This window comes from Paenarthrobacter sp. RAF54_2 (assembly GCF_052113945.1).
GTDB lineage: Bacteria > Actinomycetota > Actinomycetes > Actinomycetales > Micrococcaceae > Arthrobacter.
In genome coordinates this window covers 1-81,721 of sequence record NZ_JBFRDV010000030.1, presented here as the reverse complement: position 1 = coordinate 81,721, position 81,721 = coordinate 1, and the positions used below count along the sequence as shown (strand labels likewise).

The window sequence follows — 81,721 nt, the reverse complement described above, 5'->3', positions numbered from 1 at the left end:
CGGCCGTGGTGATTGACAAGAGCGCCGAAGCCGCCCAGGACCCCGACTTCCTGCTGGAGCCCGAACACTTCGAGCAGTGGCAGCAGGAGCATGGCCCCTTCCCGGAAAACTGCTGGGTCATCTTCCGCACCGGCTGGTCCRCCCGCGGCGGTAACGCWGTGGACTTCATGAACGCTGACGACGCCGGCCCCCACACTCCGGGGGTCTCAGCGGCTGGTGCCAAATGGCTCGCCGGAAACGCCTCCATCAGCGGCTTCGGCGTGGAAACGGTCGGCATCGACGCCGGCCAGGCAGCCACGCTGGACCCGATGTTCCCCGTCCATTCGTTCCTGCTCGGCGCGGACAAATACGGTGTGACGTCGCTGCGGAACGTTGACCGCCTCCCAGTCACCGGCGCGACGCTGGTGGTTGCACCCCTGCCTATCGTTGGGGGGACCGGCAGCCCCAGCCGCGTTTATGCGTTGGTTGAGAGCTCAGCAAATTCAGCATCGGAGCCAGGCGCATGAGCGAGCAGGTAAGGGTCTCTACCCTGGTGGGCCAGACTCTGGCAAAACTGGGAGTCGGCCACGTCTTCGGGGTGGTGGGCAGCGGCAACTTCGACATCACGAGCACGCTGATGAACGCCGGAATTCCCTACACCGCGGCCCGCCATGAGGGCGGCGCTGCCACCATGGCCGATGCCTACTCCAGGATGTCCGGCAAGGTGGGCGTGGTAACCACGCACCAAGGATGTGGCCTGACCAACGCGATCACCGGCGTCGGAGAAGCTGCCAAGAGCCGCACACCCATGATCGTGCTGACTGCCGATACGCAGGCGGCAGCCATCCGGTCCAACTTCAAGATCGATCAGGATGCACTGGCGCGCAGCGTCGGGGCCGTGGCGGAACGGATCCACTCCCCCGAAACGGCTGTAGCGGATACCGTCCGGGCATTCCGAACAGCGGTGAACGAGCGCAGGACCGTGGTCCTCAGCTTGCCCTTGGATGTCCAAAGCGGAACCGCGGCAGACACGGTGAGTACCGTCGTCGTGCCTGTACCGGCGCGGCTTCGTCCGGATACCAGCGCAGTGAACCAGCTGGTGGAGCTGATCTCGAACGCGAAACGTCCCGTGTTCGTCGCAGGCCGCGGCGGCAGGGGCGCCCGGGATTCCATCCTGGCCCTGGCCCGGCATGCGGGGGCGCTCGTGGCGACTTCGGCTGTAGCCAACGGGCTGTTCAACGGCGATTCCCATAACTTGGGCATCTCCGGCGGGTTCTCCTCGCCGTTGACCGCGGAACTTATTACCGCAGCGGACCTGATTATCGGGTGGGGTTGCACCCTGAATATGTGGACCATGCGTCACGGCCGGTTGATCTCGGCCGGAACAAAAGTAGTCCAGATCGACGTCGAAGATTCCTCGTTGGGCGCCAACAGGCAGATAACCCTGGGCGTGCTGGGTGATTCCGCCCTCACGGCCGAGGACGCCCTGGACGTCCTCAGGACCATCCAGCCTGCTGCGGCGGAAAAGTACCGCACCGAGCAGAACGCCCTCGCCATCAAACAGAGTGCACGGTGGCGGGACGTGGAGACTCCGGACCTTGGCACTGCGACGTCGATCGACCCACGGGTCATCAGCCGGGAACTGGATACCATCCTTCCCGCGGACAGGATCGTCGCAGTGGATTCGGGCAACTTCATGGGCTACCCCAGCCAGTATTTGGCGGTGCCGGACGAATTCGGGTTCTGTTTTACCCAGGCATTCCAGGCCATTGGCCTTGGCCTCTACACGGCAATCGGCGCTGCCATAGCGCAACCGCAGCGGCTGCCCGTCCTGGGCGCCGGAGATGGTGGATTCCTGATGGGCATCAGCGAACTGGAGACCGCCGTCCGGCTGAAGCTGCCGCTGGTCTGCATCGTCTACAACGATGCCGCGTACGGCGCTGAGGTCCACCACTTCGCGGAGCACCACACGCAAGAGGAGCTGGGCAGCGTGTCCTTCCCGGAGACGGATATTGCCGCGATCGCCCGGGGATACGGAGCCGACGGCGTGACCGTCAGGACACTGGAGGACCTTCAGCCAGTACGGGAATGGGTTGCCACGTTCAGAGACGGCGGGCAGGACCGGCCCTTGGTGATCGACGCCAAGATCGCCTCGGACGGTGGCTCCTGGTGGCTGGCGGAGGCCTTCCAAGGACACTGAAAACAACGCGGCAAGCTGTCGCCCTGACACACCGATTTGAACAGGAACTACCTACAGACAAGGCAGTATTTCCATGAATCAATACAGCACAACAGACACCCTGTTGCAAGCGAATACACATGGCCTGCAACGCAGCCTCACCGGACGGCAGCTCAGCATGATTGGTCTGGGCGGAGCAATTGGAACAGGGTTGTTCCTCGGCTCCAGCCTGGCCATCTCGCAGGCCGGTCCTTCAACAATCATTGCCTACATTGTCTGCGGACTCGTGGCGTTGGTCATTGCCTGGGCGCTTGCCGAAATGGTGGTGGTCCACCCTACGGCTGGAGCATTTGGGGTGCTGGCACACTCCTACGTAGGCCGGTGGGCGGGTTTTGTGGTGCGCTGGACGTACTGGGCCATCCAGTGCATCGCCATCGGCGGCGAAGTCATCGCTGCTGGCATTTTTGTCCGCTTTTGGTGGCCGGACATTCCGCTCTGGCTCTCGACCGTTGTCTTCTCGGTCGCGATCCTTGCTGTCAACGCCGCAGCGGTCAATCTGTTTGGCAGGATCGAGTACTGGTTTGCCATGATCAAAGTGAGTGCGATTGTTGCATTTATCCTTTTGGGACTGGCCCTTCTCTTTTTCGGTCTTCCGGGCCAAGCACCTTTGGGACTAGGTAATCTGACATCTGACGGTGGCTTCATGCCCCACGGGGTGCAGGGCTTGCTGTTAGCAATGGTCTTCGTCATCTTCAGCTTCATCGGAACCGAGGTCGTCTCCGTTACTGCTGCAGAGTCAGAAAACCCAGGTCGCGACGTTATCCGCGCTACCCGCTCCATGGCTCTTCGCCTGACTTTGTTCTATGTCGTAGCTATCAGCATCGTCTTAGCAGTGGTGCCCTGGACCCAAACGTCGCAGGCAGGCGGCAATATCACTGCAAGTCCCTTCGTTATGGTGTTCGCCGCGGCCAACATCCCCGCGGCTGCAACCATCATGAACTTCGTCGTGCTAACAGCAGCGCTGTCTTCAGCAAACGCCAACCTCTACCTCACCACCCGCATGATGCACTCACTTGCCGCACACAGATACGCACCGAAATGGGCCGGGAAGCTGACAAAAGGCGGTGCCCCTGCAATGGCCTTGATCCTAAGCTCAATCGGCCTCGTCATTGCCGCCGTACTTTCTGTTGTGGCAGCCGACACCGCCTATCTGGCCTTGTTTGGGATCTCCGTATTTGGGGCACTCGTTGTATGGATCCTTATCCTCATTACCCACATGCGGTTCCGCACGGTTAGGGTCCGATACGGTCTTCCCGCGTCACCCGCGCGCTTAAAGGGCGCCCCAGTAACTTCTATCCTTGCATTGCTGTTCCTCGCCGCAGTGCTCGTCTCCACGATCTTCATCGAAGGCCTCACCTGGACATGGGTGGCGGGTGTTCCATTCTTCGTGGCTCTACTCGTCGCCTACTATTTCGTTGATCGGCGAACGGCTGGTCGGGAACGCTACGATCCCCTGCGCGAAGAAATCGAGCTGGCAAGGGCAAAATCTCTAAGTACGGAACGGGCCGCATCAAGCGATGTAGCACCCTAAGGTAGCTTTTGGGGCAGGGCAGGGGCCCTGCCCCAAACAGGCTTCCCTACCATGACTCCACAGACCCTGCCACGCTATGGCCCGGCTTGAAGCCCCGGAAACCCAAGAAACCCCCGGAAATCCGGGGGTTTCTCTTGGTGGGCGATACTGGGTTCGAACCAGTGACCTCTTCGGTGTGAACGAAGCGCGCTACCACTGCGCCAATCGCCCGGGTAGAAGGTGCATCAACTCGCTGATGCATACAGAAGACTAGCCCACCCTGGCTGGATTGCAAAACGCGCTCAGCCCACCTTTCCACCACTGAATGACAAGCCTGGAATTACAGCCGTGAAACTCCCGAAGAGCCCCGTAAATTCAACGATCCAAGCCCGTTAAGAAGCCAAAGCAACCAACCGATTTGGAGTTTCAAGCAACCTCCTATAGAGTTTTTACTCGTCGGAAAGCGACGGAATGCCTACTGGGCAGGCCGGCGTAACGGCACTGCGGACGTAGCTCAGCTGGTAGAGCACCACCTTGCCAAGGTGGATGTCGCGAGTTCGAATCTCGTCGTCCGCTCGCAAGGCACTGTCAAGGCAAGAATTCCTCGGAATCTGCTTACACGGTGGGTTGGCCGAGAGGCGAGGCAGCGGCCTGCAAAGCCGTATACACGGGTTCGAATCCCGTACCCACCTCGGTGAAAACCATGTCTTCCAGCCACGGCTGGATGCATGGGCGATTGGCGCAGCGGTAGCGCGCTTCCCTGACACGGAAGAGGTCACTGGTTCGATCCCAGTATCGCCCACCAGAACAAGGCAACTTGTTTGTTGTTGAAGGCCAGGCATGTGCCAGGCAGACAACATGTGCGGACGTAGCTCAGCTGGTAGAGCACCACCTTGCCAAGGTGGATGTCGCGAGTTCGAATCTCGTCGTCCGCTCTCTTTCATGAGGAACGGATTCCTTCATGAGGACCCGGAAACGGGCGATTGGCGCAGCGGTAGCGCGCTTCCCTGACACGGAAGAGGTCACTGGTTCGATCCCAGTATCGCCCACCAGAACAAGGCAACTTGTTTGTTGTTGAAGGCCAGGCATCTGCCGGGCAGACAACATGTGCGGACGTAGCTCAGCTGGTAGAGCACCACCTTGCCAAGGTGGATGTCGCGAGTTCGAATCTCGTCGTCCGCTCCAACGAAAAAAGGCAGCTCCTCGGAGCTGCTTTTTTTATGCCCACACTGAGCCTTTATGCGCACACGCGGAGCCAAATGCCATTCATTATTTGAAGTAACTGATACACCTAAGAAAAAGTCGCTTTATCTAATGTGATTCGTCTCGCAGAATGTAATGCGAGCTCATCACCGTTCCACGCCAACTGGCAGGAGTACCCCATGAATCAACAGACGGCTTCCCAATCCGTCATGAGGCGCAAGCCCATTGACGACATCGAGGAAGAAAGCAAGCACAGTGGACTCTTCAAGAGTCTTGGCCTCTGGCAACTGACGGCCATCGGCGTCGGCGGCATTATCGGCGTCGGCATCTTCTCGCTGGCCGGCCTCGTAGCCCACGGCGACGCAAACAACCCGGGCGTTGGCCCTGCAGTGCTCGTCTCGTTCCTTATTGCCGGACTCGCTTCCGGCGCCGCCGCTCTGTCCTATGCCGAATTTGCCGGCATGATCCCCAGGGCCGGCTCCGCCTACACCTATGGCTATGTGGCTTTGGGCGAGATCATCGGCTGGTTTATTGGCTGGGATCTCCTGCTTGAATACATTGCCATTGTTGCCGTTGTGGCAATCGGCATCTCCGGCTACTTCGATGCCTTCTTGTCCGGCATCGGAATCCACATGCCCACGTGGATGACATCCACAGCGGATGAAGGCAAGGGCGGCATCATCAACCTTCCGGCGATCCTGGTCTGCCTCTTGGTGACCTGGATCCTGAGCAGGGGAACCAAGGCTTTCGGGCGCTTCGAGTTGGTGGCTGTCGCCATCAAAGTGGTGCTGATCCTGTTCATCATCGGGTTGGGCACTTTCTACATCAACACCGAGAACTTCAATCCGTTCATGCCTAGCGGCTTCGGCCCGGTCTTCTCCGGTGCAGCTACGGTGTTCTTCGCTGTCTTTGGTTACGACGCCATGAGTACAGCCGCGGAAGAAGCCAAGGACGGCAAGAAGCACATGCCCAAGGCGATCGTCCTGTCCCTGATCATCGCCATGCTGCTGTATGTCGCGGCTACGCTCGTCCTCACCGGCATGCAGAACTACAAGGACATCGATCCCAAGGCTGGCTTCGCATCGGCGTTCACCGGGGTGGGTCTGCCGGTCATCGCCACCATCATTTCGGTTTTCGCGGTCCTATCCATCCTGACGGTCATGCTGACGTTCCTTCTGGGCGTTACCCGCGTGTGGTTCTCCATGAGCCGCGACGGCCTGCTGCCGGGCTGGTTCGCCCGTACGGACCGTCACGGCACACCGCAGCGCGTGACGTGGATCGCGGGCATCGCCTCAGCGTTCCTGGCTGGCGTTTTCCCGATCAAGGAAGTGGCAGACCTCACCAACATCGGCATCCTGGCAGCATTCGTTGTAGTCTGCATTTCCGTCATCGTCTTCCGCTACAAGCGGCCCGAGGCCCCCCGCACGTTCCGTTTGCCATGGATGCCGGTAGTTCCTGCGTTCGGCGTGCTGGCCTCCGCGTTCCTGATGTCCCAGTTGCACTGGGAAACCTGGCTGCGTTTTGTCGTCTGGCTCATTGTTGGCTTGGTCATCTATTTCTCCTACGGCCGTAAGCACTCGCTCATGAATCCGGACAGCCCGCGCCACCTTGAGCTGAGTAAGCCCTTGGCGTAGCGCGCCTGGAATCCTTGGCACACCCTGAATGTGGTGTTAGGGTCGGACGCGGAGGAGCGAACTGGCTCCGCGAAGGAAGGGAGGTGCCCGTGGGTTTAATTGACGACCTGAAGGGTAAGGCTCAGGGTCTCATTCAGGGCAACGAAGAAGCCATCCAGAATGGCATCGAAAAGGCCGGAGACTTCGTCGACGAAAAGACAGGCGGCAAGTTCGCAGGTCAGGTTGACGCGGTTCAGAATGCCGCTTCCGACTTCGTGGCTACAACAGACGGAGACGCCGCACAGGCTCCCGTCGCGGATGAGCCTAAGCAGCTGTAGCTGCCTGAGCCCGCCGTACCAGATACGTCAAGGGGGCACCGGTCCCGCCGAGAGGCGCCACCGGTGCCCTTGGCGTTTAACGAGTAACCAGCTTCCTGTCCGGTATTTTGGTCCCTATGCCGTCAGCCTCTTCCGCAGTCCAGCGCCCCTCCCGCCAGGACACGTTGGGGCCGCCCATCACGGCGGGCATCGTCACCGCCCTCGTCGGTTTCACGTCCTCCTTCGCGGTAGTCCTTGCCGGACTCCGGGCTGTGGGAGCCAACCAGACGCAAGCCTCCAGCGGCCTCCTGGCCCTCACGCTGACGTTCGGCCTGGGCATCTTATGGCTGGCGTGGAGGTCGAAAATGCCTGTCACGTTGGCCTGGTCCACCCCAGGTGCGGCGCTCCTCGCCTCGGCAGGAATGGTCGACGGCGGCTGGCCGGCGGCGGTGGGTGCGTTCGTCGTCGTCGGGGTGCTGATCGTCCTGACGGGGTTACTGCCCAGCCTGGGAAGCCTCATGGCGAAGATACCCACAGCGCTTGCGCAGGCGATGCTGGCGGGCGTGCTGCTCCCCCTATGCCTGGCACCCTTCAAATCCCTGGGAGAGGCGCCCTTGCTGGTTGGCCCGGTGGCCCTTTGCTGGTTGGTCATGATGAAGTTCGCGGCCCGCTGGGCAGTCCCCGCCTCAGTGTTGGTCGCCCTGGCCGTTATCGGCATCCATATCGTGACGAACGGCGTTCAGATTCCCGGGGACGACCTGTTGCCGCGGCTCGAATGGACTACTCCAACATTCACGGTGGAGGGAGCAGTGGGGCTTGCCTTGCCTCTGTTCATTGTCACGATGGCATCGCAGAACATTCCCGGCGTCGCCGTGCTTAAATCCTTTGGCTTCACAACACCCTGGCGGGCATCGATGGTGGTAACCGGAGCCGGAACCATCGCGGGCGCTCCGTTCGGAGGCCACGCCATCAACCTTGCTGCCTTGAGTGCCGCCTTGGCCGCGGGCGAGGAAGCGGGGAAAGATCACGGCAGGCGGTGGATCGCCGCGTTCGTTGCGGGGCTGGCCTACCTGATATTGGCAGCGTTCTCCGCGGCCCTTGTCACAGTGGTGGCTGCTGCACCGGCGGGTTTGCTTGAAGCAGTGGCAGGGCTGGCCTTGCTGGGCACCTTGTCCTCAGCCATTTCTTCCGCATTGGCAGTCGCAGAAGAACGCGTACCGGCGTGCATCACTTTCCTGCTTGCCGCCTCAGGGATCAGCTTCGCCGGAGTAGGTGCCGCCTTCTGGGCATTGGCGGGAGGCATCCTGGTCCGCTGGTTACTGAAAGACCGGGAACCGCTTATGCCTTCACACAAGTAAAGCCGGAACCGAATCAGGCAGGTTCGTGGTTCTGCCCCTCACGGGCAAGAGCCGTAAGCCGGGACACGGCACGGAAGTACTTCTTCATGTAGCCGCCCGTCATCATCTCTTCGGTGAAGAGTTTGTCGAAGGGGACGCCGCTGGCAAGAATCGGCACATCTTTGTCATAGAGACGGTCGGCGAGGACCACGAAGCGCAGCGCTACTGCCTGCTCGGTAATCGTCTCGACGTCGCGCCACACCACGGCTTCGATGCCTGAGATCAGCTGGCGGTAGCGGCTGGGGTGAACGCCGGCGAGGTGGTGCACGAGAGTGCCGAAGTCATCCACAGCAACTGTTTGTCCGTCGAACTCAGCGTGCATGCGGTGCTTGAGCTCTTCAGTCTTCAACGGTGACGGAGCTGCGGGCAGGCCACGGTGGCGGAAGTCTTCGCCGTCAATCCTGACAACATCAAACTGATCGGCAAGGACCTGGATTTCCCGTTGGAAGTCCACGGCTGCGAAGCGTCCTTCGCCCAAGGAACCCGGCAAGGTGTTGGAGGTTGCGGCCAGCTTTACGCCGGCGTCGGCCAGTTCACGCATCAGGCGGGACATCAGCACAGTATCGCCGGGATCGTCGAGTTCGAACTCGTCAATGCAAACCAGCTTGTAGTTGCTGAGGGCTTCCACGGTCTTGCGGAACGAGAGCGCGCCTACGAGGTTGGTGTATTCAACGAAAGTACCGAAGGCCTTGGGACCCGGAGACCGGTGCCAAAGGGAGGCCAGAAGGTGGGTCTTTCCGACGCCGAAGCCACCGTCAAGGTAAATGCCAGCACGGGCGGAGGGGGCCTTCTTGGCGAACAACTTCTTGAACAGGCCACCGCCGTCATCGGCTCCAACACCGTCAGCGAATGCGGACAGCAGCTTCACCGCATTGGCCTGGCTGGGCTGGGCAGGGTCGGGGCGGTAGCTATCGAACGATACCTCTCCGAATCGCGGAGACGGGAAGAAACCCTTAAGGAGTTCCTCCACGGAGACTGCCGGTGTGCGGGCAGCCAGTTGTTCGATCTGTACCACGGTGGTCCGTTCTTAGAGTATTTGGGTCCCCAGCAAGAATACCGGCATCGGGCGGCCCGAAAACGGTGACGTGACCAAGGCCATGTTTCACCATGTGACCAGCGGGGAAGCATTCCTCGCGGCCCATGGTTAGTGTTGGAGCACGCCGGGCCGGCAACTGATGCAGCTTCCAGGGCCTGGCTCCGCCCGTTGTCAGTGAAAGGCCATCATCATGTCCTACCCCGTTGAAGAAAACGAAAAGTTCGCGTCCTATGCGAACCCTGAACGACTCGTATCCACTCAGTGGCTTGCCGCAGCACTTGCCGAAGGCGCCATCGCAGACGGCAAGCTGGTGGTTGTGGAGTCCGATGAGGACGTCCTCCTGTACGAAACCGGCCACATTCCGGGTGCCGTAAAGATCGACTGGCATACGGACCTGAACGATGAAGTAACGCGCGACTACGTCGACGGTGCCGCATTCGCCGCTTTGGCTGCATCCAAGGGCATCTCCCGCGACACCACTGTGGTGATCTACGGTGACAAGTCCAACTGGTGGGCAGCCTACGCCCTCTGGGTCTTCACGCTGTTCGGACACGAAGATGTCCGCCTGCTGGACGGTGGCCGCGACAAGTGGATCGCTGAAGGCCGCGAATTGACCACGGACGTACCGACGCCGGCCCCGGGCACCTACCCGGAAGTTGAGCGCAACGACGCTCCCATCCGGGCCTTCAAGGAGGACGTCCTGGCTCACCTGGGCAACCCCCTGATCGATGTCCGCTCCCCCGAGGAGTACACGGGCCAGCGCACCCACATGCCCGCGTACCCCGAAGAAGGCGCACTGCGTGGCGGCCACATCCCCACGGCCGCTTCGATTCCGTGGGCCCGCGCTGCTGCTGAGGACGGCACCTACCGTTCCCGTGAGGAACTGGAAGCCCTCTACCTCGGCGAAGCCGGCCTGACGGCGGGCGACGACGTCGTGGCCTACTGCCGCATCGGCGAGCGGTCCAGCCACACTTGGTTCGCGCTTAAGTACCTGCTGGGCTTTGAGACCGTCCGCAACTACGACGGTTCCTGGACCGAATGGGGCAACGCGGTCCGCGTACCCATCGTCAAGGGCGCCGAGCGCGGTTCCGTACCGGCAGCCTTGGTCCGTAACTAGCGATACAACGTAACCAGCGATGCAATCAGCACCGTTGTGCGTAAGCTGGAAGTGATGAGTACCAACACTTTGCCCGCCGCACTGGCGGAAATCGTCGATGACTTCCAGGCACTGACAGAGCCTGACCGCCTGCAACTGCTGCTCGAGTTCTCCCGTGGGCTGCCCGAACTTCCGGAGCGCCTCAAGGACCACCCGGAGCTGCTGGAGCAGGTTGTGGAGTGCCAGTCGCCTCTGTTCCTTACGATCGAATCCGAGAAAAACAAAGACGACGCCGAAGGCCCCCGCGCCTACCGGTTGTTTTTCAAAGCTCCTCCGGAGGCTCCCACCACGCGTGGATTCGCCGGGGTACTGCACGAAGGACTCGATGGGTTGACGGCCCAGGAAATTCTGGACGTTCCGGATGACATGCCGGAGTTGCTGGGATTGACCAGGGCCATCACTCCCCTGCGTATGCGCGGCATGACCGCCATGCTGGGCCGTATCAAGCGGAAAGTGGCGGCCGCAAGCCGCTTGGAACGCTAAGCAACTTTCCGCAAGGCAAGGCTGAGAGGCGTCCTGGCACACATGGCCAAGAAGATGGCATCACAGGGAACGCCGGCCACTGCAGCACTCGCTGCGGCCGGCGTTCCCTTCGTGCTGCACCCGTACTCCCATGATCCGTCGGCCTCGAGCTACGGGTTGGAAGCTGCCGAAGTCCTGGGCATCGATCCCAAGCGGGTTTTCAAGACATTGATGGTGGAAGTCGAAGGCAAACTCGCCGTGGGCATCGTCCCCGTTTCCGGAAACCTGGACCTCAAGTCCGTGGCGGCAGCCCTGGGTTCGAAGAAGGCAGCCATGGCCGACCCCAAGGCGGCCGAGCGCAGGACAGGCTATGTCTTGGGCGGAATCTCTCCCTTGGGCCAGCGCCAACCCTCCCCCACTGTCCTGGACGAGTCGGCTTTGTCCTTTGACACCATCCTGGTGTCCGGTGGGCGACGCGGTCTCGACATCGAGCTTGCCCCAGGGGACCTGGTCCGGCTGACCAAAGCAGTGACGGCGCCAATCGGCGCCAAGGGCTAACTTCACCCAGGGCTAACGTCACCCAGCCTGCGCGTTACCCTCCGACTGCCCGGGATTGTTCCGGGGAGCCAACTGACGCTGCAGCCATGAGCGAACCAGCCGTTCCCATTTCTCCGGGTCAACGTTCCACTCCTTCGTGTGCCGCGCTCCATGGAATGGTTCGAACGTCACCATGTCCGGGTTCTTCTCCGCAAGGCTCGCAGAAGGCTCAAACGGGACGTAGTCGTCGTCAACACTGTGGATCAGCAGGGTTGGGGTTCGTAGCTCAACGGCTCGTGCTTCCCAGTCCATCGCTTTGAAATCCACGGGAGCGGATAATCCGGTGAGCCTGCGGCCCAGCGGATGTCCGAGCATCAACTGTCCATAACGGCCCACGTTGTAGGGGATCCTGTTCATCTCTGCGTGGTGGGCCATCACGTTGACCCAATTGATGACTGGCGCATCCAGCACCAAGGCCCGGATCAGGTGCCTGTGCTTGGAGAGATCTGCTGTCTGGAGGCTGATCGCTCCACCCATGGACCAGCCGAACAGGACAACTTCCCGGGCACCGTTTGCCATCGCATATTCGATCGCAGCTTCCACGTCCCGCCACTCCGTGGAGCCCAGGCCGTACCGCCCATCGATCGCCGAGGGCGCAAGTCCATCATTGCGGTACGAAATCAGCAGGCTATCCAGTCCCAACTCCCGGGCGGTCCGAACAGCCCTGAGGCCTTCAAGCCTGGTGGCACCGCGGCCATGAACCATGATCGCCCAGATGGGTGCGTGGGTAGCGGCATCGGCCCGGACAAGCCATGCTGGTGCCTTTCCGACGTCGAGGTCGATCTCCACATCCTCGGCGGCCAGGCCGATGGCTGCGGGATCCGGGTACGTTGCGCCGCTCCACCATCCCCGGCGGGCTTCAGCCAGATTGCCGCTGTAAACCTCGTCGACCTCGCGCAGCACCGTTTGTTCAGCTGGTGAGTAGGACACGATCCTGCCAATCCTGGCATGGCCTTTGCCGCCCTCGAAGAAGAGGCTGAACACGCCGTCGATGGTGGTGTCAGGGGTTGCCGCAAGGATGACCTGCAGTCCCTTGTCGCTGCGGATGACGGCGAGAACCTCCTGGTCCTCATGACGGGCAGCGGGCGTAATGACGCGGCGGGCAAAATACACTGCAAGCGCGGAGGATCCTGCACCGACGAGTCCTGCGAGTGTCCCTCCGGTGAGGATTCCCGCGATGGCCCATTTGGTGCTCAGGGACATTTTCTTCTCTGCAGCGCTGCTTGCTGACCGGGTATTCAATGCCATGGCTCCATTGTCGCCGTTCAGTGGCCGTGGTCCATGCACGTGGAGGGCGCGCGGCGGATTGGTTGCCCGGGAATGGCCTGGCGGGAATTGAGTGCCGAAAATCTGCCTCGTCCGGTTCGGCGGGACTACGCTGTAGCCATGAGCGATCCCATCGTCATCCTGACAGAAGAGCCCCTTGGTCCCGACGACCGCGTCAACATCGCCAAATTGATCGACGGCGGCGACGCACCCCTGGTTGTCCTGGTCCCTGCCAATACCGAGCGACATCTCCTGGTTGATTTCCTGGAGAATCTTTCGATGCTTGATATTGCCAAAGCGTTCCGTGAACTTGGCGGGCAGTCTCCCAACCCCGTTGTTGAGAGGGCGGAGGCTTCGGAAACCCTGGCCACTTCGTTGGCTGCGCTGGAAGGTTTGGGCGGCGGTGTCACGGGAGAGATTGTCGACGGCGGTGCCGTGGCCGGCTTGGTATCGAAGGTCCGGGCCTTGGATGCCGCGCAAGCTGTGGTGGTAACGCGTCCGCACGCAATCGCGGATACTTTCCACACGGATTGGGCCAATAAGGCGCAGGACCAGTTGGGGCTTCCCGTTCTTCACTTGTATGCGGGTTCGGGATTTATCGGCGACTCGTGAGCGTTGCATAAGACATGAACACTCCTGAGAACACCAGCAAGACCACGGGCGTGCCCATGGAGAAGTCCGACGCCCAGTGGCGTGATGAGCTAACCCCTGATGAGTACCGAGTGCTGCGCCAGGCCGGTACTGAGCGGCCTTACACCGGCGAGTACTGGGACACTCATACAGAGGGCGTTTATCAGTGCCGCGCTTGTGGCAGTCAGTTGTTCACCAGCCACGAAAAGTTTGATTCCCATTGCGGTTGGCCGTCTTTCTGGGCGCCGTTGGCGGAGGGCACGGTGCGTTACCTGCATGACCGCACCATGGGGATGGACCGCGTGGAAGTCCGGTGCGCGAACTGCGATTCGCATTTGGGTCACGTGTTTGAAGGCGAGGGGTACGGCACTCCCACGGATCAGCGGTTCTGCATTAATTCGATCTCGCTGCGGCTTGTGGAATCGAAAGAGCCAGTTGAGTCCATGGAGCCAGCCGAGTCCGACAAGAAGTAGGCCCTTCCGGGGCGGGCTCGCAAGCGGTGCCCGTCCCGGAACGCACAGCTGCTGCATCTCGAGCACTTTGAAACAACCCTTTGCAACAGTTTTGCTTATGCTCAGCCCATTTTTGGATTAGCTAAGCTTTTCGGTTGCTACGCTCACATCAGAAACATGAACGACTTCTGAAAGGACGAGCATCAATGACCATCACTGCCACCGCCGCCCTCCCGCGTGTCACTGCCGACAACATGGAGTGGACTGCCCTCAAGGCCGCTGCCACCGCACTTCAGGGATACCAGGAGCAGGACGGTTCCATTGCGGATCCGGCCGTCCACGCAGAAGCCGCACAACTGGTAGCAACGATTTCGGATGCCATCATCGCGTTGGCCCTTCACTTCCCGCACGACGCCCGATACCTTGAACTGTTGGTGGAAGACTTCAGCCGCTGGGTCCAGGGCGGGTTTGGAGTTCCGGATTTCCTGGACTCCCTCCAGGCCTTCCAGCCGCAGGAGCAGCGTGTCGATGGCCTCCAGCATCTGGTGGTCTTCCCGATGTACACCCAGAACGGCAGCACCAATCGGCTGGTCGAAGCTGTCTTGATCGAGGTCATTTGGCCGGAGTTCATTGGCGGACTGGAAGCCGGCGAGTACTCCAACAAGCTCTTCGTTCCCATTCGTTTTGTTGATTTCACCCCGGGCTACGACACCAATTCCGCAGTCCTCTTCCCGGAGACAGTGGCTGTCCGCGAGACACCGACGTTCACGTGGGGCGCCATCTTTGCAGACCGTGAAGCGGCCCGCTTCCGCCGCGTACTCAAAGCTGCGGCTGCCACCACATCACTTGTGCTCCCTGGGGACGCCGCGGAGCTCCTTGAAGACCAGGAACTCACCCAGCGCACTTTCGTCATGTGGGACTTGATCCACGACCGCACGCACATGCGAGGCGACCTTCCCTTTGATCCGTTCATGATCAAGCAGCGCATGCCGTTCTTCCTCTACTCCTTGGAAGAGCTCCGCTGCGATCTGACCGCCTTCCGGGAGTCCGTACGCATCGAAAAGGACGAGAACGCCGATCCTGATGCCCGCAAGCACGCCAAGCTGGTGCAGTACGCGGTGATTTTTGACCGGATCTTCCGGTTCGCCATCACCGGCAGCCGCGTCCGCAATTACGACGGCCTTGGTGGCCAGCTCCTGTTCGCGTGGATGCACCAACACCACGTGCTGCACTGGACGGACAGCAAGCTCAGCATCGACTGGGATGAAGCAGCAGACGTAGTTGTGGAGCTCGGTGCCAGGATCGAAGAGCTGTACTGGCGTTCCATCGACCGCCCGAAGGCCTCCCACTGGCTTGCGGCCTATGAACTCATTTCCGGTACAGTGACTCCACACCCGGCGTCGATCTGGGCCAAGGGCCCTGAAGCCCTGCCTTTGAACGGTGCCCCCCGCGGCCTTACCGACCAGGTCCTGGACGATGAGTTCCCGCTGTCCATGTTCTACGAAGCATTGGAGAAGAAAATGCGCCCTGTTATCGAATCCACCACCGGCATCACTGGCGCGACGGCGGCCTGATGAGCCCACTGACAGTCCTGGTGACCGGCGGCAGCAGCGCGTCCGGTGTAGCTGCGGCGCGCGCTTTGGCGGCCGCCGGTCACAGGGTTTTCACCATCGGTTCAGACGATGTCCGCATCAAGGCCGCATCCTTGGAGGCCGGTGATGGCGTGACCCCGCTGGTTTGCGACCTCGCCAGCCTTGATTCTGTTCGCGAACTTGCAGAGACGATTCATCAGCTCGGCGTCGAGCGAATAGACGGCGTCATCCATCTCGTGGGCGGGTGGCGCAACGCGACCGGCATCGAGGACCAATCCGACGACGACTGGGAATCCCTTGAAGAGGGCGCGATTACCACCCTGCGCAACGTCTCGCGCGTTTTCTATCGCCAGTTGGAAGAGTCACCCCATGGCCGCTTTGCCATGGTTTCATCCACCGTCGTGTCTGCACCGACCGCCGCGACAGCAAGCTACGCAGCTGCCAAGGCCGCCGCAGAAGCCTGGACCCTCGCGGTAGCCGACGGTTTCCGGCAGGATCAGTCAGGAAACAAGCAAGCCCCGGCGCCTCAACACAGCGCCGCCGTGATTTTCGTGGTCAAATCCCTCGTCGATGCCGCTATGCGGCGCGCTCACCCGGAGCGGCGCTTCCCCGGCTACACGGACGTCGAAGAACTGGCTGCCTCCGTCGTCGAACTCTTTAGAGAACCGGCGGACACCCTCAACGGCCAGCGCATCCTGCTGGCCAAATAGACTTGAAAGCGTGAATGAACCAGTGACGAGCACAACAGAGGCGCTCCACAGCRCCACCGCCACAACCGGCCACGGCCAACTCCACGACCCCTCGGTTCGAGGCTTTGCTTCGGACAATTATTCCGGAGTCCACCCCGAGGTCCTCACTGCTCTGGCTACCGCCAACGGAGGCCACCAGGTCTCCTATGGTGAGGACGTTTACACCGCCCGGCTCCAGGAGGTCCTGGAACAGCAGTTCGGCAGCGGCATCGAAACCTTCCCGGTCTTCAACGGCACAGGCGCCAACGTCCTGTCCCTGCAATCGCTCCTCCCCCGCTGGGGTGCCGTCATTTGCGCTTCCACGGCGCACATCAACATGGACGAGAATGGTGCGCCCGAGCGGGTTGGCGGTATCAAGCTGCTGCAGATACCCACCGAAGACGGAAAGCTCACGCCTGCGTTGATCGACCGCGAAGCCTGGGGCTGGGGCGATGAGCACCGCGCTCAGCCCCTGGTTGTCTCCATTACCCAGACCACCGAGTTGGGCACGTGCTACACCCCTGAAGAAGTGCGCGCCATCGCCGACCACGCCCACGCCAAGGGCATGAAGTTGCATATGGACGGAGCGCGGCTGGCAAACGCGGCAGCACACCTTGGCGTTCCCCTGCGTACGTTCACGCGCGACGCCGGTGTGGACATCCTGTCGTTCGGCGGCACCAAGAATGGACTGCTTTTTGGTGAAGTCGTGGTTGCCCTCAACCCTGAAGCCGCCGACGGCCTGAAATTCCTTCGCAAAATGAACATGCAGCTGGCTTCGAAGATGCGCTTCATCTCGGCGCAATTCATCGCCTTGCTGGAGGACGGACTGTGGCTACGGTCAGCTGCCCACGCCAACGCGATGGCAGCACGCCTGCGCTCGGCCATCGAGGGTATCGACGGCGTGGAGCCCACCCAGGCCACACAGTCGAACGGCGTCTTCGCGATTCTGCCCGGCGGAGTCGCCGACCGCCTGCGCTCATCCTTCGCCTTTTACGATTGGGACGCTGCCCGTGGTGAAGTCAGATGGATGTGCTCCTTCGATACCACGGAGGAAGATATCGACGCCTTCGTCGCCGCCATTAAGCGGGAGCTGGCCACCGATTTGGCGGCCGGCTAACAAGTGAACAAGGAATTGTCCGGGGCGGCGAGCCTACAGGGATTCGCTGCCCCGGACGCATAATCTGCGATGGTGAACGCCCTCGCCCAGGTTCCCTCGGAATTTCTTTCCGCCTTGGGATCGCTACGAAAAGCACAATGCCGCAGCGAACTGCGGTTGGACGAAATCCCTGCGCCCGCCCGTCTGGCACCATACGCTGTGGCCCTTGGAGCGGAAGTGTTCAGCCCGACGGCAGCCACCCGCCAAATTCCGGTCCACGGCCCTGCAGCCAAAGCCTTCGCCGAAAAGCAGAACGCCAGCCCTCCGGATGAAGAGGACGACGAGCTGGCTACCGGCCGTTTCATCCTGCTGTACGACCCCGACGGTTCGGCAGTATGGGAAGGCGAATTCCGGATTGTCACCTATATCCGCGCCCAGATGGACGCCGAGATGGGAAATGACACCATGCTGGGTTCCGTCGCGTGGACCTGGCTGGTGGAAGCCCTTGAAAACCATGCTGCCCAGTACCGCGCTGCCGGAGGTACTGCAACAAGGATTCTTTCGGAGAGCTTCGGCACCCTGTCCGACCGCCCCGACACGATAGATATCGAATTGCGTGCCTCCTGGACTCCTGCCACGGCAAATGTGCAAGCGCACCTGGAGGCCTGGTCTGACATGGTTTGTACGTTCGCCGGACTGCCACCCTTGCCGCCGGGCGTTACCGGACTACCCAACAGGAGGCTCAATTGATTGCCCTGAATTTTTCCACAAGGGCCTGCCGCAGCAGGAATCGGTAAGCTTAAGCCACCATGACCCCTGAAAACCTGGATAAAACCACAACCGGCGATCCGGTTGCTGATCCCACCACCCACATCAAAGTTGAAGGCTTCGACAGCCACATCCCTGAAGTCATCGATCTTGATACCCCGCGCGAAGGCGTGCCCCTGGTCATCGATACCTTGGCGGGCCTGGAGCGATGTGCCGCGGCTATTGCGGCCGGAACCGGGCCGGCCGGCGTCGACGCCGAACGCGCTTCCGGATTCCGCTACGGCCAGCGCGCCTTCCTCGTACAAATCCGGCGCGAAGGAGCCGGCACCTGGTTGATTGACCCCGAACCGTTTGACAACCTGAACATCGTCAACGATGCGCTGCGCGGTGTCGAATGGATCCTGCACGCTGCCACCCAGGATCTTCCCTGCCTTTCCGAGCTGGGCATGTGGCCGGACAAACTCTTCGATACCGAACTTGCGGCCCGGCTGGCCGGACTCCCTCGCGTCGGGCTCGCTGCCGTCATCGAACAGCTGCTTGGGTTCGGTCTCGCCAAAGAACATTCCGCCGCAGACTGGTCAACACGGCCGCTGCCGGAGCCTTGGCTGCGCTACGCTGCCCTCGACGTCGAAGTCCTGGCTGAACTCCGCGAAGAACTCATCGAACTTCTTCAGGCCGACGGCAAGCTCGGATTCGCAGAGCAGGAATTCGAGGGAATCCTGGCTGCCGGTATCGCACCCCCAAGGGTGGATCCATGGCGGAAGACATCCGGACTCCACCAGATCCGTGACCGCCGCCAGCTGGCCGCCGTTCGGGAACTGTGGGAGGAGCGGGATCAACTGGCCCGCAAGCGTGACGTCGCTCCCGGACGGCTCATCCCCGATTCCGCCCTCGTCGCAGCAGCCAAGGCGCTTCCCACCACCGTTCCCCAGCTCCTGGCCACCAAAGGCTTCCATGGCAGGTCAGCCCAGCGCGAAGCCCCCAGATGGCTGCGGTGCATAACCACAGCCCGCACGCTCACGGAACTGCCTCCCCTGCACTTGGTCACCAACGCCCCGCCGCCGCCACGCGTATGGGTGGACAGGGATTCGGCAGCTGCCGCACGCCTTGCCACAGCCCGCCCCGCGCTCCAGGAAAAGGCCGACGAGCTCAAGCTACCTATCGAGAACCTGCTCACCCCGGACTACCTCCGCCGCGTGGCGTGGCGGCCGCCGTCGGACGTTTCACTGGAATCGATAGCCGATGAGCTACGCACCCTGGGTGCGCGGGAATGGCAAATCTCCTTCGCAGCGCCCATCCTGACTGAGGCATGCTTGAACCCAAAGCCACTCCCCGGCAAGGAGTCCAAGTCGAGGGAAGCGCAGCAATCCAAGGACTCCGACTGATTCATTACCTTGCCCCCTGGGCCCGTCACCCGAACTTCGGTTCGAGGTGGCGGGCCTTTTGCGTCCCGGGACACGTCAGGCATCCGCAGCATCTTGCATCCTAACCACCTTGCACCCCCATCTACCTTGCACCCTAAGTTACTCACAAGTAACATTGCATTAATGCCAATCGGAGACCGCTCTGCGGAATCCAGCACCATGTCTCAACGAGGAGTTAACACATGAGTCCATCACGCAGTGCTCAGAGGAGCGTCCGCGACGTCGTGTTCGTGGATGGTGTGCGGACACCCTTCGGCAAAGCCGGCGAGAAAGGCATCTACGCTGGTACGCGCGCTGATGACCTGGTCGTAAAGTGCATCCGCGAACTGATGCGCCGCAATCCGTCGTTGCCTGCTGACCGCATTGACGAGGTAGCCATCGCCGCGACAACCCAGACCGGCGATCAAGGCCTCACCCTTGGCAGAACGGCGGCCCTTCTGGCAGGCCTTCCCCGCACGGTGCCCGGCTTCGCAATCGACCGCATGTGCGCTGGAGCCATGACAGCAGTGACGACGACGGCGAGTGGCATCGGCTTCGGCGCGTACGACGTCGTCATTGCCGGCGGCGTGGAACACATGGGCAACCACCCCATGGGGTCCGGCGCTGATCCCAATCCGCGCTTCATGTCCGAGCGGCTCGTGGATCCAGCGGCGCTGAACATGGGCAACACGGCCGAGAATTTGCACGACCGCTTCCCGGCCATCACCAAGGACCGAACGGACGCCTACGCGGCAGCGTCGCAGGCGAAACTGGCCGAAGCGTATTCCCGCCAGCAGATCCAGGAGGACCTCGTCCCGGTGGCCACCATCAAGCCAGGGCAGGGTTGGGCACTTCACACCACGGATGAGCCGCCCCGGCCAGGAACCACGGTGGAGGATCTCGCCGAACTGCGTACCCCTTTCCGGGCCCACGGGCGGGTAACGGCGGGCAACGCAGCAGGCTTGAACGATGGCGCCACCGCTGCGGTACTCGCTTCGGCAGAAGCCGCGGCGGAATTGGGCCTGCCGGTGAAGATGCGATTGGTGTCTTATGCCTTCGCGGGAGTGGAACCGGAAGTCATGGGAATCGGTCCCGTGCCAGCCACGGAAAAGGCCCTCAAGAACGCCGGCCTCGCCATTGAAGACATCGGATTGTTCGAGATCAACGAGGCCTTCGCCGTGCAGGTCCTGAGCTTCCTTGATCACTTCGGCATCGCGGATGACGACACCCGGGTCAACCGCTATGGCGGGGCGATCGCCGTCGGACATCCGCTTGCTTCCTCAGGCGTTCGGTTGATGAACCAACTGGCCCGGCAGTTCCAGGAAGACTCCTCGGTCCGTTATGGCATCACCACCATGTGCATCGGCCTGGGCATGGGTGCCACAGTGATCTGGGAGAACCCGAACCACGCTGACTTCGAATCGTCCGTCCAGACTTCAGGCCAGACCATCACAGAAGGAGCCGCCGCATGAGCGCCACAGAATTCCAGAAGCTCGCCTCCCTCTTCCCCGACGAGATCGTGACGCATTCCTACGTCCAGGACATCCAGCTTCCAGGCGGTGCAGGCACCTTTGCCTTAATCACCCTGGACAACGGACTGGACCACTCCAAACCCACCACGCTGGGGCCAAACACCCTGGTGGAATTGGGCGAAGTCCTGGATGGACTCAAGGAGCGTGCCGCCAAGGGTGAAATCGTAGGGGTCGGAGTGACCGGCAAACCATACTTCCTGGTGGCCGGCGCAGACTTGTCTGCCGTGAAGACCCTCAAGGAACGCGAGCATGGCCTGTGGATGGCCCAGCTTGGACACGCTGTGTACTCCACCCTGGCCAACCTCGGGGTGCCCAGCTTCGCCTTCATTAATGGTCTGGCGCTCGGCGGCGGACTCGAGATCGCCCTGCAATCCACCTACCGGACCGTCTCCACCGGCGCAGGTTCCCTCGCACTCCCTGAGGCGTTTATTGGCCTTGTTCCGGGCTGGGGCGGCGTCTACATTCTCCCCCGCTTGATCGGACCCGAAAACGCCGTCAAGGTAATGATCGAGAACCCGCTCAGCAACAACCGCACACTCACCGGCCCGGAAGCGTTTGAGCTCGGTATCGCCGATGCCATCTTCGAGCCGGCCGACTTCGTGGAGCAGTCCCTGGCGTGGGCTGCCCGTGTCATTACCGGCAAAGAAACCCCAGTGCGGAAGAACGCCGTCGACCCCTCGGACGAAGGCGTCGCCAGCCGCTGGGCTGCGGCGGTTTCCGCAGGCCGTGCGTTTGTTGAGGCGAAGACCTCCAATGCTTCGCCCGCGCCTGCCAAGGTGCTGGACATCATGGAAGCAAACCGCACCATGAGCCAAGGCGAATCGGCGGAGCTGGAATGTGAGACCCTTGCCGGCCTGATGCAGACGGATGAGTTCCGCTCCACCGTGTACGCTTTCCTGGACCTCGTGCAGAAGCGCTCCAAGCGGCCTGCAGGCGCACCGGACCGGAAGCTGGCCCGCCCGGTCACCAAGGTAGGCGTGGTAGGCGCGGGGCTCATGGCAAGCCAGCTGGCGCTACTTTTCGCCCGCCAGCTCAAGGTGCCGGTCGTCATGACCGACATCGATCAGGTCAGGGTGGACAAGGGCGTCGCGTACGTCCACGCAGAAGTCGACAAATTGCTGGCAAAGAAGCGAATCAAGGCCGACGCCGCCAACCGGACCAAGGCGCTCGTCACCGGCTCGGTGTCCAAGGAAGTCTTCGCCGACGCCGATTTCGTCATCGAGGCCGTGTTTGAAGAGCTGCACATCAAGAAGCAAGTCTTCGCCCAAGTGGAAGAGATCGTCTCCCCCGAGTGCATCCTCGCCACCAACACTTCCTCGCTGTCCGTAACCGCCATGGCCGAGGACCTACGGCACCCGGAGCGGCTGGTGGGCTTCCATTTCTTCAACCCTGTTGCCGTCATGCCGCTCCTGGAAATCGTCAGGGCGCCAAAGACTGACGACGCAGTACTTGCTACGGCTTTTGAACTCGCAAAGGGCCTGAAGAAGACCCCCGTCCTGGTTAAGGACGCGCCGGCGTTCGTCGTGAACCGCATCCTGCTCCGCCTCATGGGCGAAGTCATCGCCGCTTTCGACGAAGGCACCCCCGCCGAGGTGGCAGACACCGCTTTGCGTCCCATGGGCCTGCCGATGACTCCCTTCACCTTGAGCGCCATGGTGGGACTGCCGGTCGCACAGCATGTGCAGGAGTCCCTCCATAATGCCTTCGGAGGCCGTTTCCCCGTTTCACAGAACCTGCAGAAGCTCATCGACAACGGCGTAAAGTCCCTCTGGGTCCCCGGTCCGGATGGAAAGCCAGTCATCCCGGCTGAGACCTTGGCCATCATGTCCTTCGGTAACACTCCCTCCACACGCGAGGAAGTGCTGCGGCGGAGCGAAAGCTCCGGCCACTGCCCCTACCGCGTTTCCGAGCCTTTGTATCTAGAAGAGTGCCACCTTGGGAGCACGCGGGAAGATCTCGTCCAGTTCCTCGCGCTCCTCCTGGCTAGGGACCCAGCACACTGCTTCCGCATTCTCACGAATCTGCTCCGGACGCGTCGCTCCAGCGATGACACTGCCGACGCCGGGTTGGGCTGCCAACCACGAGAACGCCAGCTGGAGTTCGGTGATGCCCCGCTCCTTGGCGAACTGACCAAAGCGGCCCAGCTGCTGCCAGTCGGCATCATGCACAAGGTTGGTCCGTGTGTGGCTCAGGCGGGAACCCTCGGGGGCATGGCCGGCGGAGTACTTGCCTGTGAGCAGGCCGTTGGCCAGGGGGAAATACGGAAGCACACCAAGGGAGAAGGCGCCGGCTGCCGGAATGACCTCGAGCTCGGCGCGGCGGTCCAGCAGGTTGTAGTGGTTCTGGGTTGAAATGAAGCGGACCCCTCCAGACTGCCGCCCAACGTACTCGGCTTCGGCGATCTGCCACCCGGCGAAGTTCGAGTGTCCGATGTAGCGGACCTTGCCGCTGGTGACCAGGACATCCAACGCTGCAAGGGTTTCCTCAATGGGCGTCTGCGGGTCCGGGGTGTGGAACTGGTAGAGGTCGATCCACTCCGTACCCAGCCTGCGCAGCGAGGCTTCAACCGCCTTGAGGATGTAGCGCCGGGAACCGCGCGCACCAAAGTCGTTGCCATTGGCTCCGTGCATATCCATGCCGAACTTGGTACCGATGACGACGTCGTCGCGATGTCCCTTCAGCGCTTTGCCCAGCATGGCCTCGCTGAGGCCAGGCTCCCGGCCGTAAACATCTGCGACGTCGAAGAACGTCACCCCGGCATCGATCGCGGCGCGGACAACGGCATCCGCGCCTTCCTGCGACTCCGTGGGAGTGTTGGCGCGCCCCAGGTTGTTACAACCCAGCCCTACAGCTGAGACGGTCAGTCCGGAGTGGCCAAGGCGTCGATATTCAGTCATGGAACCCAGCCTATAACGCTCTTCCGGGGACTATGGCCGATGTTAGCGCGAGCCGAAAGTGATGCCGGATTCCTCCATCGCTTCCTCGAGCTGGGCAATGGCTACCGGCCCCATGCCGTGGAGCTTGGAGGCCTTCTGTTCGCCAAACTCAGCCAGCTGTTCCAAAGTTTCGATGCCTTCGTGGGCCAGGGCGCGTTTTGCCGGCGCCGCAAGGCCCTTGGGTAGCGGCGTATGTCCGGGCCAATTGCTCTTGGACGACATGGAACATCCCTCCTGAGTGCGTTAGGTCCTACTTAGAGGGTAAAGCCCACACCTTGCTTGGGCGAGTGCTTCACGCGGAATGCGGTGGGGTCGCTGTGCGGAGCCGCTGCGATGGAGAGCTTGGTGAAATCCAGGTCCTCATTGCGAACGCAGATCTTGATGGCATTGACGGCCTTGTTGACATCCGGGCACAGGCAAAAAACGTTCAGACGCGAGTTTCCGATCTCCGTGCGGTCCACGATTCCCAGTCCTCGCCAAGCCAGTTCGCCCGTGAGCGCGGCCTTTGCCTTGCGCTCAAAGTGACGGTCACGTTCAGTACCGTCCTCGGTCTTCAGCGCAAACTGTGCAACCACCCAGAACTGCTCAGACTCCGGGATCTCGGCGTATCCGTCCTCTTCACACTGGGCAGCGAAAGCCGCCATCAAACCGTCTACCGAAGTGTCGTCGTCAACGTCTGTTTCATCGGTCTTGCTTTGGTGGCCCACAACGCCGTGATTGATCACGAACTGGTGGTCGTCGTCGTCGTACCAGGCTTCACGGAAGTGAAGTACTCCCTCGTCGTCGCGTTTGTATGCGCGGATAATGCCGCTCATGTTCGTCCTTTCCTGAACCACTCTGCACTGGTGTTGCTGGTGCCCTCGACGTCGAATGGAGCCTTCATGGCCTCCACTCCCTCACGAAGGGCTGCGCACTCCGCACGCATGGTTTCCACGATTTCTGCGGGATATCCCATGCCTGCCCGGTGGTCCTCAAACTCGTCCTCGTCATCGACGAACACACCATGAAGTGTGGATCGGATGACGTCCAGGTCCATATCGATCATGTGGAACTCGGTAACGCCTGGCCTGATGGTGTTCCATCCATGACCGGTTGCCAGGTCTACGTAGATCCGGAAGTCACCCGGGTACGTGTCGTCATAGAAAGTGGCTACGAATTCGCCGGTCCGCGGTACCAGCAGGACGGCATCCGAGGCTGTGTAGAAGGCAGCACCGGGACGCGAACAGAACTCCCCCGCGCCTTGGAAAATCCACCAACCGTGGATGTCCTCACCCAAGTAGCGGCCGGGCACAACCCAGTGCGCCTTGCCGTTCCACTTCCTGTTTCTCGCCACCACGAGGTCGCCGGGCTGCAGGGAGCCCGGCTCGCGATCGGGGCTCACAGCTTGGGCAGACTGCCGGTGGTGGGGTGTTCCTGACCTGGCAGGGGCCGCGCAAAGGGGACCTTTGTCCCCAGGACCTGCGCTACGACGTCGTGGGCTATCTTCTGTGCCGTCAGCCCGACGCGCTCCAGGACCTGGCTCCTGGATCCGTGCACCAGGAACTCAACAGGCAAGCCGACCTCGTTCAAAGCTGTATCAACGCCTGCTGCGCGCATTTCCTGGCGGATGCGTGAACCCACGCCGCCGGCGCGGACGCCGTCTTCGATACAGATGACCAGGCGGTGCCGGGCGGCAAGGGCGATGATTGATCTGCGGACAGGCAGAAGCCAGCGGGGATCGACCACCGTTGAGCTGATTCCCTGGGCGCCAAGACGGCCGGCGACATCCAGGGCGAGCTCGGACATCGCGCCAACGCTGATGATGAGGACGTCGTTTTCGGTGGAACCCTCGGGACGGCGTGCCAGGATATCCACGCCGTCGTGGAGCCGCTCAATGGCCTCCACTTCAGAGCCGACGCTGCCCTTGGAGAACCGCACCACGGTGGGGGCGTCATTGATGGCGACCGCCTCGCGCAGTTCTTCCCTGAGCCGGGTGGCGTCGCGCGGAGCGGCTAAATGGAGTCCTGGGACAATCTGGACCATCGCCATGTCCCACATGCCGTGGTGGCTGGGACCGTCCGGTCCTGTAACGCCTGCACGGTCCAGGACAATGGTGACCCCCGCCTTGTGGAGTGCGACATCCATCAAGAGCTGATCGAAAGCACGGTTCAGGAAGGTTGCATAAACCGCCACCACCGGGTGCAGGCCACCGAAGGCCATCCCGGCAGCAGACGTGAGCGCATGCTGTTCGGCGATACCGACGTCGATAACGCGTTCAGGATGGCGCTCCGCAAACTTGTGCAGACCAACGGGTATCAGCATTGCCCCGGTGATGCCGACAACGTCAGGACGCTCATCAGCGATGTCGGCGATTTCCTCGGCGAAGACCGAGGTCCAGGATCTGGCGCCTGGCCTTTCGGTCGGCTCACCTGTCTCTGGATCAATGATTCCCACAGCGTGGAACTGATCGGCCTCGTTGGCAAGGGCGGGAGCATATCCGTGGCCTTTTTCGGTCATGGCATGCACAATCACCGGGCCACCGTAGGCCTTGGCCGTGCTGAGAGCGTGCTCCATGGCCTGGAGGTTGTGTCCGTCCACCGGACCGATGTACTTCATGCCCAGGTCTTCAAACATTCCCTGGGGCGCCCACCAGTCCTTGATGCCCTTTTTCATGGCGTGCAGGCTCTTGTAGGTGAACTGGCCTACCGGACCGCCGTCCTGGAGCTTCTTCTTCCACCAGTCAAGCATCCGCTCATAGGCCGGTGTGGTCCGCAAAGTGTCGATGGTGGGGCGCAACGATGCCAGGTAGTCGGCAAAACCGCCCACAGTCGGTGCATAGGAGCGGCCGTTGTCGTTGACCACAATCACCACGCGGCGCCGCTTATCAGCGGCAATATTATTGATGGCTTCCCAGGTCATGCCACCAGTGAGGGCACCGTCACCTACAACCGCGACGACGAACCGGTCGCCTTCGCCGGTCAACTGCCGGGCGCGGGAAATGCCGTCCGCCCAGGACAAGGACGAGGAAGCATGGGAGCTTTCGACAATGTCGTGCTCGGACTCGGCGCGGTCCGGGTAACCCGAGAGGCCACCCTGCTGGCGCAGCGTACTGAAGTCCTGCCTGCCCGTGAGGAGCTTGTGGACATAGGACTGGTGCCCGGTATCAAAGACAACGCTGTCCCGGGGAGACTCGAAGATGCGGTGTACGGCAAGCGTGAGCTCGACGACGCCGAGGTTGGGACCCAGGTGTCCACCGGTAGCGGCTACGTTGGTAATCAGGAAGTCCCTGATCTCGCCGGCCAGCTGTTCCAGCTCTTGGCCGGACAGCTTGGCCAGGTCCTGTGGATCCTTGATGGTTTCCAAGAGTCCCAACGGCCCTCCTTAGGGTGAATGACGTGCTTGTTAACTTTAGCGCGTGCCCGGGGCAGGCGTTTTCGCACCTGCCTATGGATGCATAGTCATCCGAAGACGCAGCAGCCCCGGCTGGTCGGGCGACCAGCCGGGGCTGCCTGGTGTGGAGAATCAGCTGGAAACCAGCCGGTTCGCTACGCTGCGGAGATCTGGCGCAGGACGTACTGCAGGATGCCACCGTTGCGGTAGTAGTCCGCTTCACCCGGGGTATCGATGCGCAGGACAGCGTCGAAGGACTTGGACGTGCCGTCCTCGGCCGTTGCCGTCACCTTGAGCGTCTTGGGCGTGGTGCCGTTGTTCAGCGCCGTAACGCCTTCAACCGAGAACGTCTCCGTGCCGGTCAGGCCGAGCGTTGCCGCGGACTCGCCAGCGGGGAACTGCAGGGGAAGAACGCCCATGCCGATGAGGTTGGAGCGGTGGATGCGCTCGTAGCTCTCGGCAACGACGGCCTTGACACCCAAAAGCGCAGTGCCCTTGGCTGCCCAGTCACGCGACGATCCTGAACCGTATTCCTTGCCTGCGAGGACAACCAGCGGCGTTCCCGCAGCCTGGTAGTTCTGTGCGGCATCGTAAACGTAGGCCTGCGGTGCACCTTCCTGGCTGAAGTCGCGGGTGAAGCCACCCTCGACGCCGTCCAGGAGCTGGTTCTTGATGCGGATGTTGGCGAAGGTACCGCGGATCATGACTTCGTGGTTGCCACGGCGCGAGCCGTAGGAGTTGAAGTCCTTGCGCTCCACGCCATTGGCCAGGAGGTACTGGCCTGCAGGCGTGTCCGACTTGAACGAGCCGGCCGGGGAGATGTGGTCCGTGGTGACGGAATCGCCAAGCTTCAGGAGCACGCGTGCACCTGCGATGTCCTTGACGGGATCCGGCTGCGCCTTCATGCCTTCGAAGTATGGGGGCTTCCGCACGTAGGTGGAGTCCTCGGCCCAGGCGAACGTGTCGCCTGCCGGGGTGTCGAGTGCCTTCCAGCGCTCGTCGCCGTCGAAGACGCCCTCGTAACCCTTGGCGAACATGGCCTTGTCGATGGAGGAGTCAATGACTTCCTGCACCTCGATGGGGTTGGGCCAGATGTCCTTCAGGAAGACCTCGTTGCCGTCCGAATCGGTGCCCAGGGCATCGGTGTCGAAGTCGAAGTCCATGGAACCGGCCAGGGCGTAAGCGATAACCAAGGGCGGGGAAGCCAAGTAGTTCATCTTGACGTCCGGGTTGATACGGCCTTCGAAGTTGCGGTTGCCCGAGAGGACAGCCGTCACGGAGAGGTCGTTGGCCTGGATGGCTTCGGAGATCTCCGGCTCCAGAGGGCCGGAGTTGCCGATGCAGGTTGCGCAGCCGTAGCCCACGATGTAGAAGCCGAGCTTCTCCAGGTAAGGGGTCAGGCCGGACTTCTCGTAGTAGTCGGTGACGACCTTCGAGCCCGGAGCCACAGAGGTCTTGACCCACGGCTTGGACGTCAGGCCCTTGTCAACCGCGTTGCGTGCAAGGAGGGCTGCAGCCAACATGACAGACGGGTTGGAGGTGTTGGTGCAGGAAGTGATCGAGGCGATCGATACTGCACCGTGGTCCAACTCAAACTCGCGGCCGTCAGCGGTCTTGATGTGCACCGGAGCGGACGGGCGGCCCTGGGCGCCGTTGGCAGCGGAAGCAACACGTGCCGTCTCCGTGGTGTGCGAATCAGCGTGCGTGAAGGACGGAGCATCCGAAGCCGGGAACGATTCGTCCAATGACTCGTCCACGCTGCCATCTTCAATGGCGACGTAGTTGTGGATGTCCTTGCGGAACTGCTCCTTCGCATCCGTGAGCTCAATGCGGTCCTGGGGACGCTTCGGGCCGGAGATGGACGGAACAACGGTGGACAGGTCCAGCTCGAGGAACTCGGAGAAGCGCAGTTCGCGGGAAGGATCGTGCCAGAGGCCCTGTTCCTTGGTGTATGCCTCCACGAGGGCGACATTCTCTTCGGACCGGCCAGTCAGGCGCAGGTATTCCAAGGTGACATCGTCAATCGGGAACATGGCGGCCGTGGAGCCGAACTCCGGGCTCATGTTTCCGATGGTGGCGCGGTTTGCCAGCGGCACAGCGGCAACGCCTTCACCGTAGAACTCCACGAACTTGCCAACAACACCGTGCTTGCGCAGCATTTCGGTGATGGTCAGCACAACGTCCGTTGCGGTGGCGCCGGCCGGGATGCTGCCGCTGAGCTTGAAGCCCACGACGCGGGGAATCAGCATGGAGACGGGCTGGCCAAGCATGGCAGCCTCGGCTTCGATGCCGCCGACGCCCCAGCCCAGGATGCCCAGACCGTTGACCATGGTGGTGTGGGAGTCGGTTCCAACGCAGGTGTCCGGGTAGGCACGAAGCACGCCGTCGATCTCACGGGTCATGACCGTACGGGCCAGGTACTCGATGTTGACCTGGTGGACAATGCCGGTTCCCGGGGGGACAACCTTGAAGTCATCAAAGGCCGTCTGGCCCCACCGCAGGAATTGGTAGCGCTCACCATTGCGCTGGTATTCGATCTCCATGTTGCGCTCCAGTGCGCCGGAGTTACCGAAGGCGTCGATCTGGACGGAGTGGTCGATGACCATTTCGGCGGGTGCCAGGGGGTTGACGCGCTTGGGGTCGCCGCCAAGTTCTTTCACGGCCTCGCGCATGGTGGCGAGGTCTACAACGCAGGGTACGCCGGTGAAGTCCTGCATGATGACTCGGGCCGGGGTGAACTGGATCTCCGTGTCGGGCTCCGCATTGGGGTCCCAACCGGCCAGGGCGCGGACGTGGTCAGCCGTTATATTGGCGCCATCCTCAGTCCGCAGGAGGTTTTCAAGCAATACCTTGAGGCTGAACGGAAGGCTGTCTGCGCCCTCTACGGAGTTCAACCGGAAAATTTCATAATCGGTGCCGGCTACATTCAGTACGCCTTTGGAACCGAAGCTGTCCACAGTGCTCATGGCAGGACTCCTCTCGCAACAGTTTCATCTTTGTCGCGTGGTTGGCCGCTAGCCAGTTAGGCGCACCTTACTTAGCCGGGCGGCACTCTCAGTTGGTCAACCCCTATCCCCCGCCGAACTACGCGGAGTGGGGCTGCTATGTGGGACTACTATGCCCATCGTAGTGGCATCGATCATGTTGAAGCACTGCCGCAGGCAGTTGCACCCAGCGCGGCACCCTCCACGAATCGCCCGCGCCATCCGGTGGCGCGGCGGGCGATAGACGCCTAACCGGCGGGAACGATGAGGCCGACGGTCTCCAAGTGATGCGTGTGGGGGTACAGGTCGAACGCCCTCAACGACTCCAGGCGCCAACCGCCTTGCTGGAAGTAACCCAGATCACGTGCAAAAGAAGCCGGATCACAGGACACATAGGCAATTCCGCGGGGATGTGAGGCCATGAGTTGGTTGACCACGGCTTTTCCAGCCCCCACGCGCGGCGGGTCCAGGACCAGGGAATCGAAGTTCCGGGGGCGTTGGTGCAATACCCGCTCCACTCGCCCCTGCACGATCTCAACGTGGGATTCTCCATGCAGGTTCTTGCGGGCATCACGGCTGGTGCCAGGCGATCCCTCAACGGACAATACCGAACCCGTGACGCCTACCGCATCAGCCAAGGGTGCCGTAAACAGGCCTGCACCGGCGTAAAGGTCCGCCACCGCAGCACCGGGTTGGAGATACCCTCCACCTGCCAGGTAGCCGGTCACCGCGTTGACCAACGTCTCCGGCGCGTCCTTATGAATCTGCCAGAAGCCTTCGCCCGTCACACGGTATTCATGCCCTGCCGCTGATTCCTGCACCCAGGTCCGTCCCCGAAGCTGCAGTACTTGGCCCTTGCCGGGATCGAAGCTGGCTACGGAAACTTCGTGCGATAACTGCGAAAGGATGCTGTGCAGCCGCTTGGGACTGGTTGTTTCCTCCGGCGCCAGCAACACGAGCGGCCTGGAGCCATTGGCTGGCGCCGCCACTTCTACGCGTGCTATCCCGCTGAGATCAAGGTCCCACAACTTGAGGTCGTTGATTCCGGAGAGCGCCAGTGGCATCTCCCGTATGGGCACCACGACGTCCGAACGGTGGGCATGCATTCCCAGCCGTCCCTTGGGTGTGACAGCAAAGCTGGCGCGCGTACGCCAGCCGAGTCCGCCGTCGTCGTTGGCACCCACGCCCTCAACCTCGACCGCGAGGTCCAGGCCCGCGAGTCTCTTGAGTTGCTCGGACAACACTTCGGCCTTCAGGGCACGCTGCCGTTGCAGGGAAATGTGGCCGAGCTCGGCGCCGCCCACGGGTGGATTCCCGTGCTGCCAGGCCGCCAGCGAATCGGCTGGCTTCCAGAAGTGCGGCACGCGGTCCGGCGAGGCTTCCAGGACCTCGACGACGTCGGCACGCCAGAAGCGCGACGAGTCGCCGGAGTCGGTCAATCGGATCCGGACCTTCTCCCCCGGAATGCCATGGCGTACGAAGATGACGCGGCCTTCATGGCGTGCGACGAAATGCCCGCCGTGTGCGACAGGGCCAACGTCAACGGTCAGTTCGGTGCCGGGCGTACCTTGGCCTCCGCTGTTGTCAGTGAGGGGGGAAATGCTGTGGGAGGTCATTGTGTATCCTGCAGTGCCTTTGCTTCTTCGGAGGACTTCAGCTGCCACGGAACGCTGGCAACCATGACTCCAGGTTCAAAGTGGAGCCGCGTCTTGATTCTGAGTGCCGTCTGGTTGTGAACCAACTGCTCCCACCATTTGCCCACGACGTACTCGGGGATGTACACCACGATCAAGTCCCGGGGTGAGTCGCGTCGCATGTTCTTGATGTACTCCATGATGGGAGTCACGGTCTCACGGTAGGGGCTGGCCAGTACGGTGAGCGGTACTGGGATTTCCAGCTTCTCCCAATCCCGCACGGTATGTTCTGTCTCTTCGGAGTTGATGTCCACGGTAATCGCATCCAGTCGCGAGGGCCGCGACGCCCGGGCGTAAGCCAGGGCCCGCAATACAGGTTTGCGGACGTGCGAAACAAGCAGTACGGCGTGGACACGGGTAGGCAGCGCGCGTGGCGATGAATCCTCGTCAACAGCCAACTCCTTGGCAACATTGTCATAGTGCGCCCGGATACTCCACATGATGAGGAACAGCACGAACATTGCCAGAAGTGCGATCCAGGCACCTTGCTCAAATTTGGTGATGAGGACGATGACCAAGACGAGCGCAGTCATGCCGAAACCCACCATGTTGATGGTCCGCGATTTGATGATCCTGCGGCGGACCGACTTGTCCCGTGCCAGTTTCAATTCACGGCCCCAGTGCCGGACCATACCGAGCTGGCTGGCGGTGAAGGAAATGAAGACCCCCACGATGTACAGCTGGATGAGCTTGGTGACATCAGCGTTGAACGAAAGGATGAGGACCAGCGCACCGGCAGCCAAGGCCAGCACGCCATTGCTGAAGGCCAACCTGTCGCCGCGGGTGCGGAGCTGGCGGGGCAGGTAACCGTCCTGGGCCAGGATAGAGCCAAGCACAGGGAAGCCGTTGAATGCGGTGTTGGAAGCGAACACGAGAATGACGCCGGTGGCAGCCACCACTATGTAAAAGGGGATGGAACCGGCCCCAAAGATGGTGTCCGCAATCTGGCTGATGGCCGGGTTCTGGATATAGCCCTCCGGCAACGGCTTGCCATCAAGGAGGAATTCCTTGGCGGGATCCAGGACAATGTGGACCTTCGTGGCGTTGGCGAGGTAAAGGATGCCGGCCAGCATGGCCGCCGCGATCGCGCCGAGCAACAACAGGGTGGTGGCAGCGTTCTTGCTCTTGGGCTTCCGGAAGTTGGGCACGCCGTTGCTGATCGCCTCCACACCCGTCAAGGCAGCAGCACCCGAGGAAAAGGCACGCAGCAACAGGAATGCACCGGCAAGGCCAACGAGGCCTTCGTCGAAGCCGGCCTCGGGCACGATGGTGAAGTTGGCGGACGCCGCCTGGCCCAGTTGTCCCGTAATGGCCTGGAAGATGCCCACGAGGGTCATGCCAATGATGGAGGCCATGAAAATGTAGGTGGGAACGGCGAAGACCGTGCCGGCCTCCTTGATGCCTCGCAGGTTGACCAAGGCGAGAATGATCACGCCCACAGTCGCGATCATCGCCTGTTGGCCGTGCAACGAAGGGATCGCCGTGGTGAGATATGCAGCGGCAGAGGACATCGACACTGCAACGGTCAGGACATAGTCCACGAGGAGCGCAGCAGCAACGGTGAGCCCGGCGTACTTGCCCAGATTGACGTTGGCAATCTCATAGTCCCCTCCGCCCGACGGGTAGGCGTGCACATTCTGTCGGTAGGAGGCCACCACTGTGAGCAACACCACCATCACTGCCAACCCAACAAAGGGGGAGAACGCTACCGCGCTCACACCCGCGAGAGCCAAAGTCAGCAGGATCTCATCCGGTGCGTAGGCCACCGAAGACAGGGCATCCGAGGCGAAGATCGGCAAAGCGATCCGCTTGGGCAAGAGGGTGTGGGATAGGCGGTCATTCCGGACTGGCCGGCCCACCAACACACGCTTCGCAGCATTCAGTATTGTCAACACTTTCGCAAAACTACTCTGAATCCCCAGCGATGTCATGACGACGGTCTCCGACTTACGTCCAGCGCACCGGTAAAGTCATACGCAGCGACACGGTAAACACACATAAGGAGACACGGTGGCTCACTTCGTGATCATGGGTTGCGGCCGTGTTGGCGCAACCCTGGCACATACTTTGGAAGACGCCGGCCATTCGGTGGCCATCATCGACCAGGACGAGCGGGCGTTCCGTCGGCTTCGCAACACATTTACCGGCCGCAAGGTCACCGGCGTAGGTTTCGACAGGGACACACTCAAGCAGGCAGGAGTGGAAGAGGCTTACGCATTCGCCGCTGTTTCAAGTGGTGACAATTCCAACATCCTGGCCACCCGTGTGGCACGGGAGACATTCCATGTTGGACACGTCGTGGCCCGCATCTACGATCCCGGACGCGCCGAAATCTACCAGCGCCTCGGCATTCCCACCGTAGCCGCGGTGCGCTGGAGCGCCGACCAGGTCCTCAGGCGCATCCTTCCGGAGCAGCATCTCGCCGGCGATTACCGGGAGCCATCCGGCAGGCTCGTCCTGGCGGAAGTGGACCTGCACGAGGGATGGATTGGCCATAGCGTGACGTCCATTGAAGCTGCCGCAGGCATCCGTGTCGCCTTCCTGACGCGTTTCGGTGAGGGCCTCCTGCCCCTGCCAGACACGGCCTATCAGGAGGGCGATACCGTCCACGCAATGTTGAGCCTGGACAGGACTTCGGAGATCAGCCGGGTCCTTGCCAAAGCACCGGCCAAGGAGTCTTAGTGAAAGTTGTCATCGTTGGCGCAGGCAGCGTCGGCTCGTCCATTGCCCGTGAGCTCCTGGCCCACAACCATCAAATCCTGCTCATCGACCTCAAGCCTGAAGTCATTGGCCGCAGCGGCCTTCGGGGTGCGCGCTGGCTGGTGGGCGATGCCTGCGAACTCAGCACCCTTCAGGACGCCAAACTTGAGGATGCCGACGTCGTGGTTTCCGCTACCGGTGATGACAAAGTGAACCTCGTGGTGTCCCTGCTGGCCAAGACGGAATTCGCCGTAGGGCGCACTGTTGGGCGTGTCAACAACCCCAAGAACGACTGGATGTTCAATGACTCCTGGGGCGTGGACGTGGCCGTCAACACTCCGCAGCTAATGACTGCCCTGGTTGAGGAAGCCGTGGAAATCGGCGACATCGTCCGGCTGTTGACTTTGCAGACCGGCGTCGCCTCGATCGTGGAATTTACCGTTCCCCACGACTCCCACGTCATTGGGAGCACAGTGGGCGCCATTGAGTGGCCCGAAGACGCCACCTTGGTAGCCATCCTGCGTGACCAGGCACCCATCACCCCAAGCCGTGACGATGTCCTCGATGGTGGCGACGAACTGTTCTTCGTCACCACCATCCAGGCAGAGGACGGACTGCGGGCCCTGTTGTCACCAGCCTCGATGGCGGGCCAAGGACCCCGCGACGGCGATGCCAGCGTTACTGATCAGGCGGAGGACGACGGCTTCGACGGTTGAGGTGCTGGCTTGGTAACAAGCCATGCCACCCAAAGGCCGAGGATGTAAAGCGGTGCACCCATGAGGAGCCGGGTGGTAGCCAACGCCGTCAAGCCTGGCTCACCCAGGAAGTACAGGGGAACCTGCACCACCAGCCGCAACGCAAGCACCGCCACAACAATCCACGTGCCAAGCTGGTACGCCCGCAGGCGTTCCGGGTCTTTGCGCCATTCGAGACCCTCGTTGCGGACGAAACCAAACAGCAAGCCGGCGATAGGCCACTTGAGCACTATGGACAGCACCATGCCCGCAATATAGGCAATGTTGGTGAAGAAGCCCAGAACGTAGAAGTCTTCAGCCTTCCCCGTGGTGTTGGCCAACCATGCAGAAATCCCGACGCCGACCACACCGGCAAGCGCCTGCGTCAACGGGCGCCGTTGGATCAGGCGGACAACGGTGAAGATTGCTGCCGTCGCCAACGCCGCGACCAAGGAAACCGTTAAATCACGGCTAATGGTGAAGGCCACGAGGAAAACGAGGCCCGGCAGGATACTCTCCGCGATGCCTTGCACTCCCCCGGCAGACTTCAACATGTCCACATGGCCGGCACTGTTGCGCTGAAGCCCCGCTTTTTCTGCATAACCGGCAGCCAGGTCGGCGACGCCCGGGCTTTGGCTTGCCGGTGTGCTGGCTGCCCCTGTGCCAGTGGTTTCACCCTTGCCGGTCGTAGGCTGCGCCGGATCCTTAGGTTCTGATCCATTGGCCACTGTCATAAGTGCTCCTGACGGGAAAGTATTTCGTAGCGTGGATTGAACATCGCAGGCAGGCCATCCTTATGTGTCACCACGCCGTTCAAGCGCAACTCCGCTCCTGCTTCAATCCCTGGTACCCGGTTCCTGCCCAACCAGATGACGCGCAACCGTGCATACGGCCTTTTCACGCCCCCGCCACCCACTGATGGTTGGGAACTGTGCTCCAGCGCGTCCACGACAATCGCCGAAAAGAAGGGCTGCTCACTTGGCGGCTGGTACGTGACAGATTCGATGAATCCAGTGCAGGTGGCCCTGCCGCGGGCAGGGAGATCACGGACGCCGTGTTGCTGGGACTGCTGCCCGGCGGATCCTGGCAAGCCGGGCGAATCAGCCAATCTGGGTGATCTCCGGTCCCCGCTCCGGCTGGTGCAGGGCGGGACCACCTTGCTGTGCAGCGGGATCGGAAGCTTCAGCGGGGGCCTGAGCTGGGGCTTGGGCGGCAGCATCCTTGGGCAGACGCAGCTGCAACAGTTCGCGCGGCGGCATCGGATTGTCGCCGCGTACAACAACCACGCGCCGGAAGAGCTCCTCCAGGCCTGCCGCGGCGTCCCGGTCCAGGGCAGCTTCGCCGCCGAGGACACCACGCAGGAACCACCGGGGACCGTCCACCCCCATGAAGCGGGCGGCCCGGAAACCCCGGCTGCCGTCAGTAGCCTCGGCGGGGAGCTTGGCGACGAGCTCTGTGCCAAACGTTCCAGATACTTCTTCTGTCTCGCCACCCTGGCTTGCTACGGATTGGCCAATCTGCTCGCGGATCTCGTCCCACAGGCCTTCCGAACGCGGCGCGGCGAAGGCCTGGAGCTGCAGGCTTGACCCTGCCAGATCCATGGTCACTGCCACCACGCGCTGAGTAGCTTCTTCCACTTCCAGCCGCAACTGGAGTCCATCGGCGGGTGCGATCAGCAGTGCGCCGAGATCCACGTATCCGTCGCGATCCTCGATCTCATCGATGTCCCAAGGACCTTTGCCAAGCCGGAAATCACCCTTGGTACCGGACGCGCCGGTTGCAGGGGCTGTTGCCTCAGCCGCGTCGTTTTCCTCGACGGTGCCTGCGGTTTCCGGCCGCTCGGCCTTGGACTTTTTGCCGCGCCCAAAAAGCATTGGGTTGTCTCCTTAGTAGTGGTCTATCCCCAAGTAAACCGCAACCCCGTGGGTTATCAGGCCACCGGTGCGTTGAATCCGCCAGTGGAACCAAAGCCGCCCGTACCGCGGGCGGAGTCGGATAGATCATCAACCATCACGAAGCGCGCGTACTCGACGCGCTGAATCACCATTTGGGCAATTCTATCGCCGCGCTTGAGCTCAATGGCGTGGTTTTGGTCAGTGTTCAACAAGGTGACGGCGATTTCGCCGCGGTAACCTGCGTCCACAGTTCCGGGTGCGTTGACAACCGTGAGGCCATGCTTGGTCGCGAGGCCGGACCGCGGGTGGATCAGTGCCACAAAGCCGTCAGGGAGGGCAATTGAAACGCCCGTAGGAACCAATTTCCGCTCGCCCGGGGCAAGTTTCACGTCCTCGCGGGCCCGGAGGTCCGCGCCAGCATCGCCTGGGTGCGCATACGACGGTGCTTCCAGTCCGGCGTCGAGCATTTTCAGCTGAACGTCCAAAGTGGGCGTGCCATACGCTGCGGTGGTGTCATTACTGAATACTGCGGTCTCGTTGCTCACAGTGGACCATTCTACGTGGGGCACATCCATGCGGGCACTCCGGGCAGATAGCCGGCCCAAGGGCCGATAAGCTGGACCCATGCCTACGTCTGACCAGTCCGCCCCCATGCCTGCCCGGAATACTCCCTCCGCCTCCGAGGTGTTGTTCACCGAGAAATTATGGCCGACCATCTGGATCTGGGTTGTCGTCGTGGGCCTGTCGAGCGCTGGAATCCTGATGTTCGCGCCCATCAGTGCCGCCGCGGGCGTCATCGCCGCCCTGGTGCTTCTGGCCGTCATGACCACCCTGTTGGTGGTTACAACACCTACCATCACCGTTACGCGGGACAGCCTTCGGGTGGGACGCGCCACTATCGACCGCAAATTCGTCGGCACCGCCGAGGCATTCAAAAAAGACGAGGCCACCGCTGAACGTGGAACCCGCCTCAACGGCCTTGCCTACATGTGCTTCCGCGGGTGGATCGATGCCGTGGTGAAAATCGACATCACCGATCCCGCCGATCGAACGCCATACTGGCTGGTGTCTTCGCGCCACCCGGACGAACTCGTCGCTGCCCTGGGCGCGCGGTAGCCGCTCCCCTTAGGTAGCCCCTGAAGTCGCCGGTACTGCTAGCTCTCGCATTCCGTGCAGTACAGGTGCCCGTCCCTCTCAGTGGCAATCTGGGAGCGGTGCTTCACAAGGAAGCAGTTGTAGCACGTGAATTCGTCAGGCTGTGGTGGCATGACTTGAATCAGGAGCTCTTCGCCGGAGAGGTCTGCTCCCGGGAGCTCGAAGCCATCGGCAAGATCCGTCTCATCGACATCCACCGCGGAGGATTGCTTCCCCGACTGGCGCGTCTTGAGTTCCTCAATCGAGTCCTCGCTGACGTCTTCCTCGGTCTTTCGAGGGGCATCGTAGTCCGTGGCCATGGTCCTTCTTCATCCTGTCGTACTTGCTCCGGGTAGGATTCCGGCCTGGCGGATTTCGTGCCCGCCGCCGGTCTAAGGGTGTAACGCCGGACGCCCCGGATTTGTGCCCGATATCGGCCAGATTGTCCTCCCCTGCCCAGCGATTGTCCAGAGGCGGCAAATTGGGCTCGGATGGCTGGGAAGGATCCACCCTGTAATCTGACTCTTTCACCGGAATATCACGGCACGCCCTTTGTCCTAGTAGGAAAAGGGCAACGGGGGTGGCAGAGTTTCGAATGTCAGTTATGCCATGTGGTGGAGGGTGTTATGCAGGATCTACGGCTGGTAGGCGTCCACGACGACGGCGGGCATCTGCTCCTGAGCGGACCCGGCGGTGCGATGTTCCAGCTTCCGATCGACGAGGCACTTCGTGCTGCGACGAGCCGGACACCCGCCCAGGTCGCTGCGCGGGCGTCAAACACCCCGATTGCCATGTCCCCCAGGGATATCCAGTCCAGAATCCGCAGTGGAGCCACGGCGGCCGAAGTCGCGGAGTTGTCCGGGCTGCCCCTTGCCAACGTGCAACGTTACGAGGGCCCTGTCCTTGCCGAGCGTGAGTACGTTGCGCAGCAGGCCAGAAACATTGAAGTAGCTTCCCCCGCCCCTGGCCATGACATCTACCGCTCTGCCTTTGGCGACAACCCAGCGACGCTCGGCGAAATGGTGGCCCACCGCCTGTCGGCGCACGGCATCGATTCTTCAACGGTTGAATGGGACTCCTGGCGCCGTTCCGATGGTTCCTGGACCGTCGTCGCGCGCTTTGATGCAGTTCCCGGTACGCACGGAAGCATCGGCGAGGAGCCACCGGCGATGTGGACGTTCAGTCCGCAGCGGAAATCCCTGCAGAACGCCAACCGCTGGGCTCAGCAGCTCAGTGAACTGGAGCCCTTGGACGGACCCGTTCCTGCACGCCGGCTTGCCGCCGTCTCGGATCGTCCTTTCGACTTCGAGACCGACGCCGAAACCGCGGCACGCGCGTCTGCGAAGGAATCCGACAGCCTCTTGGAAATGCTCCGCTCACGCCGTGGGCAGCGCCTGGGCGTGGACGAAGACGGCGATGACGCCTTGGCCGTCCTGCTCAGCAACGTTCCGGCCGCCCACCCGCGTTCCGGCGGGGAAGATCAGCAGCCCGCCGAGGAACCCGCCGGGGATCACCCAGAACCGCAAGCTTCCCCTGCGGCTGAGCCAACGCGGAAGGATGGACGTCCGTCCATGCTGTCCCGGCTGAGCCTGGCGCCCCGGAACCATGACGCGGACGACGACGACTCGCTGAAACTCCATGACGGCGTCAGCACGGAGACGCGCGAAATCACCGTTGTGGCAAGCCCATTGCGGCCCGTTACTTCCTTAACCGACCGCAAGCCGGGCGCGGCCAGCGCTCCAGAGCCCAAAGATGCGGATCGAATCGATTCCGCGACCAACCAGATGCCACGGGCAGGGCTGGACGAACTGCTTGGCGGAGCCACATCCCCGCAAACACAGACTGATCGTGCTGCCTCGCGTACAGAGACAGCCGCACAGGACAAGGGATCGCTCGAGGCCGCGGACCGGAACACGCACACGGATGCCGAGGCACCGGTAGAGCGCCAGCCCTCGCGTCCAAAACGATCAAGCATCCCCAGCTGGGACGAGATCGTCTTCGGCGCCCGCGGCGACTAACCTCTGGCGCGGCGACCAGCCCTAGCTACGCGTCAAGCCGGAGCCACTGCCGGAACCGGCTCCCGGCCACAGGCAGGCATCGACGTCGAACGGAAGAGTCGGGTCTCCCCCAGCCATGAGGTTGGCGCCGTGGGCTGTCACACGGCGCATGTAATGGCGTCGGCACAGGGTCTCGTAGCCCACCACGGGTTCATGGCCGCCAGCTTCCCCTGGGGTAATTTGATCGTTCACGCCCGGGACGTCGCTGGCTGTCTGGGGTGCGACATCGCCGACCATGACCTGGTCCCCTTCCACCACCATGATGCCGTCCACCGTTCGGGCATTTTGAGTTGCGCGACGCCCGCACCAGCACAGTGCCTCGACCTGCAGTACCTGTACTTTGTCGGCGAGTTCGATCAGACGTTGGGAGCCGGGAAACAGGGTGGTTCGAAAGTCCGAGGTGATCCCGAACGCGAAGACGTCCACGTCCATCTCATCCACCAGGCGTGCCAACTGCTCCACCTGGGCGGCGGAATAGAACTGGGCTTCATCGCAGATCAGGTAGTCCACGCGGAGCCCACTGGTCCGGCGTACAACTACTTCATCCCAGAAGTCCGTGTCCGCATGGACTTCAACGGCGTCTGTCTTCAGGCCCAACCTGCTGGAAATCGTCGAATCACCTGCGCGGTCGTTGCAGCTGAACCGTACGCCGCCCCTGCCCCGAGCGCGATGGTTGTAGTCCATTTGCAAAGCCAGGGTGGACTTGCCGCAGTCCATGGTGCCCGAGAAGAAAACGAGTTCAGCCACGTTTGCCCTTTTTGCCGGCCGCCGGGAAACAAAGGAACGGCACTTCGCGTTCCGCCTTCGTCAAGGAACCATGCTGGCCGACTACTTCCAACGATGCCGGACGGACCCTGCGGGTGTCGTAAAGGGCAAGGGTATCCCGTGCGGCAATCATGACGTCGCCAATGCGCGGCGCCACGTCCGGCTGGACGTCGCCGAACAGCCCTGCGCCTATCGCCTGTTCACGGGTGAAAGCCCAGATGCGTTCGCCAAACCTTGCCCGCCAGGCGGAGATGAGCAACTCGCGGTGCGTGTCCGGAAGGCCCGGCTCAAGGTAAAGATGAACCATGCGGGGCTCGCCTGCAGTGTGGCGGACCCCGGCGACGAGTGAAGCATCAGCTGAGTAGTCAATGCGCTGGGACTCGGGAACGTCCAGCATTCCGTGATCCCCGGTCAGCACGATAGTGGTTCCCGCCGGCAGCGTCGCGGACAATCTTTTGACAGTGGAGTCGAGCTCTTCAAGTTGGTGTTCCCAGCGGTCGGACTGGCAGCCGTAGCGGTGACCTGCTTTGTCCAATTCATTGACGTAGAAGTACATCAGGGAACGGCCACCGCCGGACATGGCCTCTGCTGCAGCGGCTGTGCGCGCGTGCAGGCTCGTGCCGCCTACGAACCGGCTGCCACGCAGGGCCGCCTGGGTCATAGGGGAATTCCCGAACTGCGGGAGGCTCACAGTAACGACGTCGGCTTCGGCCCCTATGCGTTCAAAGACGGTAGCGTGCGGCTGCCAAAGCGCAGGGTCCACATGGGCGTCCCAGTTGCCCAGCAGGTTCACTACTTTGTCCTGGGAAGGATCCAGGACGTCATAGCCCACCATGCCGTGCTGCCCGGCGGGAAGCCCTGTTCCCAGGCTGGCCAGGGAAGCTGCCGTGGTGCTGGGAAAGGCGGAATCAATCCAGTTGGGGACATTGCCCTGTCCGCTGGACAGGAGGGAACGCAGGAACGGTGTGTGCGAAGCCTTTTGCTTGAGCAGGCTGCGGCCCAGGCCATCGGCGAGGACCACACAGACACGCGGCGCAGCAGGCAGGTGAAGCTGGTTGGCAAATCCGGGGATGCCCATGCTGGCGGCAGCACTGGTAAAAACTTCGGCGATCGACCTGCTCCCAAAAAGCGGGGGCGAAGGGAGGTCCGGGGCCGGCGCCGTACCGGATGTCGGCTGCATGTGCTCCTGTGCAGTCACCCTCAACGCTGGTGTCCGCGGCTCAAGCGGTTGCTGAAGACCCCCGAACGTGGCCGCGGCGCGGGGATGCCTGTGTGCGGGATGGGTGTGGGATTTGCCGTGTTCACGGCACGAAGGGCGCGTGCGAAGACCTTCGCATCCTGGACTGCCTGGAGGCCGTCCGCTTCGGCACTGATGCGCAGGACGATATCTTCCTGGGCGATGGTTCCGCTGTAGCCGTGGTCCGCTTCACACTGCGGGTCACCGCAGCTTGCCGGGCCCATATCCAGGCGCTGCCCACCGGACCAGGCGATGGAGACTGTCATTTCCCGCACGGGATCCGAGGGCTTGTAGTCCTGCGGCTGGGCGTACATGTAGCTAAGGACCACCGAACGGATCTGTGCAACCGGCACGGACTCCGTGGAAATCTGGGCGACGATTTGTTCCCCGGCTTCATCCAGCTGCTGATCGTCAACGTGGGTGATCACCAGCATGTCTTCCGTGAGCACCAGCACTGTGATGTGGCGGCGAACCTCGGCGCGATCAAAGTGTGTTTCAAGGTGCACGAGGTGTGACAGGCAATCGCGGCCATCCAAGGCGTCATCCACGACGTCGGCCACCAGCCGGGGGTAGAAACCAGCCTGTTGCAGCGCTTGGTCCAGGCTCTGTCCCTGCAAGCTGTGGTTATGGGCGCTGTGGAGCCCGGCATTGGACGGACGGGACTGAGGCGTCGGAGACTGGGTGCTCATTCCCCCATTTTCACAGATCCACTGGGGACTTCCTAACTGTCGGCCTCGCCCCTGGACCGGTCACTGGCCTACAGGGAGCCCTTAGCCACGCATTGCCCTGCGAGCGCTGTCGGTGCGCCGGGCCGCGTTACCTATCCACACATCCGCACCCAGAATCGTTGCACCGGCGGGGCCCGCGAGCACAGGGTTGAATTCCACCAGGGCAATTCCGGGGTGGTCATCCTTGAGTTTGGCAAGCCTCGCGGCAATGTCCTCAAGGGCAGGCACGTCCACGGCGGGGAGGCCTTGGTAGCCGAACAGTTTCCTGGAAGCGCGTGGCGAGCGGATGAGGTCGTGCAGGTCTGCGGCAGACAATGGTGGGACTCTGTGTGCCCAATCGTCCAACAGATTTACTGCGTCCCCTGCCAAGCCGAAAGATACCACTGGACCCAGCAGGGGATCCTCCATGGCCCGGAAGGTGCATGCTTGGCCTACCGGGGCCATTGCCTGAACTTCAAGCGATGGCGAACCGTAAGGTTCCAGCGCCCGCTTCATTTGGGCGATGTTCTGCAGCAAGGACTCTGCATCCTGAATGTCCAGCCGGACGCCGCCCAGGTCCAGTCGGTGCCTTAGGGCGGGATCAGTGGTCTTCAGAACCACCGGCCAGCCCACGCGTTCGGCTGCTTCAACGGCTTCCTCAGGTGTGCCGAATCCGATTGTTGGCACCACGGCGATACCGTAGCCGGCCAGTAACTCTGCGGCAGCACCGGCGTCGAGCTTGTGGAGTTTTTCGCCTGTCACGCCGGTCAGCATCCTTGCCAGGGATTCCTTGGTCCCTTGGATGTCGCAGCCAGCGGGCTCGACGAAAAGTCCTTGGTCGCGGTCCAGCCATTGGGCGTAGCGAACGATCGCGGCCAGGGCGCCTACGGCGGCACCTGCATTGGAATAGCAGGGCAGTAAAGGACCATCAGAGCTGCCTACCATTCCTTCCACGGGGATGGAGGGGTCCAGGATGCCTGTGAACACCGCCGCCGCGGGTTTGCCGGCCTCGGCCGCGCACTCGGCCAGGACACCAGCCAACGCTTCTACGGTGAGTCCGCGTGCCGGCAGGAGTGCGGCCACGATGGCGTTGACAGATTCGTTTGCGAGGCTTGCCCGCAGGCTCTCCCGGAGCGCTGGAAGGGCGAGTGACATGCCGGCGTCGAGGTCGACGTCCGTTACCATCCGGTTGACATCAAGCCCGAGGGGTCCCGCACTGTCAGCGACGACTTTCGCCAGGGCGACGGAATTGGAGTAGACCGCCACGCCGGGGCCGGTCGGCAATGCCTGGGAGGAGACGATCTGGGCGATGTCCATCAATTGCTCAATGGTTCCCACCCTGATGACGCCTGCCTGCCGCATCATTGCATCCACTGCGGCGGCGGGTGCTTGCGTGGTCCGGACTTCATGTCCGGGCGGCAGGCGGAGGCCCGTGACATCGGACTTTGCGACGATCACCGGTTTGCTCCGGGACAACCGGCGGGCAAGCCGGGAGAACTTGCGGGGATTCCCGATTGACTCAAGGTAGAGCCCTACAGCGGAAGTATCGGCGTCGTCCTCCCAGTACTGCATGGCGTCGTTACCCGAGACGTCCGCGCGGTTCCCGGCGGAGAGAAAGGTGGACAGGCCCAACCTGCGTCGTCGGGCCGCGGCGTAGACGGCTACGCCTACGGCGGCTGACTGGCTGAAGAGGCCCAGACCCCCGCGGGGCGGCATGCTCGGAGCCATGGAGGCGTTGAGGGACACAGCTGGATGAGTGTTCAGTATCCCCAGCGACTCGGGGCCAATCACCCGCATTCCGTTGGCCCGGGCGCGCCGCACCAACTCATGTTGGCGCGCAAGGCCCCTCTCGCCGTCGTCGGCAAATCCGGCGGTTGCCACCACGATGCCCTTGACGCCCGCTGCTGCGCAGTCGTCCACTACTTTGGGCACTTCCTCGTAAGGGACGGCGATGATCGCCAGCTGCACGGGCCCGGGGATCTCCGATAAGCGTGCAAAGGAGATCATTCCGGCGAGCTCGAAGGCTTCGGGGTTGACCGCATAAACCGGGCCCTCAAATCCACCTTCAATGATGTGTTCCAGGAGTTGGTAGCCTACGGTCCCCCACTTGCGGCTGGCACCAATGACAGCCACCGACGACGGCGCCAGGAGGTCGCGCACGCTGCGGGCCTCTGCGCGGTGCTCGCGGGACTCCATGACGGCCCGCGATTTCTCGGTGGGGTCGATATTGAACTCGACGCTCACCACGCCGTCGTCAAACCCGCGCTTGAGGTCATAGCCGGCATCAGCGAAGACCATGAGCATCTTGCGGTTCTCGGGCAGGACCTCGGCAATGAACCGACGAATACCGTTCTCCCGGGCGGCCGCCGCGAGATGCTCCAGGAGGATCGAGCCGATGCCGCGGCCTTGATGGGCGTCCGAAATGTTGAAGGCCACCTCGGCTTCGTCGGGGTCCTCCAGCCGGTCGTAGCGGCCCACGCCCATGATTTCGCCACCGATCGTGATGACGAATGCCACCCGGTTCACATGGTCCACTTCAGTGAAGCGCCGCACTTCTTTTCCGGACAGTTTGGGCTTGAAGGAGAAAAACCGCATGTAGATGGAAGTTTGCGATTGCCCGGCATGGAAGGCCTGCAGGGCGTCTGCGTCCTCGGGGCGGATGGGACGGATGTGGGCCGTCCCGCCGTCGCGCAGGACGACATCGGCCTCCCAATATTCCGGATAAATGCCGACGTCGGGCTGATCCACCATAGGCTTAGCCTAGCTAAAACATCCGCAGTACAACTTTCAAGGATCCACCGACCCCATGGCCCGCAGCCAAACTCCCGCACGCAAAGGCGAGCCTCTCGGCGATTTCACCGAGAACATCGTCGATATCGACGTCACTTCCGAGATGGAGGGCTCCTTCCTGGAGTACGCCTACTCGGTGATCTATTCCCGAGCCCTTCCTGACGCACGTGATGGCCTCAAACCGGTTCAGCGCCGCATCCTCTACATGATGGCGGACATGGGCTTGCGCCCGGACCGGGGCCACGTCAAGAGTGCGCGCGTCGTGGGCGAAGTCATGGGAAAGCTCCACCCCCATGGCGATGCCGCCATCTATGACGCCATGGTGCGCATGGCACAGGACTTCTCCCTCCGCCTGCCGTTGATCGATGGCCACGGCAACTTTGGATCGCTCGACGACGGTCCTGCCGCCCCGCGTTACACGGAGGCGCGCCTGGCGGCCGCTGCGCTGACCATGACGGATCACCTCGACGAAGACGTCGTGGATTTCGTCCCCAACTACGACAACCAGTTGACCCAACCGGACGTCCTCCCGGCAGCGTTTCCCAACCTGTTGGTTAACGGAACTACGGGCATTGCCGTCGGCATGGCAACCAACATGGCTCCGCACAACCTTGTTGAGGTCATTGCGGCCGCACGTCATTTGATCGCTAATCCGGATGCGACGCTGGGCGACATCATGAAGTACGTCCCGGGTCCGGACCTTCCCACCGGTGGCCGCATCGTGGGCCTGGACGGTATCCGCGATGCCTATGCCACGGGCCGCGGTTCCTTCAAGACGCGCGCCAAGGTGGAAGTGGAGCAGTTGTCTGCCCGCCGCACCGGCCTGGTGGTGACCGAGCTGCCTTACATGGTTGGCCCGGAAAAGGTCATCGAAAAGATCAAGGACGCCGTCAACGCCAAGAAGTTGACCGGCATCAGCGATGTCGTGGACCTTACGGACCGCAACCATGGCCTGCGCCTGGTCATCGAGCTGAAGAACGGCTTCAACCCCAACGCCGTGCTTCAGCAGCTGTACCGCTATTCGCCCATGGAAGATTCCTTCGGCATCAACAACGTCACGTTGGTTGACGGCCAGCCGCAGACCCTTGGCCTGCTGGAGCTCCTGCAGGTTTACGTGGACCACCGTCTGAACGTGGTCCGGCGTCGGACGGCTTTCCGGTTGGGCAAGAAGAAGGACCGCCTGCACTTGGTGGAGGGCCTGCTGATCGCGATCGTCGATATCGACGAAGTCATCCAGATCATTCGCTCCTCTGATGAAGCTTCCGCAGCCCGTGAACGGCTGATGTCCATCTACGACCTCACCGAGATCCAGGCCAACTACATCCTGGAACTGCGCCTACGGCAGCTGACCAAGTACTCCCGCCTTGAATTGGAGAAGGAACAGGACGAGCTGCGCCGCGAGATCGAAGCGCTGGAGGCTATCCTTGCCTCCGACGAGCTGCTCCGCGACCTCGTTTCCGGTGAGCTGGCCGAAATCGCCACGAAGTACGGTACGCCCCGACGCACCGTACTCCTGGAGTCCGAGGCAGTTTCGCCCACGGTCGCCGCGGCCCTTGCGGCAGCGGTACCGGGGCCCAAGGGCAAGGCCGCAGCGCTCCCCCTCGAAATCCCGGACGACCCCTGCTGGGCCCTCCTCAGCGTGTCCGGGCAGATCGCGCGGACAACCAACCAGGAACCGCTGGCCGAGGCTGGTCCGCGGGCGAAGCACGACGTCTTCCGTTCGGTGGTGAAGACCACGGCACGTGGCGAGATTGGCGCCGTCACTTCCCTGGGCCGCATGTTGCGCCTACAGGTCATGGACATGCCAGCCCTGCCCCCTGTCGGAGGCCTTCCAAATCTGGCCGGTGGAGTGCCGGCCAAGGATTTCATCACTCTTCTGAAGGGCGAGACACTGGTTGCGTTCGTTCCGTTGGACGCCATCCTTGCGATTGGAACCGTGCAGGGCGTGGTTAAGCGTGTTCAGCCGGAGTACCCGCTGAACCGTGAGGACTGGGAAATCATTTCGCTCAAGGACAAGGACACCGTTCTTGCCGTTGAACCCGCCCAGGAGGACGACGTCGAACTCGTCTTCGTGACCAAGCAAGCCCAATTGCTAAGGTTCAGTGCGTCAAACGTGCGTCCGCAAGGCCGGACCGCTGGTGGCATGGCAGGCATCAAGCTCGCTGACGACGACGAAGTCATCCACTTTGGCACCGTGCGCGCAGACGATCCCGCCGCCGTCGTTGTCACTATTGCCGGAACCAATGGCGCGCTGCCGGGCACGGCGCCGGGGACTGCGAAGGTGACTGCCTTCGACGAATACCCGTCAAAGGGGCGCGCCACGGGCGGTGTCCGCGTACATCGCTTCCTCAAGGGCGAAGACACCCTGCTCCTTGCGTGGGCCGGACATGGACCGGCAAAGGCATCATCGGCCGCCGGTGTGGCCCGCGCACTTCCCCACGAGCACGGCCGCAGGGACGGGTCAGGTGTGCCGCTGTCACAGCCAGTCGAAGCGATCGGTCCGAGCATGGCCTGGAACGCAATGGCTGTGTCCACCGAGTAGGCCAACAGCCAGCAATGGCACAGGGAACAACAGCAGGGCCGGTGGTTTAAGACCACCGGCCCTGCTTGCTGCGTCAGGCGTTTTGGTTGAGGCTCAGTATGTTTCCCTCGGAGTCCAGGAACCAAGCCGCTGCCGTTCCGTCCGGCATCGTTGCAATGCCGTTTTCAGTCTTCAGGCCCGGGAAATCGTAGTCTTCGAACACAACACCCTTCTCGCGGAGTTCCGATACGGTGGCAGCGAGGTCACTGACCATCCAGCCGATCTGGGTGTTCTTGGCCGTACCTGCATTGGATGTTTGGTAAATGAAGAATCCGGTCCCGTCCCCGCACCTGTACTGGAGGTTGTCGTCGGCGTCTGGATTTTCTGGTTCGAGTCCGAGTTTCTCGCTGTAATAAGCGCGGGCCCGGGCAATATCCGATGCCGGAAGAACGGCACCCACTTGCTGATCCTTGAGCATGTTTTTCTCTTTCCGACTCTCTCCCCGGAGCGAACTTTACTCCTGGGCGGCAACGAAGTCAGGGGCAAACAGCTTCGGATTTTACGCCTTGCCTGAGATTGCCGGTGGTGACCCTTTAGACTGGCGGCATGCCGATCATCCCTGACGCAAAAGACTGGACGTGGGTGCTTTCAAAGCCCTGCCCCGAGTGCGGCTTTGACGCCTCCACCGTGACGCCGTCCACGGTCCCGGGCACCGTGCTGAATATGCTTCCGAGGTGGCGGGCCGTTCTGCGCCGCGAGGACGTCGCCGTACGCCCGAATGACCACACGTGGTCTCCCTTGGAGTATGCATGCCACGTGCGCGATGTCTTCAGCCTCTTCGATAAGAGGCTGAACCTGATGCTGAGTGATGACAACGCCGAATTTGCCAACTGGGACCAGGACCAAGCGGCCATCGACGGCGAATATGGACGCTCGGATCCCCGCGTTGTCTCTGACGAGCTGATCGCGGAAGGGGAGCAAATCGCCGAGTCCTTCGCACGGGTGGTGCAGGATGAATGGCAGCGTACAGGGCGGCGAAGCAACGGTTCCGAGTTCACGGTGCTGACGTTCTCGCAATACTTCCTGCACGACGTTGTCCATCACCTCCACGACGTTGACGGCTAAGGCGGCTGGATTTATAGCGTCTTCTCCCACGTCATGCTCCGGTTCACCGGGCTGTATCCCATGCCAAGGTAGAGTGCCAGGGCCCCGGTGGGATTGGCAGAATCGACGTCCAGCGATGCAATGTCCATCCCGGCGGCCGTGAATCGCCGCAAGGCGTCGGTCAGCAGTGCTTGCGCTATTCCCCGGCCACGGAACGCACGCCGGACACCAAGCAGTTCGGTATAGCCCTCCTTGAAACCCCGGGCAACCGCTGAAGCGGGATCGTAGCTGGCCAGTTGGTACCCAGCTACCTCGCCTGTGGAAGCATCAATTACCACAGCGCTCCAATCGTGCCGCGCCGTGGGTTCCTCGATGGTGAATCGCCAGGTTTCTTCGTCGCGTGGCTCGCTTCCCCAGTGGTCCCTGAAAGCATCGTTATGGGCCAGACGAACGGCTTCGTGCAGGGACGCGTCAAACGTGCGAAGTTCCAATCCCGATTCGAGCCGTGCTGCTGGAGCAGCCTTGGCAGCAGGCCCGGACAACGGCCGATGCATTTCATTGAACCAGCGCACAACGTCATAGCCCCGGGACCGGAACAACGCTGCCTGGTGCTGGTGTTGTTCTTCAGTTCGGATGCGGAGGCGGGGTGGGGCACTGTTGTGCCCGGCAGCCTTGTCCGTGTGGAACCTTCTCCGGGTCTGTGCTTCCTGCCACGCGAGGACTGCTGAACCGATGCCCCTGCGTTGCCAGTCCGGGTCCACGCATCCCATGCCTGTGGCCTTGTCCCCCTCGGGGTTCTTGGTGATGCGTCCGTACGCGCGGGCAACCCCATCCCGGTCCAATCCCAGCAGCGTGTTGGTCCTGGGATCATTCTTGGTGGACTCCAGGACGTGGACAAGGTCGGCACGCTTTTCGAACCAGACGGGATGCTCGACGGCGGCAGTCCGGGCGATCAATTCCGCCCAGTTGTCCAGGTCCGCAGTTGTGGCAGGCCGCCACTGCAGGCCCGTTTGGCCGGCATCGGGCTGAAACAGGGGTGGAACCTCAGAAGGCATGCCAACAGGCTACTGGGGAGTAGGCACTCTCACCAGCTGAACCACGCCGGGCAGCTCAAGCCTGGCATCCGCCGGATCGATGTCATCAGGGTTGTGCGTCACCAACACCACTGTGACGTTCCGCAAACCCCGGCGAAGGGTGGCCATCATTTCGCGGGCGGCTTCAGCATCAAGGTGCGCCGTAGGCTCATCCAGCAACAGCACGCTCGCGCCCGTCAGAAGTGTCCTGGCCATGGCAAGACGCTGCCGCTCGCCACCGCTGAGGAAGGCCCCGGCTGATCCAATGCGTGTGTCAAGCCCCTCCGGCAATGTCCCTACCAAAACGTCCAGCCCCACATCCTGCAAGGCCTTGGCCATTTCTTGTTCGTTGGGCTTGCTCCCCGCGGGCCTCGCCAAAAGGAGATTGCCCCGGATGGTGGAGTCGAAGAGGTGGGCTTCCTGCGGGCACCACGCCGCTGTCCCCGTGAGCAGTGCCCTGCCTTCCTTCACAGGTAGGAAGCCAAGGAGGACCGAAAGCAGCGTCGATTTGCCGGCTCCCGACGGGCCGGTGACTGCCAGCCATCGGCCCGGCCCTGCCTCAGCGGTTACTCCTGAGAACACTGTGGGGCCACCTGGCCAGGCAGCGGCAATTCCGTTCAACTCCAGCCCCGCCTTGCCATCGCGGTCAGGCAAAGGGTGGGTACCGGCGTCGTGTTTTGCGTTGTCCGCATCGACGGGGGCGGACAACGCCCCGGTGACTGCCACGCCGCCCAAGACGGCTGCGATCGCAGGGCCTTGGCGGACGGCGGAAACCGTTGCCGCAAAAGGTTCCACGAGGGCCAGTTGCATGAGCACAATCACGGCCACAAGGGCAGGCGCGGCGGAACCATCGTGCACCGATTCGGCGCCCAGGAGTGCCGCCCACAGGGCGGCGAGCGAGCAGGCGAGGACGGTGACAGCTTGGCCGAGACCTTCGGCCCAGGCAGAACGCTGCGCCGAAACGGTAGCCGCACGATCTTTGTCGCTGAGTGCGGTCAGGATGCTTCCGGCCACACCGTTGGCGGTTAGTTCGGCGCGGGCATCGAGGGCGGCCGCAACATCGCGGAGCACCACCGAGCGCAGCTGTTGTTCTGCCTTGGCGGCGTTCCGGTCAGCAAGTACGGCAACAAGCGGCGCAACAATGAGTCCCATTACGGTGGCAGAGGCAACGGCGGGCACGGCAACGGGCAACACCATGGCCGTTGCCGCGATGGCCGCACCGCCAACACCCACGGCAGTCAACGGAGGCAGGGCGACCCTCGGTAGAAGGTCCCTGAGTGTGTCAACGTCGTCCACGATCGAGCCCAGGACGTTACCGCCTTGCAAAAGCCTGCGAAGTGAGAGTGCACGGCGGCTCAGGGTGGCCCAGAGCGCCCCGCGCAGGCGTGTCATCGCAGCAAAGACGGCGTCGTGGGTCAGGAGCCGCTCACAGTAGCGAAGGACGGCCCTGCCGATGCCGAAGAAACGCACGCCGACGATCGCGCCCAGGAGGTAGAGAATGGGTGGTTGCTCGCTGGCCCGGATGATGAGCCACCCTGACAGGCCGGACAGGGCGACTGCGAAAAGCGCGGCCAGGACCCCCACCACGCCTGCTGCCGCGAACTTGGCCTGAACCGGCCGGAGGACCAGCGCGAGCCGTTTCACGTTGGGGAGCCATCCCTGGTTGAGGGCTGTGTGAAGGTTTCCGTCCTCTGCGTGCCGAGTTTGACTAGTACCGGCAGCTGTCCGGGTGGACTGCTGCAGATCGGTTGATACGAGGGCCGCGGTAGATGCAGCCCTTCGTTCCGGCAGGTCGGTATGCCGGTTCGCTGCCGTCAAGTGCTCTACCCGGACTACATGGTCGGCGAGCGCACGGGTGGCGGAATCGTGTGCGATCAGGATGACGGTGGCAGAGCCGCGAAGGGACGTGATGGCAGAGCGGACCACGCTGGCTGAGTAGTGGTCCAAATGTGCGGTGGGTTCGTCCAGAAGCAGCATGGTAGCGCCGGACTCCAGCCGCGCCAGGCCCCGGGCAAGCGCAACGCGTCGCAACTCCCCCGGGCTGAGTTCGGCTGGATGCTTGGCCGCAAGGTGATCAGCAGAGACCCTTCGCAGGATGCTCGCGACAGCCTGCGCGGTATCTACTGAGTGCTGCCCGCCAAGGTACAGCTCGATCTCCTCCTGCACGGTGTCGGCCACCATCACGGGGTGTTGCGGTACCCAGGCGACGGTACCCGGTGCCACACCAGTCACGGTGCCGGTCACGGATGCGCCCGGACCCGGGCCGATCAGGCCGGCCAGGACACCCAGCACAGTGCTTTTTCCGGCGCCGCTGTTTCCGTCCAACGCCGTAACCAGGCCTGCCGGAGCGGTAAAATCCAAGCGCTCGACGGCGGGTGCGGGCCGTCCGGTATAGGTCACCGTGAGGCCTATGACCACGATGTCGGCGAGCCCGGTGCGAGATGTCGGGTTGTCGGTAAGTGGCTGGTTATCGGTAAGACGCTGGTTATCAGTAAGACGCTGGTGCGTGGGTGCCTTCAACACGGTATTGGCAGTTTCCAAGGCCGCCCGGCCGTCATCGCTGGCATGGTGGGCGGTACCGAGCTCACGCAGGGGCAAGTAGCAGTCAGGAGCAAGGATCAGTGCCAAAAGCCCGGCTTCCAGGGGCATGTCTCCGGCAACCAGCCGCACGCCGATGAAGACCGCTACGACAGCGACTGAGATGGTTGCTATGAGTTCCAGGGCAAGAGCCGAGAGGAACGCCGTCCGGAGCGTGACCATGGTCCGGCTGCGGTATTGCTCGGAAATGTCTTCGAGTGCCGCGCGTTGCTCGCTGGCCCGCCCCAAACCCACCAGCACAGGCAGGCCCTTGGCGAGTTCAAGGATGTGCCCGGACAACCTGCGAAGCGTGGTTTGGGCGTCCCTGACGGCGTCTTCCGTGTGGCGGCCAATCAGGATCATGAACAGCGGCACAAGGGGAACGGTCAAGACGATGACCACGGCGCTCACCCAGTCGGCAAACAGTATCCGGGCGCCGATGAGCAGCGGAACGGTCGCGCAGTTCACCAGGGCCGGCAGGTATTGGGTGTAGTAGTCATCCAGTGCGTCCAGCCCGCGCGTGGCGAGGATCGCGAGCCCGCCGTCGTTAGTGCCCTCAACCGCAGCTGTTCCGCCCTCGGCCAGTGAGCGCTTGAGAAGCTGCGAGCGCAGCTCCTCTTTGACCCCCAGCGCGGCACGGCGCGACGCAACGCCCTGGCCCCACACGGTAAGGGACCGTAGCACCGCTCCGACGGCCCCCCACACCAGCCCGTTGGTCCAATCGGACGGGCTTCCGGCCAAACCGGCCAGTGCACCGGCCACCGCCTGTGCCATCAGTACCAGCGAAAGTGCCTTGAGGGCTGAGAGCAGGCCTATGACGTAGAGGGCGGATCGGGTGGCCGGGCCGGAGGGGAACACAGGCTTCATGACGAGGCTAGGCTTCCGGGCTGGAAGGGCTGGTGTTTTCCTTGCCAACCAACACCTTGGCGGCGATGGCCGGAAGGAAACCGTGGGCTTCGGGAATGTGCGCTGCGCTGACACGGCGCCGGAATACCCAGTAAGTCCAGGCCTGGTAGGCAATAACCAGGGGAAGCCCCACCGCAGCCACAATGCTCATCAGGCCCAGCGTGTAGTCGGAGGAAGAAGCATTGGAAATAGTCAGGCTGAACGCGGGATCTACGGTTGAGGGGATGACCACTGGGAACGCGGCCCCGAAGATCGACGCCGTGGCACAGACGACGAAAGCTCCGATTGCCCCGAACGCCCGGCCCTCGGACCCATTGCGGGCCCACTGCCAGGCCAAAACCACGGACACGACTCCAGCCACCATGATGGCCCAGGTCCAGGCCTTGCCGCTCAGGAACTGCACCGCAACCATCCAGGCGAGCATCGGCAAGACAGCAAACGGCACCAGCCGCACAAACCAGCGGCGGGCACGCAGCCGCACCTCGCCGTCGGTCTTCAACGCCAGGAACGCCAGGGCGTGAACCAAGGCGAAGGCGACCACGCCGAAGCCGCCCAGGAGGGCGTAACCGCTGAACCAGGCAAACGGTCCACCGGTGCGGTCCCCGTTGGCGTCGAGCGGCAAGCCCGTGGTGGTAAGCGCCAGGGCTGCGCCGATACCGAAGGCGGCCACAAAGGATCCAACGGCGATTGCCAAGTCCCAGGTGGTGCGCCAGCGTTCAGTGTCCACCTTGCCCCGGTATTCGAAGGCCACCGCCCGGAAGATCAACGCCACCAAGACGCACAGGAGCGGAAGATAGAGCGCCGAAAACAAGGAGGCGTACCAGAGGGGGAAAGCTGCGAAGGTGGCTCCGGCTGCAGTGAGAAGCCAAACCTCGTTGCCGTCCCAGACGGGGCCGATGGTATTGAGCAGCACGCGCCTGTCCGTGTTGTTCCGCGCAAACAGCTTCATGAGCATGCCTACCCCGAGATCAAAGCCCTCAAGGAAGAGATAGCCGGTCCATAGTACTGCGATGGCCACGAACCAGATGGTTGGCAACAGTTCCATTGTCTATTCCTCTGTTTCTAGTAGGCGAACGCCAGGACGTCGTCGGCTTTGTCGGGGCCGGGTGCGCCGTCGTCGTCGCCTTCCTTGTCCCTGTCACGCTCCTCATCGCTGGCGCGGTCCTTGCCCTTGGCGTGAGCAAGTTCAGGCATGGCTGAGGCGACGCCGCCACGGACGTACTTGACCAGGAGCTTGACTTCCACCACCAGCAGGACGGCGTAGATGGCGGTCAGGACAACCAGGGAGGTCATGAGCTCACCGGCACTGACGCCGGGTGAAACGGCAGCGGCGGTGAACATCAAGACCTGGTCAATACCGTTCATGTCGGGATTTGGGGCTACGACAAAGGGTTGCCGGCCCATTTCCGTGAAGATCCAGCCAGCGGCGTTGGCCCCGAACGGTGCCAGGATTCCGAAGACGGCAAGGCGCATGAGCCATTTTGACCCAGGGACAACGCCCTTGCGGGTAACCCATAGGGCCACCAGCGCTGCCAGTGCGGCGACGCCCCCGAAGCCGATCATCATGCGGAAGCCCCAGTAGGTGACTTCCATGACGGGCACGTACTGGATTTCCTGGCCGGCCCGGTCGCCATACAGCGGATTGTCCGGCAAGTGCGTGCCGTACTTCTCCTTGTACTCCCCAAGCAGGCTGTTCACGCCCTTCACTTCTGTGGTGAAGTCGCCCTTGGCGAGGAAGGAAAGGATCCCTGGCACTTCGATGACAGCCACGATGTCGTCACAGTTCTTGGCACCCAGGTTGCCGACACTCAGAACGGAAAAGCCGGTGCCATCGTGGCATGCTGCCTCCGCGGCAGCCATTTTCATGGGCTGCTGCTCGAACATGAGCTTGCCTTGCAGGTCGCCCGTGAGGGCGGTGCCGGCAAAGGAAATCATCGCCACCACGGCGCCGATCCGGAGGGAACGCATCCATACTGTGTAGTCACCCTTGTCGCGGCCCGGGATATCGGCTTCTCCGACAAGCAGCCGGCCGTCCGCACCAACCACGTCAATGCCGTCATGGCGACGGCGCCACAAGTGGTACCAGGCAATGCCGAGCAGGAAGGCGCCGGCAACACCAAGGGCACCGAAGAGAGTGTGCGGTACGGCAACCAGTGCAGTGTTATTGGTAAACACTGCCCAGGCGTCCGTCATGACAGGCCGGCCATCCACCATTTCAACGCCCACCGGATGCTGCATCCATGAATTGGCCACGATGATGAAGTAGGCGGAGAAGACGGAACCGATCACGGCAATCCACAGGCAGGAAAGGTGGACACCGCGCTTAAGTTGCTTCCAACCGAAGATCCAGAGTCCAAGGAAGGTGGACTCGACGAAGAAGGCGAGAAGGGCCTCGAGGGCCAGCGGTGCGCCAAAGACATCGCCAACGAACCGGCTGTATTCGCTCCAGGCCATTCCGAATTGGAATTCCTGGACGATGCCGGTTGCCACACCCATGATGAAGTTGATGAGGAAGAGCTTGCCCCAGAACTTGGTCATGCGGAGATACTCGGGCTTTCCCGTGCGGTACCACAGGGTCTGAATGATGGCCACCACCAGGCCAAGGCCGATGGTCARGGGCACCATCATGAAGTGGTAGACGGTGGTGATCCCGAATTGCCAGCGTGCGATTTCCAAGGCGTCCATGGCTGTCCTTTGTCGGGCGGCCCAAGTGCGGTGTAATTACTTCTACGTTGTGTAGAAAACTTTACTTCTACACAGTGTAGAACAAGTGAGGGAACCACATGCCATTCTTCAAGTGGCGTTACGCACACGCAAGGGTCAAGCGCCGTCCGCGACGCGCCGATAGTTCTACCTCACGTAGAATGAGAGGCTGAAAAGCGGTAGATTTGTGATGGAACGTTGGATCATCGCTCCCGGGTGGCGGCTTTTGCCACCGGGACGCGGAAGGTAGGGAAGTATTGATGGCGAGTCTTGGGGAACTGGAACGGGCAGTGATGGACCTGCTCTGGGCAGGCCAGGAGGCTGCAACAGCCAACACCCTGCGTGATCTTCTCGCGCAGGACTCTGAAGCCGGCGACGGCACAGCGGGACACCAGGGCAAGGACTTGGCAGTGACTACGGTCCTGACAGTGCTCTCCAGGCTGGAGAAGAAGGGCCTGGTGGAACGCGAACGCGGGACCAGGCCACACCGATACCAAGCCGTGTCGAGCCGCGCCGACCACACCGCGGAACTCATGCACGAAGTTCTTGGCTCGGCTCCTGACCGCGAAGCAGTTCTTGCCCGCTTCATTGGCTCCGTCTCCGAAAGTGAAGCCGCTACCCTGCGCAAACTGCTCGGCTACAATTAGCCAGTATGTTCTGGACCTCATACTTCCTGGCGGTCCTGGCATTGATACTGGCGTGGCCGGTACCCGTTTTGCTTTCGCGCGCACAATGGCCTGCCCGCTCCCCTTTCACCGCAATGGTGCTTTGGCAGGCAATTGCCCTCGCAGGTGGCCTGTCCATGATCGGAGCAATGCTGGTCTACGGGCTGGAACCAATCGGTGAGAACCTCATCGCTGGGCTCAGGAGCCTGGCCGGCATGGTTTTCAATAACGAGCCAACCACAGCGCTGGGCTTCTGGCACCTCTTCGCCCTGTCTGCGGCCGCACTCCTAACGGCCCACCTGGTGTTCACCCTGCTCTTGACCTACTACAAAATTGAACGGCAACGCAGGCGACACCGCGAATTGCTCACGCTTCTGGCATCACCCTCGGACGACGGCCCGGGCACCGTAGTGATCAACCACGACTCCCCTGTCGCTTACTGCTTGCCCGGCGGCGCACGTTCGGTGACAGTCTTGTCCGACGGACTCATGGCCGCCCTCGAACCGGCGGAATTGCGCGCAGTGCTCATCCATGAAAACGCGCACTTGTCCCAACGTCACGACCTCCTGCTCTGGGCGTTCGCAGCCTGGCGGCAGGCACTCCCCTGGTTCCCCACCACACGGCTTGCCCAGACGGCCGTGAACTCCCTGATCGAAATGCTGGCTGACGACGTCGCACTCAGGACCGAAAGCAAGGTCACGCTGATCAAGGCCATTGCCATAGTCTCCAGCGGGGCCTCCACGCCAGGGCTGGGAGAACAGTCCGTGAGCGGCGGTGCACCGAATGGCAAGGCTCTTGCCGGCCAGGCACTCAGCCCGCGGGCGCTCAGCGGCGGGGGCGCCGTCGTCGAGGGTGGCAGCATCAGCGCCACCGGCGGGGCAGATTCACCGCGTACGACGGCGTCACGCGTGAGCCGCCTCCTCTCGCCACAGCCTCCACTCGCCAAAGGTCTTCGCGCCCTGGTGCTGGCCACCTCAGCCTTGCTGCTGGCTGTGCCCACGGGGCTCCTTATCGTCCCGGGATTGCTTGGCTAGGTAGAAGGTCAGCGCTGGCGGTGTTGTTACATGGCGGTGTTGTTACATGGCGGTGTTGTTACATTGAGGGGCGTGAACGACGACAAGTCGCGCTTGAGTGCCGACATCTCCCCCAGCCACCGATGGCCCCTCTATGCAGCCGGCTTCACCACCGCTTTTGGCGCCCATGCCGTAGCCGCCGGACTTGGCGCCGAAAGCGCGGACATCGGTTTGAGCCTGCTTGGCCTGGGTGTGCTGTTGGCCCTGTACGACATCGCGGAGGTCTTCCTCAAGCCGGTCTTCGGGGCCCTCAGCGACCGCATGGGGCCCAAACCCGTCATCATCGGAGGGCTTCTGGCCTTCTCCGCGGCGTCCCTCATCGGGCTGTGGGCCGATGAACCCCTCATGCTGGCCGTAGCCCGTCTGGGCCAAGGTATGGCTGCTTCGGCATTTTCACCAGCATCCTCTGCCAGTGTGGCGAGGCTGGCGGGCAAATACACGGGTCGCTACTTTGGCCGTTACGGCTCATGGAAGGGCCTTGGCTACGCGGTCGGTCCCCTGTTGGGCGCTGTCGCGATCATCGCTGGCGGTTTCAGCCTGCTCTTCCTCATCCTCTCCCTATTGGGCTTCGCAGTAGCCGTCTGGGCGGCCATTTCCGTGCCCCGCCTGGCTCCCCTGCCCCGACCCAGATACACCATCATTGATGTCTGGAAGCAAAGTACCGAGCGATCATTCCTTGGGCCTACCGTGGTGCTGGCGGCCTCGACTGGCGCCCTGGGCGCAGCGGTAGGCTTTCTCCCGGCGCTGGCCGCAAGGGAGGGCCTCGGCACCGCCGGCAGTGTCGCCGTCGTAACGGTCTTGGCCTTGGCGTCATCGCTGGTCCAGCCAAGGATCGGACGATTGCGGGATCGGGGAGTCCTCGCAGACCGGCCGGGCATGGTGGGTGGTTTGCTGGCCATAACCGTCGGCGTACTCATCGCGGGCCTTCTTCCCGAAGCACTGGCTATGAACGGTGCCCTTTCCATGTACCGCGCCGTACCGATTTACTGTGCCGCCGTTTTGATCGGACTGGGAATCGGTACCGCTACCCCATTGGCCTTCGCGCACTTGGCAGATGCGACTCCCGCTGAACGCCTGGGCCGCACGATGGGTTCGGCCGAACTTGGCCGCGAGCTTGGCGATGCCGGCGGGCCCTTGTTGGTGGGCGGGATTGCAGTAGCAGCGGGTCTCTCTTGGGGCTTGGGTGCCCTTGCTCTGGCCGTAGGGGCAGCGGCCTGTGCGGCACCAGCTTCCGCAGGTTCCGGCTCCGTCACAAGAACAGGCCGGAAACCGCGGGTCTGAACCTAGGCGTCGATGCGTTCCCGGTCCAGCGTCGCTGCCCCGGCAATGATGAATTCCTTACGGGGCGCGACGTCCGAGCCCATGAGGAGATCGAAAACCTCTTCAGCACGCTGGGCGCTGTCAATCCCCACCTTCCGAAGGGTCCGGTGACGCGGGTCCATGGTGGTCTCGGCGAGCTGCTGTGCGTCCATTTCGCCCAAGCCCTTGTAACGCTGGATGGGCTCCTTGTAACGCTTGCCCTCCTTGGCCAGGTTGGCCAGGAGAACATGCAATTCCGCCTCAGAGTACGTATAGATCATCTCGTTGGCCTTCTGGCCCGGATTGATGACCTCCACGCGATGCAGGGGCGGAACTGCGGCGAACACCCGGCCCGCCTCGACCATGGGCCGCATGTAGCGGAAGAAGAGCGTCAACAACAGCGTGCGGATGTGCGCGCCGTCGACGTCGGCGTCTGTCATCAGGATGACCTTGCCATAACGTGCTGCATCGAGGTCGAAACTCCGGCCTGAGCCGGCGCCGACAACCTGGATGAGTGCAGCACATTCAGCGTTGGAGAGCATGTCCCCTACCGAAGCCTTCTGGACGTTAAGGATCTTGCCTCGAATAGGAAGCAGGGCCTGGAAATCCGAAGACCGGGCAAGCTTGGCAGTTCCGAGCGCAGAATCACCCTCAACGATGAAGAGCTCGGATCGTGCCACGTCATCAGTGCGGCAGTCGGCAAGCTTGGTGGGCATCGAAGAGGTTTCCAGTGCGTTCTTTCGGCGCTGGGTCTCCTTGTGCACCCTGGCCGAAATTCGCGACTTCATCTCCGCAACGATCTTCTCCAGCAACAGTGCCGACTGTGCTTTGTCATTGCGGTTGGCAGAGGACAACCTGCTCGAAATTTCCTGCTCGACCACCTTGGCGACGATGGCGCGAACAGCGGACGTGCCGAGGATTTCCTTGGTCTGGCCTTCGAACTGTGGCTCGGCCAAGCGGACGGTCAGCACAGCGGTGAGGCCGGCCAGGACGTCGTCCTTCTCGATCTTGTCGTTGCCCGCCTTCAGCTTCCTGGCGTTCGTTTCCACGGCTTTTCGGAACGTCTTCAGCAACGCTGCCTCGAAGCCCGCCTGGTGCGTACCGCCCTTGGGGGTCGCAATGATATTGACGAAGCTACGCATCGTGGTCTCGTAACCGATCCCCCAGCGCAGGGCAATGTCGACTTCGCAGTCGCGTTCGACTTCAGCGATCTTGCTGTGCCCGTTTTCATCAAGGACCGGGACCGTTTCCTTGAACTTCCCCGAACCGTGGAGACGCCACACGTCAGTCACTCCGGAGTCTGCCGCCAGGAACTCCACAAATTCCGAAATGCCGCCGTCGTGGTGGAAGACTTCCTCGTGCACACCGTTCTCACCAGGAGTGCCCGCAAGCTTGCGCTCGTCGCGGACAGTAATCTTCAATCCGGGGACCAGGAACGACGTCTGGCGTGCACGCGAGGCGAGGTCGTCATAAGAGAACTTGGCGTCGGGAGTGAAGATCTGCCGGTCGGCCCAGTAACGCACCCTTGTACCGGTGACTCCGCGTTTAGCCTTGCCAACCACATCCAACACAGAATCTTCAACGAAAGGCTCGAAGGTCGCGTTGGGGCTGGGTTTGGCGCCGGCATCAATGAAACGTCCGGGCTCACCGCGGCGGAAGGACATCTGGTACGTCTTGCTGCCACGATCRACCTGGACATCCAGCCGGCTCGACAAAGCGTTGACCACCGAGGCGCCTACGCCATGGAGGCCACCCGATGCCGTGTATGAACCGCCGCCGAACTTGCCGCCTGCATGCAGTTTCGTAAAGACAACCTCGACGCCGGAAAGTCCCGTCTTCGGTTCGACGTCTACCGGGATGCCTCTACCGTCGTCATGGATTTCGACCGAATTATCCGCGTGGAGGATGACCTTGATGTCATGCCCGAAGCCGGCCAGGGCCTCATCAACAGCGTTATCGATGATCTCCCACAGGCAGTGCATAAGGCCACGGGAGTCGGTGGAACCGATGTACATGCCCGGGCGCTTGCGAACGGCTTCCAGGCCCTCAAGGACAGATAGATGCCGGGCGTTGTATTCAGAACTCGGTGCCACTCGCGGTGTGCTCCTTCGGGGTATATCTCAAGGCAAACACTGCCCATCTTAGGCTAGTCGCGGTCCCCCATCGGCACCGGTTGCCACTCCCGGAAGCCGGCATTCTACTTCGTTACGTTACGCACATGTGATACGCGGACAGCGAAAGTGATCCATCCTTGCCATGGTTCTGCTCCGAATACTGGTTATATGGATGTACAGAACTACTAAGGAGGCCGACATGACAACAGCAGTTGCAGACCGCACACTGAACGCAGCTGACCGATGCGATCGTTGCGGGGCTCAAGCATATGTCCGCGTTGTACTCGAGTCCTCCGGCGGTGAGCTGCTGTTTTGCGGCCACCACGCACGCGCAGTTGAGGCCACGCTTCGGCCCCTGACCTCCGACTGGCACGACGAGACCGAGCGCCTCAACGAGAAGGCACCCGTTCCTGTCGACTAGACAGGACTGGCGGTAAGGCTGGAGACGCTCCTGCCACATCACTTCGAGCAAGAACAGGGCTCCTCCCATCCGGGAGGGGCCCTGTTCCGTTGAATACAGGATGCCCAAACGCTAACGGCCCGATCGGATACTCCGACCGGGCCGTTACTGTTTGACTGCGGACCTCTTTAGCAGAAGTCGTCCTTCTTTAGTCCAAGTAGTCCCGCAGGACCTGCGAGCGGGACGGGTGCCGCAGCTTGGACATGGTCTTGGATTCGATCTGGCGGATGCGCTCACGCGTAACGCCGTAGACCTTGCCGATTTCGTCTAAAGTCTTAGGCTGGCCATCGGTCAAACCAAAGCGCATTGCTACGACTCCGGCCTCACGCTCGGAGAGCGTGTCCAGAACCGAGTGCAGTTGCTCCTGGAGGAGCGTAAAGCTCACGGCGTCAGCCGGAACAACAGCTTCAGAATCCTCGATGAGGTCACCGAACTCGGAGTCGCCATCCTCACCCAGCGGCGTGTGCAGCGAAATCGGTTCACGGCCGTACTTCTGGACTTCGACGACCTTCTCAGGCGTCATGTCCAGTTCCAGCGCCAATTCTTCAGGCGTGGGTTCACGGCCGAGGTCCTGAAGCATCTGCCGCTGGACGCGGGCGAGCTTGTTGATGACTTCCACCATGTGCACGGGGATGCGGATGGTGCGGGCCTGGTCAGCCATGGCGCGGGTAATGGCCTGACGGATCCACCACGTTGCATATGTGGAGAATTTGAAGCCCTTGGTGTAGTCGAACTTCTCCACAGCGCGGATGAGACCCAGGTTGCCTTCCTGGATGAGGTCCAGGAAGAGCATGCCACGGCCGGTGTAGCGCTTGGCCAAGGAAACCACGAGGCGAAGGTTGGCTTCGAGCAGGTGGTTCTTGGCCCGCTTGCCGTCGTGGATAACGAATTCAAGTTCACGCTTGAGCTTCGGGTCCATCGAACCGTCGTCGGCGTTGATCTTTTCTTCAGCAAACAGGCCGGCTTCGATGCGAAGCGCCAGATCGACTTCCTGCTCAGCGTTCAGCAGGGCGACCTTACCGATTTGCTTCAGGTAGTCCTTCACGGGGTCAGCCGTGGCACCGGCCGACATGACCTGCTGGACAGGGGCGTCGTCGTCATCGGCGTCCGAGTAGACGAATCCGGATCCGGAGGGCGCTGCCTTGTCTTTACCGGTTACGGCGCCGTCCTCGACATCGTCGTCTCCGACTTCAACTTCCTCAGCTGCTGCAGGATCGAAATCTTCGTCCTCGACAGCCACTTCTTCGGTGTCGGTCTCGGAGTCCGAAGACTTGTTCGCGGCTTCGGCCGCGGCCTTGGCGCCGGGCTTGGGTCCACGCTTCTTTGGTGCCGGCTTGTCAGAGGTGCCCTCTGAGGCCTTGGTGGCAACACGTGTCGCCGCGCGCTTTGCCGAAGTGGCCGCATTGTTTTCCTCAGCGGACAGTTCGGCCTGGGCGGCGGGTTCCTTCTCGACGGAAGACGGGGTCACAGAAAACCTTTCTAGCGGCGGTCTGTGGAATCACCATGCGGGCAACACCACTATGACCCTGTCAAGTCCGCGATCAATTTCAAATGCGACCGCCGTCTGCAGAGTCACTATGTACAACTGCCAACGACACCGTAATGTTCCCGGATTCCGGGCTCATTGCGGGCATTCAAACGCGGACCCAACCGGGTCTCGGCATCCATTGTCTCACGGTTTTATGAATCCCACGCTTGATGAAGCGTAATGGCTACTGATGGCTACAGGAGGGATCCTTTGTAGGTTCCCCATGCGGACTCTGGACGGCTGGCCCAGGCGCAGATGCTTCCTTGCCCGAGTATCTCGTCCAGCAATTCGGCGAGCCTATAGCCAGGGCTGGCTGCTTTGGCGCGCATAAGGCAGGCGTGTGCAGAGGACCCACTCCCCTTGCACCAGGCAATCCAGCCTTGCAAGGTCAAGGCAGCAGCAGCAACTTCCCCCACTTCTCCTTGGACGCACAAGTACGACAGGACACGCTGCAGGGCATCAAGCTGCCCCCAGTCAGGAATGGCCGGTTCAACACCCAGAAGGACGTCAGCATAGGCAAAGATGCTGAGCATCCCGTTTGCTTCGAAGGCCTTCCCAACCCCTTTGTCGTTATCAGCCGGCGGCAATGCCAGCTCGCCGGCGTCGAACGGAAGTGGCTCGGAGTCGTCGTCGCCACTGCGCAATCCGAACGCTGCTGCCCCTGCCTTCGCGGAACCGGTTCCAGCAGCCGCCATGATCATGACAGCGTCCCGCCATCCGGGGACACCAAGGGTCGACCTGAGAAAACCCGCGACTCGCGGGGTTAGCAAATCCACGGTTTCACTGCCGGGACGGATCCGGGCGTCGTCCAGCACTTGGCGCCACACCTCAAGTACGCCATCAAAGCACCTCCCACTGCGCCATGATGTTCGCATCCGCTTTGCAAAATCTGATTCGGCCTCGGCCACTGCGGGATCGAGGGCACCAGGACGTCCCGGAACGGGCGGAAGTTCCTTGCTCCTTGGCGAAGCTCCGATGGTGCTGCCTCGATAGACCATTTCTGCGCTGAGCCTGCTGTTCCGGATTCGTTCTATCGGCAGGCCCGGCACCGGGCAGCACTCCTGGTCTGCGCAGAAGGCGCCACGCCAATACTCAGGACCAACCAACCAGGCGTCCCGGACAGGCAAATCAGCGTGGTCAAGTGTTTCTTGAAGTTCAGCCAGCAGTGGAAGTGTTCTGGTGACAACCATGCCATCGTCCCAACCGTCGTCGGTGTAGAGGGCAAGGACCACGCCGTCGGCAAGGGTGTCCGCCGTCAAGTAGTGACGCACATGCTGCGCAAAATCAGCAAGCGCGCGGCCCGAAGCCCGGGCAGGCAGGTCAACGCGGAGAGCGGCTCCGAGCAATCTCCCCTGCATCGTGATGGCCACAAGGCTGTCCTCGGGCCAGTAACCCAACAAATGCGGTATGTAACCCAGGATGTCTTCTGGTTGATGAATGCTCAGCGTCTCTTTGGTGGTCATGCTTCAAGCTTGGGCAACGCCAATGGTTGAAAACAGGGACCATCGCGCGTATGTGGATAAAGGTGGCTACCTTTGTGCACGTGCCGCTCGCCGGCGCTCGATCCTCTCGCGGTGCTGCCGGACCAAGGTAGCAGCCAGAGGAGGTACGTGGACGCCCTGCTCGGCCATCTGCAACCGCACCTTCCGCCGGGTCAGCATAATAAGGACCGTCCCGATGCCCAGCAGGACGAACTGGACGCTGAGGGCTACACGGAACGGATCAAGGCCGTACAGGTCCCCGCCTGAGAATCCGCTCGCGTTCAGGACGTCCAGGACCAGGCCAATGAGGTAGATCGCTACCAAGGCAGCGATGAATCCGCCCACGTTGACGATCCCTGTGGCGGTACCAATACGCTGGGAAGGATTGAATGTCCGCGCGAAGTCGAAGCCAATCATGGAGCCCGGCCCGCCAACTGCCAACACCACCACCAGCAGCACGAGGAGCCAGAGTGGTGCCCGGTCAGGAAGGATGAGCACCGCCGCCCAAGCCAGCGCAGTGGACGCAGTGATGAGCAGGACCATGGCCGAGCGGCGCATTGGGTGTTTGGAGACGAACCGCCCAAATCCAGGCCCCGAGACGATGGCGGTTGCCACGAACAAGGCCATCAAAGCTGAGACCGTCCCGGCATCAAGTCCCTGCGCAGAGAGGAGGAACGGATAACCCCATGTCATCGCAAAGAGGTTGCCGCTGAACTGGACGGTGAAATGGCTCCACAAACCTAGCCGGGTGCCTGGCTGCTTCCAAGCGCGTGACAGGGAAACTCCGGTAGCGCGAAGGCCCTGCCCGGTTTCCCGGGGCGGATGCCCGGGAGGCTGGTCCCGCAACAGCACGAGGACCAGGACGACAGCCAGCACAGACATCGCCGCGAGTGACATGAACGCGGGCGTCCATCCGGCAGAGTGAAGAAGCAAGGCAAAAGGCACCACGCTGAAGAGCTGGCCCAACTGCCCGCACATCCCGGTCAGCTGCGTAACCACGGGCACCCTGACCGGGCTGAACCACAAGGGAACGAGCCGGATGACGGAGATGAATGTCATGGCGTCACCGGCTCCCACCAGGACGCGCCCCATAACCCCTCCAGGGATGCTATCCGCGAAGGCGAGCTGCAACTGCCCCAGCCCCATCAGGATGGCACCACCGGCAATCATGACCCGCGATCCGAATCTGTCCACCAGGACGCCCACCGGAATTTGTAAGCCGGCGTAGACAAGCAACTGCAATACAGTAAAAAAGGAGATCGCCGAAGCACTGGCATGGAAGCGTTCTGTTGCTTCCAAACCCGCGACACCAAATGAGGTTCGCTGTGCTACGGCCACCAGGTAAGCAAAGACGCCAATCGTCCAGATGAGCCAGGCGCGGGGAGCAGTCACTCCTCAATTATGCCCGCCACAGTTCAAAGCTGATTTATTGAGGCGAGTCTTTCCGCGCCAGGTACGCCTCCACAGCCGCTCCAATGTCCTCGGCGTTGGGCAGTTCGTCGTTCTCATCGGCGAGCAACGAACGCCGGACGATGCCCTCGGATTTCTCGTCATACCGTGCCTCCAGATTGGCGACGACGGCTTGCACTTCCTCCGAGGCTTCAATCTGTTCCGCAATCTGGCGGCCTACTTCCCGGCCGGCCTCCCGGAGCCGGTCAGTAGGAAGCATCAGGGACGTTGCCGCTCCGAGGTACTCCAACCCTGCCACCGCTGCTGGAGGATATTCGGCCTCAGCCAGATAGTGGGGCACGTGAATGACGTAGCCGGCCACATGGCGTTCGGCCTCGGTGAGCCGGAGTTCAAGGATGTGGCCAATGGCGGCGGGAACTTCGACCGTTGGCTTCCAACTCGAGATACCTTCGATAAGTTCGGGCCGGTTGCCGTGAACGGTAACTCCCACCGGCCGCGTATGCCGGACGGGCATGGGGATGGAGTGGATCCAAGTCACCAGGTTGACGTCGAGTTTCTCCACTATTCCTACGACGGCACGGGCGAATCGCTCCCACTGCAAGTCAGGTTCGAAGCCGGCGAGCAGCAGGAACGGCTGGCCCAGGCCGTCTGTGAGCTTGTAGAGCGCCAGTCTGGGTGCCTGATAGTCCTGCAAATGGTCTTCAACGAAGCTGATGTGGGGACGCCGCGAACGGTAGTCGATGAGTTGGTCGGCGTCGAACATGGCCACGACCTCAGCGTCGAGTTGGTCCAGGAGTTCCGCGTTGATCTGCCTGACCACATGACCGGCATCGGCAAAGCCCGTGAAACCCATGACCATATTCAGCCCCCGCAGTTCGGGGCTGTGGAAAATCTCGATGTTGCTCGCATAGAGCGCCTCGGGGTCCAGGAGGGAGCCGGATATCCGTTCAAACACGGCATGTTCCTTTCGCAGTGGCAAACTTCGGTGCCCCCATGCGCCACTGGTCATGGCGTCGCTGACTCCATGAATGTGGTGTGGGGACTCTGTGTCTCTTTGTACAACGCTGCACCTCCAGTAGGCATTCCTGCCCTTGGTGTGCCGCAGCTCTCATTTAATTGCTGTCAGCAGCCTGCGAGAGACTACGATCGAAACGGGCCGACGTCCTTTTGCGACGCTGGACCTGAAGACCAAGGCCGCCGTCGCAACAGGACGTCGGGCGCGTACCGGGGGCTGGCCCGCCAAACATGCGGCCCCGCCAAGCAATGCAGAGAGAAGTGAGGAAACATCCTCGTGGTCAAGACTACTGACATCATCCTCGGCGTCATCGCCAAGGACCTGAAAAAGTCACCCAGCGACGCACTTGTGATCGGAGTTGCCCAGGGCTCGGACGGACCAGTGCTGCTGGAGAACCCGTTGAGTGCCAAGGCCGCCGAATCCCTTGAGGGATCGCTGAAGCTCCTTGGCGTCTCGGGCGCTCCCGACCAGGCGCACCGCCTTCCGGGTTTGCCGGAAACGGGCTCAGGGATCCTGGTCCTGGCAGGCGTGGGCAAGTTGTCCGAGGACGGCACCATCCCTGAAGAGGCACTGCGCCGGGCGGCCGGATCCGCGGTCAGGCAACTTGCCGGCGTCCCCTCCGTGACGTTGGCGTTCCCGACGGCGTCCGACACCGACGTCGCCGCAATCGCCGAAGGTGCCGCCATGGGCGCCTATTCCTACACCGAACACCGTTCCAGCCAGGACGGGCTCAAGGACCCGGTGGCCAAGGTTCTGATCTTCACCGGCGTTGATGCCAAAGCTGCCCAACCTGCCCTTGACCGGGCAACAGTGCTGGGCAGGGCCGTCAACGCAACGCGTACGCTCGTGAACCAGCCGCCCAGCCACTTGTACCCCGAGTCATTCGCCGAATCTGCCAAGGAACTGGCAAAGGGTCTTCCCGTGAAGGTGACGGTCTGGGACGAAAAGCGCTTGGAAAAGGAAGGCTTTGGCGGCATCCTCGGCGTTGGCAAGGGTTCAACCCGGCAGCCACGCCTGGTCAAGGTCGAATACGCTCCGGCAAAGGCCACCCGGAAGATCGCGCTCGTTGGCAAGGGCATTACCTTCGACACCGGCGGTATCTCTATTAAGCCCGCCCTCGGCATGGGTGACATGAAGAGCGATATGGCGGGCGCCGCCGTCGTTCTTAATACAGTCCTTGCCATCGCCTCGCTCGGCCTGGCCATCAAGGCGACCGCTTGGCTTTGCATTGCTGAGAACATGCCTTCCGGCGCTGCCCAGCGTCCGGCGGACGTCCTTACTGTCTATGGCGGAAAGACAGTCGAAGTCCTGAACACCGACGCCGAGGGTCGCCTGGTCATGGCCGACGGCTTGGTGGCCGCGAGCCTGGAAAAGCCGGACGCAATCATCGACGTCGCGACACTCACTGGCGCCCAGCTGATTGCGCTCGGATTGCGCACGGCAGGAGTGATGGGTTCCGATTCGGTCACGGCCGCATTGAAGTCCGCCGCTGACAGGGCAGGCGAGCTTGTCTGGCCGATGCCGCTGCCCGAGGAACTGCGCCCCAGCCTTGACTCCCAGGTTGCGGACCTTGCCAACATCGGCGAGCGTAACGGCGGAATGATGACAGCAGCCGTCTTCCTGCGTGAATTCGTGGGCAAGAACGGGGACGGTCAGCAGATTCCCTGGGCACACGTCGATATTGCCGGGCCATCCTTCAACAACGGCAGCCCCTACGGTTACACCCCCAAGCAAGGAACGGGATGCACGGTCCGTACCTTGGTGGCCTACGCCGAGGATCTGTTGGCGCCCTCCGCGTAAGCAACCCACTCCACTGCGTTAAACCGGGCAGTGCGGGTAGGGCGGATGGGTCCGTACCGCCCGCACAACCCCGGAATTATGCGGTGTGTAGCGCTGTGTCACAAGAGAACGTGAGTCTGGACACAAGCGCTCCACAAACGCCCGTGGAGGGTGGAGCATGGGTAGGTGGTTCGCTAAGGTGAACTCGATAGTCACAAATGCAAGAGAACTTAGGTGCTGGCATAATCACGGCAGAACAAGTTCCAAGACCAGATGACGCGTTGTCCCGTGTCATCATTCACGCGAGGGAGCGTTTTAGTGGCCGATCAGGCAACTGCGCAAGAATTCGACATCCTGGTACTCGGTGGCGGCAGCGGCGGCTACGCCACAGCCCTGCGAGCCGTACAACTTGGGTTCACCGTTGGCCTTGTAGAGAAGGCAAAGCTCGGTGGAACCTGCCTGCACAACGGCTGTATCCCCACCAAGGCACTCCTGCACTCGGCTGAACTCGCCGACCACGCACGGGACTCCGCCAAGTACGGCGTGAACGTCACGTTCGATGGCATCGACATGTCGGCTGTGAACGCTTACAAGGACGGTATCGTCGCTGGGAAGTTCAAGGGCCTCCAGGGTCTCATCAAGTCCAAGGGCATCACCGTCATCGAGGGTGAAGGCAAGCTCCAGGGCAACAACACCATCGTCGTCAACGGCACGGCCTACACGGGCAAGAACATTGTCCTTGCAACCGGTTCATACTCGCGCTCCCTTCCAGGCCTGGAAATCGGCGGCAGGGTGATCACCTCGGATGAAGCCCTCACCATGGACTACATCCCCAAGAGCGTCATCGTCCTGGGCGGCGGCGTGATCGGCGTCGAGTTCGCTTCCGTGTGGAAGTCCTTCGGCGTGGACGTCACCATCATCGAAGGCCTGCCCTCCCTGGTTCCCAACGAGGACGCATCGATCGTGAAGAACCTTGAGCGTGCCTTCAAGAAGCGCGGCATCAAGTTCAGCACCGGCGTCTTCTTCCAGGGCGTGGAGCAGAACAACGACGGCGTCAAGGTCACCTTGGTGGACGGCCAGACGTTCGAAGCGGAGCTCCTGCTCGTTGCTGTCGGCCGCGGCCCTGTGACTGCCAACCTGGGCTACGAAGAAGCCGGCATCACCCTTGACCGCGGCTTCGTCATCACCAATGAGCGCCTCCACACAGGCGTCGGCAACATCTACGCAGTGGGCGACATCGTCCCCGGCGTCCAGCTCGCGCACCGCGGCTACCAGCAGGGTATTTTCGTCGCCGAGGAAATCGCCGGCCTGAACCCCGCCATTGTCGAAGACGTCAATATCCCCAAGGTCACGTTCTGCGAGCCTGAGATCGCTACAGTCGGCTACACGGAAAAGGGCGCCAAGGAAAAGTTCGGCGACGACCAAGTCCAGACGCAGGAGTACAACCTGGCTGGCAACGGCAAGAGTTCCATCCTCGGTACCGGTGGCATCGTCAAGGTTGTCCGCCAGAAGGACGGCCCCGTTGTGGGCATCCACATGATCGGCGCCCGCATGGGTGAGCAGATCGGTGAAGCGCAGCTCATCGTGAACTGGGAAGCCTACCCGGAAGACGTGGCCCAGCTGGTCCACGCCCACCCCACCCAGAACGAAACCCTGGGCGAAGCCCACCTCGCCCTCGCGGGCAAGCCGCTCCACGGCTAAGTCTTTACCCAAGACAAACGGACAGGGTGCATGCCGCGGAATCTGCCGCATGCACCTTGTCCGGACCAGCAGAATTCATCCGCACAAAAGATCAATAAGGAGAACGGGGACGACATGTCTGAATCCGTTAACTTGCCCGCCCTCGGTGAGAGTGTCACCGAAGGAACCGTCACACGCTGGCTCAAGCAGGTTGGTGACCGGGTAGAGATCGACGAGCCGCTGCTCGAGGTTTCCACCGACAAAGTAGACACCGAAATCCCTTCTCCGATCGCAGGCGTCATCGAAGAAATCCTCGTTGCTGAAGACGAGACAGCAGAGGTTGGCGCCCCCCTGGTACGCATTGGCGACGGCTCCGGCTCCGCCGCACCGGCTGCTGAGGAAGCACCCGCCGCTCAGGAAGCACCCGCTGCTGCCGAGCAGGCTGCTCCCGCCGAAGAGGCTCCCGCCGCCCCGGCTGCTGAGGAAACCCAGGCTGAAGCTCCCGCCGCCTCCGGTGGCGAAGGCCACGAAGTAACCCTGCCCGCCTTGGGCGAGAGCGTTACCGAAGGCACCGTCACCCGCTGGCTCAAGGCTATTGGCGACACCGTGGAGGTGGATGAGCCGCTTCTTGAGGTTTCCACTGACAAGGTCGATACCGAGATTCCTTCCCCGGTTGCAGGCACCTTGCAGGAAATTCGCGTCAACGAAGACGAAACCGCCGAAGTTGGATCGGTTCTGGCTGTTATCGGCTCCGGCGCGGCAGCCCCCGCTCCGGCTCCGGCGCCCGCCGCTCCTGCCGCTGAAGCTCCGGCCGCTCCGGCTCCCGCTGCTGCACCCGCACCCGCAGCCGCTCCCGCACCCGCAGCCGCACCGGCACCTGCTGCCGCCCCCGCACCGGCACCTGCTGCTGCGCCGGCTCCGGCTGCCGCGCCGGCAGAAGCCGGCTCGTCCTCCGAGTCTGGTTACGTCACTCCCCTGGTACGCAAGCTGGCAAACCAGCAGGGCGTGGACATCGCATCCGTGTCCGGCACCGGCGTCGGTGGCCGCATCCGCAAGCAGGATGTCCTTGCCGCTGCCGAAGCCAAGCAAGCCGCCGCAGCAGCGCCGGCCGCGGCTCCTGCTGCCGCTCCTGCCGCCAAGGCTGCGGCACCCGTTGTTGCTTCCTCCCTGCGAGGCACCACGGAGAAGGCTCCGCGTATCCGCCAGGTCATCGCCCGCCGTATGCGCGAGTCGCTGGAAATCTCCACCCAGCTCACCCAGGTGCACGAGGTCGACATGACCAAGATCGCCAAGCTCCGCCTCAAGGCCAAGAACTCGTTCCAGGCCCAGAACGGTGTGAAGCTGACGTTCCTGCCGTTCATCGCCAAAGCTGTGGCGGAGGCACTGAAGCAGCACCCCAAGCTGAACGCTGCCTACGACGAGTCCAAGCAGGAAATCACCTACCACAACGCCGAACACCTCGCCATTGCGGTAGATACCGATAAGGGCCTGCTGGTGCCGGTCATCTCCGACGCCGGCAACCTCAACCTTGCAGGCCTCGCCGGTAAGATCGCCGACGTCGCAGGACGCACCCGCGATGGCAAGATCGGCCCGGATGAGCTGTCCGGTGGCACATTCAGCATCACCAACATCGGTTCAGTTGGCGCCCTGTTCGACACCCCGATCATCAACCAGCCGCAGGTAGGCATCCTGGGCACCGGCGCAATTGTCAAGCGCGCAGTGGTGGTGGCCGACGAAAACGGCGACGACTCGATTGCCATCCGCTCCATGATGTACCTGTCTCTGACGTACGACCACCGCCTGGTGGACGGCGCGGACGCTGGCCGCTTCCTCCAGACCCTCAAGGCCCGCCTTGAGGAAGGTGCTTTCGAAGCAGATCTTGGTCTCTAAGCCCAAGCGTTAGCAGACCCTCCTCACGGAGGTCGCTCTACTCAACCAGGCGGGGCAGGCTCCGGGGAAACCCGGTAGCCTGCCCCGTTTCGTTGTCCCACACCATTTGTCCGCGGCGCTGTTCGTCTACTAAGCGTGGCTTTGCTACAGGACGTAGAACCAACTGGATAAGCTGGGGCCATGAGTATTCTCTTCAACATCCTGCTGTTCTTGCACATCGTCGGCGCAGCCATGATTGTGGGCTACTGGATCGCCACCATCAAGACGCCCACCGTCCACCCCCGCCAGCGGGACGGCGCATTCCTGCAGTTGCTTACAGGCATCGCCATGATGGGCCTCCTGCCCCTCATGCCGGATGCCCATCCCAACTACTTCAAGCTCGGCATCAAATTCGCCATCGGCGTGGCCGTTGCTGTTCTAGCGGTGATCGGCTCGCGCAAGGTCAAGAAGGGCGAACCTGTTTCCACCGGTTTGGCTCACGGCGTTGGTGGATTGGCCCTGGTGAACATCGCCATTGCCACGCTCTGGAACTAAGCGCACGTCGCAGCAGCCGATCCGCCTTCGCCAGGCGGGTCGGCTGCTCTGTCAACGCAGGTCCGGGGTCACAATCCACTGACAGCGGAATGACAGTGCAGAGCAGCCGGCAAATCCATAGGATTGACCCCGGTGGCATCCGGCGATGGCTGGTTGCCGACACACAAACGACCCCAAGGAGTGGACATGGCAGCAACACGCACCGCACACACGGTTTGGAACGGCAACCTGATTGAGGGTGCCGGCAACACGACGCTGGATAGCTCAGGCCTGGGCACGTTCGATGTCACCTGGAAGGCACGCACCGAGCAGTCCGGTGGCAAGACCAGCCCGGAGGAATTGATCGCTGCAGCCCACTCTGCATGCTTCTCCATGGCGTTCAGCCACGCACTTGCCGGCGAGGGATTCACAGCTGAAGAAGTTCAGACCAAGGCCGACGTTACCTTCGTTCCCGGCACAGGCATCACGGGCAGCCACCTGACCATGACCGCGAAGGTTCCGGGCCTGTCCGAAGCGGACTTCCGCCGTATTTCCGAAGACGCAAAGACGGGCTGCCCCGTTTCCGGTGCACTGGCCAGCATCGAAATCACCTTGGATGCCACCCTCGCGCAGTAATACCCTTCAAGGCGCAAAAGAGCCCCGCCACTCCCCTGAGGGGAGGGGCGGGGCTCTTCTGCGCTCACCTGCTGCTAGCCCTCTTGCGGGCGGGCGGGCAACGGCGCTGGCCGCACCTGGCGGTAGCCTTCACGCAACGGCGGGCGGTCAGTAGGTAGCTCCTGGATCATCTCCTTGAGGGCACCAATGCCATACTCGAGTTGCGGATCGCTGCCTGCTGCATAGGCGTGGGGCGGGAAGAGCACCTCGATGTCCGGCTCCACACCACGGTTTTCAACATCCCAGCCGATCCCACCGCCAAACCATGTGGCATAGCGGGGCTGGGTCACGCCGGTACCGTCAGCCAGGGCAAAGCGGTTGTCAATGCCCACCACGCCGCCCCATGTCCGTACCCCAATGACAGGGCCGATGCCCCTCAGTTTGGACACTTGGGTGATGATGTCGCCATCTGATCCAGCAAATTCGTCTGCCAGGATAATCACTGGACCCCGGGGAGCATGGTGGGGATAAGTCCGTGGCTTCTCGCCACGCGGCATACTCCACCCAGTGACCTTCCGGCCAATGAGCTCGGCCACGAGCTGTGAGGTGTGGCCGCCACGGTTACGCCGCACGTCTACGATCAACCCGTCCAGGGCGGTTTCTGTATCGAGGTCACGATGCAACTGGGCCCAACCATTGGCCATCATGTCCGGGATGTGCAGGTAGCCGAATTTATCACCGGATGCCTCACGGACCGTGCGCCGGTTGGCGCGGACCCAGTCCTGATAGCGTAACCGCTCCTCGTCACGGATGGGGACTACGGCAACCCGCCGCTGGGCACCCGCAGCTCCACCATGTCCTTCGCCATTCAAGAGTGTCAATTCAACGGTTCTCCCCGCTGCACCCACCAATTGCATGGCGGGCGTCAGCGCCGCGGAAAGCTCGACGCCGTCAATCGCCAGGAGGACGTCGCCCACCTTGGCATCTGCGCCGGGACGCGTCAAGGGCGAAGTTGCGAGGGGATCGGAAGACTCTCCAGCCAGGATCCTGGTTATCTCCCAGCCTTTGCTGCCGAGCTGCAACTCCGCGCCAAGCCTGCCTTGACCATTACGACCAGGTTCAGTCACAGCGGCCGGCCGCACATAGGCATGAGAGGTCCCCAGTTCGCCATGGATCTCCCACAAAAGGTCCACAAGGTCATCATGAGACCCCAGCCGTTCCACGATCGGACGGTAGCGTTTGTAGACGGAGTCCCAGTCCTGGCCAGCCATGTCCGGAGCCCAGAAGAAGTCCCTCTGCAAGCGCCATGCTTCATCGAAGGCCTGGCCCCAGGCAGCCACCGGGTCCAGGATCACGCGGATCCTGTTCAGGTCCACTTTGACCAATTCCCCGGATTCTTCGTCCACCTTGCTGTCTGACGGAACTGACACGATCTGCTTATCAAGGACATAGACAACCGTCTTGCGATCACCAGACAACCGGTAGCTGTCCACAGCAGCGACGAGGGTGGTTTCCTTGCGCTTGGCAAGGTCAAAGCGCACCAGGGAGGGGGCTGTCTTCTTATCCTGCAGAGTGCCCTTCCCTTCGCCGGTAACACCGGATAGCTCAGTGTCAAGCCACAGCAGCGCCCCGTCCCCGGCAGCGAGTCCGGAGTAGTTTCCCTGTGGCACGGGAACCGTAATGACGCGGTGAGCAAGGCCTTCCGCGTCTACGCGTATAACTGGCGCATCGCCGTCGTCGGGCTTTGCTGTTGTGGGCGGAGCATCCTCAAGGGTGTCCACGGACGGACCGAAAGGAGACGGCGTATCAGCGGCCAGGGCCAGCAGGTACGGCTTGATGGGGCTCGGGAAGGAAAGGTCGAAAGAATGGCCGTCATAGACGGGGTCGAAGCTCCGGTTGGACAGGAAGGCCAGGAATTTCCCATCCGGGGTGAATCTGGGTGATTCATCGCAGAAGCGGCCGTCGGTGGCATCGATAATGTCGGCGTCGGGTGCCGAAGGCCGTGCCAGCCGAAGTTTGCTGCGGGAACCGAAGGACGTCACGGGCTCAGACCAGGCAAGCCACTGCGAATCAGCCGACCACGACAACTGATCGACGCTGCCTTCGCCAATACTGACCAAACGAGTCAATGTCCCGGACGTGGTGTCGGCTACGAAAACGTCGCCAAAAGACGTGCCAATGGCGAGCCAACGGCCATCGGGGCTGGCCTCCAGTGCGCTCGTCCTTGTAGGTGCGGGGAAGTCCAGCCGGAGATCGTCCGCTTGATCATCTCCTGTGGATGCGACAGGTATCGCCGTTCCCCCCACTGTGTCTGGTGACGGTTCGGCTTGGGCGGCTTCGTCGGAGGGTGCGGCCGCTTGGACCGTATCCATGGACTGGTTGGCTGGCTGGTTTGCGGTGGAACCTTGTCCCAGGACGTTGGATGCCGAGACCGGCTTGGGGAGTCCATCGGCTTCACTGGAAGCAACAACAGGTTCCGCCGCCTTCGGCATCTCAACAACTCCGGACAAGCGTGCGGCGATGCGCTTGACGTACAAAGCCTCCACTCCCCCGTGGTCAGCCACATAAGCGATACGACCATCCGTCAGCGGACGCGGGAGGCGGGCCCGGACAGCCGGCGTCGCTTCGACTACTCGCGAGGGCCCGTCCTTATGGCGGAGCCAATGGATGGTGCCATGTGACTCGACCGCGCTGGCCGTTCCTGCAGTATTCGGAAAAACGTCGCCCAGATGCGCAGACGCTTTCAGCGGGGCGGGGCGCCGCGCCGGTGATGCAGAACCCAGCGTGATCTCCAGCTTCACGGCTTCAGCGTCGGCGTCCAACGAGGGCAGGATCCAGAGTTCACCGGCAGATTCGAAAACAATCCGCTGGCCATCCGAACTGGCGTGCCGAACATAGAAATCTTCATGGTCCGTGTGGCGACGCAATCCTGATCCGTCAGGAAGGACGGAGTAGAGGTTTCCGTAGCCTTCGTGGTCTGAGACGAAGGCGATGCGCCCCTGGATCCACAGCGGGTCAGTCAGGTTGCCCTCAATTTCGGGGATCAAGCGCTCGAACTCACCATTGCCGTCTGCGTCGATCCACAACTTGCCGGCAGTGCCGCCACGGTAACGCTTCCACCAAGCCGGTTCGCGGGAAAGGACGCTCGCCAAGACCACTGGCTTCTCGTCACCGATTTCGGGTCCATACGCAACAGCCTCCACCGGTCCGAAAGGAAGTTCGACGGCGGCACCTCCGTCCAGGTGGAGGCTATAGGCATAGGTGTGGCGGCTCTCGGACTGCTGGAACGCGCTGGTCACCAGGACGTTTCCAGCGGGCGTGAAACCCTTGACCCGGGTTGTGGTGTGTCCAAAGTAGCTCAGCTGCTTGTACCCGCCGCCGTCGACGTCCGCGGTGACAACTTCCGGTGAGGTACCAACAACAGCAGTCCACACCAGCCGCTTGCCATCGGGAGTGAAGCGTGGGTTCCTGGCCGGCATTTGCTGAGAGGAAACACGCCAGGCCCGGCCACCGGAGACGGGGGCGATCCAGATGTCATCTTCGGCCACGAACGTGACCAATTCGCCATGGACATGCGGGAAACGGAGGTAGCTGGAGGAGGTCATTGTTCGATCATAGTCAAGAGGCGCGGTGTCAAGAGGGACCCGCCCCGCGCTTCGCACCTGTTTCTGCCTCATGCTGGGGTCGTGGTGAGATGGGTCATGCGAATCGTGATGTCCGGAGCCTCAGGAATGATTGGGACGGCATTGTCCGAGCAGTTAAAAAGTGCTGGTGACGAGGTCATCCGGCTGGTTCGTCGGCCTGCAAAGACGGACGACGAAAGGACATGGGATCCAGTTGCTGGAGTCCTGGACGAGGCAATCCTGGAAGGCGCAGATGCGGTGGTCAACTTGTCCGGCGCCGGCATCGGCGACCGGCCTTGGACCAAGCACAGAATCAGTGTCATTCGTGACTCACGCCTTCAGCCAACCCGGACACTCACTGCGGCCATGCGTCGCTTGGGCCAGCCGGCATTGTCTTTCGTCAGCCAGTCAGCGTCCGGCTACTACGGCGCCTCCCGGGACGGCGTGCTCCGCGAGGACTCCGGTCCAGGCGCGGGAGTGCTGGGACCGCTCTGCGTTGAATGGGAGCAGACTGCCAGAACCGCTCCAGCCAGCGTGAGGGTAGTGACACCAAGGACCGGAGTGGTGCTCAGCACTTCCGGTGGCGCATTGGGCCCAATGCTTCCACTGCTCAGGCTTGGGCTTGGCGGACCCTTCGGAAACGGGCGACAATACTGGCCGTGGATCACCCTTGCCGACGAAGCCGCTGCACTCGCGTTCCTCCTCAAGTCCGATCTGGAAGGTGCGGTCAATGTGTGCGCCCCGGAAAGCGCGGACGTTAACGCCATTGTGAGGCGGCTGGCGAAAGCCTTCCATCGTCCTGCCTTCTTACGCGTCCCACGTCCCGCCCTCCGGCTTGTCCTTGGCCAGCTTGCTGACGAGCTCGTCCTGGCGAACCAAAGGATGGAACCAGCCAAGCTTGCCGCCGCCGGTTTTCAGTGGCAACACCCGGGGCTCGATGAAGCCATGGAGTGGCTGACGAAAAAGCATTCCAGCTGAAGCAATCCGCACCCCATACCCCACTCACGCCAAGGAACGTCCCATTGCGCTGGAGCTAGCCGGGACCGAGAATCTCCGAGATGCTCCACTGCCCTGCCAATCTGACAAGGACGAGGCGCAGCTGCTGGCGCTCCCCGGCGGGCTGGGACTTCACCAAGCGATCCGATGCGTCGCGCTCCTCGTAACCGGAGGTCGTTGCGGTCAGGGCAACGACTGCGCGATCAACCTCAGGTGGGCCCAACACCGAAACGCTGTCCAAGGTGGTGGTGAGCCCGGCAAAGCGGATACCGTCAGCTCTTAATTGCTGCTTCAACGTCTCATCTGCCGCATGGGCAGCTGAGCCTGCCGCGTTGACGGTTGCCAGCAATTCAAGACGATCCAGTCCCAGCGCCATGTCGCGCACCGCCGATAACGCGGGCATGGCGATTGCCGGATCCTCAGAGTGCAGCGCGTCTAAGAGTGCGTCCGGAATGGGCTGGGCGGCTTGAGTGGCTTGGGCCGCTTCAGTGGCTTGGGCAGCTTCAGTGGCTTGGGCAGCTTGCGTGACTACGGTCGTCGTCCTTGGATCTACTACGGACGTCAAACCAGACGCGGGTTCCTGGATTCCCAGCCAGATAGCAAACCCAACCGCCCCAACCGACACTCCCGCAGCCACCAGGAACCCCACCCGGATGCTGGAACGTGGCCCACCCTGCGGTTTAGTTCTCCGTTGAGGTTGTCTTGTTCGGGTTCGGCGTTCGGGACGCGGGGTCCTTGCTGTCCGCAAGGGCGGAAGCCGCAACACAGCCCCGGCCAGTGGACTCCTGCTCAGTCGACTCCTGCTCAGTCGACTCCTGCGCTGGGGTCGTCCCCCAGCCTGCCGGCGCGTCAGCAACTCCGGAATCACGGAAGAATGGACGGACCCAGCAAGGTCCACGGGCTGCGCGGCGGCACTGCGATAAATCGCTGTTCCCAACTCCCGGGCCGTGGGACGCGCCCGCGGATCGGGATCCAGTCCCGCCTCAAGGGCAGCGGCGAGCCCTTTGGGGACATCGGGAACCAAGAGAGGCAGCGGTGGGCGGTGCTTGGCGATTTCCGGCGCCATGCCTGTCAAGCAATACCAGCCAAGCGCGGCCAGCGAATAGACATCCCGTTCCGGCTGCAAAGCTCCTCCGGCTCCATCACCCCGCGCACCCCGCGCGGCAATAGAAGGATCAACGAAGCCGTCCGTGCCGACGTCGAGGCTTTGATTCTCCTCACCCACAACACCCGCCACGCCAAGGTCTGTCACCAGGGGCTTCCCCTGTGCCGTAAACAGGACGTTGCCTGGGGAAATATCCCCATGGGCCGTTCCCTTGGCATGCAGGTAAGCCAAGACCTGGGCAACAGGGGTCAGAATCGTCACCGCTTCACCGATTCCAAGCTTGCGTCGGCCACCCACCAGATTCGCAAGGGAACCTCCTGCGGCAAAGTCCATGACGAGCCCGACACTGCCCGTCCCCACTCCCGGCAGGTCCATCACATCGTGGAGTCGGATAAGGTGCTCGTGCTCGAGCCCGGACAGGATCCGCCCCTCACGCAAGCCATGTTGGGACTCTGGTCCGGCCGACCCACGGGAATCCTTGCCGGGCCCTCCCATGATGCACTTGATGGCGAAGCGGGCACCGTCCTTGTCCCTGCTGGCAAGCCAGACTGTCGACGAGCCACCGCTACCCAGTAGGCGTAATGGCGTGTATCCCGGAATGTGCGGGACCGAGGGGGCAGGATCGTCAGTAGTTTCCATATCCAAGGTCTACCGGATGATCGGATTTCCCGCAGAAGTTATCCACAGGCAGCACCAGCTTGCGGGGTACGAAAGCCACGCTGACGGATGCGACTGAGAGGTTCACCACAAAATCATGGTGAGTGACCTGCTGGGTCTAAGCTTGAACCCATGACTCTTGAGTTTTCACAACTGGGTCTTGCCCCGGATTTCGTTGACTACGTGCAGGGCTGGGACCTACAGCGCGAGATCCACAACAAAGTTGTTGCCGGCGAGAAAAACAGCACCGTCCTGCTCCTTGAGCACTCCGCCGTCTACACGGCAGGCAAGCTCACCGAAGACCACGAACGCCCCTTTGACGGCACCCCCGTTGTTCCCGTGGATCGTGGTGGCAAGTTAACGTGGCACGGCCCGGGACAACTCATTGCCTATCCGATCCTCAAGCTCAAGAACCGTGCGGGAATCCGGGACTATGTGGAGCGCCTCGAAGCCATCATGATCGCCGTCATGACGGACTATGGAATCCCGGCAGTCACGGTGAAGGGCCGGGCAGGCGTATGGATCCTCGCCGATGACAAAGGACCGGACCGCAAGATTGCCGCGATAGGCATCCGCGTCCTTGAGGGTGTCACCATGCATGGTGTTGCCATCAACTGCAGCAACGACCTCGCGCCATATGCGCAGATCATCGCGTGCGGAATCACCGACGCCAGCGTCACCACCATGTCGCTGGAGACTGGCCGGACCATCAACCCGGCTGACATCGTTGACCGCTTCGTGGAAGAGTTCCGCAAGCATGAAGAAGCACTCGTTTCCACCCCAGAAGGAGCACTCCAGTGACCCTGGCACCTGAAGGCCGTAAGTTGCTGCGCGTTGAGCAGCGTAACTCGGCTGTCCCGGTTGAACGCAAGCCCGAGTGGATCAAGGCCAAGGTCCAGATGGGCCCGGAGTTCGTCGGGTTGAAGAACCTGGTGAAGAAGGAAGGCAAGGAAGGC

The 81,721-nt window shown here is 62.1% G+C and carries 65 protein-coding genes, 7 tRNA genes and 2 pseudogenes; 42 read left to right on the top strand and 32 right to left on the bottom strand.

Features of this window, described 5'->3' with window-relative positions:
- The 3 genes from AB4Y87_RS22855 to AB4Y87_RS22845 all read left to right on the top strand — a co-directional run.
- The coding region (locus AB4Y87_RS22855) for a cyclase family protein (protein ID WP_442006534.1) at positions 1-506 on the top strand (506 nt) is incomplete at its 5' end.
- On the top strand, positions 503-2,179 hold the full coding sequence (locus AB4Y87_RS22850) for a thiamine pyrophosphate-binding protein (protein WP_442006533.1): 1,677 nt from the start codon (positions 503-505) through the stop codon (positions 2,177-2,179). The genes AB4Y87_RS22855 and AB4Y87_RS22850, both read left to right, overlap by 4 nt.
- A gap of 73 nt (positions 2,180-2,252) precedes the next feature.
- Entirely contained in the window at positions 2,253-3,749 is a 1,497-nt protein-coding gene (locus tag AB4Y87_RS22845; protein ID WP_442006532.1) for an amino acid permease, read from the top strand.
- Between the two features lie 135 nt (positions 3,750-3,884).
- Here the strand turns inward: AB4Y87_RS22845 and AB4Y87_RS22840 are convergent.
- Positions 3,885-3,959: transfer RNA gene (locus tag AB4Y87_RS22840), tRNA-Val, on the bottom strand.
- 272 nt (positions 3,960-4,231) lie between these two features.
- Between AB4Y87_RS22840 and AB4Y87_RS22835 the strand changes: the two genes are divergently transcribed.
- From AB4Y87_RS22835 to AB4Y87_RS22795, 9 genes are all read left to right on the top strand, one after another.
- Positions 4,232-4,304: transfer RNA gene (locus AB4Y87_RS22835), tRNA-Gly, on the top strand.
- Between the two features lie 45 nt (positions 4,305-4,349).
- Positions 4,350-4,420, top strand: a tRNA-Cys gene (locus AB4Y87_RS22830).
- A gap of 38 nt (positions 4,421-4,458) precedes the next feature.
- Positions 4,459-4,533: transfer RNA gene (locus AB4Y87_RS22825), tRNA-Val, on the top strand.
- 57 nt (positions 4,534-4,590) lie between these two features.
- Positions 4,591-4,663, top strand: a tRNA-Gly gene (locus tag AB4Y87_RS22820).
- Between the two features lie 42 nt (positions 4,664-4,705).
- Positions 4,706-4,780 (top strand) — tRNA-Val (locus AB4Y87_RS22815).
- Positions 4,781-4,837: 57 nt separating this feature from the next.
- A tRNA-Gly gene (locus AB4Y87_RS22810) sits at positions 4,838-4,913 on the top strand.
- A gap of 197 nt (positions 4,914-5,110) precedes the next feature.
- Complete coding sequence (locus tag AB4Y87_RS22805) at positions 5,111-6,565, top strand: amino acid permease (protein ID WP_442006531.1); 1,455 nt, start codon at positions 5,111-5,113, stop codon at positions 6,563-6,565.
- Positions 6,566-6,648: 83 nt separating this feature from the next.
- Positions 6,649-6,882: an antitoxin gene (locus AB4Y87_RS22800; protein WP_442006530.1), complete on the top strand. Its 234-nt coding sequence runs from the start codon at positions 6,649-6,651 to the stop codon at positions 6,880-6,882.
- 116 nt (positions 6,883-6,998) lie between these two features.
- A complete protein-coding gene (locus AB4Y87_RS22795) occupies positions 6,999-8,219 on the top strand; it encodes a benzoate/H(+) symporter BenE family transporter (protein ID WP_442006529.1) in 1,221 nt (406 codons plus the stop codon).
- A 13-nt stretch (positions 8,220-8,232) separates the two neighbouring features.
- Here the strand turns inward: AB4Y87_RS22795 and zapE are convergent, their stop codons facing one another.
- Positions 8,233-9,273: a cell division protein ZapE gene (gene zapE, locus AB4Y87_RS22790; RefSeq protein ID WP_442006528.1), complete on the bottom strand. Its 1,041-nt coding sequence runs from the start codon at positions 9,271-9,273 to the stop codon at positions 8,233-8,235.
- 211 nt (positions 9,274-9,484) lie between these two features.
- Here zapE and AB4Y87_RS22785 point away from each other — a divergent pair, with 211 nt between their 5' ends.
- From AB4Y87_RS22785 to ybaK, 3 genes are read left to right on the top strand one after another with little or no spacing between them, the layout of a single operon-like run.
- Complete coding sequence (locus tag AB4Y87_RS22785; RefSeq protein ID WP_442006527.1) at positions 9,485-10,411, top strand: sulfurtransferase; 927 nt, start codon at positions 9,485-9,487, stop codon at positions 10,409-10,411.
- 54 nt (positions 10,412-10,465) lie between these two features.
- A complete protein-coding gene (locus tag AB4Y87_RS22780) occupies positions 10,466-10,933 on the top strand; it encodes a SufE family protein (RefSeq protein ID WP_442006526.1) in 468 nt (155 codons plus the stop codon).
- 42 nt (positions 10,934-10,975) lie between these two features.
- Positions 10,976-11,470, top strand: coding sequence for a Cys-tRNA(Pro) deacylase (gene ybaK / locus AB4Y87_RS22775; protein ID WP_442006525.1), 495 nt, complete (start codon positions 10,976-10,978; stop codon positions 11,468-11,470).
- A gap of 18 nt (positions 11,471-11,488) precedes the next feature.
- Here ybaK and AB4Y87_RS22770 read toward each other — a convergent pair whose 3' ends face one another.
- Complete coding sequence (locus AB4Y87_RS22770; RefSeq protein ID WP_442006524.1) at positions 11,489-12,757, bottom strand: alpha/beta hydrolase family protein; 1,269 nt, start codon at positions 12,755-12,757, stop codon at positions 11,489-11,491.
- Positions 12,758-12,895: 138 nt separating this feature from the next.
- Here AB4Y87_RS22770 and AB4Y87_RS22765 point away from each other — a divergent pair, with 138 nt between their 5' ends.
- The 9 genes and pseudogenes from AB4Y87_RS22765 to AB4Y87_RS22725 form a co-directional block, all read left to right on the top strand.
- Positions 12,896-13,387 carry a hypothetical protein gene (locus AB4Y87_RS22765; protein ID WP_442006523.1) on the top strand — a complete coding sequence of 164 codons (492 nt, stop codon included), beginning with the start codon at positions 12,896-12,898 and terminating at the stop codon, positions 13,385-13,387.
- Between the two features lie 14 nt (positions 13,388-13,401).
- Positions 13,402-13,878, top strand: coding sequence for a peptide-methionine (R)-S-oxide reductase MsrB (gene msrB / locus AB4Y87_RS22760; protein ID WP_442006522.1), 477 nt, complete (start codon positions 13,402-13,404; stop codon positions 13,876-13,878).
- Between the two features lie 185 nt (positions 13,879-14,063).
- A complete protein-coding gene (locus AB4Y87_RS22755) occupies positions 14,064-15,431 on the top strand; it encodes a DUF6421 family protein (RefSeq protein ID WP_442006521.1) in 1,368 nt (455 codons plus the stop codon).
- A complete protein-coding gene (locus AB4Y87_RS22750) occupies positions 15,431-16,159 on the top strand; it encodes an SDR family NAD(P)-dependent oxidoreductase (protein WP_442006520.1) in 729 nt (242 codons plus the stop codon). Before AB4Y87_RS22755 ends, AB4Y87_RS22750 begins: the two co-directional genes overlap by 1 nt.
- A gap of 22 nt (positions 16,160-16,181) precedes the next feature.
- On the top strand, positions 16,182-17,294 hold the full coding sequence (locus AB4Y87_RS22745) for a threonine aldolase family protein (protein ID WP_442006536.1): 1,113 nt from the start codon (positions 16,182-16,184) through the stop codon (positions 17,292-17,294).
- Between the two features lie 69 nt (positions 17,295-17,363).
- Positions 17,364-18,023 (top strand): DUF3000 domain-containing protein, encoded by a 660-nt coding sequence (locus AB4Y87_RS22740; RefSeq protein ID WP_442006519.1) that lies wholly within the window; start codon positions 17,364-17,366, stop codon positions 18,021-18,023.
- A 59-nt stretch (positions 18,024-18,082) separates the two neighbouring features.
- Complete coding sequence (locus AB4Y87_RS22735; protein WP_442006518.1) at positions 18,083-19,426, top strand: HRDC domain-containing protein; 1,344 nt, start codon at positions 18,083-18,085, stop codon at positions 19,424-19,426.
- Between the two features lie 221 nt (positions 19,427-19,647).
- Positions 19,648-20,916: a thiolase family protein gene (locus AB4Y87_RS22730; RefSeq protein WP_442006517.1), complete on the top strand. Its 1,269-nt coding sequence runs from the start codon at positions 19,648-19,650 to the stop codon at positions 20,914-20,916.
- A pseudogene (locus tag AB4Y87_RS22725) lies at positions 20,913-22,859 on the top strand (3-hydroxyacyl-CoA dehydrogenase NAD-binding domain-containing protein); the annotation flags it as partial. The gene AB4Y87_RS22730 and the pseudogene AB4Y87_RS22725, both read left to right, overlap by 4 nt.
- A gap of 36 nt (positions 22,860-22,895) precedes the next feature.
- Here the strand turns inward: AB4Y87_RS22725 and AB4Y87_RS22720 are convergent.
- From AB4Y87_RS22720 to AB4Y87_RS22685, 8 genes are all read right to left on the bottom strand, one after another.
- On the bottom strand, positions 22,896-23,873 hold the full coding sequence (locus AB4Y87_RS22720) for an aldo/keto reductase (protein WP_442006516.1): 978 nt from the start codon (positions 23,871-23,873) through the stop codon (positions 22,896-22,898).
- Between the two features lie 42 nt (positions 23,874-23,915).
- The gene (locus tag AB4Y87_RS22715) at positions 23,916-24,134 is read right to left on the bottom strand and encodes a hypothetical protein (RefSeq protein ID WP_442006515.1); all 219 of its coding nucleotides are present in this window, start codon (positions 24,132-24,134) and stop codon (positions 23,916-23,918) included.
- A gap of 32 nt (positions 24,135-24,166) precedes the next feature.
- On the bottom strand, positions 24,167-24,727 hold the full coding sequence (locus AB4Y87_RS22710; protein WP_442006514.1) for a hypothetical protein: 561 nt from the start codon (positions 24,725-24,727) through the stop codon (positions 24,167-24,169).
- Positions 24,724-25,293 carry a DUF402 domain-containing protein gene (locus tag AB4Y87_RS22705; protein ID WP_442006513.1) on the bottom strand — a complete coding sequence of 190 codons (570 nt, stop codon included), beginning with the start codon at positions 25,291-25,293 and terminating at the stop codon, positions 24,724-24,726. The genes AB4Y87_RS22710 and AB4Y87_RS22705 overlap by 4 nt, the downstream gene beginning before the upstream one ends.
- Positions 25,290-27,263, bottom strand: coding sequence for a 1-deoxy-D-xylulose-5-phosphate synthase (dxs, locus tag AB4Y87_RS22700; RefSeq protein WP_442006512.1), 1,974 nt, complete (start codon positions 27,261-27,263; stop codon positions 25,290-25,292). The genes AB4Y87_RS22705 and dxs overlap by 4 nt, the downstream gene beginning before the upstream one ends.
- Positions 27,264-27,436: 173 nt before the next feature.
- Entirely contained in the window at positions 27,437-30,247 is a 2,811-nt protein-coding gene (gene acnA / locus AB4Y87_RS22695; protein ID WP_442006511.1) for an aconitate hydratase AcnA, read from the bottom strand.
- A gap of 266 nt (positions 30,248-30,513) precedes the next feature.
- The gene (locus tag AB4Y87_RS22690; RefSeq protein ID WP_442006510.1) at positions 30,514-31,881 is read right to left on the bottom strand and encodes a class I SAM-dependent RNA methyltransferase; all 1,368 of its coding nucleotides are present in this window, start codon (positions 31,879-31,881) and stop codon (positions 30,514-30,516) included.
- A complete protein-coding gene (locus tag AB4Y87_RS22685) occupies positions 31,878-33,854 on the bottom strand; it encodes an APC family permease (protein ID WP_442006509.1) in 1,977 nt (658 codons plus the stop codon). Before AB4Y87_RS22685 ends, AB4Y87_RS22690 begins: the two co-directional genes overlap by 4 nt.
- Positions 33,855-33,969: 115 nt before the next feature.
- Between AB4Y87_RS22685 and AB4Y87_RS22680 the strand changes: the two genes are divergently transcribed.
- Entirely contained in the window at positions 33,970-34,641 is a 672-nt protein-coding gene (locus AB4Y87_RS22680) for a potassium channel family protein (RefSeq protein WP_442006508.1), read from the top strand.
- Complete coding sequence (locus AB4Y87_RS22675) at positions 34,641-35,375, top strand: potassium channel family protein (RefSeq protein ID WP_442006507.1); 735 nt, start codon at positions 34,641-34,643, stop codon at positions 35,373-35,375. Before AB4Y87_RS22680 ends, AB4Y87_RS22675 begins: the two co-directional genes overlap by 1 nt.
- On the opposite strand, the gene AB4Y87_RS22670 is transcribed toward AB4Y87_RS22675, so the two are convergent.
- Genes AB4Y87_RS22670 through dut form a run of 4 tightly spaced genes read right to left on the bottom strand, consistent with a single transcriptional unit; the run spans position 35,345 to position 37,833 of the window.
- Positions 35,345-36,127 carry a DUF3159 domain-containing protein gene (locus tag AB4Y87_RS22670; protein ID WP_442006506.1) on the bottom strand — a complete coding sequence of 261 codons (783 nt, stop codon included), beginning with the start codon at positions 36,125-36,127 and terminating at the stop codon, positions 35,345-35,347. The genes AB4Y87_RS22675 and AB4Y87_RS22670 overlap by 31 nt on opposite strands.
- Positions 36,124-36,501 carry a hypothetical protein gene (locus AB4Y87_RS22665; protein ID WP_442006505.1) on the bottom strand — a complete coding sequence of 126 codons (378 nt, stop codon included), beginning with the start codon at positions 36,499-36,501 and terminating at the stop codon, positions 36,124-36,126. Before AB4Y87_RS22665 ends, AB4Y87_RS22670 begins: the two co-directional genes overlap by 4 nt.
- The gene (locus tag AB4Y87_RS22660; RefSeq protein ID WP_442006504.1) at positions 36,494-37,267 is read right to left on the bottom strand and encodes a DUF3710 domain-containing protein; all 774 of its coding nucleotides are present in this window, start codon (positions 37,265-37,267) and stop codon (positions 36,494-36,496) included. Before AB4Y87_RS22660 ends, AB4Y87_RS22665 begins: the two co-directional genes overlap by 8 nt.
- Before the next feature lie 56 nt (positions 37,268-37,323).
- Positions 37,324-37,833 carry a dUTP diphosphatase gene (dut, locus tag AB4Y87_RS22655; RefSeq protein ID WP_442006503.1) on the bottom strand — a complete coding sequence of 170 codons (510 nt, stop codon included), beginning with the start codon at positions 37,831-37,833 and terminating at the stop codon, positions 37,324-37,326.
- 79 nt (positions 37,834-37,912) lie between these two features.
- Here dut and AB4Y87_RS22650 point away from each other — a divergent pair, with 79 nt between their 5' ends.
- Positions 37,913-38,404, top strand: coding sequence for a DUF3093 domain-containing protein (locus AB4Y87_RS22650; protein ID WP_442006502.1), 492 nt, complete (start codon positions 37,913-37,915; stop codon positions 38,402-38,404).
- A gap of 38 nt (positions 38,405-38,442) precedes the next feature.
- On the opposite strand, the gene AB4Y87_RS22645 is transcribed toward AB4Y87_RS22650, so the two are convergent.
- Positions 38,443-38,742, bottom strand: a complete 300-nt coding sequence (locus AB4Y87_RS22645; protein ID WP_216923072.1) for a DUF4193 domain-containing protein — start codon at positions 38,740-38,742, stop codon at positions 38,443-38,445.
- 306 nt (positions 38,743-39,048) lie between these two features.
- Between AB4Y87_RS22645 and sepH the strand changes: the two genes are divergently transcribed.
- Positions 39,049-40,440: a septation protein SepH gene (gene sepH, locus AB4Y87_RS22640; RefSeq protein ID WP_442006501.1), complete on the top strand. Its 1,392-nt coding sequence runs from the start codon at positions 39,049-39,051 to the stop codon at positions 40,438-40,440.
- A 21-nt stretch (positions 40,441-40,461) separates the two neighbouring features.
- Here sepH and AB4Y87_RS22635 read toward each other — a convergent pair whose 3' ends face one another.
- The 4 genes from AB4Y87_RS22635 to AB4Y87_RS22620 all read right to left on the bottom strand — a co-directional run bounded on the left by AB4Y87_RS22635 (position 40,462) and on the right by AB4Y87_RS22620 (position 45,939).
- Positions 40,462-41,226, bottom strand: coding sequence for a thymidine kinase (locus AB4Y87_RS22635; protein WP_442006500.1), 765 nt, complete (start codon positions 41,224-41,226; stop codon positions 40,462-40,464).
- Positions 41,219-42,424: an alkaline phosphatase family protein gene (locus tag AB4Y87_RS22630; RefSeq protein WP_442006499.1), complete on the bottom strand. Its 1,206-nt coding sequence runs from the start codon at positions 42,422-42,424 to the stop codon at positions 41,219-41,221. Before AB4Y87_RS22630 ends, AB4Y87_RS22635 begins: the two co-directional genes overlap by 8 nt.
- Positions 42,425-42,444: 20 nt before the next feature.
- On the bottom strand, positions 42,445-43,170 hold the full coding sequence (locus tag AB4Y87_RS22625; RefSeq protein ID WP_442006498.1) for a DUF5998 family protein: 726 nt from the start codon (positions 43,168-43,170) through the stop codon (positions 42,445-42,447).
- Between the two features lie 81 nt (positions 43,171-43,251).
- Positions 43,252-45,939 carry a bifunctional acetate--CoA ligase family protein/GNAT family N-acetyltransferase gene (locus tag AB4Y87_RS22620; protein ID WP_442006497.1) on the bottom strand — a complete coding sequence of 896 codons (2,688 nt, stop codon included), beginning with the start codon at positions 45,937-45,939 and terminating at the stop codon, positions 43,252-43,254.
- A 55-nt stretch (positions 45,940-45,994) separates the two neighbouring features.
- Here AB4Y87_RS22620 and AB4Y87_RS22615 point away from each other — a divergent pair, with 55 nt between their 5' ends.
- On the top strand, positions 45,995-48,520 hold the full coding sequence (locus AB4Y87_RS22615) for a DNA gyrase/topoisomerase IV subunit A (protein ID WP_442006496.1): 2,526 nt from the start codon (positions 45,995-45,997) through the stop codon (positions 48,518-48,520).
- Positions 48,521-48,593: 73 nt separating this feature from the next.
- Here AB4Y87_RS22615 and AB4Y87_RS22610 read toward each other — a convergent pair whose 3' ends face one another.
- On the bottom strand, positions 48,594-48,977 hold the full coding sequence (locus AB4Y87_RS22610; RefSeq protein ID WP_442006495.1) for a VOC family protein: 384 nt from the start codon (positions 48,975-48,977) through the stop codon (positions 48,594-48,596).
- 128 nt (positions 48,978-49,105) lie between these two features.
- Here AB4Y87_RS22610 and AB4Y87_RS22605 point away from each other — a divergent pair, with 128 nt between their 5' ends.
- Positions 49,106-49,624, top strand: a complete 519-nt coding sequence (locus AB4Y87_RS22605; RefSeq protein WP_442006494.1) for a DinB family protein — start codon at positions 49,106-49,108, stop codon at positions 49,622-49,624.
- Positions 49,625-49,635: 11 nt separating this feature from the next.
- Here AB4Y87_RS22605 and AB4Y87_RS22600 read toward each other — a convergent pair whose 3' ends face one another.
- From AB4Y87_RS22600 to AB4Y87_RS22585, 4 genes are read right to left on the bottom strand one after another with little or no spacing between them, the layout of a single operon-like run.
- Positions 49,636-50,658: a GNAT family N-acetyltransferase gene (locus AB4Y87_RS22600; protein WP_442006493.1), complete on the bottom strand. Its 1,023-nt coding sequence runs from the start codon at positions 50,656-50,658 to the stop codon at positions 49,636-49,638.
- A gap of 9 nt (positions 50,659-50,667) precedes the next feature.
- Positions 50,668-54,120: a thiol reductant ABC exporter subunit CydD gene (gene cydD / locus AB4Y87_RS22595; RefSeq protein ID WP_442006492.1), complete on the bottom strand. Its 3,453-nt coding sequence runs from the start codon at positions 54,118-54,120 to the stop codon at positions 50,668-50,670.
- A gap of 7 nt (positions 54,121-54,127) precedes the next feature.
- A complete protein-coding gene (gene cydB / locus AB4Y87_RS22590; protein WP_442006491.1) occupies positions 54,128-55,204 on the bottom strand; it encodes a cytochrome d ubiquinol oxidase subunit II in 1,077 nt (358 codons plus the stop codon).
- A gap of 17 nt (positions 55,205-55,221) precedes the next feature.
- The gene (locus tag AB4Y87_RS22585) at positions 55,222-56,844 is read right to left on the bottom strand and encodes a cytochrome ubiquinol oxidase subunit I (protein ID WP_442006490.1); all 1,623 of its coding nucleotides are present in this window, start codon (positions 56,842-56,844) and stop codon (positions 55,222-55,224) included.
- A gap of 278 nt (positions 56,845-57,122) precedes the next feature.
- Here AB4Y87_RS22585 and AB4Y87_RS22580 point away from each other — a divergent pair, with 278 nt between their 5' ends.
- From AB4Y87_RS22580 to AB4Y87_RS22570, 3 genes are all read left to right on the top strand, one after another.
- The gene (locus AB4Y87_RS22580; protein ID WP_189016115.1) at positions 57,123-57,509 is read left to right on the top strand and encodes a BlaI/MecI/CopY family transcriptional regulator; all 387 of its coding nucleotides are present in this window, start codon (positions 57,123-57,125) and stop codon (positions 57,507-57,509) included.
- A gap of 5 nt (positions 57,510-57,514) precedes the next feature.
- Positions 57,515-58,561: a M56 family metallopeptidase gene (locus tag AB4Y87_RS22575; RefSeq protein WP_442006489.1), complete on the top strand. Its 1,047-nt coding sequence runs from the start codon at positions 57,515-57,517 to the stop codon at positions 58,559-58,561.
- A 72-nt stretch (positions 58,562-58,633) separates the two neighbouring features.
- Positions 58,634-59,881, top strand: a complete 1,248-nt coding sequence (locus AB4Y87_RS22570; protein WP_442006488.1) for an MFS transporter — start codon at positions 58,634-58,636, stop codon at positions 59,879-59,881.
- 2 nt (positions 59,882-59,883) lie between these two features.
- Here the strand turns inward: AB4Y87_RS22570 and AB4Y87_RS22565 are convergent, their stop codons facing one another.
- Positions 59,884-61,992, bottom strand: coding sequence for a DNA gyrase/topoisomerase IV subunit B (locus AB4Y87_RS22565; protein ID WP_442006487.1), 2,109 nt, complete (start codon positions 61,990-61,992; stop codon positions 59,884-59,886).
- A gap of 220 nt (positions 61,993-62,212) precedes the next feature.
- Here AB4Y87_RS22565 and AB4Y87_RS22560 point away from each other — a divergent pair, with 220 nt between their 5' ends.
- Positions 62,213-62,434, top strand: a complete 222-nt coding sequence (locus AB4Y87_RS22560) for a DUF7455 domain-containing protein (RefSeq protein ID WP_021473125.1) — start codon at positions 62,213-62,215, stop codon at positions 62,432-62,434.
- A 187-nt stretch (positions 62,435-62,621) separates the two neighbouring features.
- Here the strand turns inward: AB4Y87_RS22560 and AB4Y87_RS22555 are convergent, their stop codons facing one another.
- The 4 genes from AB4Y87_RS22555 to AB4Y87_RS22540 form a co-directional block, all read right to left on the bottom strand.
- Complete coding sequence (locus AB4Y87_RS22555) at positions 62,622-63,941, bottom strand: RNA polymerase sigma factor (RefSeq protein ID WP_442006486.1); 1,320 nt, start codon at positions 63,939-63,941, stop codon at positions 62,622-62,624.
- A 254-nt stretch (positions 63,942-64,195) separates the two neighbouring features.
- Positions 64,196-65,464, bottom strand: a complete 1,269-nt coding sequence (locus AB4Y87_RS22550; RefSeq protein ID WP_442006485.1) for a DUF4192 domain-containing protein — start codon at positions 65,462-65,464, stop codon at positions 64,196-64,198.
- Between the two features lie 66 nt (positions 65,465-65,530).
- The gene (locus AB4Y87_RS22545; protein ID WP_442006484.1) at positions 65,531-66,874 is read right to left on the bottom strand and encodes an MFS transporter; all 1,344 of its coding nucleotides are present in this window, start codon (positions 66,872-66,874) and stop codon (positions 65,531-65,533) included.
- Between the two features lie 34 nt (positions 66,875-66,908).
- Positions 66,909-67,847, bottom strand: a complete 939-nt coding sequence (locus AB4Y87_RS22540) for a proteasome assembly chaperone family protein (protein WP_442006483.1) — start codon at positions 67,845-67,847, stop codon at positions 66,909-66,911.
- A gap of 336 nt (positions 67,848-68,183) precedes the next feature.
- On the opposite strand from AB4Y87_RS22540, the gene AB4Y87_RS22535 reads away from it, so the two are divergent.
- The 5 genes from AB4Y87_RS22535 to AB4Y87_RS22515 all read left to right on the top strand — a co-directional run bounded on the left by AB4Y87_RS22535 (position 68,184) and on the right by AB4Y87_RS22515 (position 74,405).
- Entirely contained in the window at positions 68,184-69,707 is a 1,524-nt protein-coding gene (locus AB4Y87_RS22535; protein ID WP_442006482.1) for a leucyl aminopeptidase, read from the top strand.
- 297 nt (positions 69,708-70,004) lie between these two features.
- Positions 70,005-71,387, top strand: a complete 1,383-nt coding sequence (lpdA, locus tag AB4Y87_RS22530; protein WP_442006481.1) for a dihydrolipoyl dehydrogenase — start codon at positions 70,005-70,007, stop codon at positions 71,385-71,387.
- Positions 71,388-71,501: 114 nt separating this feature from the next.
- The gene (gene sucB / locus AB4Y87_RS22525; protein ID WP_442006480.1) at positions 71,502-73,256 is read left to right on the top strand and encodes a 2-oxoglutarate dehydrogenase, E2 component, dihydrolipoamide succinyltransferase; all 1,755 of its coding nucleotides are present in this window, start codon (positions 71,502-71,504) and stop codon (positions 73,254-73,256) included.
- Positions 73,257-73,436: 180 nt separating this feature from the next.
- On the top strand, positions 73,437-73,790 hold the full coding sequence (locus AB4Y87_RS22520; protein WP_442006479.1) for a hypothetical protein: 354 nt from the start codon (positions 73,437-73,439) through the stop codon (positions 73,788-73,790).
- Positions 73,791-73,976: 186 nt separating this feature from the next.
- Positions 73,977-74,405 carry an OsmC family protein gene (locus AB4Y87_RS22515; protein WP_442006478.1) on the top strand — a complete coding sequence of 143 codons (429 nt, stop codon included), beginning with the start codon at positions 73,977-73,979 and terminating at the stop codon, positions 74,403-74,405.
- Positions 74,406-74,479: 74 nt separating this feature from the next.
- Here AB4Y87_RS22515 and AB4Y87_RS22510 read toward each other — a convergent pair whose 3' ends face one another.
- Complete coding sequence (locus AB4Y87_RS22510) at positions 74,480-77,989, bottom strand: S41 family peptidase (protein ID WP_442006477.1); 3,510 nt, start codon at positions 77,987-77,989, stop codon at positions 74,480-74,482.
- Positions 77,990-78,085: 96 nt separating this feature from the next.
- Here AB4Y87_RS22510 and AB4Y87_RS22505 point away from each other — a divergent pair, with 96 nt between their 5' ends.
- Positions 78,086-78,985: a TIGR01777 family oxidoreductase gene (locus AB4Y87_RS22505; protein WP_442006535.1), complete on the top strand. Its 900-nt coding sequence runs from the start codon at positions 78,086-78,088 to the stop codon at positions 78,983-78,985.
- A 55-nt stretch (positions 78,986-79,040) separates the two neighbouring features.
- Here AB4Y87_RS22505 and AB4Y87_RS22500 read toward each other — a convergent pair whose 3' ends face one another.
- Entirely contained in the window at positions 79,041-80,747 is a 1,707-nt protein-coding gene (locus AB4Y87_RS22500; protein WP_442006476.1) for a serine/threonine protein kinase, read from the bottom strand.
- Between the two features lie 150 nt (positions 80,748-80,897).
- Between AB4Y87_RS22500 and lipB the strand changes: the two genes are divergently transcribed.
- The gene (gene lipB / locus AB4Y87_RS22495) at positions 80,898-81,566 is read left to right on the top strand and encodes a lipoyl(octanoyl) transferase LipB (RefSeq protein ID WP_442006475.1); all 669 of its coding nucleotides are present in this window, start codon (positions 80,898-80,900) and stop codon (positions 81,564-81,566) included.
- Positions 81,563-81,721: pseudogene (locus AB4Y87_RS22490) on the top strand (lipoyl synthase); the annotation flags it as partial. The gene lipB and the pseudogene AB4Y87_RS22490, both read left to right, overlap by 4 nt.

What these genes read in the sequence shown, in the direction of transcription:
- AB4Y87_RS22720 (WP_442006516.1), bottom strand. Translation starts at nt 23,873, where the DNA reads ATGACTGAATATCGACGCCTTGGCCACTCCGGACTGACCGTCTCAGCT.
- AB4Y87_RS22690 (WP_442006510.1), bottom strand. Translation starts at nt 31,881, where the DNA reads ATGACCTCCCACAGCATTTCCCCCCTCACTGACAACAGCGGAGGCCAA.
- AB4Y87_RS22575 (WP_442006489.1), top strand. Translation starts at nt 57,515, where the DNA reads ATGTTCTGGACCTCATACTTCCTGGCGGTCCTGGCATTGATACTGGCG.
- AB4Y87_RS22550 (WP_442006485.1), bottom strand. Translation starts at nt 65,464, where the DNA reads ATGACCACCAAAGAGACGCTGAGCATTCATCAACCAGAAGACATCCTG.
- AB4Y87_RS22710 (WP_442006514.1), bottom strand. Translation starts at nt 24,727, where the DNA reads ATGAGCGGCATTATCCGCGCATACAAACGCGACGACGAGGGAGTACTT.
- AB4Y87_RS22600 (WP_442006493.1), bottom strand. Translation starts at nt 50,658, where the DNA reads ATGCCTTCTGAGGTTCCACCCCTGTTTCAGCCCGATGCCGGCCAAACG.
- AB4Y87_RS22515 (WP_442006478.1), top strand. Translation starts at nt 73,977, where the DNA reads ATGGCAGCAACACGCACCGCACACACGGTTTGGAACGGCAACCTGATT.
- AB4Y87_RS22785 (WP_442006527.1), top strand. Translation starts at nt 9,485, where the DNA reads ATGTCCTACCCCGTTGAAGAAAACGAAAAGTTCGCGTCCTATGCGAAC.
- AB4Y87_RS22620 (WP_442006497.1), bottom strand. Translation starts at nt 45,939, where the DNA reads ATGGTGGATCAGCCCGACGTCGGCATTTATCCGGAATATTGGGAGGCC.
- AB4Y87_RS22650 (WP_442006502.1), top strand. Translation starts at nt 37,913, where the DNA reads ATGCCTACGTCTGACCAGTCCGCCCCCATGCCTGCCCGGAATACTCCC.
- AB4Y87_RS22580 (WP_189016115.1), top strand. Translation starts at nt 57,123, where the DNA reads ATGGCGAGTCTTGGGGAACTGGAACGGGCAGTGATGGACCTGCTCTGG.
- sucB (WP_442006480.1), top strand. Translation starts at nt 71,502, where the DNA reads ATGTCTGAATCCGTTAACTTGCCCGCCCTCGGTGAGAGTGTCACCGAA.
- lipB (WP_442006475.1), top strand. Translation starts at nt 80,898, where the DNA reads ATGACTCTTGAGTTTTCACAACTGGGTCTTGCCCCGGATTTCGTTGAC.
- AB4Y87_RS22500 (WP_442006476.1), bottom strand. Translation starts at nt 80,747, where the DNA reads ATGGAAACTACTGACGATCCTGCCCCCTCGGTCCCGCACATTCCGGGA.
- AB4Y87_RS22520 (WP_442006479.1), top strand. Translation starts at nt 73,437, where the DNA reads ATGAGTATTCTCTTCAACATCCTGCTGTTCTTGCACATCGTCGGCGCA.
- AB4Y87_RS22780 (WP_442006526.1), top strand. Translation starts at nt 10,466, where the DNA reads ATGAGTACCAACACTTTGCCCGCCGCACTGGCGGAAATCGTCGATGAC.
- AB4Y87_RS22750 (WP_442006520.1), top strand. Translation starts at nt 15,431, where the DNA reads ATGAGCCCACTGACAGTCCTGGTGACCGGCGGCAGCAGCGCGTCCGGT.
- AB4Y87_RS22735 (WP_442006518.1), top strand. Translation starts at nt 18,083, where the DNA reads ATGACCCCTGAAAACCTGGATAAAACCACAACCGGCGATCCGGTTGCT.
- AB4Y87_RS22765 (WP_442006523.1), top strand. Translation starts at nt 12,896, where the DNA reads ATGAGCGATCCCATCGTCATCCTGACAGAAGAGCCCCTTGGTCCCGAC.
- AB4Y87_RS22715 (WP_442006515.1), bottom strand. Translation starts at nt 24,134, where the DNA reads ATGTCGTCCAAGAGCAATTGGCCCGGACATACGCCGCTACCCAAGGGC.
- acnA (WP_442006511.1), bottom strand. Translation starts at nt 30,247, where the DNA reads ATGAGCACTGTGGACAGCTTCGGTTCCAAAGGCGTACTGAATGTAGCC.
- cydD (WP_442006492.1), bottom strand. Translation starts at nt 54,120, where the DNA reads ATGAAGCCTGTGTTCCCCTCCGGCCCGGCCACCCGATCCGCCCTCTAC.
- AB4Y87_RS22610 (WP_442006495.1), bottom strand. Translation starts at nt 48,977, where the DNA reads ATGCTCAAGGATCAGCAAGTGGGTGCCGTTCTTCCGGCATCGGATATT.
- msrB (WP_442006522.1), top strand. Translation starts at nt 13,402, where the DNA reads ATGAACACTCCTGAGAACACCAGCAAGACCACGGGCGTGCCCATGGAG.
- AB4Y87_RS22730 (WP_442006517.1), top strand. Translation starts at nt 19,648, where the DNA reads ATGAGTCCATCACGCAGTGCTCAGAGGAGCGTCCGCGACGTCGTGTTC.
- AB4Y87_RS22805 (WP_442006531.1), top strand. Translation starts at nt 5,111, where the DNA reads ATGAATCAACAGACGGCTTCCCAATCCGTCATGAGGCGCAAGCCCATT.
- ybaK (WP_442006525.1), top strand. Translation starts at nt 10,976, where the DNA reads ATGGCCAAGAAGATGGCATCACAGGGAACGCCGGCCACTGCAGCACTC.
- AB4Y87_RS22560 (WP_021473125.1), top strand. Translation starts at nt 62,213, where the DNA reads ATGACAACAGCAGTTGCAGACCGCACACTGAACGCAGCTGACCGATGC.
- AB4Y87_RS22670 (WP_442006506.1), bottom strand. Translation starts at nt 36,127, where the DNA reads ATGACAGTGGCCAATGGATCAGAACCTAAGGATCCGGCGCAGCCTACG.
- cydB (WP_442006491.1), bottom strand. Translation starts at nt 55,204, where the DNA reads ATGGAACTGTTGCCAACCATCTGGTTCGTGGCCATCGCAGTACTATGG.
- AB4Y87_RS22795 (WP_442006529.1), top strand. Translation starts at nt 6,999, where the DNA reads ATGCCGTCAGCCTCTTCCGCAGTCCAGCGCCCCTCCCGCCAGGACACG.
- AB4Y87_RS22510 (WP_442006477.1), bottom strand. Translation starts at nt 77,989, where the DNA reads ATGACCTCCTCCAGCTACCTCCGTTTCCCGCATGTCCATGGCGAATTG.
- AB4Y87_RS22615 (WP_442006496.1), top strand. Translation starts at nt 45,995, where the DNA reads ATGGCCCGCAGCCAAACTCCCGCACGCAAAGGCGAGCCTCTCGGCGAT.
- AB4Y87_RS22770 (WP_442006524.1), bottom strand. Translation starts at nt 12,757, where the DNA reads ATGGCATTGAATACCCGGTCAGCAAGCAGCGCTGCAGAGAAGAAAATG.
- AB4Y87_RS22505 (WP_442006535.1), top strand. Translation starts at nt 78,086, where the DNA reads ATGCGAATCGTGATGTCCGGAGCCTCAGGAATGATTGGGACGGCATTG.
- AB4Y87_RS22625 (WP_442006498.1), bottom strand. Translation starts at nt 43,170, where the DNA reads ATGAGCACCCAGTCTCCGACGCCTCAGTCCCGTCCGTCCAATGCCGGG.
- AB4Y87_RS22660 (WP_442006504.1), bottom strand. Translation starts at nt 37,267, where the DNA reads ATGCTTTTTGGGCGCGGCAAAAAGTCCAAGGCCGAGCGGCCGGAAACC.
- AB4Y87_RS22755 (WP_442006521.1), top strand. Translation starts at nt 14,064, where the DNA reads ATGACCATCACTGCCACCGCCGCCCTCCCGCGTGTCACTGCCGACAAC.
- sepH (WP_442006501.1), top strand. Translation starts at nt 39,049, where the DNA reads ATGCAGGATCTACGGCTGGTAGGCGTCCACGACGACGGCGGGCATCTG.
- AB4Y87_RS22845 (WP_442006532.1), top strand. Translation starts at nt 2,253, where the DNA reads ATGAATCAATACAGCACAACAGACACCCTGTTGCAAGCGAATACACAT.
- AB4Y87_RS22605 (WP_442006494.1), top strand. Translation starts at nt 49,106, where the DNA reads ATGCCGATCATCCCTGACGCAAAAGACTGGACGTGGGTGCTTTCAAAG.
- AB4Y87_RS22740 (WP_442006519.1), top strand. Translation starts at nt 17,364, where the DNA reads ATGGTGAACGCCCTCGCCCAGGTTCCCTCGGAATTTCTTTCCGCCTTG.
- AB4Y87_RS22630 (WP_442006499.1), bottom strand. Translation starts at nt 42,424, where the DNA reads ATGCAGCCGACATCCGGTACGGCGCCGGCCCCGGACCTCCCTTCGCCC.
- AB4Y87_RS22850 (WP_442006533.1), top strand. Translation starts at nt 503, where the DNA reads ATGAGCGAGCAGGTAAGGGTCTCTACCCTGGTGGGCCAGACTCTGGCA.
- AB4Y87_RS22645 (WP_216923072.1), bottom strand. Translation starts at nt 38,742, where the DNA reads ATGGCCACGGACTACGATGCCCCTCGAAAGACCGAGGAAGACGTCAGC.